A 112,461-nucleotide genomic window follows, 5' to 3' on the forward strand; every position below is an offset into this window, starting at 1 on the left:
GGGTGCGGCCGAGCTGGAAAGCCTGTGCCAGCAGGCGGCGCAGCGTCTGAGCCTGCTCTATGCACCGGCCGCGCCGGAGTTCTTCGACCGCACCCTGTTCCGTGGCTTCATCCAGAAGCTGCGCGAGCTGCGCCTGGTGTGGCCGGACGAGAACAGCAAGCTGCTGTTCGACGAGCGCCTGGATGCCTGGGCCAAGGACGCCAAGTTCATCCTCGGCCGCGAGCTGCGCCACACCATCGAACGGGTCAGCCCGGAAGCGGCACGCCCGGACGAGCCGGCGCCGCAGGATTGAAGGTAGCGCCGGGCATGGCCATGCCCGGCGAACGGCATGCCAACCAAGGTTGGCATCTACCAGGGGCGAAGCAGTAGATCCACGCCATGCGTGGATGGGCCACCGCTCAGGCCGGCTCGTCGGGAATCTGCAGGCTTTCCAGTCTGGCGATGCAGTCCTTCAACTGCAGCTTGCGCCGCTTCAGGCGCTTGGCTTCCAGTTCGTCCTCGCCATTGGCGGCCATGCGGGTGATCTGTTCATCCAGCAGGCGGTGCTCGGCGCGCAGGGCGGCGAGGTGCTCGACGATCTCGGCGGGGCTGTAAGTGTCCACAGCCTCCGAGCATACACAGCGATGATGACTGCCGGGAGAGGGGAATCCCGCCCCCCGGCCGTGGCCGCTCCGAGCCGTTAGAATGGAACCCATGAGTGCCGTGATTTCCCTTCCCGATCCCCTGCCGCGTTCCCAGCCGCGCGCCGCCCGCGATCCGCGCGTGGCCGAGCGCGAGCAGCACAAGCTGGCCAAGCGCCTGCGCCGCCAGGTCGGTGAGGCGATTGCCGACTTCGGCATGATCGAAGCCGGTGACAAGGTCATGGTCTGCCTGTCCGGCGGCAAGGACAGCTACACCCTGCTGGACGTGCTGCTGCAGCTGCAGAAGAAGGCGCCGGTGCCGTTCGAGCTGGTGGCGGTGAACCTGGACCAGAAGCAGCCGGACTTCCCCGAGCACGTGCTGCCGGAGTACCTGGCAGGGCTGGGCGTGCCGTACCACATCATCGAACAGGACACCTATTCGGTGGTCAGCCGGGTCATTCCGGAAGGCAAGACGATGTGCTCGCTGTGCTCGCGGCTGCGTCGTGGTGCGCTGTACAACTACGCCGAAAGCCATGGCTTCACCAAAATCGCGCTGGGCCACCACCGCGACGATATGGTGGCCACGTTCTTCATGAACCTGTTCCACCACGCCAAGCTGTCGGGCATGCCGCCGAAGCTGCGCAGCGACGACGGCAAGCATGTGGTGATCCGGCCGCTGGCCTACGTGCGCGAGAGTGACATCGTCGAGTACGCGCAGGCGCGCCAGTTCCCGATCATTCCCTGCAACCTGTGTGGCAGCCAGGAGAACCTGCAGCGCCGCCAGGTCGGCCTGATGCTGAAGCAGTGGGAGAAGGACCACCCGGGCCGCATCGAGCAGATCGCGCGCGCCATGAGTGAAGTCCGGCCCTCGCAGCTGGCTGACACCACCCTGTTCGATTTCATGGCGCTGGGCCGTCGCGACGACGCGCCGCTGCCCGACGCCCATGCCTGGCTGGCCGGTTCCCCGGCCGACGCCGACGCAGATCCCGAGACGCCCGCCGTTTAAGGTCGGCCGCCCTTCCTCTTTGCCATCCGGAATTCCATGTTCTTTCGCAACCTGACGTTCTTCCGTTTCCCGACCACCACCGATTTTTCCGAAGTCGACACCCTGCTGCCGCACGCCCTGCTGAAGCCGGTCGGCGCGCTGGAAATGAACTCGCGCGGTTTCATCTCACCGTTCGGCCGCGAGGAGAAGGAGCTGCTCTCCCACCGCATCGCCGAGCACCTGTGGCTGACCGTGGGCGGGGAGGACAAGATCCTGCCGGCGGCGGTGGTCAACGACCTGCTCGAGCGCAAGCTGGAGGAGATCGAGGAGAAGGAAGGCCGCCGCCCGGGTGGCCGCGAGCGCAAGCGCATGAAGGACGACCTGCTGCATGAACTGCTGCCGCGCGCCTTCGTGAAGTCCTCGCGCAACGACGCCTTCATCGACCTGCAGCACGGCTACGTGGCAGTGGATACCTCCAGCCGCAAGACCGGCGAATACTTCATGTCCGACATCCGCGGCCTGCTCGGCAGCTTCCCGGCGATGCCGCTGAACGCCGAAGTCGCGCCGCGCTCGATCCTGACCGGCTGGATCGCCGGCGAGCCGCTGCCGACCGGGCTGAGCCTGGGCGAAGAGTGCGAGATGAAGGACCCGGTGGAAGGTGGCGCGGTGGTCAAGTGCCAGCACCAGGAGCTGCGCTGCGACGAGATCGACAAGCACCTGGACGCCGGCAAGCAGGTGACCAAGCTGGCGCTGATCTTCGAGGACAACCTGTCCTTCGTGATCGGCGACGACCTGATCGTGCGCAAGCTGAAGTTCCTCGACGGTGCCCTGGACCAGCTGGAGCATGCCGACGAAGATGGCCGCCGCGCCGAGTTCGACGCCCGCTTCGCCCTGCAGAGCGCCGAGATCCGCCGCCTGTTCCTGTTGCTGGAAGAAGCCTTCAAGCTCAGCAAGGCTGACTGAACAGGCAGCCCGACGGCCGCCGGTCATCCGGCGGCCCGAAGCAGCGCTATGCTGGGTGCATGAGCCGTCTGTTGCGCCGCCTGATCAGCCCGACCCCGCCCGCCACCGTACAGCGCGACACCGTTCGCCTGCGCCTGGAGGATGCCGAGATCGAGGTACTGCGCGTGCGTGATCCGCGTGCACGGCGCATCAAGCTGAGCGTGGACGAGCGCGGCGCGCGCTTGACCCTGCCGCCGCGGGCAAGCCTGGCGATGGGCGAACGCTTCCTGGAACAGCACCGCGACTGGCTTGCACTGCAGCTGCGCCAGTACCAGGGCCAGGGCCTGCCGGCGCCGCTGCAGCCCGGCGAAGACGGCGTGCTGCCCCTGCGCGGCGAACTGCTGCCACTGCGCTGGCAGGAAGGCCGCTATGCGCGCCTGGAGATCGACGCGCACGGCGCCTGCGTGCAGTGGCCCACCCGTGGTGGTGACGCCACCCTGCGCCGTCTGCTGCGCGAGTTCTACGAAGCCCAGACCCGCGCCGACGTCGGGCGCTGGCTGCCGAAGTACCTGCCCACCCTGCCGCGCGCACCCAGCCGCCTGCGGCTGAAGGTGATGTCCTCGCAATGGGGCTCACTGGCCCCCGACGGCAGCATGGCACTGGACCTGGCCTTGGTGCTGGGCCGCTCGGAAGCGTTCGAATACGTGCTGGTGCATGAACTCTGCCACCTGATCCAGCCCAACCACTCGCCCGCGTTCTGGCACGAAGTGGAACAACGCTTCCCCGCCTGGCGCGAGCAGCGCGACTACTTCCAGCTGGAAGGGCGGCGACTGAAGGCGATGCTTCGCCAGCTTCTGTAACTGTAGAGCCGAGCCCACGCTCGGCTGCCGTTGAATGCAGCCGAGCGTGGGCTCGGCTCTACAGAAGCGCGCGACCCGCTCCTGCTCTTCTTTCTTTCTTCCGTGGTGGGCACACCGGAAACTGTCGAAGGACGGGATGGGTGGGATTGCGGGGGTGTCCGCGGCATGGATGCCGCGGCCAAGCCCCCAGGGACGGGTTTACGGCGTCCCCCGCAATTCCACCCATCCCGGCCAACCTCATGATCGTGCAGACCCACCGACCACGAAGGGCTCAGCCGTTGGCCGAAACCCTCACCCCGCCCGCAGCGCCGCCGCCGCCGCCCACCGCGCCGCCACCCGCGGCGCCGTAATGCACACCGCCTGATCGGTCACCGTCGTCACCGCGCGCTCCAGCAGCTGGATATCCGCCTCATGCTGGCGCGCCACGTGCGGATCCTCGAAGAAAATCGCACGCTGGCAGCGCCCCTCCAGCACCCGGTCGGCAATCTGCGCATCACCGCCCATCGGGCCGCTCTGGTAGCGCGTCACCCACGGCGTATCACGTGGCCAGCCCCGGCTCCAGGCCAGTTCGTTCAAACGCTGGCCGGTGGTGCCCGTCGCCACCCGCTCACCGAACCGGGCCAGCACATCGAAGTGCTCATCGGCGAAGGCCAGCATCGCCGGCTTCATCGCATCGTGCGCGATCAGCGCCAGCGTCTGGCCTTCGAACGCATGCAGGTCGTCGGCGCCGCCGTCTGCCGCCAGCCCGGCGTGGACGCGCTCCACTTCGACCCAGTCGCGTGCGGTGGCCACGGTCGAAATGAACGGCTTGCCGTGAATCACGCACTGGCGCTTCAGCGCCGTGGCTTCCGGAAATACCGAGGACGGATCGACCGGGTCGATCAGGTAGATCGCGCCATCCAGTGTCCGATCCGGACCCATGCCAACGACTTCGGCGACCAGCTTCATCAGGCCACCCTCGCGACCGTAGGGATAACGGTGCAGGCCCGCGTACCCGGCCAGGAAGCCCTGTCGTTCGATCGCGTCATGGGTGCGACCGACCGCATGCAGCGACACGCCCAGCTCGCGCAGGCCGGCCTCGCTGCTGCGCAGCCAACGGAACAGCGCGGCGCGCGCGTCGTGGTGATGAAGACGGTTGGCAGCCAGGCCGATGCGCATCGAACGCTCCGCAGTTACGGGTGAAGGCGGCAGTGTATGTCGGCATTCCCCTATCTGGATGCTTTTACAACTTTCTTCATTGCCGTCGGTCCGCACGTCGATAGCGTGGCAGGCAGCGGTACCGCAGCGCGGCCGTTCCTTCCGCCCGCGAGATGAGGATGCCTACCGTGAATGTCGCCGGCTTCCCGGCAGCCATTGCTGTCATGGCCAGCCTGCTGCTGCCTGCCACGGCCTCCGCCACGGGCTGCAGGACACCGCTGCGCATCGCCTGGCCTTCCGACCGCGCACCCTTGTCGTCCAGCGAACAGGGTGAGGCACGGGGGCTCGGCGCGGTGTACCTGGAGCTGTTGGGCCGGCAACGGCCACTGCAGCTGCTGCCCGTGCCGGCCGCCAGCGTGGACCGGGATGAGCTGCCGGCCGGCACCCAGGCGCTGCTGGGGTGGCCACGCTCGCAGCTGCCCGCCGGGTGGGTGGCCAGCACGCCCTACCTGCAGCTGCCACAGGTGATCGTCCGCCGGGAGGGTACGCCGCCGGTGCTGGGCCTGGAAGATCTGCGTGGACGAACCGTGGCCAGCCCCAGCCGGATGCCGCTGCAGGGGCTGCTGGCCGAGCAGGCAGCGGGTGCACAGCTGCTGCCACCGGCAGCGCTGGACGATGCGCTCCCGCTGCTGGGCACCGGATTGATCGATGCGGTCGTCGCCAACCTCGGCGACGTCGAGGCCGCGTTGCGCCGCTACCAGGGCGATGCACTGCTGATCGCTGCGCCGGCCGGTTTCGATGATGCCCTGGTGCTGGCGACCACGCCCGCCTGCGCCGATGTCATCGTCGGCTTCGAGCACGCGCTGTCGCAGCTGACCGATACCGAGCGCGAACAGATCCGCGCGGACTGGCTGCCGGACCGGCCGCGTAATTCCCCGTCATCGTCGCCCCTGCGCTGGCTGGTGCCGGCCTCGTTGATCCTGCTCGCCCTGGCGCTGGTACATGCCTACGGTTACTGGCGGGTGCATCGCGAAAGCGTGCGCCGCCGAGTAGTGGAGCAGCGCCTGCAGGAGGTGACTGCGAACCTGCCAGCGGTGGTCTACCAGGCGCGTCGGTCGGCGGGCGGCCATTACAGCTTTCCGCAGATCGCTGGTGACGTGCAGGCCCTGTTCGGAATCAGCGTGGAGACCGCGCGGATCGATCACCAGCGGTTGTTGGCCGCGGTCCATCCGGATGACCGCAGCCAGGTGATGGCCTGTGTCGAGACGGCTGCATTGGCGCGTGGCCCGATCGACGTCACTTTCCGCACCCGTTCGCCACAAGGGTGGCGATGGGTGCGTTCGCATGGGCGGCCGTTGCCCTGCGACGACAGCGACGTCGAGTGGAGCGGCTATTGGATCGACGTCAGCGAGGTGCAGTCACGTACCCGCGCGCTGGCCGACGCGCGCCGCCAGGCCGAACAGGCAGCACAGGCCAAGGCGCACTTCCTGGCAACGATGAGCCACGAGATCCGCACCCCGATGAGCACCTTGCTGGGCATGCTCGAACGGCTGGCGGGCAGCAGGCTGGAGGCGCGCCAGCAGCAGGTGCTGGCCACGGTCGATGATGCCGCGCGGATGTTGCGGCAGATCCTCGACGATGTCCTGCACAGCCAGCGCCTGCAGGGCGCACCACTGCAGCTGCGGCCCATCGATCTGGCGGCACTGGTGCGCGCGGTGCAGCAACTGCTGATGCCGGTGGCCGCCAGCCGCGGCCTGCACCTGCAGGTGGTGCTGGATCCGGAGATGCAGCCGGGATCGCTGGCCGACGGCCTGCGCCTGCGCCAGATCCTGTTCAACCTGGCCGGCAACGCATTGAAGTTCACCCGGCAGGGCCACGTGGAACTGCAGGTGCAGGTACTGCAGCAGCGTGACGGCGGCCAGCGGCTGCGCCTGCAGGTGAGCGACAGCGGCGTGGGCATCAGCGAGGAACGCCAGCAGGCGGTGTTCGCCGCCTATACCCAGGCGGAGCGCTCGACCACACGGCGCTTTGGCGGCAGTGGGCTGGGCCTGGCGATCTGCCGCGAGCTGGCGACCTCGATGGGCGCGGAGCTGCAGCTGCGCAGCTCACCCGGGAAAGGCACCACGGTCTGGCTGGATCTGGACCTGGATGCCTGCGAGGCACCCGTGGCTGCACCTTCGGCGGCGGTTGCGGACGAGCGTCCATTGCCGGCGTCGCGCGTGCTGGTGGCTGAAGACCATCCCACCAACCTGCATCTGCTGGAGCAACGCCTGTGTGCGCTCGGGCTGCAGGTCCACGCCTGTACCGACGGACGGTCGGCGCTTGCAGCATGGCAGGCGCAGCCGTTCGAGCTGGTGATTACCGACTGCCACATGCCGGGCATGGACGGCTTTGCACTGGCGCGGGCGATCCGCGCCGATGCCTGCCCGGCGCGCGCGCAGGTGCCGATCATCGCGCTCACGGCCAGCGTGATGGAAAGCACCCGCGAAGCCTGTCGTGTGGCCGGCATCGACCACTTCCTGGCCAAGCCGGTGGAGCCGCACGTATTGCGGGCGCTGCTGGCGGTACTGCTGGTGCCGGACTCAGTGGGCCAGTAGCCGCACGATGCTGGCGGCGGCGTCGCGGCCCTCGGCCACGGCGGTCACTACCAGATCGGCACCGCGCACTGCGTCACCACCGGCGAACAGGCGCGGATGCGCGGTCTGGAACGGCAGGCGGTCCTTGCCGCCGGCCACGATGCGGCCGTTGGACTGGCCTTCCACGCCATGCTCGGACAGCCATGCCGGCAAGGTCGGTGAGAAGCCGAAGGCGATGATCACCACGTCCGCTTCCAGCAGCGATTCGCTGCCCTCGATCGGCACCGCGTTCTGGCGGCCATTGGCATCCGGTTCGCCCAGCCGGGTCTCGACCACGGTCACGCCGATCACTTCGTCATCAGCACCGGCCTCGATCGACAGCGGCTGGCGGTTGAACAGGAAGCGCACGCCTTCCTCGCGTGCATTGGCCACTTCGCGCGCGCTGCCGGGCATGTTCGCTTCGTCACGGCGGTAGGCGCAGGTGACCTTGGCTGCGCCCAGCCGCACGGCGCTGCGCACGCAGTCCATGCCGGTATCGCCGCCACCGAGCACCACCACGCGCTTGCCGTTGAGATCGGGCAGGGCGATCTGGTCTTCCCAGCCGGCGATCGGCCGGCCCTGCGGATCATCGCCGCCGACGATGCGGCTGTTCTGCACCAGGAACGGCAGCGCCGGCAGCACGCCCTTCAGGTCCTGGCCGTCGAGGCCACCATCGGTGTAGCGATACGCGCCGGTACCGACGAACACGGCGTCGTGGCTGTCCAGCAACTGCTGCACGCTGACATCGCGGCCGATCTCCACACCGAGGCGGAACTGCACGCCCATGCCCTCGAGCACTTCGCGGCGGCGATGGATCACGTCCTTGTCCAGCTTGAAGCTGGGAATGCCGAACTGCAGCAGGCCGCCGATCTGTTCGTAGCGGTCGTAGACCACGGCGGTGATGCCAGCGCGTGCCAGGCGGTCGGCACAGGCCAGCCCGGCCGGGCCGGCGCCGATCACCGCCACGCTGTGGCCGGTGGGCTGTACCGCGCCCAGGTCCGGGCGCCAGCCGCTGGCCAGCGCGGTATCGACGATGTACTTCTCCACCGCGCCAATGGTCACCGCACCGAACTCTTCCAGCGTGCAGCTGCCTTCGCACAGCCGGTCCTGCGGGCACACCCGGCCGCACACTTCCGGCAGCGGATTGGTGCTGTGGCACAGCGTGGCCGCCTCGTGAATGCGGTTTTCCTGCACCAGCTGCAGCCACTGCGGAATGGCGTTGTGCACCGGGCACTTCCAGCTGCAGTAAGGATTGCCGCAGTCCAGGCAGCGGCCGGCCTGGTACTGGGCGTCTTCCTTGCCGAACTTGCCGTACAGCTCGCCCCAGTCGCCGGACGTGCGCAGTTCCACCGGAATGCGCTGCGGCATGGTGCGGGGCAGGTCGAGGAACTGGAAGGCGTGCTTGCGGCTCATGGCGGGCTCTGGAATGCGAGGGGGAACGTTGCCGGCCAGCGGCCGGCACTACCGGAAAACATCACGCAGCGCGTCGCAGGGTTTCGGTCAGCGACTCGATGCTGGCGGCCTTCGGTTTGACCAGCCAGAACTTGCCGATGTAATCGCGGAACTCGTCCAGGATCTGCTGCGCCCAGATGCTGCCGGTCAGCTCGCGATGGCGGCCGATCAGGCGGTGCAGGTGCTGGCGGTAGTTCTCGAAGCCCTCGGCGGAGACGCGATGGATGTCGATCAGCTCGTGGTTGTAGCGATCGACGAAATCGCGGTCCACGTCCAGCACGTAGGCCAGGCCGCCGGTGAAGCCGGCGCCGAAGTTCAGGCCGACCTTGCCCAGCACCAGCACCACGCCATCAGTCATGTACTCGCAGCAGTGGTCACCGGCGCCTTCCACCACCGCCAGTGCACCGGAATTGCGCACCGCGAAGCGTTCGCCCGCGCGGCCGGCGGCGAACAGCTCGCCCCCGGTGGCGCCATACAGGCAGGTGTTGCCGATGATCGCGGTGCTGCGTGCCTCGAAGCGGGCGCCACGTGGCGGGCGCACCACCAGGCGGCCACCGGCCATGCCCTTGCCGACGTAGTCGTTGGCTTCGCCTTCCACTTCCAGGTGCAGGCCACCGACGTTGAACGCGCCAAAGCTCTGCCCGGCGCTGCCGCGGAAGCGCAGTTCCAGCGGCGCCTCGGCCATGCCCTGGTTGCCGTGCGCGCGCGCCACTGCACCGGCCAGGCGCGTGCCGATGCTGCGGTCGGTGTTGTGGATCAGGAAGCGGTGTTCGCCGCCGCGCTTGTGCTCGATGGCCGGGGCCAGCAGGCCATCCATCTGCGTGGCCAGGCTGTCCGGCGATTCGTACAGCCGCTGCGCGGCGCAATGGCTGCCCTCGTAGCGGCTGTCGGCCAGCAGGCGTGACAGGTCCACGCGCACTCCATCACGGGGCGCTGCCTCGATCTGCCGCAGCAGGTCGGTGCGGCCGACGACCTCTTCCAGCGAACGCGCGCCCAGGTACGACAGCCAGCCGCGCACTTCTTCGGCCAGCAGGCGGAAGAAGTTCTCCACGCGCTCGGGCTGGCCGGTGAAGTGGTTCTCGCGCAGGCGTTCGTCCTGGGTGGCCACGCCGGTGGCGCAGTTGTTGAGGTGGCAGATGCGCAGGTACTTGCAGCCCAGCACGATCATCGGCGCAGTGCCGAAGCCGAAGCTGTCGGCACCCAGCAGTGCGGCCTTGACCACGTCCAGGCCTGTCTTCAGGCCGCCGTCGGTCTGCAGCAGGGTGCGCCCACGCAGGTCGTTGGCCAGCAGCGCCTGGTGCGCTTCGGCCACGCCCAGTTCCCACGGCACGCCGGCATAGCGGATGGAGCTGACCGGCGAGGCACCGGTGCCGCCGTCATGGCCGGAAATGGTGATCAGGTCCGCGCCGGCCTTGACCACGCCCGCGGCAATCGTGCCGACGCCGGCATGGCTGACCAGCTTCACCGAGACCAGCGCGGTTGGGTTGACCTGCTTGAGGTCGTAGATCAGCTGGGCCAGGTCTTCGATGGAATAGATGTCGTGGTGCGGCGGCGGCGAGATCAGGCCGATGCCCGGGCGCGCGTAGCGCAGGCGGGCGATCAGCTCGTTGACCTTGTGGCCGGGCAGCTGGCCGCCTTCGCCGGGCTTGGCGCCCTGCGCGACCTTGATCTGCAGCACCTCGGCGTTGACCAGGTACTCAGCGGTGACACCGAAGCGGCCCGAGGCCACCTGCTTGATCTTGCTGCGCTTTGCGGTGCCATAGCGGGCGGGATCCTCACCGCCTTCGCCGGAATTGCTGCGGCCACCGAGGCGGTTCATGGCAATGGCCAGCGCCTCGTGCGCTTCCGGCGACAGTGCGCCCAGGCTGATCGCAGCAGTATCGAAGCGCGGGAACAGGGTACTGGCCGGGGCGACCTCGTCCAGCGGCACGGGCGTGGCCGCTGGAACCAGTTCCAGCAGGTCGCGCAGCGCCGACGGCGGCCGTGCATGCACGGCATCGCAGTACTGCTGCCACGCACGCGGGTCGCCGCTGCGCGCCGCGCGCTGCAGGGTGGTCACCACGTCCGGGTTGTACATGTGGTACTCGCCGCCGTGCACGTACTTCAGCAGGCCGCCAACATCCACGTCCTGCTGTGCGTCCCAGGCCTGCGCGCACAGCTCACGCGCGTCGGCGTCCAGGCGGGCGAAGCCGGCGCCGCCAATGCGCGAGGCGGTATCCGGGAAGCACAGGTCCACCACGTCCGGTTCCAGGCCGATGATCTCGAACAGCTGCGCGCCGCGGTAGCTGGCCACGGTGCAGATGCCCATCTTCGAGATGATCTTCGACAGGCCCTTGTAGACGCCCTTGCGGTAACGGCGGCCGATCTGCGACTGCTCACCGCCCTTGCTCAGCTTGAGGATGCCGCGGCGGCCCAGATCGAACAGGGTCTGGTAGGCCAGGTACGGATACACCGCGGTGGCGCCGAAGCCGAGCAGGCAGGCCATGTGGTGCGGGTCGCGCGCGGTGCCGGTCTCGACGATCAGGTTGACGTCGCAGCGCAGGCCCAGGCGCGAGAGGTGGTGGTGGATGGCGCTGGTGGCGAGCAGGGCATGCACCATCGGCCGCCCGGCCACCGGGTAGCGGTCGGACAGCAGCAGCATCACCATGCCGTCGCGTGCGGCCTGCTCGGCTTCGGCGCAGATGCGCTCGATGCCGGCACGCAGGCCCTCGTCTTCGCTGTAGGACAGGTCGAGCAGGCGATTGGCCTGCACGTACTGGTCCATCTTCAGCAGCTGGCGCAGCTTGCGCTGGCTCAGCACCGGCGAATTGAGGATGACGTGGTTCACCGTCTCGGGGCCGGCGTGGAAGATGTTGGTCTCCCTGCCGAGCTGGGTGGACAGGGACATCGCGCAGTCCTCGCGCAGCGGGTCGATCGGCGGGTTGGTGACCTGCGCGAAGGCCTGGCGGAAATAGTCGTACAGCGGTCGGCTGCGCTGGCTCAGCACCGCCATTGGCGTGTCGTCGCCCATCGAGCCGGTGGCTTCCTGCTCGGTCTCGGCCAGCGGCCGCAGCACCTGTTCCACTTCCTCGCTGCTGAGCTGGTACAGCTTGTGGTAGCTGCGCAGGGTGCCTTCGTCGAAGGGTTCTTCCACAAGCGAAGGGTCGATCAGTTCGGTCTGCAGGTAGGTCACGCCCTGCTGCAACCACTGCTTGTACGGCGCGCGACCACGGTTGATGCGGTCCACCGCGTCGGAGTCGAGCAGGTCACCACGCTTGAGGTCGATGGCCACCATTTCGCCTGGGCCGAGCTTGCCCTTGCGCACCACACGCTCGGTCGGCACTTCCCACACGCCCGCTTCGGAGGCGACCAGGAAGTGGCGGTCGGCGGTCAGCATCCAGCGCGCCGGACGCAGGCCGTTGCGGTCGAGGGTACACACGGCGTAGCGGCTGTCGCAGGCGACGATGCCAGCCGGGCCGTCCCACGGCTCGCTGTTGAGGCCGTGGAATTCGTAGAACGCGGCCAGGTCCGGGTCCTTGAATTCCAGCGACTGCGTGGCCGGCGGCACCAGGATGCGCAGCGCCTGGATCAGCTCCATGCCACCGGCGACCATCAGCTCCAGCATGTTGTCCAGGCTCTGCGAATCCGAACCGTGCATGGAGATGACCGGATCGAATTCGGCGATGTCGAAGCGCGGGGTCTTCCACACCTTGCTGCGCGCCTGCGCCCAGCGCCGGTTGCCTTCGATGGTGTTGATCTCGCCGTTGTGGGCGAGCATGCGGAACGGGTGGGCCAGCGGCCAGCGCGGCAGCGTGTTGGTGGAGAAGCGCTGGTGGAACACGATGGCGCTGGAGGCCAGTTCGCGGCGCTGCAGGTCGGGGAAGAAGCGGCTCAGCTTGTCCGGCAGCACCATGCCCTTGTAGCTGATCGCATCCGGGGTGAGGGTGGTGACGTAGAAGTCGGTGTGTTCGCGCAGCAGCTGCTCGCTGCGGCGACGGGCCAGGAACAGCGCCAGCGCGAAGCCGGCATCATCCTGGCCGACGCCGGCGTCGACGAACACCTGTTCGATGCGCGGCAGCGTGTCGCGCGCCAGCTGGCCGCAGACGCTGTCGTCGGTCGGTACCTCGCGCCAGCCGGCAACCTTGCAGCCCACCGCTTCCACCTGCGCCTGCAGCTGCGCGCGGCAGGCCTGCGCCGCGTCGGCGTCGTGCGGCAGGAAGACCAGGCCGGCGGCGAAGCGCGCGGAGACCGCGATACCGGCTTCGCTGGCCAGCAGTTTCAGGAAGGCATCGGGGCGGCGCAGCAGCAGGCCACAGCCATCACCGGTCAGGCCATCGGCGGCGACACCGCCACGGTGGGTCATGCGCGAAAGCGCGGCGATGGCGGTGTCAACCAACAGGCGCGATGGTTGATCGTCGAGTTGGGCGACCATGCCAAATCCACAGGCATCGCGCTCGGAGCGCGGGTCGTAAAGCCCTTGGCGGTTGCGGGGGGCCATCTCTACCTCGATGCGTATAGGGTTGGCGGCGACACTCGTCCCCGCTCATTCCCTGGAGCGCATCGTGAGGCCACCGGATGCCTCGACTAGATCACAGGTTGCTGCAACGCCGCAATACACGGTTGCAGGTGCAACAGAACGCGCCGGCAACCCAGTGCCGGCGCGGGGCCGGAGTCAGCCGCAGCGCGCGCCGCTGACGGCGCCCTTGGCGTCCACTTCGATGTTCAGGCGGTCGCCGAGGAACTCCATCGTGGCCACGTCGTTGGGCTTCAGTACGCGCACCTGGCTGGCACCTGCATCTTCCTGTGCCTGCTTGCCCAGTGCATCGGTGTAGGCCTGGCCGACCAGGCTCTGCACCTGGCTGGCATCGCAGGTACCGACCGGCGGTGCCTCGGTGGCCTTGCCGGCTTCGTCGGCCGGCGCCTTGGCGGCTTCGGCGGCCTGCTGGGCATGGGCCGTGGCCGAATCCTGTTCATCCAGCGCCGGTGCCTGGCAGGCGGTCAGGGCCAGCACGGCCGGCAGCAACAGGGCGGAGAGCGAACGGGCGCGAATCGGGAACGACATCATGACTCCGGAAGGGGTTGTGAAGACCCGAGCATAGCGGCGAACCGGCCCTCACGTGTTTGTCTTGTGTTATCGACAGGATCGCGGCATGGCGACAGCGACACTACAGGCATGCCAACTCCCTCCACCCCCGAACGACAGGCCGCGCGCGCGGCCGGCCTGCGCTATGTCGACGACACTCAGCCGGGCATCAGCCGGCGCCGCGCCGGCAAGGGTTTCAGCTACCGCGATGCTGACGGCCACGCGATACGCGACGCCACCACCCTGCAGCGCATCCGTGCGCTGGCGATTCCGCCGGCGTATACCGCCGTGTGGATCTGCGCGCACGCCAACGGCCACCTGCAGGCCACCGGCCGCGATGCGCGCGGGCGCAAGCAGTACCGCTACCACGCCGACTGGGCCAAAGAGCGGGATGCCGGCAAGTTCCACCGCATCATTGCGTTTGGCGAGGCCTTGCCCGCGCTGCGGCGGCGGTTGTCGCGGGATCTGAAACGGCCGGGGTTCCCGAAGGAAAAAGTGCTGGCCATGGTGGTCGCGCTGTTGGCCGACACGCTGGTGCGGGTCGGCAATGAAACCTATGCGCAGCAGAACCGTTCGTTCGGTCTGACCACACTGCGCAACCGCCATCTGGAGCTGCTGCAGGGGGGCCGGGTGCGCATGCGCTTCCGCGGCAAGTCCGGGCAGCTGCAGGAGGTGACCGTGGGCGACCGCAGGCTGGGGCTGCTGGTGCGGCGCCTGCAGCAGTTGCCGGGGCAGGCGCTGTTCCAGTACCGCGATGACGACGGTGCGCTGCAGCCGGTGGATTCCGGCGCGGTGAACGACTACCTGCGCGAGGTGATGGGCGAGGACTTCACTGCCAAGGACTTCCGCACCTGGGGCGGCACGGTGGCGGCGGTGCAGGCGTTTGCCGCCACCGAGCTGCCGGAACCGGCCAGCCAGCGCGCGCTGGCGCAGGCGCAGCGCGCGGTGGTGTGCGAGGTGGCAGCGCTGCTGGGCAACACGCCTGCGGTGTGCCGCAAGGCCTACATCGACCCGTGCGTGTTTGCCGGCTGGGAGCGCGGTGAACTGGCGAAACTGGCCGGCCTGCGCGGGCCGCGCCAGTGGGAACAGGCCACCCTGCGCGTGCTGCGCAGGGCGCGCCGGCTCAGCCGCAGTAGATTGCGGTGATGTTGTTGGTGCGGCCCTTTTCGATGGTCAGGCGGTCGCCGCCTTCGTGCGCCGGTGGCACCCGCGGGCCGTCGTGGCGCAGCACCCGCACGTGCAGGCTGTCGCTGTCCACGCGTGCGCGGGCCACGGTGGCGTCCGAAGCGGCCAGGCCGAGTGCGCCGCGCACCATGTCGCTGTGGCACTGCCCGGAAATGACGCCGTCGATCGGCTGCACCTGCGCCATGGGCGTGCTGCTGCAGGCGGCAAGGGCAAAGCAGGCGGCGGCGGTGGCGATGGCATGTTTCATGGAGGCATTCCTTGTTTGATTGCGTGCAGGGTGCGACGTCAGACGTGGTGGCGGAATGAATGCCGTGCACATCGTGGACACGGCGCGCTCACCGCCGCCAACAGCGTGGGTGGAGACACTGCAGGAGCGGCAAGGGCCGCCCCCGGTAGTGCCGGCCGCTGGCCGGCAGCCCCTTTCCCTCCCGAGGAGACCTGCATGGCCACCACCAAGAAAGCCCCCGTCCGCCGCAAAGCCTCGCCCAAGGTGCGCAAAGGCAGCACCGCAAGCAAGACTGTCGCCGCCCCCGATCGCCCGCGCGTGGTGAAGACTGCCACCCGCAAGGCGGCCGCCAGCGATCCACGCGCAGCGCGCGTCGCGGCCCGGCAGCGGCGCCTGCAGGATCAAGAAAAGGCCAAGGACGTGCGCGCGGCAAAAAAAGCAACGAAGAAGACCGCGACCCAGGCCGGTGCGCGCCGGCAACCGGAGGCGATGCCGGCGCAGCAGCTGGCCAAGCCTGGGCATGAACACGAACTGGAGCTGGCGCCGCGTTTCCTTGCACCGGACTACGCCGGCAGCGGCAAGCTGCAGGGGATGCGCGCGATCATCACCGGTGGCGATTCTGGTATCGGCCGTGCGGTGGCAGTACTGTTCGCCCGCGAAGGCGCCGATGTGGCGGTACTGCACCTAGACGAGGCCGAGGACGCGGACATCACCCGCCAGCACGTGGAGCGCGAAGGCGGCCGCTGCGTGGTGATCGCCGGTGATGTGCGTGATCCGCGCTTCTGCAACAAGGCGGTCAAGCAGGTGGCCAAGGCGTTCGGCGGCATCGACATCCTGGTCAACAACGCCGCGTTCCAGCTGCATTGCGAGCGGCTGGAAGACCTGGAAGACGCGCATCTGCAGGAAACCCTGCAGACCAACATCGGCGGTTACATCCAGATGGCGCGCGCGGTGCTGCCGCACCTGGGCGAGGGTGCCAGCATCATCAACACAGGATCGGAAACGGGAATCTTCGGCAGCAAGGCGCTGATCGACTACTCGGCCACCAAGGGCGCGATCCATGCGTTCACCAAGGCGCTGGCCAGCCAGCTGCTGCCACGTGGCATCCGGGTCAACTGCGTGGCGCCGGGGCCGGTGTGGACGCCGTTGAACCCCGCCGACAAGCAGGCCGAGGATGTTGCGGAGTTCGGCAAGGACAGTGACATGGGGCGGCCCGCACAACCCGAAGAACTGTCGCCCGCCTATGTGTTCCTGGCTTCGCCGGTCTGTGCCAGTTACATCAGCGGGGTGATCCTGCCGGTGATGGGCGGGCCGCGGGGATGAGGCCCGCAGCCGTCGCGGCAGGCGTGTAGAAATCGGCGATGCGTGGAATGAAGCGCTGCGGATTGGCACCGACCAGGTTGGTCAGCACCACCACCGCCACGCCTCGCGCGGGGTAGACCACGAAGGCCGAGCGCGCGCCGCCGATGCCGGCCACCTGCAGGTCGGGCGCTGCCTGCAGCACCGGCCAGCCGCCGGCCCACGGACCGGCGCGGCCATCGGCCAGAGGCTCGACCGACCACATCCGCCGCCGTGAGTGGTCCTGCAGCAGGCGGCCTTCGGTCAGCGCGACCAGCCAGCGTGCGGTGTCGTCGGCGGTGGTGAGGATGCCGCCGCCGGCCCATAGGCTCGGCGGGATGTCGTAGAACCAGTGCGACAGGCGCGGCGGAGCGTCGGCGGCATCGGTCGCGCGCGGCGCCAGGCTGTACATCGTCGCCACATCCGGAATCAGGTCGTAGCTGTCGCCGAAGGTCGTGCGCGCCATGCGTGCGCCGCTGAACTGGCCCGTGGTGAGGAAGCGCTCGTAGGACATGCCCGATTGCTGCGCGATGATCCGCGCCAGCAGCACGTAGTTGGTCTGGTTGTAGGCAAAGCGCTGCCCGGGTGGCGCTTCGACAGGGCGCACGGTGACCGCCGCCCATGCCTGCGCTTCGGACCCACCGCCCAGCAGGCCATTCGCATCGAGGATTTCCGGCAGGCCCGAGGTATGGTCGAGCAGCTGGCGCACGCGTACATCCTTCCATGCCGCTGGAAGATCGTGCAGGTAGCGCGAGGCGGGTGCATCCAGTTCCAGTCGCCCCTGCTCCGCCAGCTGTGCGATGGCGACTCCGGTGAAAGCCTTGGTGGCTGAATTGAGCGGGAAGCGGGTGTCACGCGAGGCGAGCACGCCGTTCTCCACGTTGGCCAAGCCATAGGTTTCGGAGAGCACGATCTGGCCGTCCTTGACCACGGCCAGCTGCAGCCCGGGGATGCGCTCGTCCAGCATGATCTGGCGGATCAGCCGGCGGGTCTGGTCGTTGGCCTGGTCCTGGTTGGCAGACACCGCGGCGAAGGGCAGGGCACTGATGAGCATGAGCACGACTCGAAGCGTTGGGCGGAACATGCGGGATTCCGGAAAGGCGTCGAGGGTCGGATGCACCGGCGGCGGAAAAGGTTTAACCGCCCCGGATGGGCCTACCGTTCGTCGGCCCATGACTTCCGGGGGGTTGACTACAGTTGTCGTCAAGCTGACAGTGACGACACGTGTAGTCAAGGGAGTGGTGTCATGCGTGGCAAGACCATCGGGGACCAGGAACTGGCCCTGCTGCAGTACATCGATGAACATGCGCCGGCCAGCGTGGGCGAGGTCGCCAGCGGCTACGGCGAGGCCCGTGGCCTGGCCCGCTCTACCGTGCTGACGATGATGGAGCGGCTGCGGGCGAAGGGGTATCTTCAGCGCCGGCAGCAGGACGGCGTCTACCGCTACCAGGCCACCCGGGGCCCGCAGAGCGTGCTGCAGGGTGCCGTGGCCCAGTTCGTCGACAACACCCTGCAGGGGTCGGTGTCGCCGTTCGTGGCCTACCTGTCGCAGCGCCAGCAGGTCAGCGACAACGAGCTGGCCGAGCTGGAAGCGCTGGTTGCCCAACTCCAATCGCGTCGCCACGAGGGCTGAGCCATGGACACCACGATGCTGATCCCGATGCTGGAACGGCTGGGCTGGACCAGCCTGCAGACCGTGCTGCTGGTGGCCCTGGTGTATGGCCTGTGCCGCGCGCTGCCGTCGCTGTCGGCGGCCACCCGCTGCCGCCTGTGGTGGCTGGTCTCGCTGCAGGCCGTGCTCGGCCTGCTCTGGAGCCAGCCGCTGCAGCTGGCCTGGCTGCCGGCACCGCAGGCGGTGGCGATGACCGCCACCGACGTTGCCGCTGATCTGGTGTACCCACTGGCGCCGGAAGCCTCGGCGCAGCTGCTGGCCGCGATGCCGATGCCTGCGGCGGACGTGCCGGCGGTTGCGTGGTGGGCGGTCGCACTGGCTGCGCTGTGGCTGTCCGGCGTGCTGCTGATGGCGTTGCGCACCTTCGGTGAGTGGCGCCGCTGCCGCGCACTGCTGGCTGCGGCCCATCCCTGCGAGGACGAGGCGCTGGTGCAGGCCCTGCAGCTGGCCTCCGACGCGCACGGCGTGCGCCCTGCGCCGCGGCTGTGGATGAGCGCGCAGGTGGACTCGCCGCAGCTGATCGGGCCGTTCCGCCCAGTGCTGCTGCTGCCGGCCGGCGACAACGCCCTGCAGGGCGACGCGCTGGACCTGGCACTGACCCACGAACTGCAGCACCTGCAGCGGCGTGACCTGCAGTGGGGCCTGCTGCCCGCGTTGGCGCAGCACCTGTTCTTCTTCCACCCGCTGCTGCGGCTGTCGGTGCGCGAATACGCCCAGGCCCGCGAGGAAGCGGTGGATGCGGCGGTGGTCGGCCAGCACGGTGCCAGCCGCCAGGCCTATGGCCGCCTGCTGCTGCAGCTGGGCGTGGCCCCGCAGCCGCACCTGGGCGTGGCCAGCGCCGCACCAAGCACCACCAGCCTCAAGCGTCGCCTGCTCTCGCTGCAGTCGCACCGGTCCTGTCCGCGTCTGCTGGCGATCGCGTTGACTGCCGCGGTGGTGGTGGTGGGCGTGGCGCCGATGCGGCTGGTCGCAGCGCCGGTGCCGCCGGCACCGCCCGCGCCGCCGGCTGCACCGAAGGCCGTGGTGCCCCCGCCGCCGGCGCCGAAGGTTCCGCCTGCTCCGCCGATGTCGGCGCGCGCGCCGGCGGTGCCGGTGGCCCCTGCGCCGCCCGCCGAGCCCGCCGACGTCGAGGAGCTGTCCGGCCCGGACGATGCGGATGTGGCGGTTGACGTGGATGTCGACGTCGACCCCGGCATCGACGCCGGCCGCAGCACCTCGCGCAGTTCCTCCATCACCACCTACGGGCGGCTGGATCTGAGCACGTCGCCGCCGCAGGCGTTCGTGCTGGTCGATGGTGATTCAACCTTCGCCAACGGCGGCATCGACGACGTGACGCTGGCGCGCAAGCAGCTCGGCAAGGGACCGGCGCTGTGGTTCCGCCAGGGCAGTGAGCGCTACATCGTGCGTGACCCGATGCTGGTCCAGTCGTTGCAGCGTGCTTACGCCGGTGCGTCCGACCTGGGGCAGCAGCAGAGCGCACTGGGTCGCCAGCAGAGTGCGCTTGGTCGCCAGCAGAGCGCACTCGGCAAGCAGATGGGCGAGATGGGCCGGCTGCAGGGCGAGGAGGCGCGCCGTATCGCGTTGGTGGCGGTCGAGGCTGCGCGCAGTGCGATGAGCGCGCACGACATCAATCGCGAAGCCGCCGCCGAAGCCGCGAAGGCGGCACGCGGGGTGACCAGCGACGCCGCAGTTGCGCGTGAAGCCGCCCGTGAGGCGGCCGCCGAGGCACGTCGCGCGATGCAGGAAGCCCGCAGCCAGGCCGCACAGTCCAGCCGCACCCGCGACATGAACCGCTTGGCCAGCCAGCAGGCCGAACTGGCCAGCCGCCAGGCGGCGCTGGGCAGCCAGCAGGCCGCGCTGGGCGAACGCCAGGCGCAGGTGCACGCGCGGGCGGCACAGCAGGCGCAGCTGGTGATCGCCCGCGCATTGGCCAGCGGCAAGGCCGAGCGCCTCTGAAAACGGCGGCAGCGCCGGGCCATGCCCGGCGAGCGCAGCGGCACACCTGAAGAGGGAAGGCGCCGGGCATGGCCCGGCGCTGCCCGGCGGAACATCAACCGCAGCTGGCGCGCTCGATCCTGTTCTGCGCGTCCACCTGCACGGTCACGCGGTCCTGGCGGAAGTCCATGGTCACCGCCATGCCGGGTTTGACTACCCGCGCACCGCGCGCGCCGCTGTCAGCCACCAGCTTCTTGATCGTGGCTTCGTCGGCGGTCTTGCCGGTGAAGGCGTCCAGCGCCTCCGGCCTGCATTCGTGCGCGGCATCGGCCACGGGCGCCGGCGCGGGATCGTGGGAGGTGCTGCTGCCAGCGTGACTGCAGGCGGCCAAGGGCAGGATGGCGAGCAGGACCAAGGGACTGAGGCGCATCGTCGGGCTCCAGGCGTGGATGGTGGCGGCAGTGTCACCGCTGTCACCGTCAGGGCATGTCAACGCGGCCCTGCGCCGTTACTGCCCGACCAGTGCCAGCGTCTCGCGCTCGCGTTGCTCCTCGCGTACCAACCGTTGCAGCAGCAGGGCCAGGGTCACTACGTCCTGGTGATTGTGGTCGGCCACCCGGCGCAGGTTCACCGCGTCGCCGCCACGCAGGAAACGCAGCCATGCGCCCGGGGCTTCCGAGCCCGGCAGGTCGTCCTCGCGCACCACGCGCAGCAGCTGGCGTTCGATGGTGGACAGCTTGCAGTTCTCCCACGTGCCGCGATAGCGGCGGCGCGTGGGATAGAGCAGGTCGACGTGATCCAGTGCGGTGATCGGGCAACGTTGCCGGGCCAGCCGGTAACGCGCTTTCAGCAGCGGTGCGTCATAGCTGCGGCCGTTGTAGCTGCAGAACACGGTGGACGGTTGCAGCCAGCCGGCGAAAGTGGCCAGCATCGCGTCCTCGGCGGCCATCGTGGCCATCAGCAGCTGGCGGATGCGCAGGCCTTCGCCACGCTGTGGGCACACATGCCAGTCCGCAGCGCCGATCATGAAGGCGCGGGTGCCGGTGCCGCCGGCCAGGCCGGTGGTCTCGGTATCGAAGAACAGCAGGTCGCGCGCGGCCACGTGCTCGCCGTCGCGACGGGCGAAATCCAGCGACAGCGGCTGTGCCGGGATCGCCTGCGGCTGCAGCGATTCGATCAGGAACAGGCCCGGTGCGATCTCCTCACCTGGCAGCTGGCGATCCTGCGCGCTGGCGCGTGCCGGTGCGGCTCCACCCCGCGAACGCAAGCCGAGCAGGCGATGCAGGCTGCCCACTTCGGGCCGACGCAGCGCGGGCGGTGCCGTGGCAGGTGCCGCAGCGCCGGTCGGCTTGTGGCGGATTTCCTGTTCGACCCAGGCGAACACCGAACGTTCGGCCGGTGGTTGCCGCGCATCGTTGGCGGCCACGGATGCCGGTGGCGCAGGGGGCACGTCCGGCGCGGCCGGTGTGCTCGCCTTCGGGTCGCCGGCCTGCTTCCGCAGCAGGCGCAGCTTGTCCAGGCTCAGGCTCACGGTGCCAGCAACTCCATCGGCTCGCGCGTGGTGATCACCACGTCGGGCACATCCTGGCAGGCGTCGGCATCGAACAGGTCGAGCACGCGCAGTGCCAGCGCGCGCGGCGAAGTCTCATCCTCTTCCTGCGCGGCCAGGACGGGGCCGACACAGGCCGGGCAGCCGGCCTTGCAGTCGCAGCGCTGCACCAGTTCGCGCGCGCGCTGCACCAGCTCGGCCTGGCGCTGCCACAGCGGCTCGCTGAGGCCGACGCCACCGGGGAAGTTGTCGTACAGGTACACGGTGGGCACGAACTCCTGCAATAGCTCGACAACGCCAGGATCACCCTCGCTGCCACGCAGCTGGCCACGGCCGCTCTGGTCGGCGATCGCGAACCAGGAACCATCGCCGTTGCCGACCGACTTCTGCAGGTCGCGCGCATCGGCCATCACCGCCACGGTGGCGACGATGTGCAGCGCATACGCTGCGCCGAGGAAGCCATCCAGCGCATCCTGCTTGCTGGCGAAGGCGCGCAGCAGCAGCGCCTGTGGCAGCTGCCACCACACCGCCGTGGTGTGCAGTTCCTGGTCGGGCAGGTTCACCGGCCCGTAGCCGATGTTTTCGTGGGTGTAATAGCGGATCTTCTTGTAGCCGGCCACGCGGCGTACCACGTGCACTTCGCCGTGGTGCGAATCGCCACGACCGGCCACGCCGCCATCGAAGCGGTCGAGCACCTTGAGCTTGGTGAAGTCGATGCTGTCGGTGTAGTAGTCCACGTGGGTGCGGGTGACGTAGGCCTTGCGCCCGTCCCAGTCCAGCGTCTCCACCTGGTACGGAGTGGACTGCACCATGTGGATGGCGCCTTCGTACAGGGTGAGTGCGGCGGCGGAATAGTCGACTTCGGCGATGATCTGCTGGCGGCCATCGCTGCGGTCGACCACCACGAAGTTGCCATCGGCCACCGCACGCAGGCTGACCGCGTTGGCGGGATAACTGTCGGCGATCCATTCCCAGCGCTCGCCTTCGCGGTGGATGACTTCGGTCTCGGCCAGCGCTTCCAGGAACACTTCCGGATCGATCGGGCCGAAGCCATCGCCGACCCGGAACGGCAGCTCGAAGGCTGCGCAGCGGATGTGGTCGAACAGGATCAGCGGCTGGTCCGGCGCGATGCGCGCGTGCTCGGGCGAGGCTTCGGCGAAGAAGTCCGGATGGCGCACCACGTACTGGTCCAGCGGCTGCGAACTGGCCACCATCACCCCCAGCGCGGGCTGCTGGCGGCGACCGGCGCGGCCGAAGCGCTGCCAGGTGGCGGCCACGCTGCCGGGGTAGCCGTTGAGGATGACCACGTCCAGGCTGCCGATATCCACGCCCAGTTCCAGCGCCGAGGTGCTGACGATGCCGTCGATGTTGCCGGCACGCATCGCGCGCTCGGTCTCACGCCGCTCGGTGGGCAGGTAGCCACCGCGGTAGGCGCGGATGCGCGGCGGCTTGCGCGGGTCGTGGTCGAAAATATCCTTCAGGTACTTGGTCAGCACTTCCACCATCAGGCGTGTCTGCGCGAACACCAGGGTCTTCAGCCCGGACTTGATCGCGATGCGCGCGATGCGGTTACTCTGCGATCGCGCCGAGGCGCGCAGGCCCAGGTCCGGATTGATCACCGGCGGGTTCCACAGCAGCACCTGCTTCGGCCCGCTGGGCGCACCGGATTCGGTGATGGCGGTGACCGGCGCTTCGATCAGCGCCTCGGCATGTGCCTGCGGGTTGCCGATGGTGGCCGAGCACAGGATGAACTGCGGTTGCACGCCATAGAACGCGCAGATGCGCTTGAGCCGCCGCAGTACATTGCTGACATGGCTGCCGAACACCCCGCGGTAGGTGTGCACTTCGTCGATGACGATGTAGCGCAGGTTCTCGAAGAACTGCGCCCACTTGGTGTGATGCGGCAGGATCGCCTGGTGCAGCATGTCCGGGTTGGAGACCACGATGTCGCCGTGCAGGCGGATGGCCTGGCGTGCATCGCCGGGGGTGTCGCCGTCGAAGGTGAAGGCCTTCACCCCCAGATCGCCGGCGCGGTTGAGTTCCAGCAGCTCGGCCACCTGGTCCTGGGCCAGCGCTTTGGTCGGGAACAGGTACAGCGCCTTGGCCTTGTCCTGCATCGCCGCGCTGACTACCGGCAGGGTGTAGCACAGCGACTTGCCGCTGGCGGTGGGGGTGACGATGGCGACGTGTTCGCCGCGCTGGCTGGCCTCCCACGCCTCGGCCTGGTGGCTGTAGAGCTGTTCGATGCCACGCGCCTTCAGCGCGGCGGCCAGCGCCGGCGGCACCGACGCGGGAATCGGCGCGTAGCGCCCTTCGCGGCCAGGAATGGCAAAGCTGCCGGTGATGCGGTCCTGGTAGCGGCGCTGCAGGCGCGCGCTGAGCAGGGCGCCGTCGCGGGCGGGCAGGCCGTCGCGGGTAGCGAGCTTCTGCTCGGCGTCGGCGGTGCGCTTGGCGAGTTCGTAGGCCATGGAAAGTGGAGCCGGGACGGATTGCGAGGGGTCACATGGCACCACATCCACGTCTCAGGATGTGAGACATCGCGCGCGAAGGGCGTGAACCGTTCAGTGCCACGGGTCCGGACGCTGCGCGATGTCCGCGTCAAGCGCCTCGCTGCGGCGGAGGAACTGCACCATGCAGACCACAAACCGCACCGCGTGCCAGCCCAACGCCAGCAATGCCACCGCCTGCCAGCCAGACGCAAGCGGCCAGCCCGGCTCCAGGCGCTGCGACCACGGCATCCAGGCGGCGCCGAAGACCAGCACGCACAACAGCAGGCCCAGCCACGCCAGTTGCCAGAACGCTCCCGTGGGCGGATAGCGCCGTCGGTCGCTGGCCAGGCACCACGCCGTGCCAGCGCCCAGCACTGCGCCGTCACAGGCGCGCACATCCAGCAGCATCGAGCGCCCGCGGGAGAATGCCGCAGCGTGCTCCCAATTCTCTGGAAGCTGCACACGCCGGTCATTGCCCAGCAACCACACCCGTGATGTCTGGGCAGTACGCTGGTACGCGCGCAGGCGCCCGCGTACCCGCAGCACGCGCTGCGCTGTCGCAGGGCCGTTGCGGCGAGGGAAGCCCTGCCAGGCCGCAAGACCGGCGATGGCGAGCAACGGCATGGCGAGCAGGCCCGGGACGCCGGTGGCGGCCCACAGCGCCAGTGCGGCAATCAGCAGCGGGGACGGGCGCAGGCCGGGACCCCGTCGCATCGAGATTTCTTCGGGTGTCTCCAGGCGCTCGCCACAGACGCGGCTGGTGGCTGCATCCGGCCGTGCAGCAGCGATGCTGAAGCCATTGAGACGCACCACCATGGCCACGTGATCACCCAGTACCACGTCAGCTTCATTGTCTTCCGAGAGGTAGGGCCATGCCTGTCTTGGCACCAGCACGGGAATGCCACCCAGGAAGCCGTCACCGACCGGGAAGCTGTTCCGCCACGCCCCACCGGTGAAGGCGCCATGCAGCCGCTTTACCTGGTCGTCGTGGTCGCAGCCGGTCAACGCGCGCACCGGTGCCAGTGCCATGTGTTCGTCCGCGCCCAGCGTCCGCAGCGTGCTGCTGCGGCGCAGCGAGGCGATGCCGGCGCGGACACGCGATGTCCATTCGGCGGCGGTCGCGGTGACCACCAGGCACACGACCGCCAGACCCACCAGTACTGCCGCGCGCGACATCAGCAGGCGACTGGCCGACGCGGCGGGCGTGTGGAGGGAGCTGTCATCAGGGATGGGGCTTACCGGGAAAACCGCAGGATGCCGTCCCCGCCTCCCGAGGGGAATGAAGTTCGTTGCAAACTTCGGCGCCCAGGCCGCGCAGCGATGATGCGTGACACACCCTGAATGCCCCCGCCGATGCCAACGAAATCTGAAGCCCGCATCCGTATCCTTGTTCACTGGACGCAACCAACAGGGTGGATGGCTGTGGCACAACGTGGAACGCAGGGAGTACTGCTGGCCAGCCTGTTGCTGGCGGGCGTCGCGCAGGCGCAGCAGGCAGCGCCGGTAGCGGTGTCCGATCCTGTGCCCGCTCCCCCTGCTGATGCCCCGGCAGCACCTGCCGCGCCGATCTCCACCACCCTGCCGCAGGACAATGTCACCACCCTCGGCGAAGTGCGTGCGCTCAAGCCGGAAGACGAGCCGCTGGACCTGTACCGCTTCAAGAATCCGGTGAAGTTCGGCGACAACCGCTTCAGCCGCGACTGGAGCGAACCGCCCTCGCCGGAGCAGGTCAGCATGGGCGGCGGCTACATCATGATGGGCGTGGTCAAGGGGGTGATGGCGGCGGCCAAGGGGATCAACAAACTCACCGGCGGACCTGCGCAGATCCAGGCCGCCGTGGCGCGGCCACCGCCCGAGCTCAGTGCCGAGCAGCAGCAGCGTGCGCTGCGGTTCTCCCAGGAGCAGGATGCCGGTGATGCACCGCCGGTGAAGTAGGCCGTATATCCTGCTGGCTCCCCCACCGGTAGGGCTGCCATGTTCCTGCGTTCGATCTGCCTGTTGGCCGCCTTGCTGCCGGTCTCCGCCTTCGCGGATGGCATTGCCGATGATGGCGCCTGCCGCAATGGCGCGTTTCCCTCCGAACAGAGCCGGTTCGCCCTGGCGCGGGTGGTCGATGCACCACGTCTGTACCTGCTTGGCGACATGGATGGCTGCCCGGCCAAGGGCGAGCCGGCCTGCCGCCAGCGCAGCTATGTGGTCAATGGCGATACCGTGGTGACCGGGCGCGACCTGGGCCGCTATCGCTGCGCGTTCTTCCCGAACAAGGTGGGTGGCAGCGCCGGTTGGGTCGACCGCAGCAAGCTGCAGGCGTTGCCGGTGGTCGTGCCAGCGCTGCAGGATTGGGCGGGCGAGTGGAAGGATGGCGACAACGGCCTGAAGATCCGCGTGCAGGGCGGGCAACTTCATGTGGAGGGTGACGCCTACTGGCCCTCAGCCAACCCCACGCCGCAACAGCGTCCCTACGGGCCGAACATGGGCCAGGTGGAAGCGCGGGCGACGCCGCGTGGTGCTGATGTGGAATTCGTCGAGGACACCTGCAGGGTGCGAGTGCATTCGCTGGGTGATGTGCTGATCGTGGCCGATAACAGCGAATGCGGTGGCATGAACGTGCGTTTCAACGGTGTGTACCGGCGCGCCGGAAAACGTTGAAGGGCGCATGAGGGATGGGGCCGGTAGATCCACGCCACGCGTGGATGCTGTGCGCGATCCAACGGCGGGGTCGGAGCCCTTTCGCGAACGAAAGGGATCCGACCCCAGGCTCAGCGCCGCCGCTCCAGCCACCACAGCAATGATGCGCACAACACGAACGCCAGCCACCACGGCCAGCGCCAGCCCGGCACGGGGTGCATCACCGACGCGTCTGCAGGCGTGCTGGCAGCCAACGCCTGCGTGGTCGCATCGATCATCGCCTGCCGATGCAGCGTCGGTGCATCCTTCGGGTCGAACACATAGCGCCAGACAACGCTGTCGCCACGCTGCAGGCGCTGCCAGCCTGCCTCACGGGGCCACCAGCCGGCGCAGCGCAGCGCCGATGTCGCGCCATCGACAATCAGGGGTACAGCGTCACCACGTTTGTTGAAGACCTGCAGCGGCGCTTGCACGCCACACAGCGCCTGCCGTTCGCCTGCCCAGCTGATCGGCTGCGGTGACCACAGCGCATCATCGCTGCTCTGTGCGCGCGCCAGCGTGGCCACCACGCTGCTCCAGAGTTCGCCATGGCGGTCATCGCGCCCGGCCAGCACCCAGCGCCAGCTGTCGGTCAGCGGCAGCAGGCCGATGCGGCCCCTGCCAACCGCGCGCCAGCCACCGATGGCATTGCCGGCACGATCGTGCAGCAGCGCGTTGCTGCCCGGCGGCTGCAACGCCAGTGCTTCCAGCGAAGGCAGCGCGGCACTGTGCGAGCTGCGATCGGCCTCTTCGCCGTAGCCGGTCGGCAACGTGCCGGCGGCAAGCGGGCCACGTCGTGCGGCGAGGATCGCGCTCTCGCCATCGCCGGTAAGTTCAAGGGTGCGGCTGCTGCCATCGCCCTGCACGGGCAGGCCCAGATCGCGGAGACGCTGGCGCGCACTGGCCGAAGGTGCGCCCGCGCTGCGGACCAGCACGCCCAATCCATCGCGCAGGGCCTGGCGCACGGCGGCCAGCTGGCCCGCACTCAATGCCGCCAGGCTGCGTTCGTCCAGCAGCAGCAGATCGCTGCGCGTCAGCGATGCTGCATCGATCAACACCGGGCCATCGCCAACGCTGAGTCCGGCCCCGGTATCCGCCTGCACCTGCACACGGATGCCGGCATCGGCCGCCCAGCGGCGCAGGTACTTCAGCTCTGGGCCCGGCGCACTGGCGCGCACCAGCAGGCGCAGCGGTGCGGCCGGCAGGGTCTGCTGCGGCACCGGTACGCTGTCCACCACATGGCCGTCGGCATCGAGCAGGCGCAGCTTGAACACGCTGCGGCCTTCGGCTCGGGCGATGCCGCTCAGCTGCACGCGGCCGTCGTCGGCAACGTCCGTGCGATCGACCACGCTGTCGGCCGGGTCGAGCAGTTCTGCTTTCGCCTTTGCCGCGCCACGCGCCTGGGCCACTACTTCGAAGCGTGCACCGGGAGCCACATCGGCCGGTGGTTGGAGCGCGATCCAGCCGCGCGGCTCCGGTGCAGCCTGCCAACGTACATCCGGTGGCAGCAGCGCGTCGCGGTCCCGTGCGGCCAGGCCCGCACCGACCAGCGTCAGCGTGGAGGCCGGATGCTGGCGCAGCGCGGTGGCCAGGTCGGGTACGCGCTGTGCGCCGGGCACATCGGCAGCTTCGGGTAACAGCAGCAGTGGGCCTTCGCTGGCCGGGAGTGCGCCAGCCCGGTCGGCATCGATTCCCAGCACGACCAACCCGCCTGCGGGCTGCTGGCGATTGGGGGGTACGAGGCAGAAATACAGCAGCATGGCAGCGGCGATCTGCAGCGCAATGCCGATCCAGCGGCGGCCTGGGTGCGTTGTGCTTCCACGCAACAGGCGCACGCTGGCGATGACCACGACCACAGCAAGTGCCAGCGCAATCCACAGGTTCGGGCTGGAGGGGGTCATGGCTGCGCCTCCAGCGCGTCGAGGTAGCGCTGGCCCATCGCATCGGCCGCACTGCGCCGCATCGCCTGCGGCAGTGGACGTTGCAGTGCCCGCCACAGCTGTGCGCGCAGGCGCAGGCGGCAGTCGTGGCAACCGGGCTCGATGCGCAGCTGCTCGATGGCGGCGGCCAGATCCAGTGCATCGGGCAGGTAGGCGGCGTTGCGCTGCTGCCAGGTCGCGAGCGCATCGAGATCCGGTGCGCCGTTGTCATCGCCGAGGCGTTGCCAGGCTTCAACAATGGCCGGGTCCGGCGGCGTGCGCGCGGCCAACGGCAGTTCACGACTGGCCAGTCCGGCGCGATCACCGCCGAGTCGACGGCCTTCATCAATCGGTGGCAGCTCCGGCCCGACCCGGGCCAGATAAATGCGTTCGGCCTGCTGCACCTGCTTGATGAAGCCCAGCGCCTTGTACGCGAAGGGCAATGCCTGTTCCGGACGGCCCTGGCGCAGCTCGCCTTCGGCCGACCACATCTGGTCCAGCGCGGCCTTCAACGTGGCGCGGGTCTGCGGATCGAGCAGAGTCGCCGCCTCGGCGTGGTCATGGGTGTGGCCATACTCGGAGAGCACGTCGGTGGCGCTGCCGAACACCGGTGGCGCATCGGCATTGGCCGGCTTGCCGCCGTGGTCGTGGCCATGCGCGTCGTGCGCGCCTGCATCGGCGCCATGGTCGTGATCGTGCTCGTCGTCATGGTCGTGGTCGTGGTCGTCTGCGGCCGGCGTATCGCTGGTGGGCAGGTCACTGGTCGGCGGTGGCTTCGGCGCACCTTCGCTTTCCTCGCCCAGGAACTGGCCGTAGCGCAGGCGCAGGATGCGCTGGTCGATACCGATCGCATCGCTGCGCTTCACGAAGTCCTCGGCGGCCAGGCTGCGTCGCTGCCGGATCAGGGCTTCGGCATCGATGATGATCTGCCGCTGGCTGCGGAAGTACGCAGGCAGGGTCTTCTTGATGCGGCCTTCGAGCTCCGCACCGAGCGCGACTTCGGCGCTGGGCAGGCGCAGGATCACGCTGCTGCTGCGCCCGGTCTGCGGCGTGGGTGCATGGTTGTCGCGCACTTCCAGCTGGGCGATCACATCGTTGCCGGGCTGCGCGCCCAGCGCAGCCAGATCCAGGGTATGGGCGAAACGCCGCGCGGTGGCTTCGCCGCTGCCGGCAAGCGTGATGCTGCGCTTCGCGAAGGTGATGTTCTCCCCGCTGCCCTGGGTGGTGGTGATCGACAGCGTTGCCTGCGCCGCGACACCGTAATCGTCGTTGGCTTCGAAGCGCAGTGCCCACTGTCGTTGCCCCGGCGTGCCCAGCACCAGGCTGGCCGTGGGTTCCAGTACGCGCACGCTGGGTGCACGGTCGGCCACCACATCCAGCCGATGCAGGCGAGTCTCTGCCAGTGCCGGTTCGCTCACCACGCGGTACAGCACCGGCGCGCGTGCCACATCCTGCGCCTGCCACTGTCCTTCGTGCTCGCTCAGCGGCAACCTGCGACCATCGTGGAACTGCAGCCATGCCTTGTCCGGTGCACGGTCGAAGCGTAGCGACCAGGACAGCCGGCTGTCGGCGGCGACCTTGGCGTCCAGCGCATTCTGGGTAAGCGTGGCCTGGCCGGTATAGACCGGTGCGTCGATGCGCAGGCGGGTGGACTGCAGGCGTAGCGGGCCTGCGGCGGCCGTGCTGCCTGGCGCCGACGTGCGGACTGGCACGGAACCGGGGTTCGAACGTGGCCAGCCGGCTGCCAGCACAACAATGGCCAGGCCCGCGATCCAGCACAGCGCCAATGCCCCAGGCGGCCAGTGTGGACGCAGCTCCGGCATCGCGCGTTCCAGCGTGGCCAGCACATGCGCATGCTGGCGCTGCTGCAGCGGATTGAGCGTGGCGGCATCGGCGAACAGCAGGTCGGCACTGTCCTCGCTGGCACCGCTGCCATCAAGGTGGCGTTGCAGCCACTGCCGGTCCAGTTGGCGGGCATGCGCAGTGGCGAAGCCCGCACACGCGAGCAGGCTGATCGTACCGACGACGCAGGCGATATCGAAACCTGCCAGACGCAGGGCCAGCACCGCCGCAGCCAGCGCCCATGGCAGGCCCAGCAGCAGGGTGATGAGCGCACGGCGCCGGCGCGCACGTTGCCAGGCGTGCTGCCAGGTATTCATGCGGCCACCCTGCGGCGGGCGCTGCTGGCCATCCAGCGTTCCAGCGCGAACAGCAGCACGATGGCCAGCAACAGCCAAGGCGTCGGCTCACGCAGCGCTGGTGTTGCAGCAGGCAATGCGGCCCGCTGCGGTGCCTGGTCACGTGCATCGCCCAGGCGCGGAGCCGTGGGTGGCCGCAGCGCCAGCAGCAGGGCACGCGGCAACTTCGGATCGCGCAGCGCGGCGTTGCTCGTGGTATTCCAGTCGCCCGGCAGCGCCAGCAGATAGCCGTGGCCGACGCGTTGTTGCCACAGCAGCGGTGCGCCCTCCGCGTCGCGCAGCAGGATGCGGGCGTCGGCAGCGGGCTTGCCGGCGGTGATGACACGACCGCCGTCGCGCAGCCACGCCTGCCAGTTCGCCGGCAGTGCATCGCTGCGGCTCCACACGCCGATCTCGCCGCGTTCGGGCAGGGCATCCACCGACAGCGGAGCGAGCGGTGCCTGCACGCCCCACGCGCGCTGCAGTGCGTTCAACCAGTGCTGGGCAGTGGCGGATGCCTCGCCGTGCGCGCGCAGCTGCGGCAATGCCGCTGCAGTCTGCGGCGGTGTGACCGGCATCGGCTGCGTGTGCCATTGCACGTCGCGCGACAGCTGCAGGCGGGCGCCATCCAGGCCGGGCAGGGGATCGGGAACGTGCACGGTCAACGCGGTGCCCGCGGGCAGCTGTGCGTCCAGTTCGCGCAACAGGCTGGGCAGGGATGCGCTGGATGCCGGTGGTGCCTGATCGATGGCGGGGAAGCCAGGTGCCAGCCAGTGCCAGTTGCCCTCTTCGGCGGTGCCGCGCAGTGCGGCGGCGTCCATCCCAGGTGCCACTACCGTCCAGGCAGCGGGGACAGGGGCAGGGCCGGTCAACGCAGGTCGTGCCAGCAGAAAGGCCAATGCAGCCAGCAACATCAGCCGCACCAGAAGCAACGGCCAGTCATCGAAGCGGATGCGCTGGCGCGGCCGGATCTGTGCACGCAGCCAGCGCAGTGCAGCGAAATCCAGTGGCGTGTACGGATGGCGCCGGGCCAGGTGGATCAGCAGCGGCAGCAGCCCTGCGGCGAGCGCGGCCAGGCCGAGCGGGAACAGCAGGGTCATGCAGCGCCCCCACGGCCGAACAGCGCCTGCAGCGGCTGGTCCAACGGTTGGTCGAGCCAGCCGGTGGCACTGGCGATGCCGCTGGCCTGCAGGCGCGCACGTAATGCGCTGCGTGCGTCAGCGAAGCGCTGCAGGTAATCGGCGCGGATCGCCGCGCCGTCGCCCAACAGTTCCTCGCCGGTTTCCGGGTCGCGGAAGCGGTGGCCGGCGTCGAACGGGAAGTCGCGCTCGTCGGCGGTCAGGATCTGCAGCAGTGCCACTTCGCGGCGTGCGCTGGCCAGCTGTTCCAGCAACACGATGCCGGCGTCGTCGAAGCCATCACCGATTGCCAGCAGCAGGTCGCCCGGGCGCACGCGTTCCCACAGCGGGCGCAGGCGTTCGGCCGCAGGCCACCCACCGCGGGCCTGTAGGGCGTTCAGTTGCAGATGCACACGGTCGCGCTGGCGCGCGCCGTTCGCTGCGGGTACCAGCTGCAGGCCATCGCCACTGATTGCCAGCAGGCCAAAGCGGTCGCCCTGTTGCAGGGCCAGTTCGACCAGGCATGCGGCCACGCCGCACATGTGGTCCAGGCGCGTGCGTTGCGGCGCCGCGCGATCGGCCTGGCCGGCCGAGGCGGTGGCATCGAGCAGCAGCCAGACCGTGATCGGGCTTTCGCGTTCGGATTCGCGCACGAAAAAGCGGTCCGAGCGCGCGTACAGCTTCCAGTCGATCTGGCGCAGTTCGTCCCCGGGCTCGTAGGCTCGGTACTGAGCGAATTCGAGACCGGCACCGCGGCTGCGGCTGGCGTGCTGGCCGATGCCGCTCGCCCCGCTGGCCAGGCGCGGCCGCAACCGCAGCAGGCGCAGGCGCGCACGCAGTTCCGGTGGCAGGGTCAACGGCGTACCTGCGTTCACGCGTGGCTCAACCCGGGAACGGCACAGCCTGCAGCAGCGCAGCGACCACGTCGTCGGCACGCTTCTGCTCGGCCTCGGCGGCGAACGACAGCAGCAGGCGATGGCGCATCACCGGTGCGGCCAGCGCCTGCACATCCTCACGGGTGGCGGCAAACCGGCCCTGCAGCAGCGCACGGGCCTTGGCGGCCAGCACCAGCGACTGCCCGGCACGCGGGCCGGCGCCCCATTTCACCCATTGGTTGATGGCGGCCGGCGCGCCGTCGCCCGGACGGCTGGCACGCACCAACCGGGTGATCCAGGCCAGCACATCGGGGCTGACATGCACCTGGCGTACGGCGGCCTGCAGGGCGATCACCGCTTCGGCATCCATCACCTTCGGCACCGCATCGGTGGCACCGCCGGTGGTCTGTTCCAGGATCTGCCGCTCCTCGTCCTCGCTGGGGTAATCCACCAGCACATGCAGCAGGAAGCGGTCCAGCTGTGCTTCCGGCAGCGGGTAAGTACCCGCCTGCTCGATCGGATTCTGCGTGGCCAGCACAAAGAACGGCGCCGGCAGCGCGTAGGTGGTACCGGCGTAGCTGACCGTGCGTTCCTGCATCGCCTCCAGCAGCGCGGCCTGGGTCTTGGGCGGGGTGCGGTTGAGTTCGTCGGCCAGCAGCAGGTGGGTGAAGATCGGGCCCTGCTGGAAGCGGAAATGGCGATGACCCGTGCCGTGGTCTTCCTCCAGCAGCTCGGTGCCGAGGATGTCGCTGGGCATCAGGTCGGGGGTGAACTGCACGCGCCGGAACTGCAGTTCCAGCGCCTGGCCGAGCGAGCGCACCAGCAGCGTCTTGCCCAACCCGGGCGCACCTTCCAGCAGGCAGTGGCCGCCGGCCAGCAGGCCGATCAGCAGCTGCTCGACCACGGTGTTCTGGCCAACCACGGCGCGTGCGAGCGCAGCGCGCAGATCGTGCAGGCGCGGCAGCAGGGAATCGAGGTCGGGGGAGGTCATGGGCGTGCAGGTCCTATCAATTGTTCAACGCGTACATCACGATGTTGACGCCGAAGCGGGTGTTGTCCTCGGCCAGGAAGCGCTTGTTGCGCCAGTCGTAGTCCCACTCGCAGCCGTAGTCCTTGTTGCTGTAGAGCAGCCCCAGGCGGCCATCGACCTCGATGCCCTTCAGGTAGTCGTGCACCAGGTCGTCGCCCCAGCCGTTGAGTTCGAAGCTGGTGGCGGGCGGGCCATCGGGGAAGCGGAAGAAGCTACGGTACAGCGCGTGGCTGTTGGGCAGCTTCTGCAGTGCCTTCGGACCAAACAGGCGACCCATCTGCGCCTCGAATGAGGTGGCGAACAGGCCGTCGATGTCATGGTTGCAGTCGTCGACGAAGACGAAGCCGCCATTGCGAACATAGCGCACGAAGTTCTGCCGTTCGGCGGCGTTGAACTCCACCAGCGTGTGCCCCGCCAGGTAGCAGAACGGCGCCTCCAGCATGCGCGGGTCGGCCAGCGCCACCACGTGTTCCTGCGGGTCCACGCGCAGCGAGGTGTAGTCGATCAGTGAGGTGATCAGGTTGGACGGCATGCGCGCGTCCACGTCCCAGTCACCGGAGTCGTACTGCAGGCGGGTGAACCAGAAGTCGTAGCGCGAACTGCGCGGGCCCGCCTGCGCGAAGGCCGGCAGCGCCGCCGCCGAAGCGGCAGCGGCCAACCAGCGCAGGCAGGCCCGGCGATCCATCAGACCGCGTCGGACAGCGAGGTGAAGGTGAAATCGCGCAGCTTCATCGGCGGGATCATCATCACGTAGCTGGATTCATCACCGGCCACGCGCACCGGCTTGCCCAGCTCTTCGATGTTGTTGAGCATGATCACCGGCGATTCGTTGAAGCGGAAGTTCTTCACCGGGTGCTTGATCTGGCCGTTCTCGATGTAGAAGGTGCCGTCGCGGGTGAGGCCGGTCAGCAGCACGGTCTGCGGATCGACCATGCGGATGTACCAGGTACGGGTGACCAGGATGCCCTTCTGGGTGCCGCGCACCAGTTCGGCGGTGCTCTTGTCACCACCGCTCATCAGCAGGTTGCCCGGCGTGGCCTTGGCGGTCTTGCCCTGCTTCTGTGCCCAGAAGCGCGAGTAGTCCAGGTTGGCGATCTTGCCGTTCTCGATGATGGCCATGCGCTCGCGCGGCATGCCCTCGCCGTCCCACGGCAGCACCGGTGCGTCCGGATGCCACGGGTCGGCAATCATGGTCACGCGCGGGTCGTAGACCTGCTCGCCCAGCTTGTTGCCACCGCCCTTCTTCGACAGGAAGCTGCGACCTTCATCGGCCGAGCGTGCGCTGAAGAAGTTCATCATGAAGCTGATCAGGCCCGCGGCCGCGGCGGGCTCCAGGATCACCGTGTACTTGCCCGGTTCCAGCGCCTTGGCTTCGGCCGATTCGGTGGCCTTGCGCATGGCGATGCGGATGTCCTGGTCGGCCTTGAAGTCGGCGGCATCCTTCAGGTTGCGGCCAACCCAGCCCGAACCACGGCCATCTTCGGTACGCACGGTGCAGGTGTAGTCGAAGTTGGTCGTGCGCTGGTAGGCGAAGTTGCCGTTGCTGTTGGCGGTGGCCTGGAAGCCCTGGCCGTCTTCAAGGAACCCGGCGGCGATCAGGCCGTGGCCACGGCAAGGAGCGATCGAATCGGCGGCGACCTTGGCGCGGAAGGCCGGATCGATGGCAGCGGTGGATTCGCTGAAGGTCGGGCTGGCGCGGTAGCTCTGCTTGCCGATGGCCGGCATGAACTCCGGATTCTCCGGCGCCAGCCGGGCCAGATCCTCGGCACGACGCACCACGCGTTCCAGCGCGGCATCGTCGAACTCGTTGATCGAGGCCGTGCCGACGCGCTTGCCGAAGGCGACGGTGACTGCCAGCTCGGTGTTGTCGACGATGCCGCTGGTGGAGACATTGTTCAGCGCGAAACGGATGTTGCCGCTGATCGCGCCGGCCAGCACGGCGGTGCACTCGTCGGCCTTGGACAGGGCGATGACCTTGTCGAGGATGGCCTTGGCCTGGGCTTCGGTGAAGATACTCATGGTGTAAGGGCTCCTGACCGATCAGCCGAGGCTGCGTGCGGTGTTGATGACGTTGATGCCGTTGAAGCGCGCGGTGGACGAACCGTGCGAGACCGCCGAGACCTGGCCCGGCTGGCCCTTGCCGTCGAAGAACGAACCGCCCAGGCGGTAGTCACGCTCGTCGGCCACGGCGGTGCAGGCATTCCAGAACTCCGGCGTGCGGATCTGGTAGGCCACGTCTTCCAGCATGCGGGTGATCTGGCCGTTCCTGATCTCGTAGAACAGCTGGCCGCCGAACTGCGCGTTGTAGCGCTGCTGGTCGATCGAGAACGAACCGTCACCGATGATGTAGATGCCGTTCTCCACGTCCTTGATCAGGTCCGGCACGCTCAGCGGCTTCTTGCCCGGTGCCATCGACACGTTGGCCATGCGCTGGAACTGCACGCTGGACCACGAGTCGGCGTAGCAGCAGCCGTCGGATTCGGTCTTGCCGAGGATGTGGGCCTGGTCGCGGATGGTCTGGTAATCCACCAGCTTGCCGTCGCTGATCAGGTCCCAGCGCTTGCACTTCACGCCTTCGTCGTCATACGCGACCGCGCCCAGGCTGCCCGGCTGGGTCTTGTCGGCGAAGATGTTGACCAGCTCGCTGCCGTACTGGAAACGCTGCTCGCGCTTGTCCAGGGTGGCGAAGCTGGTGCCGGCGTAGTTGGCCTCGTAGCCGAGCACGCGGTCCAGCTCCAGCGGATGGCCGATCGACTCATGGATGGTCAGCCAGGTATGCGACGGATCGAGTACCAGGTCGTACTTGCCGGGCTTGACCGACGGCGCCTTCAGCTTCTCCTGCGCCTGCTTGGCAGCCGCGATGGCGTCCTCCTTCATGTCGTAGGACGAACCGTAGTTCACCACGCCGTTGGGCGTGAGCACCTTGCCGCTGGCGGCGCCGTCCAGGTACTCGTAGCCCAGGCCCATCGGCGAGGACAGGCCTTCGCGGGTACGGAACTTGCCGCTGGACTTGTCGATGGCGGTGATTGTCATCGGTGCCCAGATGCGATGCACATCCTGGTCGATGTAGGAACCATCAGTGGAGGCGAAGTACTTCTGCTCGTTGACCAGGAACAGCATCGAGTTGACGAAGCTGGCACCGGCGCCCATCGCCGCAGCGTTGACGTCCAGCAGCAGGCCGACCTTGTCCTTGATCGGCACCTCCATCGCATTCTTGCGGATCGGCGTGCGCCAGCTCACCTCACCGACGCCCGGCGCCTTGGCCAGCTGCACCGGTGCGGTCTGCACGCCGGCATTGGCCTTGGCGATCGCCGCGGCCTGCTGCGCGGCCCTGGCCACGTCGGCCGTACCCAGCGCATTGGTAGCCGCGAAGCCCCAGGCACCGTTGACGATCACGCGGATGCCCACGCCGGTGGACTCGGTGTTCACCACGTTCTGCACCTTGTCCTCGCGGGTGATCACGAACTGCCGCAGGTAGCGGCCGATGCGCACGTCGCAGTAGGTGGCGCCAGCGCTGCGTGCGGCCTGCAGGGCGGCGTCGGCCAGGCGCTTCTTCAGCCCCAGGTCCAGCGTGCTCTGCAGCTGTTCGGCGGCAATCGCCTTGCCGAAGAAGGAGGGCACGATCAGCCCACCCGCGGTAAGCCCGGTCAGGGCCAGGAAGTCACGTCTTTGCAAGGCTGCTCTCCATGTCGAAGGATGGGTGGCTCAAGCGCCGAGACTGCGCGCGGTGTTGATGATGTTGATGCCGTTGAAGCGGGTGGTGGACGAACCGTGCGAGACCGCCGAGACCTGGCCGGGCTGGCCCTTGCCATCGAAGAACGAACCGCCCAGGCGGAAATCGCGTTCATCGCAGATGGCGGTGCAGGCGTTCCAGAATTCCGGCGTGCGGATCTGGTAGGCCGCGTCCTCGACCATGCCGGCGATCTTCCCGTCCTTGATCTGGTAGTACAGCTGGCCGCCGAACTGCGCGTTGTAGCGCTGCTGGTCGATCGAATACGACCCGCGGCCATGGATGTAGATGCCGTTCTCCACGTCCTTGATCATGTCCTCGACGCTGAGTGGCTGTTTGCCCGGCGCCAGCGAGACATTGGCCATGCGCTGGAACTGCACGCTGGACCAGGAATCGGCATAGCTGCAGCCGTGCGACGCATCGCGGCCGAGGATATGGGCTTCATCGCGGGTGGCCTGGTAGTCGACCAGGATGCCGTCGCGCACCAGGTCCCAGCGCTGGGTCTTCACCCCTTCATCGTCGTAGCCGACCGCACCGAGGCTGCCCGGTTGGGTCTTGTCGGCGAAGAAGGTGACAATGTCGCTGCCCCAGCGGAAGCCGGCATCGCGCTTGTCCAGCGTGGCGAAGCTGGTGCCGGCGTAGTTGGCTTCGTAGCCGAGCACGCGGTCCAGCTCCAACGGGTGGCCGACGTTCTCGTGGATGGTCAGGAACAGGTTGGACGGGTCCAGCACCAGGTCGTACTTGCCGGGCTTCACCGACGGCGCCTTCAGTTTCTCGCGCGCGTGGCGGGCGGCGGCGATGGCGTCTTCGACCGGGTCGTAGGAATCGCGGTAGGCGGTGATGCCGCCGGGCAGCTGGACCTTGCCACTCGCATCGCCATCCAGGAACTCGTAGCCCATGCCCATCGGCGAGGAGAGGCCGGCGCGGGTACGGAACCTGCCGCTGGCCTTGTCGATGGCAGTGGCGGTGAATGGCAGCCAGATGCGATGGATGTCCTGGTCGATGAAAGAACCGTCGCTGGAGGCGAAGTACTTCTGTTCGTTGACCAGGAACAGGGTGGAATTGATGTAGTCAGCGCCCGCATTCAGCGCGGCGGCGTTGAGCGCCAGCAGCAGCTCGACCTTGTCCTGGATCGGCACCGCCATCGCGTTCCTGCGGACCGGCGTCTGCCAGCGGACCTCACCCACCGACGGCGTCGGCGCCAGCTGCACCGGCCGGGTCTGGATGCCGGCGTTGGCGCGGGCGATCGCCGCCGCCTGCTCGACCGCAGCGCGCACGGCGGCCTCGGTCTGCTGATGGGTTGCAGCGAAGCCCCAGGCGCCGTTGACGATCACCCGCACGCCCACGCCGGACGATTCGCGGTTGGTCACGTTGCCGACCTGGTGTTCGCGGGTGATGACCGACTGGTTGAGATAGCGGCCGATGCGGACATCGCAGTAGCTGGCCTTGGCGGTGCGCGCGGCGGCGAGCGCCACGTCCGCCAGGCGCCGGCGCTGGGCGGTATCGACCGGTGCGAGCAGCTGCTCGGCGGCGATGGCACGGGAATGCGGCAGCAGCAGGCCCGCCAGGCCCAGACCGGAAAAAGCCAGGAACTCACGTCGTTGCACAGCGTTTCTCTCTCTCGCTTGCGTGCGGTTGGCAACGGGCCGGACCGATCACGTCAACTCCTCGACTTTCGCCAGCGCGGCGCGTCCGGGCAAGTGACTGCAGTCATGGTTGGTGGGGGTTTCGGCAGGGCTTGCAGCCCTGCACCTGCTCAATGCAACGGCCAGAGCCAGAGCCAGAGCGGCATTCCGTGGGATGGCGGGGCGGTGTGGGTGGGCAGGACACGCCGTAAACCCGTCCCTGGGGGCTCGATGGCGCCATCCATGGCGCCAACGGTCCTGCCCACCCACACCGCCCCGCGTCTGACAGCTGGCCGGTGGCTGTTGGTGGGTGCCGACCGTTGGTCGGCACATCTGTCAGATATCGAATGAACTCATCCGTGCCGACCAACGGTCGGCACCCACCAAGGCCGTACGCCGTTCCGGCAGATCGCGGAAGTCTGTCGAAGGCGGGGTGGGTCCGGTTGAGGGGGCGTGAGCCGCATGGATGCGGCGACCGAGCTTACATGGACGTACTTGCAGCGACCCCCGCAACCGGGCCCCCCCCGCCAACCCACGGAATGCCAGCTTTTGACGTTGCTCTGGCTCCGGCTCCTGCGGGTGCAGGGCTGCAAGCCCTGCAGACACTCCCTCGTGCACAATGGGGCCGACCCCGCCTGGACACCGTCCCTGATGTCGAGCAAGCCGTATTCAGAAGCCTGCGAGCGCAACCGCGAACCGATCGCCACGGCACTCGACCCGTGGATGGGCGACCGCCATCGGGTGCTGGAAATCGGCAGCGGTACGGGACAGCACGCGGCCTTCTTTGCCGAGCGCTGGCCGTGGCTGCGCTGGCAGCCCAGCGATCATCCGGACCATCTGCCCGGTATCGAGGCCTGGCGTGCGGAGGCCGCGCTGCTGAACCTGCTGCCGCCGGTGGCATTGCAGGTGGAACTGCCGCCTGCGCCGGGCCTGACGCTGCCCGAAGGCAGCACGTTCGATGCGGCGTTCAGCGCCAACACGCTGCACATCATGGGCTGGGACCACGTGCAGGCGTTGTTCGCCGCGCTGCCACCGGTGCTGCGTCATGGTGCGCTGCTGGCAGTGTATGGCCCGTTCAACTACGGCGGTCGCTACACCAGTGACAGCAATGCGCAGTTCGATGCCTGGCTGAAGGCACGTGATCCGCGCAGCGGCATCCGCGATAGCGAAGCGGTGCAGGCGCTGGCGGCCGACAATGGCTTCACCCGCCTGGGGGATGTGGCGATGCCGGCCAACAACCGCCTGCTGCTGTGGCGGTTGGGGTAAACCGCCGGTAGTGCCGGCCGTTGGCCGGCAACCGACTGCCGGGATGAATGCCGGCCAGCGGCCGGCACTACCATCAGGCCACCTGCACGATGTGCAGTGCCTTCGGATTGCGCCACTGCGCCAGCAGGGCGGCTTCGCGTGCCTTGGCCTGCGCGAAATGCGCTTCCTTGACGTGGCCGTAGCCGCGGATGTGCTCGGGTACGCTGGCGATCTCGACCGCCAGCGCGAGGCGGTCATCATCCAGGCCATCCAGCAGCAGCTGCACGGTGGCCTCGTAGTCACCGATCAGCTTGCGTTCCATGCGGCGTTCCTCGGTGCGGCCGAACACATCAAGGCGCCCGCCGCGCAGGAACTTCAGCTTCGCCAGCAGGCCGAAGGCCTTGAACATCCACGGGCCGTATTCCTTCTTCAGCAACCGGCCCTGCGCGTCCTTCTTGGCGAACAGCGGCGGTGCCAGGTGGAAGCGCAGCTGGTAGTCGCCCTCGAACTGCTGCTGCAGGCGGCGCTGGAAGTCGCCGCTGGTGTACAGGCGGGCCACTTCGTACTCGTCCTTATAGGCCATCAGCTTGAACAGGTAGCGGGCCACGGTTTCGGTCAGCGCGGTGGAACCACCGATGCGGTCGGCTTCGGCGGCGCGCACGCGCTCGACCAGGCTGCGGTAGCGGTTGGCGTAGGCGGCGTCCTGGTACTCGACCAGGAACGCGGCGCGGCGCTCGATCATTTCATCCAGCGAGCGCGACAGGCGCGCATCGTCCAGCGGCAGGAACGCCACGTCGCCACCATGCGAGGGCAGGCCACGCAGTTCGCGTTCGTCGCCGGTGTTGCGCGGTGCGGCGGTGGCACCCCATTCGTTGCCTTCCCACTCGCCCGGCGGCAGCGGGTGCAGCGGGCCCGGGGTGGATTCGGTATCGGTGTGGCGGTTGCGCACCAGGCCGGCCGCCTGCTGCACGGCCTGCGGGTCGACCACGGCCAGGCGACCCCAGGCGAAGGCCTGCTGGTTCATCGCCACGGCGGCGCCGTTGAGTTCGATGGCGCGCATCAGCGACTCGAACGACAGCGGTACCAGGCCCTGCTGCCACGCGTAGCCGAGGATGAACAGATTGGCGGCGATGGCGTCGCCCAGCAGCGCGGTGGCCAATTGGGTGGCATCGAGCAGCAGCGGTTCCTCGCCCCCCAGCGCCACGCGCACACCGGCCACGATGTCGGCGGCGGGGAACTGCATGTCCGGGCGGGTGGTGAAGGTGCCGGGCATCGCTTCGTAGGTGTTCAGCACCACCTGCGAACGGCCGGCACGCACCTTCGACAGCGCCCAGTAGTCGTTGACCACCACCATGTCGCAGCCCAACACCAGGTCGGCTTCACCGGCGGCGATGCGCACGGCGTGGATGTCGTCCGGTCGGCGGGCGATGCGGATGTGCGTGGTCACCGCGCCACCCTTCTGCGCCAGGCCGGTCTGGTCCAGCACGGTCGCGCCCTTGCCTTCCAGGTGGCCGGCCATGCCCAGCAGCGCGCCGATGGTCACCACGCCGGTACCGCCGACGCCCGTGATCAGGATGTTCCAGGGCTGTTCCAGGGTGCCGCGGATGGTCGGTGCAGGCAGGTTGTCCAGCAGCGTGGAGGCATCGCGCTTGCTGCCCTTGCGCGGCTGGCCACCGTGCACGGTGACGAAGCTCGGGCAGAAACCATTCACGCAGGAATAGTCCTTGTTGCAGTTGGACTGGTCGATCTCGCGCTTGCGGCCGAACTCGGTTTCCTTCGGCAGCACCGACACACAGAAGCTCTTCTTGCCGCAGTCGCCGCAGCCTTCGCAGACCAGCGAATTGATCATCACCCGCTTCTGTGGGTCTTCCAGCTTGCCGCGCTTGCGGCGGCGGCGCTTCTCGGTGGCGCAGGTCTGTTCGTAGATCAGGATCGAAACACCCTTCACTTCGCGCAGGCGCTTCTGCACGGCGTCCAGTTCGCTGCGGTCGTGGAACTCGACGTCGCTGGGGAAATGTTCGCGCTGGCCGGTCCACTTGCCGATGTTGTCCGACAGCACCACGATGGTGTGGATGCCTTCGGCGCGCATTTGCTTGGCGATGTCGGGCACGCTCAGCGGGCCGTCCACCGGCTGGCCGCCGGTCATCGCCACCGCGTCGTTGTAGAGGATCTTGTAGGTGATGTTGACGCCGGCCGCGACCGCCTGGCGGATCGCCAGCGAACCGCTGTGGAAATAGGTGCCGTCGCCCAGATTCTGGAACACGTGAGGGGTGTCGGTAAACGGCGCCTGCCCGGCCCAGGTCACGCCTTCGCCGCCCATGTGGGTGAAGGTATCGGTGCTGCGGTCCATCCAGGTCACCATGTAATGGCAACCGATGCCGGCCAGCGCACGCGAGCCTTCCGGCACCTGGGTGGAGGTGTTGTGCGGGCAGCCCGAGCAGTAATGCGGTACGCGCGGGAAGCTGGCGCGCGGCAGCGCAAGCTCGGCTTCCTTCTCCTGCATCCACTGCAGGCGCTGCTCGATCGATTCGTTGTTGAAGAACTTCTGGATGCGGCGGCCGATCACGCCGGCGATGGTGGCCGGCGTCAGTTCACCGGTGGACGGCAGGATCCATTCACCGCTCTCGTCGTACTTGCCAACGATGGACGGGCGCTGGCTCCAGCTGGCCGGCCAGTTGAAGAACTGTTCCTTCATCTGGCGCTCGATGAAGGCACGCTTCTCCTCCACCACGATGATGTCTTCCAGGCCCTGCGCGAAGCGGGCGATGCCTTCCGGCTCCAGCGGCCAGGTCATGCCGACCTTGTACACGCGGATGCCGATGTCAGCGCATGCGGCTTCATCCAGGCCCAGGTATTCCAGCGCCTGCAGCACGTCCAGGTAGCTCTTGCCGGTGGTGACGATGCCCAGCCGCGCGCGCGGCGCGTCCATCACCACCTTGTCGACGGCGTTGGCGCGGGCGAAGGCCTGCGCGGCCTTCACCGCGTAGCGGTGCAGGCGCATTTCCTGGTCCAGCGGCGGGTCCGGCCAGCGGATGTTGAGGCCGCCCGAGGGCATCTCGAAGTCTTCCGGCAGCACGATGCGGCGTGCCAGCGGATCGACCTCCACCGAGGCCGACGATTCCACCGTCTCGGCGATCGTCTTGAAGCCGACCCAACGGCCGGTGTAACGGCTCATCGCCCAGCCCAGCAGGCCCATGTCCAGGATGTCCTGCACGCCGGCCGGGTTCAGCACCGGCATCATCGCGCTGACGAATTCGTCTTCGCTGCCGTGCGGCAGGGTCGAACTGCGGCAGGCATGGTCATCGGCGGCCAGCGCCAGCACGCCGCCGTAGCGCGAGGTACCCGCAGCATTGGCATGCTTGAACACGTCGCCGCAGCGGTCCACGCCCGGGCCCTTGCCGTACCACATGCCGAACACGCCCTGCACGTTGGCGCCGGGGAACAGGTTGGTCTGCTGCGTGCCCCACACCATGGTGGCGCCCAGGTCCTCGTTCAGGCCGGGGGTGAACATCACCTTGGCGGCCTCAAGATGCTTGCGCGCGCGCCACAGCTCCAGATCGAAGCCACCCAGCGGGCTGCCGCGGTAGCCGCTGACGAAGCCGGCACTGTCGATGCCTTCGGCGGCGTCGCGCAGGCGCTGCATCAAGGGCAGCCGTACCAGCGCCTGCACGCCACTCAGGTAGATCCGCCCCTCGTTGCGGGTGTACTTGTGGTCGAGCGTGTAGTCACGGTCGATCAGGTCGGCGGAAGAGGGCGAAGTGAGTTGCGCGGTACTGGTCATGGCTGGCCCGGTAGGATCGGCTGGCACCGGCCGCGTGCAGGCACGCGGCGGGAAAGGCGCGAATTGTAGCAGTGGGGCCGCGCAGGCCCCGGCACTCGCGCCCGTGGCGGTGCTGGGGTTAGGATCGGGAAGAGAGAGGGAGGCTGCAGTTGCGGCCTGGGGAGAAGGGATGTCAGTTCCAGGAAAGATCCTGGCCAGCGTGCTGCTGGCCTCGGGAGTGGTCACTGCGTGGGCCGCGCCGGTCGTGCCGGCACCACAGGAGTTCTACTTCGACAACGACCCGGCGGCCACGCCGATGGTGGCGGTGCACGGCGAGGGCGATGACCTGGTGGCCCAGCTGGTCAAGCTGCGTGAACGCGGCCGCCGCGCGGTTGAGGCGACGGTACAGCTGGCATCGGTGGCCGGGGCGCAGGGTCGCGGTGAACTGGCCGAGCAGCTGTACGGCGAAGCTCTGAAAGAGGCCCCGGCGCAGAGCAGCAGTGGCCGCAGCGTGCGCTGGAACTACGGCTGGGACCTGCTGCGCCAGGGCAAGCCGGAGGCAGCGCTGGAACAGTGGCTGGCTTCGGCCGGCAATGCGCGCAGCAAGCCCAGCTGGGTACCGCCGACCTATGCGCTGGCGCTGTGGCGCATGGGGCAGAAGCAGGAGGCGGTGCAGTGGTATGCGGCTGCGGTACGCACCGAGCCGACGCAGTGGAGTACCACGGCCAACTATGGGCAGCTGCTGCCGCAGTGGCGGGAGGACGAGCGTGCGTCGCTGGCCGAGGTGCAGCAGGCGTGGGTTGCCGCGCCGCCTGCCTGGCCCTGAGGGAGGGGTTCGGCCGGGTTGCACCCGGCACCCGCAGAGGCAACAGCCAAAGCCAAAGCAACAGCAACAGCGGGCAATCCGTGGGATGGCGGGGCGGTGTGGGTTGGCAGGACGCGCCGTAAACCCGTGCATGGGGGCTCGATGGCGCCATCCATGGCGCCAACGGACCTGCCAACCCACACCGCCCCGCCTCCGACAGTTCCCTGCTGCTGGTAGGTGTCGACCTTGGTCGACACGGTAGATCCACGTCATGCGTGGATGAATCTGCATCGGAATCGACTATTCGATATCTGATCGAAGAGCAGCCGAGCGTGGGCTCGGCTCTACAGAAGGCGGCCAACCAACCGGCTTTTGCTTTTGCTTCTGCTTTTCTTTTTTCTTTTCCGTGGCGGACGCACTCGGAAATTGTCAGAGGCCGGGCGGGGTGGGTTCGCGGGGGTGTCCGCGGCATGGATGCCGCGGCCAAGCCCCCATGGACGGGTTGACGGCGTCCCCCGCGAATCCATCCCGCCCGGCCAAGCGCGGCTTTTGATGTTCACGGTCAACCAGCCGCCACGAGGGGCTGCGCCGTTCGCTGGAAACTCAATCGTCCGCGGAAACCGTGCGCCCCGACGCCCACGCCCGTAGTGCCTCCACCTGCTCGGCCATCAGCACCGACAGTGGCCGCGTGGCGCGGATCTCGGTCATCAGCAGCTCGGTGTCCAGCGGCCGGCCCTCGGCATGCGCCGCATACAGGCCGGCGACGATCGCCTGCTCGATCTCGGCGCCGGAGAACCCATTGGCGGCCGCCGCCAGCGCGGGTAGTGCGAAGTCGTCGGCGTTGAGCTGGCGCCGGCCCAGGTGCAGCCGCAGCAGTTCCACGCGCACGTCAGGCGAGGGCAGGTCGACGAAGAAGATCTCGTCGAAGCGGCCCTTGCGCAGCAGCTCGGCAGGCAGCTCGTGCACCTGGTTGGCAGTGGCGACGATGAACACCGGCGCCTTGCGCTCGGCCATCCAGGTCAGCAGGTAACCGAGCACGCGGCGTGACACGCCGCCGTCCTCGCCACCGCTGGCCAGGCCCTTCTCGATCTCGTCCATCCACAGCACGCAGGGCGCCAGCTGCTCGGCCGAGGCCAGCGCCTGGCGCAGGTTCGCCTCGGTCTCGCCGTGGTACTTGTTGTACAGCGCGCCCACGTCCAGGCGCAGCAGTGGTACGCCGAAGCCGGCGGCGGTGGCCTTGGCCAGCATCGACTTGCCGCAGCCCTGTACGCCCAGCAGCAGCATGCCGCGCGGCGGGTCCAGCCCGGCCGGGGCCGAACCGGCAATGAAGGCCACGCGGCGCTGGTTGATCCAGCGCTTGAGCCGGTTGGCGCCGGCCACGTCGCCGAAACGCGCGCTGTCGTGCTCGAAGAACAGGTGGCCGCTACGGTTGAGCAGCTCGAACTTCAGCCGTGCCAGCTGTGGCAGGTCGTCGTCGCGCAGCGCGCCATCGGCGTAGATCAGCTGGCGGGCGATGCGCCGGGCATCGACCAGGCTCAGGCCCTGCAGGTTCTTCAGGATCTTCTTCACCGCCTCGCTGTCGACTTCAACCCGGCGGCCGCCATGCTCACGCGCATAGGCGTCGGCCTCTTCGCGCAGCATCTTCAACAGGGCGTTGGCATCGGGCAGGCGCGGGTTGAAGCGCACCGCCAGTGCTTCCAGCTCGGCCGGCAGCTCCACCTTGGCACCAATCAGCACCAGCACATGCGGCTCGCTGTGGCGGCGCTGGATCAGGTCGCGCAGGGCGCGCTGGTGACTGGCATAGCCCAGGTAGGGATGGAAATCGAGCAGCAGGTAGACCCCGCGCTGCTCCGCCTGGCGGATCATCTGCAGGGCCGCGCTGGCGTCGGGCGGCCCGACCGGCGGGTCTTCGCTGTCCAGGTCGATCCGGCGCAGGCCCTCGGTGATCGACCAGCGGTGCAGCGCCCGCCATACGTGCATCAGCGTCTGCCGGAACAGCTCGACGATGCGACCCTCGTCCTGGGTCTCGATGACGATCAGTGGGGTGTTGGCGCGGATCAACGCGCTCAGATCCTGCAGTTCGCTCATGCCGGTTCGATCCTTCGGGGGCGCCACGATAGCAAAGGCGATGGCCGCTGGTTCAGCACGACGCTACCTCCCGTCACCATCGCCGGTGTACGCTCGGGGCACGTACCCGGAAGCGAGGCTGGCATGAAGACGATCCTGGTGGCCGGTTCCAAGGGCGGGGTGGGCAAGACCACCGTCGCCACCCACCTGGCCGCGTACGCGGCATTGCAGGGCAAGGCCACGGTGATTGCCGATGCCGACCCGCAGGGCTCCAGCACCCGCTGGGCACAACGCCGTGCCGGGCTGGAAAGCGCGGTGCTGCCGATCGATGTGTATCGGAAGAAGCAGTGGGCGCAGAAGCTGCCCGATGGCACCGACACCGTCATCATCGACGCGCCGGCCGGTGCCCTGGCTGACGATATTCCCCATTTCCTCGACGCTGCCGACGCGGTGGTGGTACCGGTGCTGCCCTCGGCGCTGGACATCGAAGCGATCGTCGGCTTCCTCAACAGCCTGGCCCAGAACCCGCGCGTGCACAGCCGCAAGCTGCCGGTGGGGCTGGTGCTCAACCGTACCAAGCCATGGACCCAGACCTCGCAGCAGGCGCTGCAGATGCTGGGTGAATGGCCGTACCCGGTGGTCGCGCAGCTGCGCGACAGCCAGAGCTACGTGGTCATGACCGGCCTTGGCCGCAGCCTGTTCGACTACCGCTCGGCCCAGGTGCGCGAGCACCAGGCCGACTGGGAGCCGCTGCTGTCCTGGCTCAAGCTTTGATGCCTGCATCACTCTTTCTGCTGCATCCTCTTCTCCATGGAAACCCGCGATGCGTGAATTGATCCTGCTGCGCCATGCCCATGCCGAACCGGCGACCCCCGGCCAGGCCGACCTCGACCGGCCGTTGTCGCCGGTGGGGCTCGCCGAAGCCGAAGCCGCCGGCAAGTGGCTGAAGGAGAAAAACCTGCTGCCGGACTGCGTGCTGTGCTCACCGGCGCGGCGCACCCGGGAAACCCTGGAAGCCGTGCTCGGCACCATCGGCTACGTCGAGAAGCGCCTGGAAGACCGTATCTACGAGGCCACCCCCGGCACCCTCGCGGCGCTGGTGGACGACCGCCGTGACCTCGACCGGGTGCTGATCGTCGGCCATAACCCCGGCCTGGAGCGCCTGGTGGCGTTGATGACGGAAGGCACCAGCAGCGACTACCGCGGCATGCCGCCGGCTGGCATTGCCGTGCTCGGGTTCCCGCGCGAGGCCTCGATCGAGCCGGGCGTGGCCAGCCTGAACGCGTTCTGGTGGCCGTGATCCAATGAGCCTGGCGCGGCGCAGCCGCTTTCTGCTGCCCGTGCTGCTGGTTTCCGGCGCGGCCTGGGCTGCCGCGCCACCGCCAACGCCCCTGCCGCCGGTGGTCGCCGAGGCGCACCGGGTCCTGCGCCTGGATACTCAACGCTCGCAGATCGGTTTCGAGGTGCGCACCCGCTTCGGGCAGCGCATCGAAGGCCTGTTCCCGCACTTCGAAGGTCGCATCGAGGTCCTCTCCGATGGCCGCCACCAGGTGCACCTGAAGATGTTCACGCGCTCGGTCGAAATCCCCGGCAAGGCGCGCTACACCGGCTGGATGCGCGGCGAGGAGTTCTTCGACGCGGGCCGCCACCCGGTGGTCGAGTTCGACTCGCTGCCGTACTGGCCGGAGACCGTGGAAGACGGGGGCGACATCAACGGGCGGCTGACCCTGCGCGGGATCAGCCACCCCGAGACACTGAAGGTCGAGAAGGCGGAGTGCGCCCGACCCGGCTATGATTGCGACGTCGTCAGCCGCGGTACCGTGCAGCGAGGCCGGTATGGAATGGACAGCTGGCAGCTTGCCTTGAGTGACCGAGTGACCTTCGTATTGCGAGCGCGCCTGAGCGAGGCGCCGAAACCGTGAACCTCCTGCTGCGTGTACTGGCGCTGGCAACCGTGTTGCTGGGCAGCGGTTGTGCATCGCTGTCCACTGCCGAGCGCGACCGTGCCGAAGCGATCGCCGTGCAGGCGCGATCGACCCAGGTCGACTGCCAGCGCGCCGACCGCTGCGCGCAGGACTCGCCGCTGCGTGCGCTGGCCGGCCGGGCGTTCACCGAATCCACCCCGGAGCAGCCGCGCCACTACGCCACCCTGCTGGACGAGGGGGAGGGCGCCCTGGTGGCGCGCCTGAACCTGCTGCGCAGTGCCACCCGCAGCATCGACCTGCAGACCTACATCTTCGACAAGGACGACAGCGCGCGGCTGGTCATCGACGAACTGCTGGCCGCGTCGCGGCGCGGGGTGAAGGTGCGGGTGCTGATCGACCAGCTCTCGGCGATTTCCGACCTGCAGATCCTCGGCGCGTTGTCCGGTGCCCACCAGAACTTCCAGCTGCGGGTCTACAACCCGACCTTCGGCAAGGCCCGGCTGAACTACTTCGACTACGCCGGCAGCGTGCTGTGCTGCTTCCGCCGGTTCAACCAGCGCATGCACAACAAGCTGCTGGTGATCGACGATGCGATCGGCGTGGTCGGCGGCCGCAACTACCAGGACGACTATTACGACTGGGACCGCGAGTACAACTTCCGCGACCGTGACGTCATGATCGCCGGCCCGGAAGCGCGCGCGATGGCGGCCAACTTCGATGCGTTCTGGCGCGCCCACCGCAGCGTGCCGGCCGAGCGCCTGAATGACGTGGGCCGCACCCTGCTGCGCGAGGGCGTGCCGGTGCTGCCACCGGCCACCTTCCGCCGCCCCGAGCGGGTGCAGCGGGTCAGCGCCGAAGCCAATGACATGGACTTCGTCACCCGTTCCTTCGTGGATACCGCGCTGCCGGTGGCTTCGGTGCGCTACGTCGCCGACCTGCCGCGCAAGCACCGCCGCGAGAAAGCCGATGCCCCGCTGGCCGGCCAGCACGTGACCGAGCCACAGCTGGATGCACTCATTGCCGGTGCGCAGAAGGAAGTGATCCTGCAGACCCCGTACCTGGTGCTGTCCAAGCCGGCGCAGAAGCTGTTCCGTGAGCTGCGCAAGCGCCCGCAGCCGCCGCGCGTGGTGGTGTCGAGCAACAGCCTGGCGGCCACCGACAACCCGATCGTGTATGCGCTGTCGTACAAGTACAAGCGGCGCAACATGCGCGAACTGGGCTTCAACATCTTCGAATACAAGCCGTTCCCGCTGGATGCACCGGTCGACTACCGCAACCTGCTGCCTGATCCGATCGCCGCGCCCGCGGGCGACGACGACGGCGGGCGCAATCCGCTGATTGGCGGCAGCGCCGCTGGCAGCAATGCCGGCGGTGGCAGCGATGGGGATCTGGCCGCGACCCGCAGGCAGGTACCGGTGAACCATCCGCGTACCGGCAGCGCCTACCAGAACGCCCGCGAACGCCGTCGTGCCGCTGGCAGCGAAGTGGAAACGCGCCTGCTGCGTACCGAGACGCGTCCGTCGTTCCTGGGCAGCAAGGCGGTCAACAAGCCGTTGCCGGTCACCCGCAAGGGTGCCCGCATGGGCCTGCACGCCAAGTCGCTGGTGGTCGACCGCCGCATCGGCGTGGTCGGCACCCACAACTTCGATCCGCGCAGCGAGAACTACAACACCGAAGGCGCGGTGATCATCGACGATCCGGTCTTCGCCGAGCAGCTGGCCGAGAGCATCCTGCGCGATACCCATCCGCAGAACTCGTGGACGGTGGCGCCGCGGGCCAAGCCGCCGGTGCTGTCGGGCCTGAACTACAGCGTCGGCAAGGCCTCCGAAGCGCTGCCGATTCTCGACTTCTGGCCGTGGCGCTATGCCACCGACTACGAGTTCAAGCCCGGCCCGGACTGCCCGCAGCCGCTGCCACGGCAGGACCCGGATTTCCATCGCTGCTACGTTGCCGTCGGCGACTTCCCCGAAGTCAACGTCGGCCCGAAGTGGCTGCTGGTGCGCATGCTGACCGCATTCGGTGCCGGCCTCGTTCCCATTCTCTGAAGGTGCCCGCATGACCCAGGTGTTCCGCGAAGCTGTTTCCATCGAGCAGCTCAATGCGCTCAGCCGCAATACGGCGATCGAGTCGCTGGGCATCGTCTTCAGCGCCGCGGGCGAAGACTGGCTGCAGGCCACCATGCCGGTGGACGAGCGCACCCGGCAGCCCTACGGCATCCTGCACGGCGGTGCCTCGGTGGTGCTGGCCGAGACCCTGGGCAGCAGCGCCGGCAACCTGTGCGTGGATACCGCAAAGCAGATCTGCGTGGGCCTGGAAATCAACGCCAACCATGTGCGTGCGGTGCGCTCGGGGACTGTCACCGGCACCGCGCGCGCGCTGCACGTGGGCCGCAGTACCCAGTTGTGGGAAATCCGCATCGAGGACGAGCAGGGCCGGCTGGTGTGCATCTCGCGGCTGACCCTGGCGGTGGTGGCCGCCGGCCACGGTTGAGCCCCCGTCGGGCGTGTTGACGGCGGCAGAACCCAGCGTTCCCCGCCGATTGCCCCGGTCAATGGCGGTTATGGCCTAAATCGGCTGGCAGCTGCCGCGGCGCTCCGGTATCGTGCGCGGATGACTTCCCCCACTCCGGCCCCCCGTGGCGGCGTGGCGCGTGTGTGCCGTTACCTGTACCGCGTACCGCTGCTGTTGGTCCACATCACCGTGTTCCTGCCGCTGATCCTGATCGGCATGCTTCCGCCGTGGGGCGAGCTGCGCGTGGGCGAGGATACCTTCGGCGCGAAGGTGGTGAACTGGTGGCAGGGCGGGCTGATGTGGATCTTCGGCTTCCGCCTGTCACGGGTGGGCCAGCCCTTGCCCGGTGCCGTTCTGTTCGTCGCCAACCACGTCAGCTGGGTCGACATCTCCATCCTGCACAGCCAGCGCATGATGGGCTTCGTTGCCAAGCGCGAGATCGCCAGCTGGCCGTTGGTGGGTTGGCTCGCCGCGCGCGGCCAGACCATCTTCCATCAGCGTGGCAACACCGAATCGCTCGGTGGGGTGATGCAGGTGATGGCCGATCGCCTGCGTGCCGGCAAGGCGGTCGGTGTGTTCCCGGAAGGGCGCACCCGCGGTGGCCACGAAGTGGGGCCGTTCCATGCCCGCATCTTCCAGGCCGCGGTTGAAACCGGCGTGCCGGTGCAGCCGGTGGCGCTGGTGTATGGGATGAAGGGCGACGCACAGACCATCGTCGCGTTCGGCCCGGGCGAGAGTTTCGCCGCCAATTTCCTGCGCCTGCTGGGTGAGCCGGCGCGGCATACCGAAGTGCATTTCCTGGAGCCGATCGGTACCCAGGACCTGGAAGGCCGTCGACGCATCGCGGAAACCTCGCGCGCGCGCATCGTGGCGGCCATGAGCACGCAGTGAGGGTGCGGTGGCCCTGATACCGCCACCTGTCCTGGACGCCGGTACGCCGACGCTGCATGCGGCTGACTATCAGCCGCCGCGCTGGCTGCGCAATCCGCACCTGCAGTCGATGCTCAGTTCCAGCCGCATGCGCCTGCAGCGCGGCCTGCTGCTGCTGGCGGCCACCGGTGCAGTCAGCGAAGAGCTGATCCTCGATGGCGGTGATGGCGTGCGCCTGCAGGGCTGGCACAGTCATGTCGAAGGCCGCGAGCCGAAGGGTGTCGCGCTGCTGCTGCATGGCTGGGAAGGCAGTGCCGAATCCAGTTACATGCGCATGGCCGCCGCGCGCATGATCGAGCAGGGCTTCGACGTGGTGCGGCTGAACTTCCGCGACCACGGCAACACCCATCATCTCAATCCCGGCATCTTCCACTCCAATCTCATCGATGAAGTGGTGCACGCCGCAGGCGACATCGCCCAGCGCTGGCCGCAGCTGCCGCTGGTGGCCGCCGGCTATTCGCTGGGTGGCAACTTCGTGCTGCGCCTGGCTCTGCGTGCACCGGCCGCCGGCGTGCCGCTGCTGCGCGTGGCCTCGGTGTGCCCGGTGCTGGATCCGGCGTTGACCATGGAGAACATCGAGAACGGCCCGGCGATGTACGACTGGTACTTCCGCCGCAAGTGGGCCGGCTCGCTGCGCCGCAAGCGCGATCTGTTCCCCGAGCTGAGCGACTGCGACGACCGCGTGCTGAAACTGGACATCCGTGCACTGACCGCCTGGCTGGTCGAACGGCACACCACCTTCGGCTCGCTGCAGGCCTATTTCGATGGCTACTCGATTGCCGGTGACCGCCTGTCCACCCTGCAGGTGCCGGCCGACATCCTGATGGCGCAGGACGACCCGGTGATCCCGTACGCGACCTTCAGCGATTGGCAGCTGCCGCGCCAGGCGCACCTGGAAACCGCCTGCTGGGGAGGCCACTGCGGCTTCCTGGAAAACTGGCGGGGTGACGGCTTCTCCGAGCGCTGGGTGGCGCAGCGCCTGCAGCGGGTGCTGGCGGGCTGAACCGGCACCGGTGCGCGGACCGCTACAATGCGGGTTTGCACTTGAACCGGACCGCCATGCAAGACCAGATCATCCAAGCGTTGCGCCAGAACCAGGCCGACCAGGCCGTGCAGCTGGCCCAGGCATGGACCCGTGATGAACCCGGCCAGGCCGGCGCCCACCGCTGGCTGGCGCTTGCGCTGCAGCAGCAGGGCAAGGCCGAAGATGCCATGGAAGCCCTGCAGCAGGCGTTGCAGCTGGCACCGGACGACGCCCAGCTGCACCTGCAGCATGCTGGCCTGCTGCTGGCCCTGCGCCAGTACGAAGGCGCCGACGAAGCGCTGGCGCGCACTACCGGGCTCGACCCGAACTCCTTCTCCGCCTACCTGATGCAGGCGCACCTGGCGATCGGCCGCAACGACTTCGATGAAGCCCAGCGCCTGTCCACGCTGGCCTCGCGCGTTGAGCCGGATCACCCGGAACTGCTGACCATCGACGGCATGATCGCGCTGCGCCGTGACGATCCGGATCGTGCGCTGACGCTGCTGTCGGCGGCCAACCAGGCGCAGCCCAACGACACCCGCGTGCTGTACGCGCTGGGCTTCGCCTACCTGGGCAAGGACATGCTGGCCTTCGCCGAGCAGGCGTTCCGCCGCGTGCTGGAACTGAACCCGGCCATCAGCTCGCTGCATGGCCTGGTGGTGCAGCTGGCGCTGCGCCAGGGCAACCTGGAGGCGGCTGCCGAAGCGATGCAGATCGCCCTGCAGCAGGAAGGCATGGATACGCCGTCGATGCGCCGCCTGGCCGGTGAACTGTCGCTGCGCGGTGGCCAGCCGCTGCGGGCGCTGGACCACCTGCTGCCGTTGCTGGAATCGATCCCCGACGACCGCCAGGTGCTGCAGCTGCTGCTGATGTCCTGGCAGCGCCTGGGCCGCGAAGACGAGGCGCGTGCGCGCCTGGACGCCGCCCTGGAGCAGCACCCGCAGCTGCACGACCTGTGGCTGGCGCGCCTGGCCGTGGAAGAAGTGGGCAGCCCGACCGCCGCCGCGACCGTGGAACGCTGGATGGACGCGATGCCAGGTCATCTGCCGGCCCTGGAAGCGCGCCTGCGCCTGCATGACATGGTGGGCGAACACGAACAGGCTGAAGCCATCGCCGAGCGTATCGTCAGTCTCGAACCGGGCCGCGTCAGCGGCGAAACCCGCCTGGTCGAAGGCCTGTTGCAGCGTGATCCGGTCGCCGCGATCGCCCGCGTGCAGGCGCTGATCGACAGGGCGCCGGACGGCCATCGCGCCGACCTGCGTACCTGGCTGGGTGAAATCCAGGATCGCGCTGGCCAGCCGGAACAGGCGTTGCAGACGTGGATGGCGCTGCAGGCCGACCAGGCGCCGCAGCGCCTGCCGCTGCCGCCGCAGGCCAAGGCGCCGCCGAGCTGGCCGGACAAGGGCGAGATCGACGCTGATGCCAGCTCCGCGCCGATCTTCCTGTGGGGCGCGCCGGGTTCGGGCGTGGAGCGGGTTGCGACCGGCCTGGCCGCCGCCAGCCCGGTGCTGCGCAGCGACCGTTACACCAGCAATCCGCCGGATGATGCATTCCAGAACTACCACACGCTGCAGGACCTCGCCTCCGGCGTGCTGACCCCGGAGCGCCTGGTGCAGCGCTGGCGCGAGCAGCTGCCCGTGCGCGGCGTGCAGGGTGATGCCGTCATCGACTGGCTGCTGTGGTGGGACAACGCACTGCTGTGGGCGCTGCGCCCGCAGCTGCCACAGGGGCGCTTGGTGCTGGTGCTGCGTGATCCGCGCGACATGCTGCTGGACTGGGTGGCCTACGGCGCCGCCGCACCGCTGGCGATGACCTCGCTGGCTGAAGCCAGCGAATGGCTGGCACGCGCGCTGGCGCAGGTTGCCACCCTGCACGAGGAAGATCTGTACCCGCACGTGCTGCTGCGCATCGACCAGATCGGCAACGATCCGCATGCGATGGCCGAGCTGCTGGGACGCCTGTTCGAGCGGCAGATGCCGCCGGCCGCACAGCTGGGCGCACCGCGCTTCCCGCCGGGCCACTGGCGCAACTATCGCGACGTGATGAGCGCCGCCTTTGCCAAGCTCACCCCGATTGCGGTGCGCCTGGGTTACCCGGAAGAGTAAGGAGAAGCCGATGCAACTGAGCAGCCACAGCCTGACCAACGGCGCGCCGATCGACCGCGAGTTCGCCGCTGGCGATGCCGCAGGCTTCGCGCCGGACCGCAACCCTCACCTGGCCTGGAACGGCGCGCCGGAAGGCACGCGTTCGTTCCTGCTGGTGTGCGTGGACCCGGATGTGCCGACCGTTCCGGAAATGGTCGGCCGCAGCGACATGACCGTGCCGCGCGACCAGCCGCGCTGCGACTTCGTGCATTGGGTGATGGCCGACATTCCGGCCTCGGTGCAGGAGATCGCCGCCGGCAGCTGCAGCGATGGCTTCGTGGTGAAGGGCAAGACCGCACCGGCGGGCCCGGCCGGCAGCCGCCAGGGCCTGAACGACTTCACCGGCTGGTTTGCCGGCAATCCGGACATGGCCGGTGACTATCTGGGCTACGACGGCCCGTATCCGCCGTTCAACGACGAACGCGTGCACCGCTACTTCTTCCGCGTGTTTGCGCTGGACGTGGCCTCGTTGGAGCTTCCGGCACGCTTCACCGCCGCAGACGCGTATCGCGCCATGCACGGCCACGTGCTGGCCGAAGCGGCGCTGCACGGCACCTACACATTGAATCCTGCGCTGGGTTGAGCGCGTCTGCAGGGCCGGGCCAAACCCGACTTTGCTTTCTGTAGCCATGCTCGCCTGCTTTTCGCCCAGTCGAGCATGGCTGGCCTCTATAAAGCCCCGATCGAGCCGGCTCGACCTTACCGGCTGCACTTCTCATCTGTTTTTCAGTGGCACCGGCGCGAACACCAGCGTGTCGCCACGTGCGGTATGCAGGGTCAACGGCCCCGCGCGACCCATGATCAGTGTGGAGGTCCCCAGAATCCTGCGCTTGGCTTCGGTTTCCTGTTCGCCTTTGGCACCGAAGCATCCCTTCAGGTTCTGTTCCATGCTGCCCAACGTGAGCTGGCTGTCTTTCAACGTGTATGGGCCGCCCATGCCGTTGCACAGGTTCAGCACGTTGGCACTGGTGCCGCGGAACAACAGACCGACGGGCGGATCACTGGCGATGAACAGTGCATCCAGGCGCTTGCCTTTGCTGTCGACTGCGTGGGTGAGATGCCACTCGTATGCCTGTAGGCGTTGCAGATCGCTGGCATCACTGGCTGCCGCGAGGCCGGCAGGCGTTGTGGCCAGCAGGAGCGCGAAAATGCGGGAAAGAATCATGCCTGTCTCCTTGGCGGTTGGGTATGTAGAGTCGAGCCATGCTGGACTGCCTTCTGCCCAGCCGAGCATGGCTCGACTTCAAGGTGTCCCATGGAAGAAGGGCGACCTCGCGGCCGCCCTTCTGTTTTCTTACTTCTTCTCGATGGCCGACTCGACCACCATGTCCAGCACGTACGCCTGCGACGGCGCATCAGCCGGCGGGTTCTTCACTTCGTAGCGCTTCACGCGCACCACGTTGCGCACGCCGTCTTCGTGGGTGTAGCCCTCGATGTTGCCGTAGAAGTTCTCGAACTTGCCCGGCTCACCCTGCTTCAGGCCCTTGTCGTCGAACTTGACCTCACGCACCTGCAGGCACTGGTAGTCCGGGATCAGCGGGTGCGAGCACTTCTCGGTCTTGGCGGCCACTTCCAGGAACACGGTTTCGCCGGCGCCGCCATAGCGGGTTTCAGCGGTCGGTTCCGGGTTGAACACCAGCACGTCGCCCTTGGCGGTGGTCAGGGTCAGCTTGCCATCGGCATCCTGCTCGGCCTTCAGCTCGCCCTGCAGGCGGCTCGACACGGCCTCGTCCAGCGCCATCAGCGCCTTGTCGGTGCAGGCCATCATGGTCGAGGCCATCGCACTGACCGTCAGCTTGCCGTCGGCCAGTGTGTAGCCGCCACCCATGTGGTTGCAGGCGTTGCTGACCGACAGGCGGCCCTCAGCGAAGTCCAGGGTGACCGGCTTGTCTTCGCGGGCGAACAGCGCGTCGATGCGCTTGCCGTCGGCGCCGGTGGCCTGCTGCAGCCGCCAGTGCTGGCTCTGCAGGCGCTGCGCGTCCAGGTGCGCCAGCGTCTGCTGGTCTGCTGCCTTGGCCGCGGCCGGGGCCACGTCGTCGCCGCCGGTGCCGGCCGGGGCCGGGGTCTGGCTGCAGGCGGCCATCAGGGCCAGCGGGAGGAGCAGGGTGAGCTTGCGGTTCATGGTGATTCTCCTTGGGGAACCGTGGGGGAAACGGGGCGGGGCCGGCATCGGGGTTACCGTGCCCCGGCGCTGTTCAGCTGCCGGACGGCAACCACAGCAGCAGTGCCGCGCCCAGCGCGATGCGGTAAATGGCGAAGGCGGTGAACCTGTGCGACTTGATGTAGCCCATCAGCCACTTCACTACGACGAAGCCGGTGACGGCCGCGGCAAGGAAGGCCACGCCCACGTCGGCCCAGTTCTCGCTGCCCAGCTGCCCGGCCTTGGCCATCTCCAGGAAGGTGTAGGCGCTGGCGGCGAACATGGTGGGAATGCCGACCAGGAACACGAACTCGGCGGCGGCGGCGCGGCGGCTCAGGCCCAGCAGCATGGCCAGGAAGATCGCCGAGGCCGAGCGCGAGGTGCCGGGGAACACGCCGGCCACCACCTGCGCCAGGCCCACACCGATCGCCACTGTCCAGGTCACCTGGTCGCGGTCGGGCAGGCGCGCGGTATAGGCCTCCACCAGCAGCATCCAGACGCCACCGATGATCAGTGCCCAGGCCACCGGGCTGACCGTCTCCGGCAGCGACCAGCCGGCCTTGCGCACCACCAGGCCGACCACGGCGGTGACCAGGAAGGCCGCGCCCAGCTTGAACACGTACTCGCGGTTCTCGCGCTGGTTCAAGCCGGTGGCCAGCTGCAGCAGGCGCTGGCGGAACACCAGCACCACGGCCACGATCGCGCCGGCCTGGATGACGATGTTGAAGAAGTCCGAGCGGGCACCCAGCCAGTGCTGGGCGATGAGCAGGTGGCCGGTGCTGGAGATCGGCAGGAATTCGGTCAAGCCTTCGAGGATGCCCAGCAGCAGGGCGGAGAGCAGGTCGGACATGGACAGTGCGGGCACGCGCGGCAGGTAGGAAGAAGGTCGAGAGGATAGACGATCCCTGCTGCACCAAACGGGTGCGTCTGGTGCTGGGTGCACCCAATTGGTGCGCACCGATTTGCACCGGTCCAGGGCACCCTTTTTGAAATCAATGACTTGCAGCCTGCGAAAAGTTGGCACGGTCGTTGCTGTACCTCAGCAGGCATTCATCCCCATCCGAGGTCGTACCGATGTCCGTGGAAAACGTTGAGAAGCTGATCAAGGACAACCAGATCGAGTTCGTCGATCTGCGCTTTGTCGACATGCGTGGTGTCGAGCAGCACGTGACCTTCCCGGTCAGCATCATCGAGCCGTCGCTGTTCGAAGAAGGCAAGATGTTCGACGGCAGCTCGATCGCCGGCTGGAAGGGCATCAACGAGTCGGACATGGTGCTGCTGCCGGATACTGCCAGCGCCTACGTCGACCCGTTCTACGCCGATCCGACCATCGTGATCAGCTGCGACATCCTGGACCCGGCCACCATGCAGCCGTATGGTCGTTGCCCGCGCGGCATCGCCAAGCGCGCCGAGGCTTACCTGAAGTCCTCCGGCATCGCCGAAACCGCGTTCTTCGGCCCGGAGCCGGAATTCTTCATCTTCGACTCGGTCCGTTTCGCCAATGAAATGGGCAATACCTTCTTCAAGGTCGATTCCGAAGAAGCCGCCTGGAACAGCGGTGCCAAGTACGACGGCGCCAACAGCGGCTACCGTCCGGGCGTGAAGGGTGGCTACTTCCCCGTGCCGCCGACCGACACCCTGCACGACCTGCGCGCCGAGATGTGCAAGACCCTGGAACAGGTCGGCATCGAAGTGGAAGTGCAGCACCACGAAGTGGCCACCGCAGGCCAGTGCGAGATCGGCACCAAGTTCAGCACCCTGGTGCAGAAGGCCGACGAACTGCTGCGCATGAAGTACGTCATCAAGAACGTCGCGCACCGCAATGGCAAGACCGTCACCTTCATGCCCAAGCCGATCGTCGGCGACAACGGCAGCGGCATGCACGTGCACCAGTCGCTGTCCAAGGGCGGCACCAACCTGTTCTCCGGTGACGGCTACGGTGGCCTGAGCCAGCTGGCGCTGTGGTACATCGGCGGCATCTTCAAGCACGCCAAGGCCATCAATGCCTTCGCCAACTCGGGCACCAACAGCTACAAGCGCCTGGTGCCGGGCTTCGAAGCGCCGGTGATGCTGGCCTACTCGGCCCGCAACCGTTCGGCCTCGTGCCGCATTCCGTGGGTCTCCAACCCGAAGGCGCGCCGCATCGAAATGCGCTTCCCGGATCCGATCCAGTCCGGCTACCTGACCTTCACCGCGCTGATGATGGCCGGCCTGGACGGCATCAAGAACCAGATCGACCCGGGCGCACCGAGCGACAAGGACCTGTACGACCTGCCGCCGGAAGAAGAGAAGCTGATCCCGCAGGTCTGCTCCTCGCTGGACCAAGCGCTGGAAGCGCTGGACAAGGACCGCGAGTTCCTGAAGGCCGGTGGCGTGATGAGCGATGACTTCATCGACGGCTACATCGCGCTGAAAATGCAGGAAGTGACCAAGTTCCGCGCGGCCACCCACCCGCTGGAATACCAGCTGTACTACGCCAGCTGACCGGATGCGATGGCGGTGGGCTTCCCCTCCCACCCGCCGCCATCGCTTCCGTTCTCGCGGCTGGGGAGCCGCAAGGCGGGCGCAGGCCCGCCGTTGTAGAGCGGACTGTCAGTCCGCTGCATTGGAACGCGGGCCTTTGGCCCGCTTATCCAGGGGCAAGAGAAAGACCGGATACGCGACCAGGGCCGCCCTCCCTCCCGCGTCGGTCGTGCAAGGAGAGAGGCACGACCGTCCCGGCCCTGTATGTGTCCGGTGCAACAGCCACGGCCATCATCTGATGGCCGCGGGTTGCCTGATGCCAACGCGCGTCTGCGCGCTGGCCCCATCCACCATCGGGACATGCGCATGAAACTGATCTCCGCCATCATCCGGCCGTTCAAGCTCGACGAGGTCCGCGAGGCCCTGTCCGACGCAGGCGTGTCGGGCATCACCGTGACCGAAGTGAAAGGCTTCGGTCGCCAGAAGGGCCACACCGAGCTGTATCGCGGCGCCGAGTACGTCGTCGATTTCCTGCCCAAGATCAAGATCGAAACCGTGGTCACCGACGAGCGTGCCGACGCGGTGATCGAAGCGATCCAGTCGTCGGCAGGCACCGGCAAGATCGGTGACGGCAAGATCTTCGTCACCGCCGTCGAACAGGTCATCCGCATCCGCACCGGCGAAATCGGTGCCGACGCGCTGTAACCCCCCTTCCGGAGACTCCCCCATGAAGATGCGCCTTCTCACCGGGTGGCAAGCCCGGTTCCATGTCGTGTGGCTGTTGATGCTGCTCAGCGCGTTCGCCGCCGGTGCGTGGCCGGGCAGCGCCCATGCCCAGGCACAGGTGTCGCCGCTGCCGAGCGAAACCGTAGCGGTTGAACCGTTGCAGGCCCCGGTGGCCGCAGCACCTGCCGCTGCCGAAGCAACGGCCCCGGCATTCGACCACGGTGACGTGGCCTGGATGCTCACTTCCACCCTGCTGGTGCTGCTGATGGTGGTGCCGGGCCTTGCCCTGTTCTACGGCGGCCTGGTGCGTTCGAAGAACGTGCTGTCGGTACTCAGCCAGATCCTGGTGGTGTTCTCGCTGGTGCTGCTGCTGTGGGTGGCGTACGGCTACAGCGCGGTATTCAGCGCCGGCAACCCATTCTTCGGCTCGTTCACCGAATTCGCCTTCCTCAAGGGCTTCACTCCGGAGTCGGTCGGCAACACGCCGATCAAGGGCCTGCCGGATTACCTGTTCGTCGCCTTCCAGTCGACCTTCGCGGGCATCACCACTGCGCTGATCGTCGGTGCCTTCGCCGAACGCATCAAGTTCCGTGCGGTGCTGCTGTTCTCGGCGCTGTGGTTCACTCTCAGCTACATCCCGATGGCGCACATCGTCTGGGGGGGCGGCTACCTGGGTGAGATGGGCGCGATCGATTTCGCCGGTGGCACCGTGGTCCACATCAACGCAGGCGTTGCCGGCCTAGTGGCCGCATGGTTCGTCGGCAAGCGCCTGGGCTATGGCCAGACCGCGCTGAAGCCGCACAACGTGCCGTTCACCTATATCGGCGCGATGCTGCTGTGGGTGGGTTGGTTCGGCTTCAACGCCGGCTCCGCCGCTGCGGCCGATACCGTAGCTTCACTGGCCTTCCTCAACACCGTGCTGGCCACGGCTGCGGCTGTACTCGGCTGGACGCTGGTGGAAGCGATCAGCAAGGGCAAGCCGTCGGCACTGGGCGCCGCCTCGGGCGCGGTGGCCGGCCTGGTCGGCATCACCCCGGCCTGCGGCACCGTCGGCCCGCTCGGCGCGATCGTCATCGGCTTCGTCGCCGGCGTGGTCTGCGTGTGGGGCGTGACCGGCCTCAAGCGCCTGCTGAAGGTGGACGACACCGCCGACGTGTTCGGTGTGCATGGCGTCGGCGGCATCGTCGGCGCGATCCTTACCGGCGTGTTCAGTGCGCAGTCGCTGGGTGGCACCAAGGCCGATCTGGATATCGGCCACCAGGTGTGGGTGCAGGTGGTCAGTGTCGGTCTCACCGTGGTGTGGTCGGCCGTGGTGACCGCGGTCATCCTGCTGGTGGTCAAGGTCGTGGTCGGCCTGCGCGTGACCGAAGAGGCAGAGCGCACCGGCCTGGATGTGACCTCGCACGGCGAATCGGCCTACGAGGCCTGATGCATGACGGGCGGCCCTGCGGGGCCGCCTTTGCGTTTGGTGGCTGCCAGGCAAGCCTGGCACTGCTCCTGCTCTGGTGGGTGCCAGGCTTGCTTGGCACAGGGTCTGGGACTGCTCTGGTGGGTGCCGACCGTTGGTCGGCACGGCGGCATGCATCATCGCGGCTGATCGCGCACAATCAGGCCATGCACCCGATCCGCACGTCCCTGATGCTCTCGGCCTGCCTGCTGCTGGCCGCCTGCGCCTCCACGCCGCAGGAAACCCGCAACCCGCTCGCCACCTGGGTGCCATCGCCCAACCAGAACGCGCGCACGCCGGTCATCATCGTCATCCACCACACCGAGCAGAAATCGGTGCAGCAGAGCCTGCACACGCTGCGCACGGCCAACAGTGGTGGACCGGTCAGCGCGCACTACCTGATCGGCGCCGATGGCCATCGCTACCAGCTGGTGGCCGATGTGCGCCGCGCCTGGCATGCGGGGGCCGGCCGCTGGGGCACCATCACCGATCTCAATTCGGCCTCGATCGGCATCGAACTCGACAACGATGGCCGCAGCCCGTTCAGTGCGGCGCAGATCGAATCGCTGATCGTGCTGCTGCGTGACCTCACCACGCGCCTGAACATCCCGCCGCGCCAGGTCATCGCCCACGCCGACCTGGCACCGACGCGCAAGCAGGATCCGAGCCGCTTCTTCCCGTGGCAGCAGCTGGCCGAAGCCGGCTTCGGGGTGTGGCCGCGCGCCGCCGATGGTGCTGCGCCGGAGGGCTTCGACGCGTGGAATGCGCTGGCCCGCTTCGGCTATCCGCTGGACAACCGCGAGGCCACCGTCGCCGCCTTCCACCGCCGTTTCCGTGGCCGCGACGACTTGCCGAAGACGCTGGATGCCGAGGACGCCCGCATCCTGCATTCGCTGCTGCTGCAGATGCCGTGACCCCGCGCATGAACGCTTGACCCCGCGCTGGGTTGCCGCCCAGCGGCCGGCACTCCACCATGGCGGCATGATCGATTCCGCCACCTTCTTCAAGCGCAAGCACTGCATCCTGCTGGCAGCGGCCGTGCTCGCCGGCTGCTCCACTACCGCCCCCCGCACCGGATCCGAAGTGCCGACGGCCGTCACACCGCCGGCGGCCACCTACGCCAAGGTCGCATGGAGCGCACTGCCGCCGGTCTCCGACAGCGATCTGCAGGCCGGCTTCGTTGCCTGGCGCAGCAGCTGCACCCGCCTGAAGAACGATGCTGTCTGGGCCAGACCCTGCGCCACCGCCGCGACGGTGGCGGACAAGCACCCGGCCGCGATCCGCCAGTTCCTGCAGCGCGATTTGGATGTCTATGCACTGCGTGCCGGCGGCCACCAGGCCGACGGGCTCATTACCGGCTACTACGAACCGATCTATCCCGGCAGCCTCACCCGCACGGCCACTGCCACGGTGCCGGTGTACGGCACGCCGGATGATCTGGTGGTGGTGCAGCTGGAGAGCCTCTACCCGGAACTGAAGGGCAAGCGTTTGCGCGGGCGCGTCGAAGGCAAGGTGCTCAAGCCCTATGACGACGCCGGTACCATCGCGGCCAAGGGCGCCAAGGCGCCGGTGCTGGCCTGGCTGACTGATCCGATGGACCTGCAGCTGCTGCAGATCCAGGGATCCGGCCGGGTGCGACTGGGCGATGGCACGCAGGTGCGGCTGGCCTATGCAGAACAGAATGGCCACCCGTACCGCGCCATCGGTCGCTGGCTGGTGGACCAGGGCCAGCTGAAGAAGGAAGACGTCACCATGGACGCCATCCGCACCTGGGCCCGAGCCAATCCCGCACGCGTGCCGGAACTGCTGCGCAGCAATCCCAGCTACGTGTTTTTCGTGCGCAACCCGGACAGCCCGGAAGGTCCACGCGGTTCACTGAACGTGCCGCTCACCGCCGGTTACAGCGTGGCAGTGGACCGCACCGTGGTGCCGCTGGGCAGCCTGCTGTGGCTGTCCACCACGCGCCCGGACGGCAGCCCGGTGGTGCGCCCGGTGGCCGCGCAGGACACCGGCGGTGCCATCGCCGGTGAAGTGCGCGCCGACCTGTACTGGGGCAGCGGCGATGCCGCCGGCAAGCTGGCCGGTGACATGAAGCAGAAGGGCAACATCTGGATGCTGTGGCCGAAGGGCGTGGCGTTGCCGGCGCCGGCCCAATGAAGCGCTCACCTGCGTGCTGCAAGGTCGGGCGATAATGGCGCCATTCCGAACTTTCCGGCCGCGTCTGCGGCCAGGACCTCCGCAATGACCTACGCAAAGCACAACGCAAGATCCGGCGCGAAATCCGCTGCAAAGAAGTACTACAAGCACTGGGCCGAATCGGGCCTGGGCAAGGGCAACGTGCTGATGGAAGCACGCGGCGAGAAGATCGTGCGCCAGGTGGAAATCTACGGCACCAAGATGGTCTGGGCCGACGAGCATGCCCACAGCGACGACCGCTTCCTGCTGGCCGACCAGCCGGTGTCGTTCCTGGATTTCGACGAGGACGACGAAATCTCCGCGCGCGAATTCGAAAGCGCCTGGAAGAAGGCCAGGGAAGCCACCGGCTACCCGGCGTAAACACCGCTCCACCCCCGCCTTTGCAGCGTCGAGCCATGCTCGACTGCTGTTTGCCAGGAGCCGTCGAGCACGGCTCGACTCTACATGGCAGGCGCATGAAATGTTATAGAATTACATTTCATCCGCACCCTTCCACCCCCATGAAGACCTCCACGCTGGTGGCCGCGCTCGCGGCCGCCCCGTTCGCCCCTGAAGCATTCGCCCAGTCCGCCGACGCCGCGCTCACCCTCGGCAAGGTCGATGTGCACCAGCACAGCGAGGGGCAACTGAGCGCGCACCAGGTGCTGACCTCGGTGGATGTGCTGGGCGCGGACCAGATCGAAGACCGCAACGTCTCGCACAGCTGGGAACTGCTGGGGCAGATGCCCGGCATCCAGCTCACCGAAACCCGGCAGGGGGCCGAATCGGGCAAGGTCAGCTTCCGCGCCTTCAACGGCGAGGGCTACCTCAACGCCATCAAGACCCTCATCGACGGCATCCCCAGCAACGTCAACAGCGGCAACCAGCGCTTCATCGACATGCTGTTCCCGCTGGAGATCAGCTACATCGAAGTGGTGCGCGGAACCAACGATCCGCGCTACGGCCTGCACAACATCGGCGGCAACGTGAACTTCGGTACGCGCCAGGGCGGCAACTACACCGATGCGCGGCTGGCCTACGGCAGCTACAACACCCGCGATGCGCAGCTGGCGATCGGCCGCGAAAGCAATGGCTTCGCGCAGAACTACTTCGTCGGCACCCAGGCCAGCGATGGGTACCGCGACCACGACACCTCGAAGAAGTATTCGCTGGGTGGCAAATGGTTCTACGGGTCGCTGGACAACGGCCTGCGCGTGGGCCTGAGCGCGCGCGCCTACCACCACGAAGCGGACGAACCCGGCTTCATGACGGCCGACGAACTGCGCACGCATCGTCGTGGCAGCGACCTGCGCAACGGCGACGATGGCGATGACCGCGACATGCGGCAGATCGCCGCGCACGTGGACTTGAAGCTGTCCGACGCGCTCACCTTCGGCACGCGGCTGTACTACAACCGCTACGAAGACGACCGCCGCGTGACCTTCAGCGACCTGCCCACCGGCAACCTGCCGCGCCAGCGCCGCGTGTGGGATGAGCGCCAGACCGGCCTGCTCAGCACGCTCACCTGGCAGGCCAGCCCCGCGCTTACCGTCGAAGGCGGCCTGAACTACGAGCAGCAGGACAACGGCTACGTCCGCGAGCGCTACGCCTACGCCGAACCCACCGATTTCAGCCAGGCACCGGCGCGCGTGCAGAACAACGACCGCCACAGCTTCGACAACTGGGGTGCCTACGTGCAGGCCATCTACCAGCCCGGCGAGGCGTGGAAGATCGTGCCGGCCTACCGTATCGACCGCTTCAGTGGTAGCACGCACCTGATGAGCGGGATCAGCGCCCGCCTGCAGGACTACGGCACGATCGGCCAGCCCAAGCTGAGCGTCATCCACAGCCTGGGCCAGACCACCCACGTCTACGCGAACTGGGGCCGCACCTTCCAGGTACTGACCGGCTCCACCGCACCGGCCTACCTCACCCCGGGGCAGGCGCCGATGCAGCCGTCCACCAACACCGGCACGGAGCTGGGCCTGAAATTCCAGCCGTTTGCCGGCAGCCAGGCACGCCTGGCGGTGTGGCAGCAGGATGCGGAGAACGAGGTATCCAACATGCCGGCTACCGGTACGACGGTCACCTTGGGCAAGACCCGCCGACGCGGCGTGGATGCGCAGCTGAGCCTGCAGATGGGCGACGACTGGACGGTCTGGGCCTCGCACGCCTACCAGGAAGCGAAGATCACCCGCGACGACCGCGATGCCAGCGTTTCCCTGCAGGGCCGCGAAGTGGCCGCCACCCCGCGCCACATCAGCAATCTGGGCGTGGACTACCGCGCCACTGATGCGCTGCGGCTGGGCCTGCAGGCGCGTGCACAGGGCGATTACTACCTGGAAGAGCGCAACGCGGCCGGCAAGTTCGGAGGCTTCGCCGTGCTCGACCTCAGCGCCGCGTACCAGATCAACCCGCGCTGGAGCGTGGACCTGCAGCTGAAGAACGTCACCGGCCGCGAGTACGCCTACGCCTGGTACGACAGCTTCTTCTGGAACAGCGCCCGCCCGATGTTCTCGCCTGCCCCGGGCCGCAGCGTGTTCGTCGGCCTGAACATGAAGCTGTAATCGGCCACGCACCCGGTAGTGGTCGAGCCTGCTCGACCTGCGGCAGGGGTCAGAGCCCTTTCCGCGAGGAAAGGGCTCTGACCCCGAACCCACGTTTTGCACTACATTGGTGCAATGTCCGACCCCGCACCCCCGCCGTCCCTTGATGCCCTCGGCACGCCGCTGGCCTGGGCCGGGGCCGATGGCTGCATTGCCGGCTGCAATCCGGCGTTCGCCCGCTGGCTGGGCGTCAGCGTCCGGCGCCTGTTGGGTCGGCCGCTGGCCGCACTGGAAGTGCAGGGCGAGGCACTGGCCCATTTCCTGGCCCGCGATGAACGCGACAGCCTGCGCCTGAACCGGCTGGCGCTGGCGGTGCCCGGCGAGGCCCCGCGCTTCGCCGAGGGCTGGATGAGCCGCCGCGACGATGGCGGCTGGCTGCTGGAGGCGCATCCGGTCGATGAATTCCCCGGGCTGGACCCGACCCAGGCCCTGCCCAGCGCGCTCAGTGCAGCGCTGAAGGGGCTGGCCCACGAGCTGCGCAACCCGCTGGCCGGGCTGAAGGGCGCGGCCCAGCTGCTGGCCCGCCGCGCGGCCCAGCGCGATGCCAGCGAACGCGAGCTGATCGAACTGATCGGCTCGGAGATCGAGCGCCTCAACGGCCTGCTCGACCAGCTGCTGTCGCCGGCCCCGGCCGCGCCGCATGCCGAACTGAACATCCATGCCGCGCTTGAGCGCGTGCTGCGACTGGCCGAGAACGAGGCCGGCTGGGCGGTACGCCTGCAGCGCGACTACGACCCCAGCATTCCCGAATTCCATGGCGACGCCGACCGCCTCACCCAGGCGGTGTGGAACCTGGTGCGCAACGCGATCCAGGCCGGTGCCGGCAACATCACCCTGCGTACCCGCGTGGAGCATGGCGTGCGCATCGCCGAGCAGCTGCACACGCTGGCGTTGCGCCTGGAAATTGCCGACGACGGCCGTGGTGTACCCGAGGAACTGGCCGAGCACCTGTTCCTGCCGCTGGTCAGTGGCCGCGCCGAAGGCACTGGCCTGGGCCTGGCGCTGGCCCAGCAGGTGGCGCGCGAGCACCGCGGCACGCTGACCTACCGCTCGCGCCCGGGCCATACCGTGTTCACCCTGCTGCTGCCGATCGTCAGTGGCACCGCCCCGGCCGAGGAGGCCCCGCGCGATGTCTGAGTCTTCTTCGTCCCCGCAGCGCATCTGGGTGGTCGATGACGATCGTGCCGTGCGCTTCGTGCTGTGCACCGCGCTGCGCGAGGCGGGCTACCAGGTCGTCGATTTCGACAGCGCTGCGCCCGCGTTGCAGGCGTTGAACGAGGGCCCACCGCCGGCGCTGCTGTTCACCGACGTGCGCATGCCCGGCGACGACGGTCTGGTGCTGCTGGACAAGCTGAAAGCCGCATTGCCGCAGCTGCCGGTGGTGGTGATGTCGGCCTATACCGATGTGGCCAGCACGGCCGGTGCGTTCCGTGGTGGCGCGCATGAATTCCTGTCCAAACCGTTCGACCTGGACGACGCGGTGGCGCTGGCACAGCGTGTGCTGCCGGCAATTGCGCCGGCACTGGCGGCGCCCACACCTGCGGCGGAAGCGCATAGCGACCAACCGCCGCAACTGGTGGGCGATACCCCGCCGATGCGCGCGCTGTTCCGTGCCATCGGCCGACTGGCGCAGGCGCCGCTGGCGGTGCTGATCACCGGCGAGACCGGCACCGGCAAGGAGCTGGTGGCCAATGCGCTGCATCGCGAATCGCCGCGCGCGCAGGGGCCGTTCGTCGCGCTCAATACCGCTGCAATCCCGTCCGAGCTGCTGGAAAGCGAGTTGTTCGGCCACGAGGCTGGTGCCTTCACCGGCGCGCAGCGCCGCCATATCGGCCGCTTCGAACAGGCCGACGGCGGCACGCTGTTCCTGGATGAGATCGGCGACATGCCGCTGCCGCTGCAGACGCGCCTGCTGCGCGTGCTGGCGCAGGGCGAGTTCTTCCGCGTGGGTGGCCGCGAGCTGATCCGCGTCGATGTGCGCGTGGTCGCCGCCACCCACCAGGATCTGGAAGGCCTGGTTGCACAGGGAAAGTTCCGCGCCGACCTGCTGCACCGCCTGGACGTGGTGCGCCTGCAGCTGCCGCCGCTGCGTGAGCGCCGCGAGGACATCGCGCAACTGGCCAGCACCTTCCTGGCCGCCGCCGCGCGCAAGCTGGATACGCCGCCGAAGCGCCTGACCGCTGCCGCACTGCAGGCGCTGCGCGAACACGACTGGCCGGGCAACGTGCGCGAACTGGAAAACGTGTGCTGGCGGATGGCGGCGTTGGCCGCCGCCGACACCATCGGCGCGGCCGACGTCGATACCGCGCTGAACCGCACGCGCGGCCGTCGCGGCAGCACCAGCGGTGCCGATCCCGGCCAGTGGGAAGCGCTGCTGGCCGAATGGGCACGCCGTCAGCTGGCCGAAGGCGTGGAAGGGTTGCACGCGCAGGTGCGTGAGCGGGTCGACCATGCCCTGCTGGAGGCCGCGCTCCAGATCACCCATGGCCGTCGTGCCGAAGCCGCTGCCCGCCTGGGCCTGGGCCGCAATACCCTTACCCGCAAGCTGGGCGCTGGCCGCCGCCGCGGGGGCCATTGAACGGTCCCTGCACGCGATCCTCGCGCCCGCTTGCCGAACCGTTGATCGTTCATGGACGATGCCGTCCGTAGTGTCACCTGCAAGGAGTCTTCGATGCGTCTGTCCTTTGCCATCCTGCCGTTGTCCGCCGCCGTGCTGCTGTCTGCCTGTGGCAGCGCGCCGAAGAAGGCCGAGCCCACCCCGCCACCACCGACCGTGGTCAGCGCCGCGAAACAGGCCGAGGCCAATCTCTCGCCGGCCTCGGCCAGTATCGTCAGTGGTCGCATCGCGCTGATGGTGGAGCCCGGTGGCCTCCACATCACCGGCCTGATCGGTGGCCTGCAGCCGATGCAGCAGGCCGGCTTCCACATCCATGAGCGTGGCGACTGCAGCGCGGTGGATGCCAGCAGTGCCGGCAATCACTTCAATCCCGGTGGCGCTGCGCATGGCCGCGCCGGCACCGGCAAGCACCACCTGGGCGACATGGACAATCTGCGTGCCGACGCCCAGGGCCGCGCCAACGTCGATATCCACCTCAAGGGCGTTACCCTTGGCGGAGGCGCCGCCACCGATATCGCCGGACGTGCACTGGTCGTGCATGCCAACGCCGACGACTATCGCAGCCAGCCCGCCGGCAATGCCGGCGTCCGCATCGCCTGTGGCGTGATCCGGGTTGTCCGCTGATCACTGCAGGCATCATCCAGGGAGAGATTCCATGCGTTTGATCCACACGTCGCTGTTCGCAGCCATTGCTGCACTGGGCCTGGCGGCCTGCAACCAGCAGCCGGCCGCGCCGCAGGCTGAAACCCCGCCGGCCGCACCGGCCGACGGCGCCACCACCGAACCGGCCGCAACGCCGGCGCCGGCCGCTGCAGCGGCCACCGATGCCACCGCCACCGCCGAACTGGCACCGACCCAGGGTAACGAGACCAAGGGCAGCGTCACCTTCAAGGTGGTTGACGGCAAGGTCCACGTGACCGGCCAGATCAGCGGCCTGAAGCCGGGCAGCGAGCACGGCTTCCACATCCACGAGAAGGGCGACTGCAGCGCCCCGGACGGCATGAGCGCCGGTGGCCACTTCAACCCGGGCAAGCAGGATCACGGCAGCGTGTCCGCTGATCCGCACCACGGTGGCGACATGCCCAACATCAAGGCCGACGACAAGGGCGTGGCCACCATCGACGGCCCGGTGTCGAGCACCGTCAACATCGGCAAGGGTGATGACTTCGACATCATCGGCCGTGGCCTGATCGTCCACGCCGACGCGGACGACTACAAGACCCAGCCGACCGGCAACGCCGGCGCGCGCCTGGCATGTGCGGTGATCCAGAAGGCCCCGTAAGGGCGCTTTTGCTGGAAACGGAAAACGCCGGTGCAAGCCGGCGTTTTTCTTTGCATCGCTTTCTGTAGAGCCGAGCCCATGCTCGGCTGTGCTTTCGGCGGCCTGAGCCGAGCATGGGCTCGGCTCTACAGCAATACGCACGGCGGTCGCGCCCCGGCGAAACGCAATTGCACGGTAGCGCCGGGCCATGCCCGGCGGCGCGCATCCGCAGATCAGCGCGCCAGCAGCTCGCGCGCGTCCTGCCCGGGCTCGCAGTGCACGAACAACACCGGCACGCCGTGCGCTTCCAGCACGGCGGCCATCTGCCGCTGGCGCATCAGGAACTGCTCGTAGATGCCCTTCAGGCGGTCGCAGTCGTTCTTGCCATGATCGTAGTGCGCGCACCAGCCGGCCGGGTCGAACAGCGCCATGCGTGCCTCGCCATGGGTATAGCGCAGCAGCGGCTCGGGCGCGGCATTGAGCCACTCGTCCTCGCCCGGGGCCATGATCGCCGTCTCGATCAGCGGCCACAGCGCGGCCAGGCCCTGGTTGTCGTACTGCATCGACATCATCGCGGCCAGATCATTCACGGTGAAATAGCGTGCGTGCTCGATGCGGGCACCAAAGGTGTTCTGCGCCATCAACGCGGTGTCGGCATGGGCCATGCCGTTGGCCAGCAGCGTATCTTCCAGCGCCTCGGCCACCGCATTGGTGGTGGCCACGTCACTGCCGGCCAGCAGGAACGGCACCACACGCAGGCCACCACCCACCAGGCTGGCATCGGCCTGGAACGGCAGCGGCACGTCACCCTGGGCGTCGGTACCGAACGCCAGCAGGCGCGGGCCCTGGTTGCGGCCTGGCGCACGCATCTGCAGTTCTTCCAGCCGGCGATGGATCGGCCAGCCCGGGCGCAGCACTTCGGCCGGGTCGAAATGGGCGGCGGCGAACACCAGGTCCAGCTCGGCCACCTGCGGCACCAGCTTGGACAGGTCGCGGCCGACGCGATCGGCCAGTTCACCGGCCTGTTCGGCGCTGAGTACCGCCTGGCGGGGGATTTCGCCGCCGGCCAGTTCCAGGGCCAGCACGCCAAGGGCATTCATCGCGGGGTCGGGTTTGCTCATGGTTCCACGGTTGGCCCATCACAGGGCGGCAGCTACACTTGGCTCCATTATGCCTGCTCCGCCGTGCAGGCCATGTTGCAGACACCCTCATCCATGCCAGGTATCTCCATGCCCAACGCTCGTCCCGTCGCCATCCTCGGTGGCGTCCGCATTCCGTTCTGCCGCCAGAACACCGCGTATTCGGATGTCGGCAACCTCGGCATGTCGGTCCGTACGCTGGGCGCGCTGGTCGAACGTTTCGGCCTGCACGGCCAGCAGCTGGGTGAAGTGGCGATGGGGGCGGTGATCAAGCACTCCAGCGACTGGAACCTGGGCCGCGAAGCCACGCTGTCCTCCGGCCTGTCGCCGCTGACCCCGGGCATCACCCTGCAGCGCGCCTGCGGTACTTCGCTGGACAGCATCATCACCGTCGCCAACAAGATCGCGCTGGGCCAGATCGAATCCGGCATCGGCGGTGGTTCGGACACCACCTCCGACGTGCCGATCGTCTACGGCAAGAAGCTGCGCGCGCGCCTGCTGGCCGCCAACCGTGCCAAGAGCACCGGCGACAAGATCCGTGCGCTCACCGCCGGCTTCAAGTTCTCCGAACTGAAGCCCGAGTTCCCGGGCGTGGCCGAGCCGCGCACCGGCAAGAGCATGGGTGACCATTGCGAGGACATGGCCAAGGAATGGAACATCTCGCGCGACTCGCAGGACGAGTGGGCGGTGTCGTCGCACAAGAAGCTGGCTGCCGCCTATGAGCGTGGCTTCTTCAACGACCTGATCGCACCGTTCCGTGGCGTCGAGCGCGACAACATCCTGCGCCCGGATACCTCGCTGGAAAAGCTCGCCACGCTGAAGCCGGCCTTCGACAAGGTCTCCGGCCGCGGCACCCTGACCGCAGCCAATTCCACCCCGCTCACCGATGGCGCTGCCGCGGTGCTGCTGGCCAGCGAGGAATGGGCCCGCGCACACGGCCACGAACCGCAGGCGTACCTGCGTGATGCCCACGTCTCGGCCGTTGATTTCGTGCATGGTGAAGGCCTGCTGATGGCACCGACCGTGGCTGTGCCGGAGATGCTCAAGCGCAATGGCCTGACCCTGCAGGACTTCGACATCTACGAGATCCACGAAGCCTTCGCCGCGCAGGTGCTGTGCACCCTGCGTGCGTGGGAGAGCGAGGATTACTGCCGCAACCGCCTGGGCCTGGATGCACCGATGGGCCGCATCGACCCGGACAAGATCAACCTGCTGGGTTCGTCGCTGGCCACCGGCCACCCGTTCGCTGCCACCGGCGCCCGCGTGATTGCTACGGCCGCCAAGCAGCTGGCCGAACGCGGCGGCGGTCGCGCGCTGGTGTCGATCTGCACCGCCGGCGGCATGGGCGTGGTGGCGATCGTCGAACGCTGATTGTTGCGACCGCACGCCAACCAAGGTTGGCGACTACCGGGTTCCACACATGAAAACGCCGCCCGATGGGCGGCGTTTTTTCTTGCTCTGGTGAGTGCCGACCGTTGGTCGGCACGCTTCATGGCAGCCGCGGATTACCGAATTCGTCGCGCTCTTCGTTGGCGTCATACACCGGCGGCTGCACCGTGATGGGCTGCTCTTCCACCGTGGCGCGTGCAGGTGCTTCAATGCCGCGCACCAGCTCCACGCTGTCCTCGCCGCGCTGCAGTCGCAGCGCATTGGCCAGGCATTGCGCGGCCAGCGCGTGCTCGCCACGCTGCGCGAACAGCTCACCCAGTGCTTCCCACGCAGGAGCACCAGCGCCGGTGGCGATGGCCTCATGCAGGAACGCATCGGCGGCATCCCACTGCTGCTGGGCCAGGGCCACGCGGCCCTGTGCCAGGCGCAGCGCGGCCGACTCGTCATGCACGTTGCGCCAGCGCGCCAGGTTGCTCTGGCGGGTGGCCAGGCGCTCGGCCGGCAGGCGCCCATACAGCGCCACCAGTTCGTCGTCCCAGCGATGGTCCAGGGCCTGTTCCAGCGCCAGCAGCGCCGGCTCGTCCCAGTTCAGGGCCACCGCGCGGCTGGCATACGCGCCGACCACGTCCGGGGTGGGGCGCAGCGCCTTCGGCGTGGCTTCCCACTGCGCGGCCAGCGCGTTGACGTCGGCCGCTTCCAGCAGCGCCTGTGCGGCCAGGCGTGCTTCCAGTTCGCTGTTGGCGTCGGCCGGCAGCACCTTGCTCTGGCGCAGTGCACCCAGCTGGCCATACGCCTCGTGGGCGCGGCCGGCCTGTGCCAGTGCTTCGGTGCGCAGCCACAGGCCGCGCGGCGGCAGCGGCTGGATCGCCGCCACGTCCAATGCGTTGATTGCATCCACCGGCAGATCGCGCGCCAGCAGCTGTTCGGCGCGCAGCAGCGCCTGCAGGGTGGCATCGCTTTCGCCCAGGCGCTGCAGCAGCGCTTCACCGGCGGGGCCGTCGGCACGCGCCTGCGCACTGCGCACGGCGTTGGCCAGCGCCACCGCGCTCACTTCCGGATCCTTGGCGGCGCCGTCCAGCAGCTTCTCGGCACGCTGCCACTGGCCGTGCTCATAGGCCTGCAGGCCGTCGATCAGGCGCACCCGGCCCTGCTTGCGGCGGTAGCGGCCCCAGGCGCGGAACGGTGCAGCGATCAGGCTCCACAGCAGCCACAGTACCAGCACCGCGATCACCGACAGCAGCGCCACCTTGGGCAGGTTGCTGTGGTAGTCGTAGCCGCCGTAGCGCAGGGTCACTTCGCCGAAGCGGTTGAGGTCATCGGCGCCGAGCCATTGCGCGGCAACCACGCCGATGGCCACGGCCAGCAACAGCACGACCAGGGATTGCAGGGGTTTCATGTGGGATTACCTCCGGTCGGTCTGGGTACGCAGCTGCTGCAGGGTGCTGCCAAGAACAGCGTTGCTGGCCTGCAGCGGAAGCTCGCGCAAGGCCTTCAGTTCAGCACGTTGCGCGCGCAGGGCCGGTGAATCCGGCCAGCGCCGTTGCGCCCAATGCTCCACGCGTGCCAGCGCAGTATCGCGGCCGGTGCGGTCGCCACGTTCGATCGCGGCGCGCGCCAAGGTCAGTTCCAGTTGCAGTGCATCGTCTGCATTGCGGCGCTCGGCGGCGGTCAGCGGACCGTTCTGGCGGCTGGGGCTGATGTCCACGAACGGGGCCAGCGTGGCCTGCCACCAGGTCTTGCCGGCGCCGGGCGCGCTGTCGCCTGTTACCTGCGAGGGCAGGCCCTGCAGGGCTTTGGCCAGGCTATCCAGGCGCTGCAGCGATTGCGCGCGCGGGCCGGCACCAAGGGAATCCAGTGCATCGCGCTCCTGCACCAGGGCCTGGCGCAGATTCAGGCCGTCGCTGTCGGGCAGATCGGCCAACGCGGTGGCGGCCTGTGCATACAGGCGGCGTGCGCCTTCCACGTCGTCGGCGTAGTTCAGTCGCTGTGCCGCCTGGGTCAACAGCAGCTCGGCCTCATCGCGCTGTACCGCCTGGCGGCCCTGGTTGGCGCTGTCGGCCAGCTTGGCCAGGTTCTCTTCCAGCAATGCACTGCGCTGCGAAAGGCCCAGCATCTCGTCGCGCAGCACGCGGTTGGTGGTCGCCGCATCCTGCAGGCGCTGGCTGGTCGCGCGCTGGTCGCGGCGCAATGCATCCAGTGTAGCCTGCAGGCCCTGCAGCTGCACGGCCGTGGTCTGTGCCTGCGCTTCCTGTTCGTGCTGTTGCTGTTGCCAGACGTACCAGCCGGCATAGCCGCCCACGCCAAGCACGACCACCCCGGCCAGCGGCAACAGCCAGCGCACAGGTTGACGGGGCGGGGAAACGGGCGGAGTCTCGTTCATGGGGCTTCCTTGTCGGCAACGTCGCCGGTCAGGTTCCGGCAGGCCGCGTTGTGCACAGCATCACTGTTGCCGACCACAGCGGCAAGCGTGACCCACGTCCCTGTTCAGGTCGCTGCCGGGACGGTGAGCGTGGCGTGTGCAGCGGCCACCAGTTGTGCCGTGGTGGGCCCGGCCGCGCGCACCACGCGTTGCAGCCCCAATGCGTGCGCCTGTTCGCCGAGCCGTTCGCTGGCCACGACCACGGTGGCCAGCGCCTGAAAGCGTTGCTGCAATGCCGGCGGAAGCTGCTGCCAGAAATGCAGCAACGCCTCACCACTGCTCACCGCCAGCACCCACGGCTGCGCTGAATGCGCCAATCGAGCCAATGTGCGGGGCGGCAGGCGCAGCAATCGGCGCTGGTAGACGTCGGCGCGTTCGATCGTGGCGCCCGCCGCCTGCAGTTGCGCGGCAATCAGGCCGCGCCCGCCAGGGGCGGTGACCAGGCCGATGCACAGGCCCTGTACATTGGCCAGCACCGGCATCGCGAGCAGCCCCTCGCTGTCCATCCGCTGCGGTGCATGCACCTCGGCGACGCCCTGCGCCCGCAGCGCGCGCGCGGTGCCTTCGCCCACGGTCAGCCACGGGCTGCGTTGTGCTTCGGCCAGTGGCAGCAGGGTGGCGGCCGCAGTAACGGCGGCCGGGCTGGTGAACACCACCCGATCGCAGTTCAGCGTGCGTTGCAGCTGACGCACCACTGGCGTGCCGTTCAGGCGCTGCAGACGCCAGGGCGGCAGGGCCACCACATGCCCGCCCAGCCCAGCAACGGCGCGGCGCAGCGCGGAATTCTGGCCCTGCGGTCGCAGCGAAATGAAGGTCCAGCCCGGCTCGGAACCGGCGGCGCCAGTGGGTATCGTATGGTCGGCCATTGCCTGCATTATGCGGGCCCTTCGTTGTCGTGGTCTCTGCTCCGATGTCCGTTGATGCTCTGACTTCCTCGCTGGCCGCCCTGCAGGACGTGCTGGACTGCATGCCGGCGGTCCGCGCCATGCAGATCCAGCTCGACGGCTATGCCGATGGCGTGCTGCGCATCACCGCGCCGCTGGCCGCCAACGTCAACGACAAGGGCAACGCCTTCGGTGGCAGCCTGGCCTCGGTGCTGACCCTGTCTGGCTGGGCGCTGGTCAGCCTGCGCCTGCGCCTGGCCGGCCACGATGCCGAGGTCTACGTGGCCGACAGCAACCTGCGCTACCTGGCGCCGGTCTACGAAGACCTGCACGCCCATGCCGAAGCGGCCGAGGTTACCGGCTGGGATGCTTTCCTGAACACCTTCCGGCAGCGCCGCAAGGCCCGCATCAGCATCATCGCCACCCAGCCCGGTGCCGATGGCAAGCCTGCCGCCGAGTTCAGCGGTCGCTTCGTTGCCTTCGCCAAAGGGTAGGATGGCAGGCTGACGTTCTGGGGAAACCACCGATGCGCCGCCTCATCCAGTTCCTGATGTGTTCCCTGCTGCTGGTCAGCGCCGTGGCGTCGGCCGACGACCTCAGCCGCAAGCAGCGCAAGCTGCTGGAAGAGACCCAGATCGCCTACGGCGCCACCATCCGCTGGGGCAGCATGGACGATGCGATCGGCTATCTGGACCCCAAGCTGCGCAAGGAAAAGCCGCCCACCGAGTTCGAGCTCAACCGCTACGCGCAGCTGCGCGTGTCGTCCTACCGCGAGCGCAGCAGCGCCTCGCTGGACGGTGGCCTGGTCGAGCGCCGGGTCGAAATCGGGGTGATCAACCAGAACACCCAGGCCGAACGCACCGTGGTGGTGGTCGAGCGCTGGCGCTGGGATGCCGAGGCCAAGCGCTGGTGGCAGACGGCCGGCCTGCCGGACCTGTGGAAGGGGCAGTGACGGGCCGCGTCCGGCTTGTGCGACAATCGGCGCCCGCTTAATCGACCCGTGACCTGAGTGAATTACGAAGAGTTGCTGGCCTTTGCAGGCCGAAACCCGATGCTGTCCGCGGCCCTGGTCGGCCTGACCGTGGCCATCATCGTCACCGAGATCCGCCGCCTGTTCCGGGGCTTCAAGGGCATCAAGCCCGCCGAACTGACCCAGCTGATGAACGCGGGCGGCACGGTGGTGGTCGACCTGTCGGCCAGCGGTGACTTCGAGAAGGGCCACATTGCCGGCAGCCGCAACGCCCAGGCCAGTGCCTTCGGCCCGGACAACAAGCTGGTGGCCAACGCCAAGCAGTCGCCGGTGGTGCTGGTGTGCCGCAGCGGCAACGCTTCGGAAACCGCCGCCAAGGCGCTGAAGAAGGCCGGTTTCGAGAAGGTCTACGTGCTCGACGGCGGCATTCCCGCCTGGCAGCAGGCCGAGCTGCCGCTGGTCAAGGGCCGCAACTGATTGCCGCAGGTGGCGGATCCGGCCTTGTATGGGCCTGATGCCGCCCCCATCGCAGTAATTCGACCATCGTTTTCATTGCATTCATTGGAGTTACTGGAAATGTCCGAAGAGATCACCAACGGCGCCGCTGCGCCGGTCGATGCCGCCACCGGCCCCGCTTTCACCGTCGAGAAGATCTACGTCAAGGACGTCTCCTTCGAGTCGCCGAACGCTCCGACCATCTTCAATGACCAGGTGCAGCCGGAGCTGCAGCTGAACCTGAACCAGCAGGTGCAGCGCCTGGGTGAGAACGCCTTCGAAGTCGTGCTGGCCGTGACCCTGACCTGCCAGGCCGGTGAGCGCACCGCCTACGTGGCCGAAGTGAAGCAGGCCGGCGTGTTCGGCCTGGTCGGCCTGGACCCGCAGTCGATCGACGTGCTGCTCGGCACCCAGTGCCCGAACATCCTGTTCCCGTACGTGCGCCAGCTGGTCAGCGACCTGATCCAGGCCGGCGGCTTCCCGCCGTTCTTCCTGCAGCCGATCAACTTCGAAGGCCTGTACGCAGAAACCCTGCGCCAGCGCCAGGAGCAGGGCGACGCACCGTCGCTGGCTGACTCCGAGCCGGCTGGCAACGCCTGATTCCTGCCGCGACGTCACGGATGAGCACTCCCGCTGACAAGATCGCCGTGCTTGGCGCCGGTTCCTGGGGAACCGCGCTGGCCAGCCTGCTCGCACGGCACGGTCACCCGACCGTGCTGTGGGGGCGCGACGCTGCCGTGGTCGAAGCCATCGACCAGCGCCACGAGAACCCGCGTTACCTGCCGGGCATCCCGTTGCCGGACAGCCTGCGTGCCACCACCGACCTGGCGTCGGCGGTGGAGGGCGCGGCCTGGATCCTGGTGGTGACCCCGTCGCACGCCTTCGGTGAAACCGTGCGTGCGCTGGCGCCGCTGCGCCCGGCCGGTGCCGGTGTGGCCTGGGCCACCAAGGGCTTCGAGCCCGGTTCGGGCCGCTTCCTGCATGAAGTAGCGCGCGAAGTGCTGGGTGAGGACGTGCCGCTGGCCGTGGTCACCGGCCCGTCGTTCGCCAAGGAAGTGACCCAGGGCCTGCCGACCGCGATCACCGTGCACGGCGACGTGCCCGAGTTCGCGCAGACGGTGGCCGAAGCGATGCATGGCCCAGCGTTCCGCGCCTACACCGGCGACGACATGGTCGGTGCCGAGCTGGGCGGTGCGATGAAGAACGTGCTGGCCGTTGCCACCGGCGTGGCCGATGGCATGCAGTTGGGCCTGAACGCTCGTGCCGGCCTGATCACGCGTGGCCTCAACGAGATGCTGCGCCTGGCCGCTGCCATCGGCGCCAAGCCGGAAACGCTGATGGGCCTGGCTGGCCTGGGCGATCTGGTGCTGACCTGCACCGGCGACCTGTCGCGCAACCGCCGCCTGGGCCTGGCCCTGGGCCGTGGCCAGACGCTGCAGGATGCCGTGCGCGAAATCGGCCAGGTTGTCGAGTCGGTGCAGACCGCCGACGAAGTGATGCGACAGGCACGCCGCCATGGCATCGACCTGCCGATTTCCGACCGCGTGCGCGCCGTGCTGCACGGCGAGCAGACGCCGGAAGAAGGCCTGCGCGCACTGCTGGCGCGGGAACAGAAACCGGAATACCCGGACACGCTGTTCAAGTGAATCGAAAACCCCGGCCACGCGCCGGGGTTTTCTGTGCGCGCCCCATCCACGCATAGCGTGGATCTAGGACGGAACCCGCTTCTGGTAGCTGCCAACCTTGGTTGGCGCCCGGTAGCGCCGGGCCATGCCCGGCGGCATTCATCACCGCGCGCGCGGCCGCGCGTTGCTGTTGTCCATGTCCGAGAAGATCACCCACGGCCCATCCCCCTCACGCTTCAGCGTCAGCGTGAACTTGCCGGTATCTCCCACGTTGTTGCCGTAGCTGTACGCACCGATGATGTAGCCCGTATTCCCCTCCACCGCATACGCCAACGCACGCAGCCGCAACGGACTGCTGCCCTGGCCGGCATACGCGGCCTCGATCGCGCTGCGGCCGCGCACCGGCGGCTGGTTGCTCTGCAGCACAAAGCCATCTTCGGCGAACAGCGCAGCCAGTACCTTGGCATCACCGGTGCGCCACGCCTGCTCGTAGTCGCGCAGTACGCGATCCAGTGGTGCGGGCAGGGGGGTATCGGGCAGGCGCGCAGACGTCGTGCCTTCTGCATCGTGGGAAATTGCCGGCGTTGCCAGCAGTAGGGCACTGCAGAAGATCATGGCGAGTGGTCTACGGCGCATGCGTCCGGCTCCAGGCGATGACGGGAAGCTGCGAACGCATCCTAGCGCGGTGCTGGTTAGAATCACGCGGCCGCAGATTCGGCGGATGCAGCGCAGATCAGACAAGGACACGGAATGAAGATGCGAATCACAGGGATGGCGATGATGGCCGCGCTGTTGGCAGCCTGCGGACAGGCACCGGAGAAGACTGGCGGGACTGCACCTGCTGCGGCGCCAGCGCCGACCACCGAAGCACCGGCCGCCACGGCCACCGTGGTCGAGAAGGAACCGTCCATCGAAGAAGGCGTGGACCCTGCGGTGTGGGACAACGAAGGCGAGCCGGAAGACCCGGCCGCCGGCGGCGAGCTCACCTGCGCGGACAATCCGCTGGCGACCCACTTCTTTACTCTGGTGGGCGGCAACACCGTGGATGACTGCGGCCGCAAGGACCCGAAGGTGCTGGCCGCGTTCGATGCGCTGATGAAGGGCACGCAGGACGCCGAATCCAGCGACAAGGACATTCCGTCGCTGCGCAAGCGCCTGTTGAGCGGACCCAGTGGCCCTGGCGAGCTGCTGGTGCTGCAGGGCGAGCCGTGGTGGTTCTACACCGCCTGCCAGGCCCACGATTGCCCCGGCACCGCGTTGGCGATGTTGTACTCGCCCGATCAGTCGAAGCTGGTCGGCCGTCTTACCGCGCGCTGCCGTGTGTGGTGGCTGGGCGAGCCGACGGCGGAACAGCGTGCGCAGATCGAACAGCGCCAGCCACTGCAGGATGCCGCGTTGAAGGAAGACAGCGTGCTCTGCGAGTGACGTGGCGCGCTCTGCAGCGCCGGGCCGTGCCCGGCGCTGCAGTGAGCGTTGTTCCCCGTATCACCCTTCCGGCCGCATGCGTGCGCTGACCTGTGCGGCCAGCGACAGACTGGCCATCATCAGGCCCTCCATCACGCGGTCGCCCACGTATTCCTCCTCGGGCCCGTTCTGGCGTACGCGCTCGGCAGCCAGCAGCATTTCCAGCGCCACGCGCAGCCCGGCCAACGCACAGTCCGCGTCGGCCAGCGCCATGCGGCGCCCTGGCATCTGATGACGTTCGGGCCAGGGCTGGCCGTCGGCGGCCGCGCCCTTGCCGATGCGGTCGAGCGTGGCGATGAAACCGTGCGGATCGTGCGGGTGCAGTGCTTCCGAGGGCGCGTCCGCGTTGGCGGGCACGTACTGCGCGCGCAGGCGGGAGGATTCGGGTGTGCTCATGGCAAGGGCTCCGTGCAGGACAGACGGTAACCGCCACATAGAGGTGGCGGGCGGAGACGTGGCTCGAAAACCGGGAGATCACGAACAAGACCGGCAGGCGCAAGGCCTCCACGCTCCGCCCGCCATAGCCGGCAGACGGAATGCCAGCCGGCGCCACGCGGGGTGACGCCGGCTGGCAAGCGCAAACAACGTTCGTGATCTAACGGGTTTTCGAGGCCCGGCCACCCATTTTCCGGCGGCCCACCATCTGTACCGCCGTCGCTGCGCAACGCCAATCAGAAGAGTTGCATTCAACGCTGGATCAAAGACGCTTTTGGCATTTTTGCATGCTGTTAAGCCGTCGCAGACGCAGGCGCCGCAACGTCCGTAGCGGCATGGGGAATATGCGACATGGGTCGAAGTTGATGACGTGGCGTACGGGCACTCCACCAGGCCGATGACGACAGTACGGGGCGAAGAACGTAAATCGACTTCGGCGCACTCCGGTGTGTCAGTGCTCTTCGCGTCTCTCGTACCAGGCTTGAGTACGGTTCACGAACCGCACCACAGACAACATGACCGGCACCTCGATCAGTACACCAACCACCGTCGCCAGCGCAGCCCCCGAATGCACGCCGAACAGTCCCACCGCGGTGGCTACCGCCAGTTCGAAGAAATTGCTGGCACCAATCAGTGCTGAAGGGCCGGCCACGCAATGCGCCACGCCCAGGCGACGATTGAGCAGGTAAGCCAGGCCGGAAGTGAAATAGACCTGGATCAGGATCGGCACCGCAATCAGTGCGATCACCAGCGGCTGCCTCACGATCTGCTGGCCCTGGAAGCCGAACAGCAGGACCAGTGTGAGCAGCAGCGCACACAGCGAGACGGGCCCAAGCTTGCGAAGCACCCGCTGCAACGCCGCCTCGCCACGATGCATCAGGATCCAGCGCCGCAGCAACGCAGCCACCAGCACCGGCGCCACGATGTAGAGGCCCACCGACAGCAGCAGCGTATCCCACGGCACGGTGATCGCCGACAGGCCGAGCAGCAGTGCAACCACCGGTGCGTAGGCAACCACCATGATCGCGTCGTTCAACGCCACCTGGCTCAGGGTGAAGTTGGCATCGCCACGGCACAGGTTGCTCCACACGAACACCATGGCGGTGCAGGGCGCGGCCGCCAGCAGGATCAGCCCGGCGATGTAGCTGTCGATCTGTGCTGCGGGCAACCAGTCGGCGAAGGCATGGCGCAGGAACAGCCAGCCCAGCAGCGCCATTGAGAACGGCTTCACCGCCCAGTTGATGAACAGCGTTACGCCGATGCCCTTCCAGTGCTGCTGCAACTGGCGCATCGCAGTGAAGTCGAACTTCAGCAGCATCGGGATGATCATCAGCCAGATCAGTACCGCAACCGGCAGGTTGACCTTGGCGATCTCTGCGGATGCCAGCGCGGCAAAAGCGCCGGGCAGGACGTGGCCCAGCAGGGTGCCAGCCGCAATGCACAGCACAACCCACAGCGTCAGGTGTCGCTCGAACAGGCTCATGGCAGTGGCACCGTCACTGCGCGCCGTCGGTCGGCAGCAGCCGGCCGATCCGGTCCAGCGCCTGCTGCAGCGCCGAGCGGTCGGACCACAACGATTCGGGCAGCGCGAGCAATGCACGCAGTCGCAGCTTCACGATGGCATGGGCCTGCGCGAATGCTGCGGCCTTGTCGGCATCGCTACCCGCGACGGCCGCCGGATCGGGCAGGCCCCAGTGGCTGCGGATGAAGTCACCGAACACCACCGGGCAGGCCTCCGCTGCGGCTGAATCGCATACGGTGATCACCAGGTCCATCGGGGCCGCGTCCACGAACTCATCCCACGATTTGCTGTGCAGCCCTTCAATGGGCATTCCTTCGGCCTGCAACTGGGCCAGCGCGAAGGGATTGATCTGGCCAGTGGGCTGGCTGCCCGCACTGAATGCGCTGAAGCGATCGCCGCCCCAGGCGCGCAGGGTGGCTTCAGCAAGCACGCTGCGGGCGCTGTTGCCGGTACAGAGGAAGAGGACCTTGCGGGTCATGTGGCTTCCATGGTCAGTGAGTGGCTTGGACATGCAAAGCGCGCTGGCCGGGCAAAGACGAGTGAACTCGGCAGAGCTGCGGATCGCCTCCGCTATCTGCGCGCGATCACATCCGGCATAGCCGTGCCGCGCGAACCACGTGCCTGCCGATGTTGTCAGCAGCACCAGTTCCCTGACCTGCATACGGCAGGCCACCTCTTCGGCCGCTGCCAGCAATGCGCGCCCAAGGCCGGTATTGCGTCGGTCATCAGACACCACCAGGGAGCGGAGCAGCGCCGAGGCGCCGAAAACCTGCAATCCAACGGCGCCCACGGGGACGCCGTCGAGGTCTGCGACGAAAAACACGACCTTGCTGCTTTCCAGATCGGCCACGGGTAACTGCGCCTGCTGCAGAAGGTCCCGGATGGAGGACAGGTCGTCGCGTGTGCCGGCACGAATCACGGGGTCTGGCTTCATCTCAGCACCTGCATGCCGGTTCGCTCACCGCGCACCGCTCGTCCGGCGAGCCCGCGCAGCAGTTGTGCGTCAGGTACTCGATCAAGCCGTTCATGGCATCGAAGTTGGCCCGATAGCAGACATGGCGGCCCTGGCTTTCACTCTCCACCAGCCCGGCCTGCACCAGCTCCTTCAGGTGGAAGCTGAGCGTGGCTGGGGGCACCTGCAGGGCCGTGGCGATGTCGCCCGCCATGCGCCCTGCCGGGCCAGCCTCCACCAGCAGGCGGAAGGCAGCCAGGCGGGTGGCATGACCGAGCGCAGTGAGGGCGGTGATTGCATTTAACGTTTCCATATTTCTAGAATAATCGAATGAATAAGCCAATCACAAGCCCTGACCTGCCCAATCTGGTGGAATCGTCATTGCCCCAGCCCAATCATCACCAGCTCGCCGCGGCAGATCTGGGGCCGCCACGCATCCTCCTGCTCTACGGCTCGCTGCGGCCGCAGTCGTTCAGCCGCAAGCTGGCGCTGGAAGCCGAGCGATTGCTGCGCCATCTGGGGTGCGAAACCCGCATGTTCGATCCGCATGCACTGCCCATGCTCGACAGCGTGGACACGAGCCACCCTGAAGTGCAGCGGTTGCGTGCGTGGTCGCAGTGGTCGGAAGGCCAGGTCTGGGTCAGCCCCGAGCGGCATGGCACGGTCACCGGCGTGTTCAAGAACCAGATCGACTGGTTGCCGCTGGAAGATGGCAGCGTGCGGCCCACGCAGGGCAGGACGCTGGCGGTGATGCAGGTGAGCGGTGGCTCGCAGTCGTTCAACACCGTCAATACGCTACGCGTGCTCGGCCGGTGGATGCGCATGCTGACCATCCCCAATCAGTCATCGGTGGCCAAGGCCTGGCAGGAATTCGATGACGATGGGCGCATGAAGCCCTCGCCGTACTACGACCGCGTGGTGGATGTGATGGAGGAGCTTGTGAAGTTCACGCTGCTGACGCGAGGGCGGTCGGACTACCTGGTGGACCGCTACAGCGAGCGGAAGGGCGACGCGCATGCCGCGGTATTGGCGCGGGCCGCAGGGGCTGCGGCTTCCTGAATTCCAATCTGCCGACGAGCGTATTACTTGCTTGCGCGCCGCGCGCCCTTCTCGTCTTCGTCCTTCGCATCCCCGCGGCTCTGCGCGAACTCCGGGAAGGTCTTCGCGATCGAATCCTTGTCCGGCAGGATGTAGAACACGCCGCCCTTCTCGAACATGGGCTGCACGATCTGCCCGTAGAACGCGGGCGAGACATTGATGCAACCGTGGGTGACCCGGTTGTCGTCCGGCGTGGGCGATGCCAGTCGTTCGGCACGCTTTTCCTTCGGGCTGCCCGGCGGCAGCGGGTGCATTGAAACCGCGGAATCGTAATCCACCCACAGCACGCGCCCGGCATCGTCGGAGGGGCCGTAGCCACCGATGAAGCGGCCGGCCGGCGTGGTGCGGTCGTGGCCGGGAATCGCGCTCAGTGCGAGCTTGGCGACGCCGGGTGCGGAATGATCGCCGATAGCCGAACCGAACAGCGCCGGTGCCGCGCCACGCAGCTTGCCGTCACCGCTGAAGATCAGAACCTGCGCCGCCGCCTTGTCCATGACTGCAAACGGATAGCCCTGGTTGTCCTTGCTGGCGACGACCCAGCCGGCCAGTTCGATCACCGTTTCGGACACGCTCTGGTCAGCCGGAAGTTCATCAACGGCGGCTACCGGTGATGCAGGTGCGTCCTTGTCCCTGGCGTTGGCTACGCCGCTGCACGCAACGACCAGTGCCATGGCCAGTGCGGCATGGAGGGCGCGGCGTGCAGGGGAGGAGTAGGTACGAATGAGACGGCTCCTTGCAATGCAGTCTTGGGTGGAAGGACGCCAGTGGCCGGCGAAGGCCACTGGTTCCCGATACAGAGATGGATCAATTCAAGCAGTGAGGGAGCGATTACCCGCGCGGCTTGCGGCCGGCCGGTGCCCTTTCAAGCTGCTGCACGCGGCCTTCGATCTGGTCCAGACGCTGGTTGGCCTGCTGTGCGGACTGGTTGGCGGATTCCGCACTCTGCGCAGCACCCTGCACCTTGACGTCGAGCTGATCGAGACGCGAGTTGATGGTTGCAAACTCGTTCTTGTAAGAGGCGCAGGCGCCAAGGCTGACGGTGGCGATGAGCGCTACAGCAAGTGCGCGGGCCGTCTTCATGTGTTGCGGGTTCAGGTTCATTGCACTCCCTCCTTCGTCTGGGGAAGCTGGAATATAGCGGCGTTTGTTCCCGTGGCCACCAAGCGCTTTCAGCTGGAATTTGAGTACGTGGATGGGCTGTGAAGGCCTGTAAATCAACAAACCTTAACAAGCGGGATCAGGCGAGCTGATCTGCGCCGGCCAAGCGCCTTGTGCCTGTTCAATATCACCCATTCACCAGCATGAAGCCGGCATCACGGTATCTGCGCCTGCGCGCTTTCGCCTGCTCCGCACGCAGGTTGCCATCCACTTGCTTCCAGCAGCGCTGCAGCGTTTCCAGGTTGGACATTCAGCAGTTCGGCGATGGCGTTGCGCGTGTCGGGCGCGCGCGCAACGTAGGCATGGGCAATGCGGTAGCCGATCCAGTAGCCGAGATCTCCACGGCGCGCATCGTCGCCGGGGCCGTTGTACAGCCACCTCGAAAGATCGGTACCCATGCTGTCCTGCAGGAACGCGCGCTCCAGCGCACACTCACGACCGTGCGTCCAACGCTGCAGATGCACGTTGGCCGGTTGCCCGGAGATCCGTTCGGCCACGTATTCGGCGCCGCCTTCCAGCAGCGTCTGATAGAGCAGGGTGGGCTGCTCGACCTCCACGTGTGCACCAGGCTGTTGCACGTGCACATACTCATGGGCGATCAGATGCACGAAGCGGTCACTCACATCGGCCTGCATCCAGTCGGCGTTGCACAGCGCTTCCAGGCCGATGACCACGCCTGCTTCGGTGGTCACGCCACCACTGTTGCCGCGGCCCACCAGTACGGTGACCGGGGGAAAGCGCGCAGACGGCAACAAGGCGCCCAGCTGATCGACGGCAGCGGCGACGCGCGTGCGGATCGATGGCAATGCTGTCGCGCAGGTTCCCGCTTTCGCAAACAATGCCGGCTTGTCCTGGATGGCCCTGGCCAGCCGCTCCATCGAGCCGATACGGCTGTCGGTGAAGCTGCGCAGGGCATCCGTACCCGCATCCAGATAGCCGTGTTGCAGTTCATCGGCGCTTGGGCGCCCTTGGTTGGCGTCCATCACCTTGAAGAAGCGCGTGACATCGTCTGTCTGCACGACGATGTGCCCGGCAGAAACGATGCGCTCAGCCGCCTGTGCCTGCAGCAGCGCGACCGGCGAGGCGATCAGGATCAGTGCCCACATCAAGCATCGAGCGTGGTGCGTATAAGAAGCCGGCAGCGGTGCCATGCAGAGTTCCCTGAACGCCAGCCTTATTTATACACCAGTCAGTTCAATATTCAGGGTTGATTAGACCCCCTAACGGATAATTCACACCTGTCGACCGCCTCCTTTCTCTCCCCCTCCCGGGAGGCGGTCGACGAAACCAAAATAATTAAAGGTGTGTCCCGATGAACAAGAATTCGCTGCTTGCCCTGGGTCTTCTGGCTGCCCTGCCGTTCGCTGCATCGGCAACCGATGGCCTGTCGTACAACTACGTTGAAGGCGGCTACGTGAACACCGATGCCAAGGGCGGCGACGCCGATGGCTGGAAGGTGAAGGGTTCCGTTGCGGTGCACCCGAACTTCCACGTCTTTGGCGACTACAGCGCCCAGGAAACCGACAAGTTCAAGAATGACGTCGACCAGTGGCGCCTGGGTGTCGGCTACAACTACGGCATCGCACCGAACACCGATCTGGTGGCCCGTGTTGCGTACCAGAAGTACGACGAGAAGCGCGGCCTGGACTTCAACGGCTACTCCACTGAAGTGGGCGTGCGCACCGCGTTCAACCCGTACGTGGAAGGCTACGTGATGGCCGGCTACGAAGATTTCAGCAAGAAGCACGGTTACAACCCGGACGGCGAGTTCTACGGCCGTGTCGGCGCCACCGCCAAGTTCAACCAGAACTGGGGCCTGAGCGGCGAAGTGAAGCTGGCCAAGGCTGGCGACCGCGAGTGGTTCGTGGGCCCGCGCTTCACCTGGTAACAAACGCCTGTCGTTAGTGCGTGTTGTGCTGGCGTGTGACTCTCTCTCTCTCCCACACGCCAACCGAAGCCCGGCCTCGCGCCGGGCTTCACTTTTATGGGCCCTGTAGCGCGACAATGCGGCATGGGCGACTCTTCCCCCCTCGCAGGTACTGGCACGGCCTACCAGGAGCATCCGGCGCCTGCGCCGCTGCGCGGCCACTTTGGTCAGCTGTGGCAGAGCCAGCTTCCTGACGATGCCGATGGGCACATCACCGTACTGCCCGATGGCTGCGTGGATATCCTCTGGCGCGACGGTGCGTTGTTCGTGGTCGGCCCGGACCGCGTGGCCGCGCACCCGGCGCTGGCACCCGGTGCGCAGGTGCTGGGGGCACGCTTCCGTCCCGGCCAGGCATTGGCCGCGCTGGGCCTGCCCCTGGCCGAGATCATCGGCCAGGCCGTGCCACTGGCCGATCTGAAGGGCGCGTGGGCGAGCAAGGCGGCGGCCTCCATTGGTGACACCGCGCCTGCACAGCGCCTGCAGCGGATGGCGCACTGCCTGCAACAGCATATGGGTGCGTCCGCGCTCGATACCCCGGCGCAGCGTGCACATGCCCTGTTTCAGGCGCTCGCCATTGGTGACGCCACGCTGGATACGCTGGCGGCACGCCTGAGCCTGAGTCCGCGCAGCCTGCGGCGCTTCAGCCAGTCGCAGTTCGGCTATGGGGCGAAGACGCTGGAGCGGATCCTGCGCCTGCAACGTTTTCTTCGCCACAGCCGCGCGCTGCCACAGCACTCGCTGGCGATGCTGGCCGCCGAGGCCGGCTATGCCGACCAGGCCCATCTCAGTCGCGAGGCACGTGAGCTGGGTGGCATGACCGCACGCGAACTGCGTCTGGAGTGGGGCCAATGATGGCCGTTTCGTTCAAGACCGCGATGCCACGTTGATTGAAGCTGGGGCTCCCACCACGGAGCCACGCCATGAGCCACGTCGCACCCCACGATGCCGAATGCCGCATCGACAACATTGAATTCAACGTCGCCGACATCGCCCGCAGCAAGCGCTTCTATGGCGAGGTGTTCGGTTGGCAGTTCACCGACTACGGCGCGGCCTATACCGAGTTCGACGATGGCCGCCTGAAAGGCGGCTTCGTGGCCGACGCGCCGGTGCGTGCCCACGGCGGGCCGCTGGTGATCCTCTACTGCGCGGACCTGGCCGATGCACAGCAGCGTGTGACTGCCGCTGGGGGCGAGGTGGTGCAGGCGGTGTTCGCGTTCCCCGGTGGCCGCCGCTTCCAGTTCCGCGATCTGGATGGCTACGAGTTGGCGGTCTGGAGTGATGTGGATTGAGGTCTTCGTACCTTCGCTGGTGGACGGAACGAGAACCGCTCCGTCCCCGGTCAGTCGGTTCCGCTATGATCGCCCGCACATCGCCACACGCGATGCGCCCGCCTCAAGCCAGCAGGAACCGCCGTGAACTCCCAGCCCGCACCGATCACCGCCCTCAACCACACGCTCGACAACGAGCCGCAGCAGATCACTGCGCCACTGACCCATTCGGCGGCGTTCCTGGTGCTGAAGGTGAAGGACGACGAGGCGTCGATCGCGAAGGCACGCGAGGTCCTGGCCAGCACCGATGACCTGATCAAGAACACCGCCATCCGCGAGATCGAGCGCACCTTCACCTGCAACGTGGCCATTGGTCACCGCGTGTGGAAGCCGCTGGTGGGCACCACGCCGCCGCGTGAGCTGCAGCCGTTCCGCGAGATCAAGGGCGCGACCCACACCGCCGTGTCCACGCCCGGCGACCTGCTGTATCACATCCGCGCACGCACCATGGACCTGATCGTGGCGTTCGAGCGCAACCTGCTGATGGCCTTCGGCGATGCGGTGGAGACGGTCGATGACGTGGCCGGCTTCCGTTATTTCGATGGCCGCGATCTGCTCGATTTCGTCGATGGCACCGCCAATCCGGAAGGGCTGTCGCTGCCGGAAGCCACCATCGTGGGCGAAGAAGATCCCGAACATGCCGGTGGCAGCTATGTGGTGGTGCAGAAGTACCTGCACAACCTTGATGCCTGGCGCGCACAGAAGACCGAGGCGCAGGAAGCGATCATCGGCCGCACCAAGCACGACAACATCGAGCTGGATGATGCGCCGGCGGATGCGCAGAAGTCGCACAAGACCCTGTGCACCATTGAAGACGCCGACGGCGAGCACGAGATCCTGCGCGACAACATGCCGTTCGCCAACCCGGGCCGTGGCGAGTACGGCACCTATTTCATTGGTTACACCCGCCGCCTGTGGGTGATCGAGAAGATGCTCGAGCGCATGTTCATCGGCAATCCCGCGCCGCTGCACGACCGCATCCTCGATTTCTCCACCGCCACCACCGGCGTGACCTTCTTCGCGCCCTCGCGCAAAGTGCTGGCCGATCTGGGCGATTGATCGCGCCGGGCAGCGGCGACTGCCATCTGCCTGTCATCTACCGCCCCGACCATCTGCTGTTGGATGCGAGTGCAGGAGCAGGTGATGGCCATGACAGGGAACAGAACCGGCATGCGCCGCTGGTGGCGGCCGCTGGCCGCGTTGTTCGGTGCGCTGGCACTGGGGAGCGCTGCGGTGTCCGCGCAGGAAGCTCCTGCACACTGGATGGCCTATGCCGCCGCCGTGGGGGGCCAACTGCAGCAGCGCCTGCAGCAGGAGCAGGACCCGCAGGCGCAGCGCGTGCTGGAATGGCTGCAGGCGCATCCGGACGCACCGACGCCGCTGCCGGTGAGCGTGTGGATCGCGGCGGATGGCCGCATCTCGAAGCTGGAATTCGACAGCCTGGGCGATGCCCAGGTTGATGCAGACCTGCGCGCGACCCTGCAGGCAGCGCCGTTGCAGGCGGCGCCACCGGCCGACATGCGCCAGCCGCTGCGGCTGGGCCTGGTGCTTACCCAGTAGATCCACACCATGCGTGGATATGCCTGGTAGATGCCGACCTTGGTCGGCAGGCACGCCAACCAAGGTTGGCGACTACCGGTGGCCCCCAGCCACGCATGGCGTGGCTCTACTGCGTTGCCACCTGCGGTTCACGCGCGGCCGCGCTCCATGCGCGCAGGCCGAACACGGCCAGGCCGAGGAAGAACACGTACAGCGCGGCGGTCACGTGCAGCGACTTGAACAGGTACGCACCCACATAGACCACGTCCACCGCGATCCACACCCACCAGCAGGCCACGTGGCGGCGTGCCTGCCACCACTGGCCGACCAGGCTCAGCGCGGTCAGCATCGCGTCCAGCCAGGGCAGTGCGGCATCGGTGAAGGTATGCATGGCCGCACCCAGCGCCACGCCACCACACAGGCCGATGGCCAGGTCGCGCAGCAGCTTGCCGCGCGCCAGCGGCACGATGCGGATGCTGCCCTCATCGGCGGCATGCTGCCGCCAGTTGAGCCAGCCGTAGACCAGGAAGCCACCGAAGGCGACCTGCAGCAGGGTGTCCGAGTACAGCTTGGCCTCGGCGAATACCAGCCCGTACAGCGTCACCGACAGCAGGCCCACCGGCCACGCCACCAGCCGGCGCCGGGCCATCAGCCAGACGCCAAGGATGCTGCACAGTGCGGCGGTCCACTCGAGCATCACGCCGCTCACAGCGCGAACGTCACCGACAGGCGGGCCTGTCGCGGTGCGCCGGGGAACAGGTAGTAGTCACCGCCGCTGCTGCCGGTATCGCGCCAGTAGAAGCGGTTGAACACGTTGTCCACCGACAGGTTCCAGGTCACCGCACGCTCGTGCAGGCGATGCTGGAAGCGCAGACCAGCGTCGAACACCGAGTAGTCCGGTGCGCGCACGCCGCCGTCGGCACGTGCGACGTTGGCACCGGCATAACGCCAGCCGCCAGTGACATCCAGGCCCTGCACGAACGGCAGCGCATAGGCCACATGCACGCTGGCCCGCACCTTCGGCACATTCACCAGCTGATGGCCTTCATAAGCCGGCGTGCCTGTGTCGCGCGCACGCGCCTGCAGCACGCTGGCACTGGCCACGATCTGCAATGCATCGGTCAGCTGGCCGTTGGCGGTCAGCTCCAGGCCGGTGTGGGCCTGGGTGCCTTCCTCGACGAAGGTGTAGCCCACGTCGCTGTTGTCCGGCTTGGCGTACTGGTACGGCTGCGAAATGCGGAACACGGCCGCACCCAGGGTCAACGCCTCGACCGGTACGTACTTCACGCCCACTTCCAGCTGGCGCGACTGCACCGACGGCAGGAAGGTGTCGGCATTGCTGGTCCAGAACGGCGCTTCCTGGCCCAGCGAAATGCCACGCACGTAACTGGCATAGGCGTTGAGCTGGTCGGTGGCCTTCCACACCAGCGCGGTCTGCGGCAGGAAGCGCGACAGGCGGCTGTGGCGCTGCGGGGTGCCGCGCTTGTCGTAGGCGCGCTCGTCGAGGCGCACGAAGCGGCCACCGGCCAGCCACTGCCAGTCGTCACCGAAGCTGATCCGGTCCAGCGCGAAGAAGGCGGTCTGGCGGCTGTCCAGGCGACGTGCGGACGGGCCGGGCATCTTCGGCGACGGCTCGAACACCGGCACCGGTGCCTCGTGGATGTTGGTGGTGCCGACGTACTCGTTGACGCTGGGGCGCTTGTCCACGGTGCGGCGGAAGTAGTCGGCACCGAGGGTCAGCTCATGGCCGACGCTGCCGGTCTCGAAACGGCCGCGCAGCTCGGCACGGGCCTGCTGGTTGCGGCGGGTGTCGTCCGGGCTGCGGTAGTCGTAGACGTCGTAGTCGCCATTGGGCGCGAAGTAGTTGCCCGGCACGCTGCCATCGGCGCATTGCGTGGCGTAGTAGCAGCCGTAGGCGAAGGCGACGTTGTCGTCGATCACCGACCGGCTGTGGCCGACCGACACGCGCGACTGCCAGGCGTCATTGAAGTCGTAGGTGTGCAGTGCGCTGATGTTGGTGCTGGCGATATCCACCGGGCGCTGCCACGGCTGGTAGCCGAGCAGGTGCTCGCGGTCGACGCCGCGCGGCAGGTCACGCGCGCCCAGCAGCTGGTAGCCGGACACCGAACGCTGCGAGCTGGTCTGGTAATTGGCGTCCACCTCCAGCTTGCCGCGTTCGCCGATCAGCCAGTCGGCCGCGAGCGAGTAGAAATTGCGGCGGCCATCGGCGTGCTCGACATAGGAATTGCTGGAATCCCACGCGGCATTCAGGCGCAGGCCGAAGCGCGGGGTGATCCAGTGGCCGACATCGACGGCGACGTAGCGCGAGCCTTCCGAATCGGTACCGAGCGTGGCGGTGCGCACTTCGGCCGGGCGCTTGCCGATGTAGTTGATGATGCCGCCGGGCGCCATCACGCCTGCGGCCAGGCCGGCTTCACCCTTGAGGATCTCCACCGACTGCACGTTCTCCAGCGCCAGGCGCTGTTCGCCGGCGATGGACAGGCCGTTGAAGCGGTAGCCGGTGGCGGCGTCCAGCGCGAAGCCACGGATGGCGATGTTCTGGTAGTAGCCCACCGGCGCATACGCATCACCCAGCGAGGCATCGTTGCTGGCCAGCTCGGACAGCGAACGCACCTGGCGGCGATCGAGGTAATCGCGCTCGAGCACGTTCACCGAGGCCGGCGTGTCCTTCCAGCTGCCGCCACCGAAGGCGTTCACGCGCGAGGTATCGGCCTTCGGTTTGCCGGCCTGCACGCGCACCGCTGCCAGTTCGGTCGGCGAGCGTTCGGCGCCATTGGCAGCCGCATCAGGGGACGCCTCGGCCTCGCTGGCGTGCAGCGGCAGCGCGGCGCAGAGGGCGAGGGAGAGCAGGGTGGGGCGAAGGCAGCGGTTCATTCGATTCGTCTTCGGACAACAAGGGAGACGAAGCGACGGCGCGCAGGTGCACCGGCCCATGACGGGGGTGTGGCTGCGGCTCAAAGCTCCCTACGCCGGTGCAAACCGGATCAGGTTCCAAGGGACTCTCTCAGCCTGGCAGATCCAGGCACCCCCGCTTCAGGTGACCATTTCACTACAAATGGTACGGATTTGCGAGCCGGCGCCCTTCAGGCTGCCGCGTGCAGGGCCTGCAGCAGTGCCTGTCCCGGCGCGCTGTGGAACCACGCCGGGTGCCCCAGCATGAAGGGCTGCCACGCCACGTCGGCATTCGCGGTCGAGCCGGTGACACCTTCGAAGTACTCCACTTCGGACAGTGCGAAGTCGAAATGGACCACCGGCAGCAGGTCGGCCAGCAGGTGCACGCGTGCCGCCGACAGCGGCAGTACCTGGCGGTAGCCGTCGAGCAGGGCCAGCGCGATATCGATGCGCACCGCCTCCATGCCGCGCTCCAGCTCCAGCCACGCCACCGCGTTGCGCTCGATCGCGGTGGCGAGGTCGAACAGTGCGCTGGTGGGCGAGGCCAGGCCGAAATCCAGCACGGTACTGATCTGCCCATCGCGCCACAGCAGGTTGGAAACATGCCAGTCGTTGTGGGCCCACAGCCGCGGCTCGTCGCGCAGGCGCTTGGCCAGGCCGGCATGCCACGGCAACACGTCACGCTGCAGCTGCGCTTCCCACGGAATGCGCGCGAGATAGCGGGCCAGCCCGGGGCGCTCGTGCAGCCCTGCCTTGATGGCCGCGACCGGATCGTCGGCGCGGATCAGATCGTCGCGCGCGACCAGCACATGGGTGCTGCGCTGCGCCGAGTGATAGCTGGCCGCAGCGCGGTGCAGCTGTGCGAGTGCGCGCCCGGCTTCGCGGGCCTGTGCGACATCGGTCAGCAGCGACCACGACACGGCGTCGCGGTACAGGTCCTCACCGACGCCAACCGCATGCAGCTCGAAGGTCCATTCGCCATGCTCGACGGCGCTGTGGCCATCGGCCGCTGGCAGCACCTGCACCACCGGCACGCCCGCTGCGGCGAGATGGGCGATGAAGCGGTGTTCTTCTTCCAGGCAGGCCGCACTGCGCACGTTGTGGTGGTGGCGCTTGATGAACACCGCGCCGTCCACACCGTCGACGATCGCGGCGGCCGACAGCGGTCGGGGGCTGTGCCAGCGCGGTTGGCTGTGCTCGCCCAGCTGCGGGTAACGCCGGCGCAGCCACGCGATGTCCGCCGCGCTGATCGGTGGCCAGTCGGCAGCGACCTCGTCGTTGTTGAGGCCCTGCACGCGGTGGGAAGAAGAAGTCATGCCGCAGCCCCGGTGGGGAAAGTCACATCCAAGGCTGCGCATTCAACGCCATGCACGCGGCCAACGCAAACGGGCGGGTCATCGACCCGCCCGTCCGTGCATCGGCATGGGAGATGCCGCGCTGCTTACCAGCCGCGATGGCGACCGCGGTCGTGGTAGTAGCGGTTGTCGTAGTAGCGCTCGCGCTGCCAGCGACGGTCGTCACCGCGGTCGTAGTAGCCGCTGCGGTAGTAGCCACGGTCGTAACGGCGATCGTAGCGGTCGTCGTAACGACGATTATCGTAGTAACGGCGGTCGCGGCGGTCGGAGGTGGTCAGGTTGCCGATCGCCCCGCCGGCCACGGCGCCGCCCACGGTGGCCGCAGGATCGCCGTTGGAGAGCAGGTTGCCGGCCACGCCACCGACCACGGCGCCGACCAGGGTGCGCTTGTCCTTCCTCGACATCGCGCTGGCATCGCTGACCACGGCCACACCGGCCACCAGTGCCAGAGCCATCGCCAGACCACGGAAGCTGAGTGCGGAAGTACTGAGCATGTTCGTTCTCCTGTGAGGTGCATGCCACGCTGGGCAGGGAGGGCGTGGGGCGCCCCGGCTGCCGTGGTGTCCACGCTGGCGTTCCAACATTGCCGGAACATTGCCTGGTCCACCGTGCGGCTTGCGCATTCATCTAGCGGCAGGCGGCATGAAGCAAGGCTGAAAGCGGCCTCGGCCGCTCAGCTGGCAGAAAGGGAAAAGGCCACGCGGACGTGGCCCTCCCTTCTCTCCCAAGGCGCTGCGGGCTTAGACGCCCATCGCCTTCTGTGCCTGCCGGGCCTGCTCCTGCTGGGCATCCTGCTGCTGGTGCAGCACGTTGGGCGCACCCTGCACGGCACCACTGCTGAGCGCCAGGCTCTGCTCGCTGGCGGCACGGGTATCCACCGCCACGCGGCTGGCGGCGGGGTCACCGATCGTGCCCTGCACGGCAAACAGGCGCTCACCGTTCGGGCTCGGCACCACCGTGTCGATGCGCTGCAGGCCGGCGGCATGCGCCTCCTTGGTCAGGGCCGCAGCGGCGCTTTCCAGCGCGTGGCGATCCTTGAAGGTGCCTGCCGGCATCAGTTCCAGACCCTTGCTGGCCTGGATGAACAATGGATTGCGCGGGTGCCGCTCGTCGTTCAGCAACGGCCGTTCGCGGGCGTCCTTGATCGCCTCCAGGGTCTTCGCCCCGACAATGCCGTCGGCCACCAGGCCGTTGTCTTTCTGCAGCTGGCGCACCGCCGCGTCGGTGTTGCGGCCGAAGCGGCCATCCTCGACCAGCGGCTTGCCGTCGGCACCGACGTAGCCGAGGTGGCCCAGCTGCTCCTGCACCCTGCGCACGCCCTCGCTGTGCGCACCCTGCTTGTACAGTTCGGCGTGCGGGGTGGCAGCGGCCTTGTGCTCGGCCGCAGGCTTGCCCTGTGTCTGCTCGTGCGACTGGGTGCGGTTTTCCAGCAGGTCGCGCGCCTTGGACAGCGGATCGGAGGCGTACAGCTTCCAGTTCGGGTGCTCCTTCACCTGCTTGAGGTAGTCCTCGACCGGCATGGTGTGCACGCCCTTGCTGCCGGTGGACTGGCTGATCAGCAGCTTGTCGGTGTTGGGGTCGCGCACCACCATTACGATGTGGTCGATGCCGTTCCAGTGCTCATGGCGGGTCTTGGCCGTATCCAGGCCGATGATCATGCCTTCCTTCAGCGCATCGGGCTTCAGGATCGCGTCGCGGTCCAGCAGCACGCCGGACTGGTCGAACGCCTTGCGCACGATGCCGCCGGAACCCAGGTTGCCCAGGTCGATGCGATCAGCCTTGCTGAACACCGCATGCCCGGCCTTCTGGTTGATCTCGTCCATGGTCCGGTTCTGCAGCGTGCCGACCCAACCGGAACAGTCGATGTAACCCTGCTCCACGTTCTTGCCGGTCTTGCCCGGCACGTACAGCGCGTGACCCGGGATGTTGATGGCGTACTTGACGTGGTCGTACTTCACTCCGGCCTCGTAGGCGGCCTGCAGTTCGATGCCCGGCTTCGGCGCGGCAGCGGCTGTTGCGGTTGCCGCCAACGTGGCAGCACCGGCCGCTACGGCTGCGCTGACCTGTGCGGGCGCTGCCGCGGTCTGGCCCTGGCCCTGCGCCACCGCCTGCGGTTCGATGTTCTTTTCCGGAATGCTGATCGCTGCGTACTTGTGGATGTAGTAGCTGGAGAACGTCCGCGCCAGGTCGCCATCGTTCATGCCGCGCATCTCGGCCAGGGTGTGGCCGGTCAGCGCCTTCGCGTCGGAACCGATCTGGTTCAGCACGTTGCGGCGCATGTTGATCTCTTCGCCGTGGCTGTTGCGCACCACGCCGAAGGTGCCGGTGGCAATGGCGGTCTGCACCGAGCCATAGCCGGCGCTGCCCTGCTGGTGGGCCAGGTACAGGTCCAGGCCGGTGGGCGTGTTGCCCCCGGACAGGTACGGGTTGCCGGTGCGCTCGTTGCGGCGCGCCATCGAGTCCAGGTTGTCCTGGTACATCTGCGCGGCCGCCTCGGTGTTGCGGGTAGGGTCGAACTCGTGGCCGGTCAGGTGGTACTGGCGCGCGGAGCCGGGCACGAACTGGAACAGGCCCTTGGCGCCGGATGAGGTGTTGTGGGCGCGCTCGTTGAAGGTGCCGCCCGTCTCGATGTGCGCGAAGCGCATGAAGTCATCGACCGGAATGCCTTTCTGCCGGGCGACCTGCTCGACGATGTCCAGGACTTCCTTTCTGCTGTAGTCATGCTGTGCCATGACGTTTTCCTCGGGGTTGATGGAGCGGCGCATGCCGCGAATCGCCAACCGGACTCATCCGTGAGTCAAGAACATGTCGGTCAACAGGGAACCCGCGCGTGGCGGGTGCTATCAAGGCGCGACGTACTGCTGGGTCGCGCTGTCGAAGGTGTAGTGCACGGTGTCGCTGGCACCCAGGGCGCGGGTCTTGCCGGGGCCTTCGATGGTGGTGCCCTTGAAGGTCACGGTCAGGCGCGGCAGGCCGTTGCCCTCGGCAGCGAAGGCCAGTTCGCCATCGCTGCCGGTGCAGGGCATCACGTTGCCTTCGTCGCAGGCCGCGCTGTTGTCCTCACCGGTGCGCACCGAGCCGACATAGCGCCAGACCTTGCTGTCCACGTCGTCTTCGCTGCGCTTGGGGTTGAACAGCAGCAGCGCATAGCCGGTGCTGCTGATGCCGCGGTCGAAGCTGCGGGTCGGCACCGCCAGCAGCAGGCGGCCGTCGGCGGTGCGATGTTCAAGTGGCTTGCGCCGGGTATCGACATCGTCGGCCTTGTCGTACGCGCCCAGTGCGCCGATGGTCCATTCCTGGCCACGGAACTTCCATGGCTTCCTGGCGTCGGTGCCGGCCAGCACGAAGGTGGCCTCGGCGAGGTTGGCGCGGTCATCCGGACCGGCCGGCGTCTGCTCGCCCGGCTTGCCGTAGTGCTCGCGGGTATCCCAGGAGAAACCCGTGTAGAACGTGGTGCCATCGAGGGTGAAGGTGTGGCCGAACCAGAAGGTCGCCACGCTGCCGTTCTGGACCTCATAGGAGGTCGCGCCATCGCCGTCCACCTGGTAGGTGAAATACATGACGGTCGGCGCGTCGGGCGGGGTGACGGCGGCATCGGGGGTGGGGGTCTGCATCGGGGCAACATCCTGTCGGGGCGCATTGGCAGCCTGCGCAGGAGCGCCGGGCTGGGAGGACGAGGGGGCCGGATCGGCGGCGCTGCAGGCGGCAGCGGAAAGAGAGACGAGCAGGCACGCCGCGAATGCGCGCAGGGGTCGCACCGGCAGGGTCCAACGTAGCTTGGGGGAATGATGCATGCGCCTCTCCATGGTCAGCGTTGCCGGGCCAGACGGCCGGCAGGAAACCGCACCCCATCCACGAGGGACGGGAGCGAGGACATGAGCCGGTCGATTCCTTCGACCTCGCATTGAGAACTCACGCCGGGCCATCTTGGCACAGATCGGCGGCGGGTCAAAGAGGGCGGTGGCAGATGCCCTTCTTTGTGATCTGGCTCTCAGATATTGCCGTCGCGCAGGTAATCGAACAGCTCGGCGTCGCCCTTCAGGCCCAGTTTGAGCATGGCGTCACCCTTCTGCCGGCTGATGGTGCTGACGCTCTTGTGCAGCTGCAGCGAGATTTCCTTCACGGTCATGCCGGTGCCCAGCAGCCGCAGCACCTCCACTTCGCGTGGCGACAGCGGCTTGCCGTCGCCCTCGCGCATGCGCCAGCTGCCGGCGGCCTCGACCCGCTCGCGCAGGCTTCGGCTGATGTAGGGCTGGCCCCGGTAGACCGACTGGATGGCCTGCGGCAGTTCGTCCATCGACGAACTCTTGTCGACCAGGCCGAGCACGCCGCTGTCGAGCACCATGCGCAGGATCGCCAGATTGTTGGAGACACTGAGCATCAGTACAGGCAGGTCGGGATGGCGCCGGCGGATCATGCCGATCATGGCGAAGCCGTCGGCCTGTGGGCTGCCGGGCATGGAGTAGTCGGTCACCAGCAGGTCGCAGGGCTGGCTGCCAAGCAGGGCCATCAGCGCCTGTGCACTGTCGGCTTCGCCGACCACGCGGCCAACCCCGCTCGATTCGATGACGGCGCGGGTACCGATACGGACCACCGGGTGGTCGTCTGCGATGATGATGCGCAAGCTCATGCTCTAGTATGACCACCGGGCAGGCCGGGCCGCGACCATCGCGGCTCCTGGCAGATTCTAGGAGATCGACGCCGATGCGTAGCTGGGCTGTTCGCGGGCTGGTCCTGCTGCTGGCCGTGCTGGCGTTGCCTGCAGCGCTGGCACAGGCGGTGCCTGGACCGTTGCCGCTCACCCCGCTGCAGCGCGAGTACGTTGCCGCGCATCCGAGCATCGTCGTGGGCCAGTATGACAGTGGCTGGCCGCCGTTCGAGTCCCTCCGTGATGGCCAGCAGGTCGGCCTCGGACCCGATTATCTGTCGCTTCTCGCCCGTCAGCTAGGCATGAAGGTCGAGGCGAGGCGCTATTCCGACTGGACATCCGTGCTGGACGCGGCATGTCGTGGTGAGATCGACGTGGTGATGAATGTCGGTCTCAGTGCCGATCTCACCCGCTGCATGGTCTATACCGCCGCCTATGGCGAGGCGCCGCTGGCCCTGGTGGGACGCCCGGATGACCTGCGTGCCTCCGACATCCCCGACCTGGATGGACTGCGGGTGGTGATCGAGCAGGACTTCCTGACCGGCCCGCAGGTGCGGGCGCGCTTCCCCCGGGCACGACAGCTTGTCGCAAACAGCTCGCTGGCGGCGCTGGAGATGGTCAGAGACGACAAGGCTGACGTTTACATCGGCAATGCGTACGTAGCCACCGAACTGATCGCCCGCGAGGACCTGCAGGGGGTCGTGCTGCTGCGCCCCAGCGATCTGCCGCCCGAACGGCTGCACTTCGGCATTCCCAACAGCAAGCAGCCGCTGGCCGAAGCGTTGGACCTGGCGCTGGCCGCGACCAGCCAGGCCCAGCGCGATGCGCTGGTGCAGCGCTGGCTGCCACCTCCGCGGTGGTCGGCATCGGCACAGCTGGCGCTGAGCCAGGCCGAGAAGCGGGTACTGGAGCAGCCGTTGAAGATCGGCTTCGCGCCGAACGCGGCGCCACTGTCGTTCGCCGACCAGGATGGCAACCCCAGCGGCCTGGCCAGCGAATACCTGCGCCGCCTGCTGCAGGCCGGCGCCAACCTGCAGGTGGAAAACAGCCATGACTGGTACGAAGTGCGCGAGAAGGCGCGCCGTGGCGAGCTGCAGGCGGTAATGGGCATTCCTGCCGATTCGCGCTACCTGGGCCCGGACTGGGTGTTCAGCCAGCCCTTCATCAGCGTGCCGAACGTGATCGTCAGCCAGCGTGACAGCCCGGCGCTGCTGGGCCTGTCCGACCTGCAGGGCAGGCGGGTGCTGCTGTCCGATCCGGAGCGCGTGCGTGGCTATGTGCTGCAGCAGGCACCGCAGGCCCGGATCATCGCGGCGCGCAGCGCGGAACAGGCCCTGCAGCGCCTGATCAATGGCGACGCCGATGCCTATGTAGGCAATCTGGCCGTGGTTGACCATCTGCTGCGCAGCCGCTTCCCGGGGCGCCTGCAGGTGGCCGCACCGGCTGGCTTCAACGATCAGCTAGTGCTGGCTGTCGAGCGCCGCCATGCCGCCCTGGCCACTACTTTCGACCGCCTGCTGCTGCAGATGACCCCACGCCAGCGCGAGGCCCTGCGCGGCGACTGGCTGGCCGTCGAATATCGCAACGGGCTCGACTGGACCCGCGTGGCGCGCTGGGGCGTGCCGCTGCTGCTGGTGCTGCTCACCGCGCTGCTGGTGCACGCCATCGGGCATTGGCGGCTGCGCCGCGAGGTGGCCGGGCGACGTCATCTGGAACAGCGCCTGGCCGAAGTCACCGACAACCTGCCCGCCGTGGTCTATCAGGCGCGCCGTGCGGCAGACGGAACCCTCAGCTTCCCGTTCATTGCCGGTGACCTGCAGGCGTTGTTCGGAATCAGCCGGCAGCAGGCCGAACAGGATGCAACGTGCCTGCTGGAGCGCATCGAGGAAGACGACCGCGAGCACATCCTGCATGCGGTCGAGCAGGCGGCGCGCCAGTTCGCACCGCTCATTCTGGAATTCCGGCTGCGACCTGAAGGTGCCGGCGCGCGCTGGGTGCGCAGCCAGGCCCATCCCTATGCGGCCGAAGCAGGTGCGGTGACCTGGAGTGGTTACTGGGTGGATGTCAGCGAGGCGCGTGCGCAGGCCGAGGCCCTGACTGCGGCCAAGGCCGACGCCGAACAGGCCGCGGAAGCGAAGTCGCGTTTCCTGGCAACCATGAGCCATGAGATCCGCACGCCGATGAGTGGCGTGCTGGGCATGCTGGAGGTGCTGGCGCATTCGCCGCTGGATGCCGAGCAGCAGCGCATCCTGGGGGTGATCGAGGATTCGGCGCAGATGCTACGGCAGATCCTCGACGACATCCTCGATTACTCGCGGCTGGAGGCCGGCGCGCTGCGCCTGGAACCGGTGCCGCAGCCGCTGCGGCCATTGCTGGAAAGCGTGTGCCGGTTGTTGTCGGCGCAGGCCAGTGCGCGTGAGCTGGACCTGCACGTGCAGATCGACCCGCAGCTGGCGGCCGCGCACGAAGTGGATGGTGTGCGCCTGCGTCAGATCGTGTTCAACCTGCTCAGCAACGCCATCAAGTTCACCGTGCGCGGCGAAGTGCGGCTGCAGCTGGAAGTGCTGGGGCCGACCGCCGAGGACGGCAGCCAGCCGCTGTGCCTGAGCGTCACCGACACCGGCATCGGCATCGCACCGGAAAAGCTGCAGCACCTGTTTGCGCCGTTCACCCAGGCCGGTGCGTATATCCAGCGCGACCATGGTGGTACCGGCCTGGGCCTGAGCATCTGCCAGCGCCTGGTGCAGATGATGGATGGCGAGCTGGAGCTGCACAGCACGCTGGGTGAGGGCACCCGCGCCGAGGTGCGGCTGTCGCTGGTGGAAGCCAGCAGTGGTGATGTTGAAGCGTTGGTCGCTGAGCAGGAACAAGCGGCGCTGCTGCCGCCGGCGCTGCGCGAGGCACGCGTGCTGGTGATCGAAGATCATCCGACCAACCAGGCGATGATGGCCTGGCGCCTGCAGCAACTGGGCGTGCCGCATGTGCTGGTCGGCGATGGCCAGCAGGGGCTGGATCGGTTGGCGTCGGAGTCGTTCGATCTGGTCATCACCGATTGCCGGATGCCGGTGCTGGATGGCTTCGCATTCACCCGCCTGCTGCGCGAACGCGAGGGCCGCAACGGCCAGCCGCGGCTGACCGTATTGGCGCTGACCGCCAGTGTGCTGGACGACGATGCGCGTCGTTGCCGTGAGGCCGGCATGGACGAAGTGCTGGCCAAGCCGTTGTCACTGGCCACGCTGCGTACCGCGCTGCTGCGCTGGTTGCCGCAGGCGCAGGGACAGTCGTTTGAGGAGCTGGCCGAGTCCGTTGCCGACGATGGTGGGACGCTGCCCGATCTGGACAGCCTGCAGCGGCGCTTCGGCTCGCGCGCGGTGGCCGAGCAGCTGCGCGACAGCCTGTTGCAGGCCAGCGAAGGTGATCTGGCGGGCGTACGGCGCGCCGTGCAGGCCGGTGACCGCATGTCTGCCGCACTGCACCTGCATCGCCAGGCCGGTGGATTGGGTGCGGTGGGGGCGACGGTGCTGGCCGGGCAGGCCAATGCCCTGGTCGAGCGCCTGCAGGACGCAGCCGAGACCGATCCGGAGCCGTTGTTCGAGGCGGTGGCGGGGTTCGTCGCGCGGCTGCAGCAGCAACTGCAGCGCCTGGCTCACTGAGCCGGCTGCTGCTGCAGGTAGGCGATCACCAGCGCGCGGCGTTCGGCGCTGGGGAAAGCGTTGTACATGCGTGTGCCGGGCACCACGTGGGTGGGCGACTGCAGGAACGCATCCAAGGTCTGCGCGGTCCAAGTGATGTCGGCGCGGCGCATGCCCTCGGAGTAGCCGTAGTCGGGCAGGCTGCCGGCGCGACGACCGATCACCCCGTGCAGGTTCGGCCCGAAGCGGTGGATGCCGCCGGGCTGTACGGTGTGGCAGCCGGCACACAGTTCAAACGCGCGCTGCATGGCCTGCTGGTGCGCCTGTTCCGGCGTGGCCGGAGCCGCAGGCGGGCGCTGGCAGGCCGTGGCCGCCAGGGCCACGACAACGGTGATGGGCAGGCAGAAAGCGCGCATGGGCGGGCAGGATAGCGACGCTGCGGGGCAGGCGGGCTGCGACACGCCGTCGCAGCCCGGAGCACTCACATGCCCGAATAGTTCGGGCCGCCGCCGCCCTGCGGGGTCACCCAGACGATGTTCTGGGTGGGGTCCTTGATGTCGCAGGTCTTGCAGTGCACGCAGTTCTGCGCGTTGATCTGCAGCCGCGCGCTGTCGGCTTCGCCGACGAACTCGTACACGCCGGCCGGGCAGTAGCGCGCTTCCGGACCGGCGTACTCGGCCAGGTTCACCTTCACCGGAATGCTCGGATCCTTCAGCGTCAGGTGGCTGGGCTGGTTCTCGTCGTGGTTGGTGCTGCTCAGGAACACCGAGCTGAGACGATCGAAGGTCAGCACGCCATCGGGCTTGGGGTAGGCGATGCGGGTGTGCTTGGACGCCGGTTCCAGGCAGACATGATCCGGCTGGGTGCGGTGCAGCGTCCACGGCGGATTGCGCACGCCCAGCTTGGGCAGCAGCCACTGCTCCACGCCGGTCATCAGCGTGGCCACGGTCTGGCCCTTCTTGAACCACTGCTTGAAGTTCTTGGCCTGCTGCAGTTCGGTGAACAGCCAGCTGGCTTCGAATGCCTTCGGGTAGGCGCTCAGTTCATCGTGCTGGCGGTCGGCGGCCAGCGCGTCGAACGCGGCGTCGGCGCACAGCATGCCGGTCTTGATCGCCGCGTGGCTGCCCTTGATGCGGCTGGCGTTGAGGTAGCCGGCCTCGCAGCCGACCAGTGCGCCACCCGGGAACACCGTCTTCGGCAGCGACAGCAGGCCACCGGCGGTGATCGCACGCGCGCCGTAACCGATGCGGGTGCCACCCTCCAGGTGCTTGCGGATGGACGGATGTGTCTTGAAGCGCTGGAATTCCTCGAACGGGCTCAGCCACGGATTCTTGTAGTCCAGGCCGACCACGTAGCCGATGGCGACCTTGCCGCCGTCGGCGTGGTACAGGAACGCACCGCCGTAGGTATCGCTGTCCAGCGGCCAGCCGGCGGCATGCACCACCAGGCCCGGCTCATGCTTGGCCGGGTCGATTTGCCACAGCTCCTTGATGCCGATGCCGTAGGCCTGCGGGTCCTTGCCTTCGTCCAGCGTGTAGCGGGCGATCAGCTGGCGGCCGAGGTGGCCGCGCGCGCCTTCGGCGAAGATCGTGTACTTGGCCTGCAGGGCCATGCCGCGCTCGAACGCCGGGCCGATGCTGCCGTCCTTCTCGATGCCCATGTCGCCGGTCGCCACGCCGATCACTTCACCGTTGTCGCCGAACAGCACTTCGGCGGCGGCGAAGCCGGGGAAGATGGCCACTTCCAGCGCCTCGGCCTGCTGCGCCAGCCAACGGGTCACTTCGCCCAGGCTGATGATGTAGTTGCCTTCGTTGTGGAAGCACTCCGGCAGCAGCGCGTTGGGCGTGCTGCGTGCGCCGGTTTCGCTGAGGAACAGGAATTCGTCGCGGGTGACCTTCTGCTTCAGCGGTGCGCCGCGCTCGGCCCAGTCCGGGAACAGTTCGGTCAGCGCGCGCGGGTCCATCACCGCACCGGACAGCACGTGGGCGCCTGGTTCGGAGCCCTTTTCCAGCACGCAGACCGACAGCTCGCGGCCGGCTTCGATCGCGCGCTGGCGCAGGCGGATCGCGGTGGCCAGGCCGGCGGGGCCGGCGCCGACGATCACCACGTCGAACTCCATTACTTCACGCGGGGGCAGGGCGTTGGCTTCAGCGCTCATCGATTGCATGACTCGTGGGTAGGGCCGGCATCGGGGCCACCGGCGGTGCCTGGGAATCGCGCGTGCGGCCACGGGCGAAACGGTTGTTTGAATGTGTCAGGGTACCGGGACGCGCGTGATCGAGCTAGATAGACGCCGTTCACCGCACGATTGCTGCAGCGCAGCGTAGTGCCTCAGCCCTGGTGGGGCTAACCCTGGTCGGCACGCGCTGCCCGGATGACCGACAATGGCCGGGTCCTGACTGCGTGTGAGTGCCATGGCTTTGCATCCGTACGATCTGTTCGATGTCCGTTCCCTGCTCAACGAGGAAGAGCGTGCGGTGCAGGAGAGTGTCGCCCGCTTCACCAACGAGCGCGTGCTGCCGATCATCGGCGATGCCTTCGACCAGGCCCGTTTTCCGTCTGAACTGGTGCCGGAGATCGCGTCACTGGGCCTGCTGGGTGCAACGCTGCCGGCCGAGTACGGCGGCGGTGGCCTCGGCGCGGTCAGCTACGGCCTGATCTGCCAGGAGCTGGAGCGCGGCGATTCGGGCCTGCGCAGCTTCGTCTCGGTGCAAAGCTCGTTGTGCATGTACCCGATCTACGCCTATGGCAGCGAGGAACAGCGCCAGCAGTGGCTGCCGGCGATGGCGCGCGGCGAGCTGATCGGCTGCTTCGGCCTGACCGAGGCGCATGGGGGTTCCGACCCGGCCAGCATGAAGACCCGCGCTGTGCGCGACGGTAGTGACTGGCGCATCAGCGGCAGCAAGATGTGGATCACCAGCGGCCCGGTGGCCGATCTGGCCATCGTCTGGGCGCAGACCGAGGACGGTATCCAGGGCTTCGTGCTGGAGAAGGGCATGGCCGGCTTCACCACGCAGGAAATCAAGCACAAGATGAGCCTGCGCGCCTCGCTGACCGGTGCGCTGTTCTTCGATGACGTGCGAGTGCCCGACAGCCACCGCCTGCCGAACGTGAAGGGCCTGAAGGGGCCGCTGGGCTGCCTGACCCAGGCCCGCTATGGCATCAGCTGGGGCCCGATCGGCGCGGCGATTGCCTGCCTGGATGAAGCGCTGGGCTACGCCAAGGAGCGCGTGTTGTTCGGTCGCCCGCTGGCGGCGACGCAGAGCGCGCAGATCAAGCTGGCCGAGATGGCCCGCCGCATCACCACCGCCCAGCTGCTGGCCCTGCAACTGGGCCGGCTGAAGGAAGCCGGCCAGCTGCAGCCGCAGCAGGTCAGCCTGGCCAAGTGGAACAACTGCCGCATGGCCATCGACATTGCCCGCGAGTGTCGCGATCTGCTGGGCGGAGCGGGCATCACCACCGAGCATGTGGCGATCCGGCATGCGTTGAACCTGGAATCGGTGATCACCTATGAAGGCACCGAGACCGTGCACCAGCTGGTGATCGGCCGCGAGCTGACCGGCATCAACGCGTTCTGAAACCTGGTTCCGGTGGGTGCCAACCTTGGTTGGCACACCTCTCCGGAAGTTTCTGCAGGCCCCTGGACCTGCTTTTGGTAGGTGCCAACCTTGGTTGGCACATTCCTTCAGCGCGCGACCGGGCATCGGTGCGGACCAAGGTCCGCACCCACCAGAAGCAGCCCACAGCCACCGGAAGTTCTCAGCAGTCCCCTGGACCTGCCTTTGGTGGGTGCCAACCTTGGTTGGCACATTCCTTCAGCGCGCGGCCAAACATCTGTGCGGACCAAGGTCCGCACCCACCACAAGCGGTCTGCGGCGTTACGCGCCGCCGGCAAACCCGTGCTGGCGCCAGGCCTCGTACATCACCACGGCAACGGTGTTGGAAAGATTGAGGCTGCGGTTGTCCGGCCGCATCGGCAGGCGCAGGCGGCGGCCATCGGGCAGGGCATCGAGCACGTCCTGCGGCAGGCCGCGGCTTTCGGGGCCGAACAGGAATGCATCACCGTCTTCAAAGGCCACGCTGTCATAGCGGACGCTGGCACGCGTACTCAGGGCGAACAACCGTTTCGGTGCGATCCGCGCCAGCGCGGTATCCAGGTCGGGGTGCACCTGCAGGCGTGAATACTCGTGGTAGTCCAGCCCGGCGCGCTTGAGCTGCTTGTCTTCCAGTGCGAAGCCGAGCGGCTCGACCAGGTGCAGCTGCGCGCCGGTGTTGGCACAGAGCCGGATCACATTGCCCGTGTTGGGCGGGATTTCCGGTTGGAACAGGATCACGTGGAACTGGGGCGCGGCATTCATCGGCGCAGTGTACCTGCGACGGCGGCCGCCTTTACGGCGCACGCCCTGCGCTGGGCAGGGCGGCACCGCTTACGGGCGCAGCAGGACCTGGGCGGTTTCGGTGGCCAGGGCCTGCAGGTCGGCGGCGCTCGGACGCACCTGCAGGGCCGGCAGGTTGACGATGACCGAGTGGGCAACGTTGGTGGCGGCGGCGGCCAGGGTGGCGGCGTAGCGCTGGGCTTCCAGTTCGGCGGCCAGGGCGACGCGCTGTTCCAGGCTCGGGCGCACTTCCACCGAGGCCAGGGTGGTGATCGGCATCGCGGCCGCAACCGGGGCGGCGACGTAGCCGCTGCGCTCGGCCAGCTGGTCGGCGCTCGGGCGCACTTCCACGGTGGCCAGGGTCGGGATGCCGCTGGCCTGTTCCCAGGCCTGCTGGGCCAGCTGGTCGGCGGCCGGGCGGACCTGCACGGTGGACAGCGTCTTGATGGATTCGGAGGCCTGCACCGACGAAACAACCGCGGTGCCGGCGATCAGGGCGATGGCGATGGCAATGGTCTTGGCGTTCATGACGGGGCCTGTTTAGTGTTGGTGATCAGTGGTGTGGTAGTAAGGTAGTACACCGATTCTGGGCATGCAAGGAAAATTTTCGATTTCCTGCATTTGTTCAGTCTTCAGTCAGCTTTCGTCTGAAGCCCTTCCTGGCGCAGGAAGTACCAAGCAATCCCCGTGCCAACTTTTAGTTGTTGATTTACAAGTGTTTTTTTGCGCCGGAAAGTGTCCGGTGGGCGGACACCTGTCCATTCGATGCGCCGCGGACACTGTCCGGACGTTCCTGGCGGGCGCATGTGACGGGTCAGGCAGGGCAGATCGGCACCGCGGATGGGGCACAGGGGCAAACACCCCCAGTGACTGCTGGCCGATTCCTGCCGCTGCGTGCGCAGGCTAGGATCGGGGTTCACCTATGTGACCAAGGATCCGGATATGTCTCTCGCCCTTCGCCCGCGCGCTGCACTGCTGGCCGTCGCCCTCAGCACCGCCCTGGGCACGCTTGTGCCTTCCCATGCGCTGGCGGCCAAGCCGGCCGCACCGGCGAAGGTCGATATCCCGTATGAGCAGTTCACCCTGCCCAACGGCCTGCGCGTGATCGTGCATACCGATCGCAAGGCGCCGATCGTCGCGGTCAATGTCTGGTACCACGTGGGCAGCAAGGACGAGCCGGCTGGCCGTACCGGCTTCGCGCACCTGTTTGAACACCTGATGTTCCAGGGCAGCGAAAACCACGACGGCGAATTCTTCGAACCGTTCAAGCAGGTCGGTGCCACCAACCAGAACGGCACCACCAATACCGACCGCACCAACTACTTCGAGAACGTGCCCACCACCGCGCTGGACATGGCGCTGTGGATGGAATCGGACCGCATGGGCCATCTGGTCGGTGCGATCGACCAGGCGGCGCTGGACGAGCAGCGTGGCGTGGTGCAGAACGAGAAGCGCCAGGGCGAGAACCAGCCCTACGGCCAGGCCTGGGACCAGCTCAACAAGGCGCTGTACCCGGTTGGCCACCCGTACCACCACGGCGTGATCGGTTCGATGAACGATCTGAACGCGGCGTCGCTGGATGACGTGAAGACTTGGTTCCGCACCTGGTACGGCCCGAACAACGCGGTGCTGGTGCTGGCCGGCGACATCGACCTGGCCACCGCCAAGGAAAAGGTCGGCAAGTACTTCGGCGCCATCCCGGCCGGCCCGACCATGGCGCAGCCGGCAGTGAACGTGGCCAAGCGCAGCGCCGACACGCGCGAGACGATGACGGACAAGGTGCCGCAGGCGCGCATCTACCGCGCCTGGAACGTGCCGCAGGTCGGCACCACCGATGTCGATCAGCTGCAACTGTTCGCGCAGGTCCTGGGCGGTGCCAAGTCCTCGCGCCTGAGCCAGCGCCTGCAGCACCAGGACAAGCTGGTGGACAGCATCGCGTCGGGCCTGTCGACGTCGCAGCTGGGTTCGAACTTCGTGATCATGGCGACGGTCAAGCAGGGCCAGGACCCGGCCAAGGTCGAGAAGATCATCGACGAGGAACTGGACCGCCTGATCAAGCAGGGTCCGACCGCGGCCGAGCTGGAGCGCGCCAAGACCAGTGCCCGCGCCGGTTTCATCCGCGGCATCGAGCGCATTGGTGGCTTCGGCGGCAAGGCCGATGCACTGGCCGAGTGCGCGGTGTTCACCGGCGACCCGGGCTGCTTCCGCACCTCGCTGGCCAACATCGAGAAGGCCAGTGCTGCTGATCTGAGCCGGCTGGGCGCGCAGTGGCTGGACACGGGCAGCCACACCCTGGTGATCGCACCGGGTGAGCGCGTGGCGCTGAAGGAAGACCCGAGCCAGGCGCCGAAGCCGTTCAACGTGCCGGCGGTGGACCCCAAGTACAGCACCCTGCCCGAGCAGGTCGACCGCAAGGCCGGCGTGCCGCAGACCCGCGAGTTCCCGCAGCTGAAGTTCCCGGCGCTGCAGCGCGCCACGCTGAAGAACGGCACCCAGGTGATCCTGGCCGAGCGCCACGAGATTCCGGTGGTGCAGTTCAGCTACCAGTTCCCGGGCGGCTTCAGCGCCGACCAGGGCCGCAAGCCGGGCACCGCCAACTTCACCATGAGCCTGATGACCGAAGGCGCCGGCAAGCTCGGCTCACTGGCCTTCGCCGATGTCGCCGACGCACTGGGTGCCAGCCTGGATGCCTCGGCCGGCCTGGATTCGATGAGCGTGGACCTGTCGGCGCTGAAGGAAAATCTGGCACCGTCGCTGGCGCTGTACCGCGACCTGCTGCGTGAGCCGCGCTTCGAGCAGGGCGAGATCGACCGGGTCAAGGCGAGCTGGATCGCCGGCATCCAGCAGGAGAAGGTCAACCCGGGTGCGGTGGCGATGCGCGTGCTGCCGCCGCTGCTGTACGGCAAGGGCCACCCGTATGCCATTCCGTTCACCGGCAGCGGTGACGAAGCGGCGATCAATGGCCTGACCCGCGAAGACCTGGTCGACTTCCACCACGACTGGCTGCGCCCGCAGAACGGCACCCTGATCGTGGTCGGTGACACCACCCTGGCCGAGATCGTGCCGCTGCTGGACAAGCAGTTGGGCGACTGGAAGGCCAGTGGCGACGCCCCGCAGGTGAAGGCGGCCACCGACGTAGCGCTGCCGAAGGGCCCGCGCGTGTTCCTGATCGACCAGCCGGGTGCGGTGCAGGCCAACCTGTTCGCCGGCCAGGTGGTGGCGCCTTCGAGCGCTGCCAGCTCGACCCGCTTCGACATCGCCAACGGCGTCATCGGCGGTGACTTCACCTCGCGCCTGAACATGAACCTGCGTGAAGACAAGCACTGGTCGTACGGTGCACGCAGCAGCGCGGTCAACTCGGTGGGCCAGCGTCCGTGGATGGCCAGCGCGCCGGTGCAGATCGACAAGACCGGTCCGGCGATGGCGGAAATGCGCAAGGAAATCGCCGCGTTCGCCGATGGCAGCAAGCCGGCCACCGCCGACGAGGTGAACCGCATCCGCAACATCCAGACGCTGAGCCTGCCCGGTGCCTACGAGACCGCCAGCGCGGTGGCGTCGACCATCGGTTCGATCGTGCAGTTCAAGCGCCCGGACGACTACGTGCTGCGCCGCAAGGCCGAGATCGAGGCGATGACCCCGGCGCAGGTGCAGCAGGCCGCTGCCGAGATCAAGCCGCAGGCCCTGACCTGGGTGGTGGTGGGTGACCTCAAGCAGACCGAAGCGGCCGTGCGTGCGCTGAACCTGGGCGAGGTGACGGTGATCGATGCCGAAGGCAACCCGGTCAAGAAGTAAGGGATGTGCCTGCCCGCCACGGCGGGCAGGTCTCCCGTGGTAGCGCCGGGCCATGCCCGGCGGTTTTTCGGCGGCCAGCCATGCCGCGCTGCGCGCTCGCCGGGCATGGCCCGGCGCTACCGGGGGATCCGACCCCACCCCCGGCTACCCCCGATTCAGGCTGTTCAGGCAGAATCCCCCCATACCCTTCCAGGATCTGCCCATGCGCGTTCTGCTGCTTTCCTCCCTGCTGCTCACCGTCACCGCCTGTACCTGGGTGCCGATCGAACCGGCCGGCAAGGCGACCCGCGTGCTGCCGGCAGGCCCGGTTCCCGCCGGCTGCATCGCCAAGGGCGAGGTGGTGGTCA

At 67.8% G+C, this 112,461-nt stretch carries 98 protein-coding genes, 1 pseudogene and 1 riboswitch (2 of these 100 running past the window's edge); of the genes and pseudogenes, 50 read left to right on the forward strand and 49 right to left on the reverse strand.

The features are described 5' to 3' along the window. Positions 1-292: the end of a glycerol-3-phosphate 1-O-acyltransferase PlsB gene (gene plsB, locus M1L61_RS00505; protein ID WP_109814665.1), read on the forward strand. The gene continues 2,345 nt to the left of window position 1, outside the view; the window shows 292 of its 2,637 coding nt (coding positions 2,346-2,637); its start codon lies beyond the left edge, outside the window; its stop codon occupies positions 290-292. A gap of 106 nt (positions 293-398) precedes the next feature. Here the strand turns inward: plsB and M1L61_RS00510 are convergent, their stop codons facing one another. Continuing rightward, complete coding sequence (locus tag M1L61_RS00510; RefSeq protein WP_005421068.1) at positions 399-602, reverse strand: YdcH family protein; 204 nt, start codon at positions 600-602, stop codon at positions 399-401. 91 nt (positions 603-693) lie between these two features. Between M1L61_RS00510 and ttcA the strand changes: the two genes are divergently transcribed. Genes ttcA through M1L61_RS00525 form a run of 3 tightly spaced genes read left to right on the forward strand, consistent with a single transcriptional unit; the run spans position 694 to position 3,407 of the window. Further along, entirely contained in the window at positions 694-1,626 is a 933-nt protein-coding gene (gene ttcA, locus M1L61_RS00515) for a tRNA 2-thiocytidine(32) synthetase TtcA (protein ID WP_029550675.1), read from the forward strand. A gap of 36 nt (positions 1,627-1,662) precedes the next feature. After that, a complete protein-coding gene (locus M1L61_RS00520) occupies positions 1,663-2,568 on the forward strand; it encodes a recombination-associated protein RdgC (RefSeq protein WP_005411825.1) in 906 nt (301 codons plus the stop codon). Positions 2,569-2,627: 59 nt separating this feature from the next. Beyond that, positions 2,628-3,407 carry a SprT family zinc-dependent metalloprotease gene (locus tag M1L61_RS00525; protein ID WP_010487316.1) on the forward strand — a complete coding sequence of 260 codons (780 nt, stop codon included), beginning with the start codon at positions 2,628-2,630 and terminating at the stop codon, positions 3,405-3,407. A gap of 291 nt (positions 3,408-3,698) precedes the next feature. Here the strand turns inward: M1L61_RS00525 and M1L61_RS00530 are convergent, their stop codons facing one another. Then, positions 3,699-4,565: a methylglyoxal synthase gene (locus tag M1L61_RS00530; RefSeq protein WP_010487313.1), complete on the reverse strand. Its 867-nt coding sequence runs from the start codon at positions 4,563-4,565 to the stop codon at positions 3,699-3,701. A 167-nt stretch (positions 4,566-4,732) separates the two neighbouring features. Here M1L61_RS00530 and M1L61_RS00535 point away from each other — a divergent pair, with 167 nt between their 5' ends. Further along, positions 4,733-7,141, forward strand: a complete 2,409-nt coding sequence (locus tag M1L61_RS00535; RefSeq protein WP_043397826.1) for an ATP-binding protein — start codon at positions 4,733-4,735, stop codon at positions 7,139-7,141. Here the strand turns inward: M1L61_RS00535 and M1L61_RS00540 are convergent. The 3 genes from M1L61_RS00540 to M1L61_RS00550 all read right to left on the reverse strand — a co-directional run bounded on the left by M1L61_RS00540 (position 7,127) and on the right by M1L61_RS00550 (position 13,652). Continuing rightward, on the reverse strand, positions 7,127-8,572 hold the full coding sequence (locus tag M1L61_RS00540; protein WP_248854176.1) for an FAD-dependent oxidoreductase: 1,446 nt from the start codon (positions 8,570-8,572) through the stop codon (positions 7,127-7,129). The two genes, M1L61_RS00535 and M1L61_RS00540, sit on opposite strands and share 15 nt — an antisense overlap. A 61-nt stretch (positions 8,573-8,633) precedes the next feature. Continuing rightward, complete coding sequence (gene gltB, locus M1L61_RS00545; RefSeq protein WP_049480401.1) at positions 8,634-13,088, reverse strand: glutamate synthase large subunit; 4,455 nt, start codon at positions 13,086-13,088, stop codon at positions 8,634-8,636. Positions 13,089-13,262: 174 nt separating this feature from the next. After that, complete coding sequence (locus M1L61_RS00550; RefSeq protein ID WP_029380146.1) at positions 13,263-13,652, reverse strand: I78 family peptidase inhibitor; 390 nt, start codon at positions 13,650-13,652, stop codon at positions 13,263-13,265. 111 nt (positions 13,653-13,763) lie between these two features. Here M1L61_RS00550 and M1L61_RS00555 point away from each other — a divergent pair, with 111 nt between their 5' ends. Beyond that, positions 13,764-14,819 (forward strand): DNA topoisomerase IB, encoded by a 1,056-nt coding sequence (locus tag M1L61_RS00555; RefSeq protein WP_248854177.1) that lies wholly within the window; start codon positions 13,764-13,766, stop codon positions 14,817-14,819. Here M1L61_RS00555 and M1L61_RS00560 read toward each other — a convergent pair. Further along, positions 14,797-15,105: a hypothetical protein gene (locus M1L61_RS00560; RefSeq protein ID WP_049408932.1), complete on the reverse strand. Its 309-nt coding sequence runs from the start codon at positions 15,103-15,105 to the stop codon at positions 14,797-14,799. The genes M1L61_RS00555 and M1L61_RS00560 overlap by 23 nt on opposite strands. Before the next feature lie 195 nt (positions 15,106-15,300). On the opposite strand from M1L61_RS00560, the gene M1L61_RS00565 reads away from it, so the two are divergent. Beyond that, complete coding sequence (locus M1L61_RS00565; RefSeq protein ID WP_043397836.1) at positions 15,301-16,407, forward strand: SDR family oxidoreductase; 1,107 nt, start codon at positions 15,301-15,303, stop codon at positions 16,405-16,407. On the opposite strand, the gene M1L61_RS00570 is transcribed toward M1L61_RS00565, so the two are convergent. Continuing rightward, on the reverse strand, positions 16,364-17,476 hold the full coding sequence (locus M1L61_RS00570) for a serine hydrolase domain-containing protein (RefSeq protein ID WP_241885780.1): 1,113 nt from the start codon (positions 17,474-17,476) through the stop codon (positions 16,364-16,366). The genes M1L61_RS00565 and M1L61_RS00570 overlap by 44 nt on opposite strands. A gap of 192 nt (positions 17,477-17,668) precedes the next feature. On the opposite strand from M1L61_RS00570, the gene M1L61_RS00575 reads away from it, so the two are divergent. Both M1L61_RS00575 and M1L61_RS00580 read left to right on the forward strand, forming a co-directional pair. Beyond that, complete coding sequence (locus tag M1L61_RS00575) at positions 17,669-18,055, forward strand: BlaI/MecI/CopY family transcriptional regulator (RefSeq protein WP_019661969.1); 387 nt, start codon at positions 17,669-17,671, stop codon at positions 18,053-18,055. A gap of 3 nt (positions 18,056-18,058) precedes the next feature. Next, positions 18,059-20,050, forward strand: a complete 1,992-nt coding sequence (locus tag M1L61_RS00580) for a M56 family metallopeptidase (RefSeq protein ID WP_191863632.1) — start codon at positions 18,059-18,061, stop codon at positions 20,048-20,050. A gap of 94 nt (positions 20,051-20,144) precedes the next feature. On the opposite strand, the gene M1L61_RS00585 is transcribed toward M1L61_RS00580, so the two are convergent. From M1L61_RS00585 to M1L61_RS00600, 4 genes are all read right to left on the reverse strand, one after another. Beyond that, positions 20,145-20,459, reverse strand: coding sequence for an I78 family peptidase inhibitor (locus tag M1L61_RS00585; protein ID WP_164193200.1), 315 nt, complete (start codon positions 20,457-20,459; stop codon positions 20,145-20,147). A gap of 78 nt (positions 20,460-20,537) precedes the next feature. After that, entirely contained in the window at positions 20,538-21,560 is a 1,023-nt protein-coding gene (locus M1L61_RS00590) for a ribonuclease H-like domain-containing protein (protein ID WP_248854178.1), read from the reverse strand. Then, on the reverse strand, positions 21,557-24,046 hold the full coding sequence (locus M1L61_RS00595; RefSeq protein ID WP_191863630.1) for a DEAD/DEAH box helicase: 2,490 nt from the start codon (positions 24,044-24,046) through the stop codon (positions 21,557-21,559). Before M1L61_RS00595 ends, M1L61_RS00590 begins: the two co-directional genes overlap by 4 nt. Positions 24,047-24,139: 93 nt before the next feature. Next, a complete protein-coding gene (locus M1L61_RS00600; protein WP_248854179.1) occupies positions 24,140-25,243 on the reverse strand; it encodes a hypothetical protein in 1,104 nt (367 codons plus the stop codon). 240 nt (positions 25,244-25,483) lie between these two features. On the opposite strand from M1L61_RS00600, the gene M1L61_RS00605 reads away from it, so the two are divergent. Next, on the forward strand, positions 25,484-26,002 hold the full coding sequence (locus M1L61_RS00605; protein WP_057503407.1) for a hypothetical protein: 519 nt from the start codon (positions 25,484-25,486) through the stop codon (positions 26,000-26,002). A 39-nt stretch (positions 26,003-26,041) separates the two neighbouring features. Then, positions 26,042-26,716 carry a hypothetical protein gene (locus M1L61_RS00610; RefSeq protein WP_248854180.1) on the forward strand — a complete coding sequence of 225 codons (675 nt, stop codon included), beginning with the start codon at positions 26,042-26,044 and terminating at the stop codon, positions 26,714-26,716. Positions 26,717-26,826: 110 nt separating this feature from the next. On the opposite strand, the gene M1L61_RS00615 is transcribed toward M1L61_RS00610, so the two are convergent. Genes M1L61_RS00615 through M1L61_RS00655 form a run of 9 tightly spaced genes read right to left on the reverse strand, consistent with a single transcriptional unit; the run spans position 26,827 to position 39,190 of the window. Next, positions 26,827-28,635 (reverse strand): hypothetical protein, encoded by a 1,809-nt coding sequence (locus M1L61_RS00615; RefSeq protein ID WP_248854181.1) that lies wholly within the window; start codon positions 28,633-28,635, stop codon positions 26,827-26,829. Beyond that, positions 28,632-30,812: a DUF4175 domain-containing protein gene (locus M1L61_RS00620; RefSeq protein WP_248854182.1), complete on the reverse strand. Its 2,181-nt coding sequence runs from the start codon at positions 30,810-30,812 to the stop codon at positions 28,632-28,634. Before M1L61_RS00620 ends, M1L61_RS00615 begins: the two co-directional genes overlap by 4 nt. After that, a complete protein-coding gene (locus M1L61_RS00625) occupies positions 30,809-31,930 on the reverse strand; it encodes a BatA domain-containing protein (protein ID WP_248854183.1) in 1,122 nt (373 codons plus the stop codon). Before M1L61_RS00625 ends, M1L61_RS00620 begins: the two co-directional genes overlap by 4 nt. Next, positions 31,927-32,823, reverse strand: a complete 897-nt coding sequence (locus M1L61_RS00630; RefSeq protein WP_049408922.1) for a DUF58 domain-containing protein — start codon at positions 32,821-32,823, stop codon at positions 31,927-31,929. Before M1L61_RS00630 ends, M1L61_RS00625 begins: the two co-directional genes overlap by 4 nt. A 7-nt stretch (positions 32,824-32,830) precedes the next feature. After that, the gene (locus tag M1L61_RS00635; RefSeq protein WP_049448317.1) at positions 32,831-33,814 is read right to left on the reverse strand and encodes a MoxR family ATPase; all 984 of its coding nucleotides are present in this window, start codon (positions 33,812-33,814) and stop codon (positions 32,831-32,833) included. A gap of 16 nt (positions 33,815-33,830) precedes the next feature. Continuing rightward, positions 33,831-34,538 (reverse strand): DUF4159 domain-containing protein, encoded by a 708-nt coding sequence (locus tag M1L61_RS00640; RefSeq protein WP_012509667.1) that lies wholly within the window; start codon positions 34,536-34,538, stop codon positions 33,831-33,833. Beyond that, complete coding sequence (locus M1L61_RS00645; RefSeq protein ID WP_019336350.1) at positions 34,538-35,872, reverse strand: TldD/PmbA family protein; 1,335 nt, start codon at positions 35,870-35,872, stop codon at positions 34,538-34,540. Before M1L61_RS00645 ends, M1L61_RS00640 begins: the two co-directional genes overlap by 1 nt. 21 nt (positions 35,873-35,893) lie before the next feature. Beyond that, entirely contained in the window at positions 35,894-37,528 is a 1,635-nt protein-coding gene (locus M1L61_RS00650) for a TldD/PmbA family protein (protein ID WP_248854184.1), read from the reverse strand. Between the two features lie 30 nt (positions 37,529-37,558). Next, positions 37,559-39,190: a TldD/PmbA family protein gene (locus M1L61_RS00655; protein WP_010487264.1), complete on the reverse strand. Its 1,632-nt coding sequence runs from the start codon at positions 39,188-39,190 to the stop codon at positions 37,559-37,561. 669 nt (positions 39,191-39,859) lie between these two features. Here M1L61_RS00655 and M1L61_RS00660 point away from each other — a divergent pair. Further along, positions 39,860-40,474 (forward strand): DUF938 domain-containing protein, encoded by a 615-nt coding sequence (locus M1L61_RS00660; protein ID WP_019337590.1) that lies wholly within the window; start codon positions 39,860-39,862, stop codon positions 40,472-40,474. 73 nt (positions 40,475-40,547) lie between these two features. On the opposite strand, the gene M1L61_RS00665 is transcribed toward M1L61_RS00660, so the two are convergent. Further along, entirely contained in the window at positions 40,548-44,234 is a 3,687-nt protein-coding gene (locus tag M1L61_RS00665) for an indolepyruvate ferredoxin oxidoreductase family protein (protein ID WP_248854185.1), read from the reverse strand. A 169-nt stretch (positions 44,235-44,403) separates the two neighbouring features. Between M1L61_RS00665 and M1L61_RS00670 the strand changes: the two genes are divergently transcribed. Next, positions 44,404-45,039, forward strand: coding sequence for a tetratricopeptide repeat protein (locus tag M1L61_RS00670; protein ID WP_191863944.1), 636 nt, complete (start codon positions 44,404-44,406; stop codon positions 45,037-45,039). A 582-nt stretch (positions 45,040-45,621) separates the two neighbouring features. Here M1L61_RS00670 and M1L61_RS00675 read toward each other — a convergent pair. Then, positions 45,622-47,106, reverse strand: coding sequence for an AAA family ATPase (locus M1L61_RS00675; protein WP_019337592.1), 1,485 nt, complete (start codon positions 47,104-47,106; stop codon positions 45,622-45,624). Between the two features lie 123 nt (positions 47,107-47,229). Here M1L61_RS00675 and M1L61_RS00680 point away from each other — a divergent pair, with 123 nt between their 5' ends. The 9 genes from M1L61_RS00680 to M1L61_RS00720 all read left to right on the forward strand — a co-directional run bounded on the left by M1L61_RS00680 (position 47,230) and on the right by M1L61_RS00720 (position 56,202). Further along, a complete protein-coding gene (locus tag M1L61_RS00680) occupies positions 47,230-47,859 on the forward strand; it encodes a ParA family protein (RefSeq protein WP_010487235.1) in 630 nt (209 codons plus the stop codon). A 49-nt stretch (positions 47,860-47,908) separates the two neighbouring features. After that, positions 47,909-48,385, forward strand: coding sequence for a histidine phosphatase family protein (locus M1L61_RS00685; RefSeq protein ID WP_019337594.1), 477 nt, complete (start codon positions 47,909-47,911; stop codon positions 48,383-48,385). 4 nt (positions 48,386-48,389) lie between these two features. After that, positions 48,390-49,007 (forward strand): YceI family protein, encoded by a 618-nt coding sequence (locus tag M1L61_RS00690; RefSeq protein ID WP_043400783.1) that lies wholly within the window; start codon positions 48,390-48,392, stop codon positions 49,005-49,007. Beyond that, a complete protein-coding gene (locus M1L61_RS00695; RefSeq protein ID WP_010487229.1) occupies positions 49,004-51,055 on the forward strand; it encodes a phospholipase D family protein in 2,052 nt (683 codons plus the stop codon). The genes M1L61_RS00690 and M1L61_RS00695 overlap by 4 nt, the downstream gene beginning before the upstream one ends. 10 nt (positions 51,056-51,065) lie before the next feature. After that, positions 51,066-51,500: a hotdog fold thioesterase gene (locus M1L61_RS00700; RefSeq protein WP_010487227.1), complete on the forward strand. Its 435-nt coding sequence runs from the start codon at positions 51,066-51,068 to the stop codon at positions 51,498-51,500. Between the two features lie 120 nt (positions 51,501-51,620). After that, entirely contained in the window at positions 51,621-52,412 is a 792-nt protein-coding gene (locus M1L61_RS00705; protein WP_019337597.1) for a lysophospholipid acyltransferase family protein, read from the forward strand. A 52-nt stretch (positions 52,413-52,464) separates the two neighbouring features. Further along, a complete protein-coding gene (locus tag M1L61_RS00710; RefSeq protein WP_029380138.1) occupies positions 52,465-53,454 on the forward strand; it encodes an alpha/beta fold hydrolase in 990 nt (329 codons plus the stop codon). Positions 53,455-53,510: 56 nt separating this feature from the next. Then, positions 53,511-55,580 carry a tetratricopeptide repeat protein gene (locus M1L61_RS00715; protein ID WP_049480443.1) on the forward strand — a complete coding sequence of 690 codons (2,070 nt, stop codon included), beginning with the start codon at positions 53,511-53,513 and terminating at the stop codon, positions 55,578-55,580. Positions 55,581-55,590: 10 nt separating this feature from the next. Continuing rightward, positions 55,591-56,202, forward strand: a complete 612-nt coding sequence (locus tag M1L61_RS00720; RefSeq protein WP_109814513.1) for a YbhB/YbcL family Raf kinase inhibitor-like protein — start codon at positions 55,591-55,593, stop codon at positions 56,200-56,202. Positions 56,203-56,334: 132 nt separating this feature from the next. On the opposite strand, the gene M1L61_RS00725 is transcribed toward M1L61_RS00720, so the two are convergent. The 3 genes from M1L61_RS00725 to M1L61_RS00735 form a co-directional block, all read right to left on the reverse strand. After that, positions 56,335-56,784: an META domain-containing protein gene (locus M1L61_RS00725; protein WP_248854186.1), complete on the reverse strand. Its 450-nt coding sequence runs from the start codon at positions 56,782-56,784 to the stop codon at positions 56,335-56,337. 129 nt (positions 56,785-56,913) lie between these two features. After that, positions 56,914-57,741 (reverse strand): META and DUF4377 domain-containing protein, encoded by an 828-nt coding sequence (locus tag M1L61_RS00730; RefSeq protein ID WP_248854187.1) that lies wholly within the window; start codon positions 57,739-57,741, stop codon positions 56,914-56,916. A gap of 73 nt (positions 57,742-57,814) precedes the next feature. Beyond that, positions 57,815-58,609 (reverse strand): undecaprenyl-diphosphate phosphatase, encoded by a 795-nt coding sequence (locus M1L61_RS00735; RefSeq protein ID WP_010487209.1) that lies wholly within the window; start codon positions 58,607-58,609, stop codon positions 57,815-57,817. 224 nt (positions 58,610-58,833) lie between these two features. Between M1L61_RS00735 and glnA the strand changes: the two genes are divergently transcribed. From glnA to M1L61_RS00790, 11 genes are all read left to right on the forward strand, one after another. Next, the gene (gene glnA, locus M1L61_RS00740; protein WP_010487206.1) at positions 58,834-60,243 is read left to right on the forward strand and encodes a type I glutamate--ammonia ligase; all 1,410 of its coding nucleotides are present in this window, start codon (positions 58,834-58,836) and stop codon (positions 60,241-60,243) included. Positions 60,244-60,588: 345 nt separating this feature from the next. Continuing rightward, complete coding sequence (locus M1L61_RS00745; RefSeq protein WP_004134334.1) at positions 60,589-60,927, forward strand: P-II family nitrogen regulator; 339 nt, start codon at positions 60,589-60,591, stop codon at positions 60,925-60,927. Positions 60,928-60,949: 22 nt separating this feature from the next. Next, the gene (amt, locus tag M1L61_RS00750) at positions 60,950-62,377 is read left to right on the forward strand and encodes an ammonium transporter (protein WP_019336488.1); all 1,428 of its coding nucleotides are present in this window, start codon (positions 60,950-60,952) and stop codon (positions 62,375-62,377) included. A gap of 185 nt (positions 62,378-62,562) precedes the next feature. Continuing rightward, positions 62,563-63,309 (forward strand): N-acetylmuramoyl-L-alanine amidase, encoded by a 747-nt coding sequence (locus tag M1L61_RS00755; protein ID WP_099559727.1) that lies wholly within the window; start codon positions 62,563-62,565, stop codon positions 63,307-63,309. Positions 63,310-63,376: 67 nt separating this feature from the next. Next, entirely contained in the window at positions 63,377-64,552 is a 1,176-nt protein-coding gene (locus M1L61_RS00760; protein WP_248854188.1) for an MltA domain-containing protein, read from the forward strand. A gap of 84 nt (positions 64,553-64,636) precedes the next feature. Continuing rightward, positions 64,637-64,951 (forward strand): hypothetical protein, encoded by a 315-nt coding sequence (locus M1L61_RS00765; RefSeq protein ID WP_248854189.1) that lies wholly within the window; start codon positions 64,637-64,639, stop codon positions 64,949-64,951. A gap of 140 nt (positions 64,952-65,091) precedes the next feature. Then, positions 65,092-67,137 (forward strand): TonB-dependent receptor, encoded by a 2,046-nt coding sequence (locus M1L61_RS00770; protein ID WP_248854190.1) that lies wholly within the window; start codon positions 65,092-65,094, stop codon positions 67,135-67,137. 114 nt (positions 67,138-67,251) lie between these two features. Further along, a complete protein-coding gene (locus M1L61_RS00775; protein ID WP_029380135.1) occupies positions 67,252-68,313 on the forward strand; it encodes an ATP-binding protein in 1,062 nt (353 codons plus the stop codon). After that, on the forward strand, positions 68,306-69,754 hold the full coding sequence (gene ntrC, locus M1L61_RS00780) for a nitrogen regulation protein NR(I) (RefSeq protein WP_248854191.1): 1,449 nt from the start codon (positions 68,306-68,308) through the stop codon (positions 69,752-69,754). Before M1L61_RS00775 ends, ntrC begins: the two co-directional genes overlap by 8 nt. A gap of 93 nt (positions 69,755-69,847) precedes the next feature. After that, positions 69,848-70,417, forward strand: a complete 570-nt coding sequence (locus tag M1L61_RS00785) for a superoxide dismutase family protein (RefSeq protein WP_010487189.1) — start codon at positions 69,848-69,850, stop codon at positions 70,415-70,417. Positions 70,418-70,448: 31 nt separating this feature from the next. Continuing rightward, entirely contained in the window at positions 70,449-71,075 is a 627-nt protein-coding gene (locus M1L61_RS00790) for a superoxide dismutase family protein (RefSeq protein ID WP_241874952.1), read from the forward strand. A 212-nt stretch (positions 71,076-71,287) separates the two neighbouring features. Here M1L61_RS00790 and M1L61_RS00795 read toward each other — a convergent pair whose 3' ends face one another. Continuing rightward, entirely contained in the window at positions 71,288-72,175 is an 888-nt protein-coding gene (locus M1L61_RS00795; protein WP_248854192.1) for a hypothetical protein, read from the reverse strand. A 93-nt stretch (positions 72,176-72,268) separates the two neighbouring features. Here M1L61_RS00795 and M1L61_RS00800 point away from each other — a divergent pair, with 93 nt between their 5' ends. Next, positions 72,269-73,564, forward strand: coding sequence for an acetyl-CoA C-acetyltransferase (locus M1L61_RS00800; RefSeq protein ID WP_029550824.1), 1,296 nt, complete (start codon positions 72,269-72,271; stop codon positions 73,562-73,564). Between the two features lie 118 nt (positions 73,565-73,682). Here the strand turns inward: M1L61_RS00800 and M1L61_RS00805 are convergent, their stop codons facing one another. From M1L61_RS00805 to M1L61_RS00815, 3 genes are all read right to left on the reverse strand, one after another. Further along, positions 73,683-74,978: a heme biosynthesis HemY N-terminal domain-containing protein gene (locus tag M1L61_RS00805; protein ID WP_049480461.1), complete on the reverse strand. Its 1,296-nt coding sequence runs from the start codon at positions 74,976-74,978 to the stop codon at positions 73,683-73,685. A gap of 6 nt (positions 74,979-74,984) precedes the next feature. Next, positions 74,985-75,962 carry a uroporphyrinogen-III C-methyltransferase gene (locus tag M1L61_RS00810; protein WP_197601950.1) on the reverse strand — a complete coding sequence of 326 codons (978 nt, stop codon included), beginning with the start codon at positions 75,960-75,962 and terminating at the stop codon, positions 74,985-74,987. A gap of 104 nt (positions 75,963-76,066) precedes the next feature. Further along, entirely contained in the window at positions 76,067-76,876 is an 810-nt protein-coding gene (locus M1L61_RS00815; protein ID WP_197656727.1) for a uroporphyrinogen-III synthase, read from the reverse strand. A 35-nt stretch (positions 76,877-76,911) separates the two neighbouring features. Between M1L61_RS00815 and M1L61_RS00820 the strand changes: the two genes are divergently transcribed. The 5 genes from M1L61_RS00820 (at position 76,912) to M1L61_RS00840 (ending at position 79,996) form a co-directional block, all read left to right on the forward strand. Further along, positions 76,912-77,379 (forward strand): YiiD C-terminal domain-containing protein, encoded by a 468-nt coding sequence (locus M1L61_RS00820; RefSeq protein ID WP_043400743.1) that lies wholly within the window; start codon positions 76,912-76,914, stop codon positions 77,377-77,379. Positions 77,380-77,411: 32 nt separating this feature from the next. Then, positions 77,412-77,837, forward strand: a complete 426-nt coding sequence (locus M1L61_RS00825; protein ID WP_019338209.1) for a hypothetical protein — start codon at positions 77,412-77,414, stop codon at positions 77,835-77,837. A gap of 57 nt (positions 77,838-77,894) precedes the next feature. Beyond that, complete coding sequence (locus M1L61_RS00830) at positions 77,895-78,332, forward strand: rhodanese-like domain-containing protein (RefSeq protein ID WP_004153552.1); 438 nt, start codon at positions 77,895-77,897, stop codon at positions 78,330-78,332. A 99-nt stretch (positions 78,333-78,431) separates the two neighbouring features. Next, positions 78,432-78,950 carry a protein-export chaperone SecB gene (gene secB / locus M1L61_RS00835; RefSeq protein WP_004153553.1) on the forward strand — a complete coding sequence of 173 codons (519 nt, stop codon included), beginning with the start codon at positions 78,432-78,434 and terminating at the stop codon, positions 78,948-78,950. Between the two features lie 20 nt (positions 78,951-78,970). After that, positions 78,971-79,996: an NAD(P)H-dependent glycerol-3-phosphate dehydrogenase gene (locus tag M1L61_RS00840; protein ID WP_010487166.1), complete on the forward strand. Its 1,026-nt coding sequence runs from the start codon at positions 78,971-78,973 to the stop codon at positions 79,994-79,996. Between the two features lie 141 nt (positions 79,997-80,137). Here the strand turns inward: M1L61_RS00840 and M1L61_RS00845 are convergent, their stop codons facing one another. Continuing rightward, a complete protein-coding gene (locus M1L61_RS00845) occupies positions 80,138-80,590 on the reverse strand; it encodes a nuclear transport factor 2 family protein (protein WP_100443440.1) in 453 nt (150 codons plus the stop codon). Positions 80,591-80,725: 135 nt separating this feature from the next. Here M1L61_RS00845 and M1L61_RS00850 point away from each other — a divergent pair, with 135 nt between their 5' ends. After that, positions 80,726-81,400: an Ivy family c-type lysozyme inhibitor gene (locus M1L61_RS00850; protein WP_019338210.1), complete on the forward strand. Its 675-nt coding sequence runs from the start codon at positions 80,726-80,728 to the stop codon at positions 81,398-81,400. A 60-nt stretch (positions 81,401-81,460) separates the two neighbouring features. Here the strand turns inward: M1L61_RS00850 and M1L61_RS00855 are convergent, their stop codons facing one another. The 5 genes and pseudogenes from M1L61_RS00855 to M1L61_RS00875 all read right to left on the reverse strand — a co-directional run bounded on the left by M1L61_RS00855 (position 81,461) and on the right by M1L61_RS00875 (position 84,661). After that, entirely contained in the window at positions 81,461-81,835 is a 375-nt protein-coding gene (locus M1L61_RS00855; protein WP_010487161.1) for a hypothetical protein, read from the reverse strand. Positions 81,836-82,325: 490 nt separating this feature from the next. Further along, positions 82,326-83,357: an ACR3 family arsenite efflux transporter gene (gene arsB, locus M1L61_RS00860; protein WP_248854193.1), complete on the reverse strand. Its 1,032-nt coding sequence runs from the start codon at positions 83,355-83,357 to the stop codon at positions 82,326-82,328. Between the two features lie 13 nt (positions 83,358-83,370). Then, positions 83,371-83,874 carry an arsenate reductase ArsC gene (locus M1L61_RS00865; RefSeq protein ID WP_248854804.1) on the reverse strand — a complete coding sequence of 168 codons (504 nt, stop codon included), beginning with the start codon at positions 83,872-83,874 and terminating at the stop codon, positions 83,371-83,373. 36 nt (positions 83,875-83,910) lie between these two features. Then, positions 83,911-84,330: pseudogene (gene arsN2 / locus M1L61_RS00870) on the reverse strand (arsenic resistance N-acetyltransferase ArsN2); the annotation flags it as partial. A gap of 1 nt (position 84,331) precedes the next feature. Beyond that, entirely contained in the window at positions 84,332-84,661 is a 330-nt protein-coding gene (locus M1L61_RS00875; RefSeq protein WP_010487154.1) for a metalloregulator ArsR/SmtB family transcription factor, read from the reverse strand. Between the two features lie 17 nt (positions 84,662-84,678). On the opposite strand from M1L61_RS00875, the gene arsH reads away from it, so the two are divergent. Further along, positions 84,679-85,407, forward strand: a complete 729-nt coding sequence (gene arsH, locus M1L61_RS00880) for an arsenical resistance protein ArsH (protein ID WP_029380128.1) — start codon at positions 84,679-84,681, stop codon at positions 85,405-85,407. Between the two features lie 23 nt (positions 85,408-85,430). Here arsH and M1L61_RS00885 read toward each other — a convergent pair whose 3' ends face one another. The 3 genes from M1L61_RS00885 to M1L61_RS00895 form a co-directional block, all read right to left on the reverse strand. Beyond that, positions 85,431-86,117: a hypothetical protein gene (locus M1L61_RS00885; protein WP_043034949.1), complete on the reverse strand. Its 687-nt coding sequence runs from the start codon at positions 86,115-86,117 to the stop codon at positions 85,431-85,433. Positions 86,118-86,274: 157 nt separating this feature from the next. Next, entirely contained in the window at positions 86,275-86,547 is a 273-nt protein-coding gene (locus M1L61_RS00890) for a hypothetical protein (protein ID WP_010487149.1), read from the reverse strand. 212 nt (positions 86,548-86,759) lie between these two features. Then, positions 86,760-87,710: a DUF2268 domain-containing putative Zn-dependent protease gene (locus M1L61_RS00895; protein WP_248854194.1), complete on the reverse strand. Its 951-nt coding sequence runs from the start codon at positions 87,708-87,710 to the stop codon at positions 86,760-86,762. 206 nt (positions 87,711-87,916) lie between these two features. On the opposite strand from M1L61_RS00895, the gene M1L61_RS00900 reads away from it, so the two are divergent. The 5 genes from M1L61_RS00900 (at position 87,917) to M1L61_RS00920 (ending at position 91,419) form a co-directional block, all read left to right on the forward strand. Next, positions 87,917-88,492: an Ax21 family protein gene (locus tag M1L61_RS00900; protein WP_004134798.1), complete on the forward strand. Its 576-nt coding sequence runs from the start codon at positions 87,917-87,919 to the stop codon at positions 88,490-88,492. 123 nt (positions 88,493-88,615) lie between these two features. Continuing rightward, complete coding sequence (locus M1L61_RS00905) at positions 88,616-89,383, forward strand: DUF6597 domain-containing transcriptional factor (RefSeq protein ID WP_143993692.1); 768 nt, start codon at positions 88,616-88,618, stop codon at positions 89,381-89,383. A gap of 68 nt (positions 89,384-89,451) precedes the next feature. After that, positions 89,452-89,820: a VOC family protein gene (locus M1L61_RS00910; RefSeq protein ID WP_043400702.1), complete on the forward strand. Its 369-nt coding sequence runs from the start codon at positions 89,452-89,454 to the stop codon at positions 89,818-89,820. Between the two features lie 123 nt (positions 89,821-89,943). Further along, positions 89,944-90,918, forward strand: a complete 975-nt coding sequence (locus M1L61_RS00915) for a Dyp-type peroxidase (protein WP_010487139.1) — start codon at positions 89,944-89,946, stop codon at positions 90,916-90,918. 84 nt (positions 90,919-91,002) lie between these two features. Continuing rightward, positions 91,003-91,419, forward strand: coding sequence for a hypothetical protein (locus M1L61_RS00920; RefSeq protein ID WP_043400701.1), 417 nt, complete (start codon positions 91,003-91,005; stop codon positions 91,417-91,419). A gap of 106 nt (positions 91,420-91,525) precedes the next feature. Here M1L61_RS00920 and pnuC read toward each other — a convergent pair whose 3' ends face one another. From pnuC to M1L61_RS00955, 7 genes are all read right to left on the reverse strand, one after another. Then, positions 91,526-92,095 (reverse strand): nicotinamide riboside transporter PnuC, encoded by a 570-nt coding sequence (pnuC, locus tag M1L61_RS00925; RefSeq protein ID WP_019338380.1) that lies wholly within the window; start codon positions 92,093-92,095, stop codon positions 91,526-91,528. 8 nt (positions 92,096-92,103) lie between these two features. Continuing rightward, the gene (locus M1L61_RS00930; protein ID WP_043400692.1) at positions 92,104-94,293 is read right to left on the reverse strand and encodes a TonB-dependent siderophore receptor; all 2,190 of its coding nucleotides are present in this window, start codon (positions 94,291-94,293) and stop codon (positions 92,104-92,106) included. A gap of 70 nt (positions 94,294-94,363) precedes the next feature. After that, a riboswitch (TPP riboswitch) is annotated at positions 94,364-94,459 on the reverse strand. Between the two features lie 43 nt (positions 94,460-94,502). Next, positions 94,503-95,627, reverse strand: coding sequence for a phosphotransferase (locus M1L61_RS00935; RefSeq protein WP_043400689.1), 1,125 nt, complete (start codon positions 95,625-95,627; stop codon positions 94,503-94,505). A 125-nt stretch (positions 95,628-95,752) separates the two neighbouring features. Continuing rightward, positions 95,753-96,160, reverse strand: coding sequence for a glycine zipper 2TM domain-containing protein (locus M1L61_RS00940; RefSeq protein WP_005411889.1), 408 nt, complete (start codon positions 96,158-96,160; stop codon positions 95,753-95,755). 246 nt (positions 96,161-96,406) lie between these two features. After that, positions 96,407-98,398, reverse strand: a complete 1,992-nt coding sequence (locus M1L61_RS00945) for a peptidoglycan-binding protein (RefSeq protein ID WP_043400719.1) — start codon at positions 98,396-98,398, stop codon at positions 96,407-96,409. A 111-nt stretch (positions 98,399-98,509) separates the two neighbouring features. Further along, positions 98,510-99,280, reverse strand: coding sequence for a hypothetical protein (locus tag M1L61_RS00950; RefSeq protein WP_197597483.1), 771 nt, complete (start codon positions 99,278-99,280; stop codon positions 98,510-98,512). Between the two features lie 377 nt (positions 99,281-99,657). Further along, positions 99,658-100,296, reverse strand: coding sequence for a response regulator transcription factor (locus M1L61_RS00955; protein WP_010487129.1), 639 nt, complete (start codon positions 100,294-100,296; stop codon positions 99,658-99,660). A gap of 74 nt (positions 100,297-100,370) precedes the next feature. Here M1L61_RS00955 and M1L61_RS00960 point away from each other — a divergent pair, with 74 nt between their 5' ends. Beyond that, the gene (locus M1L61_RS00960; protein WP_248854195.1) at positions 100,371-103,967 is read left to right on the forward strand and encodes a transporter substrate-binding domain-containing protein; all 3,597 of its coding nucleotides are present in this window, start codon (positions 100,371-100,373) and stop codon (positions 103,965-103,967) included. On the opposite strand, the gene M1L61_RS00965 is transcribed toward M1L61_RS00960, so the two are convergent. Beyond that, positions 103,961-104,362, reverse strand: a complete 402-nt coding sequence (locus M1L61_RS00965) for a c-type cytochrome (RefSeq protein WP_019338385.1) — start codon at positions 104,360-104,362, stop codon at positions 103,961-103,963. The genes M1L61_RS00960 and M1L61_RS00965 overlap by 7 nt on opposite strands. A 65-nt stretch (positions 104,363-104,427) precedes the next feature. After that, positions 104,428-106,104 (reverse strand): electron transfer flavoprotein-ubiquinone oxidoreductase, encoded by a 1,677-nt coding sequence (locus M1L61_RS00970; protein ID WP_053442360.1) that lies wholly within the window; start codon positions 106,102-106,104, stop codon positions 104,428-104,430. A gap of 256 nt (positions 106,105-106,360) precedes the next feature. On the opposite strand from M1L61_RS00970, the gene M1L61_RS00975 reads away from it, so the two are divergent. Then, a complete protein-coding gene (locus M1L61_RS00975; protein ID WP_043400717.1) occupies positions 106,361-107,524 on the forward strand; it encodes an acyl-CoA dehydrogenase family protein in 1,164 nt (387 codons plus the stop codon). 300 nt (positions 107,525-107,824) lie between these two features. Here M1L61_RS00975 and M1L61_RS00980 read toward each other — a convergent pair whose 3' ends face one another. Both M1L61_RS00980 and M1L61_RS00985 read right to left on the reverse strand, forming a co-directional pair. Beyond that, the gene (locus M1L61_RS00980) at positions 107,825-108,304 is read right to left on the reverse strand and encodes a tRNA (cytidine(34)-2'-O)-methyltransferase (protein WP_005407625.1); all 480 of its coding nucleotides are present in this window, start codon (positions 108,302-108,304) and stop codon (positions 107,825-107,827) included. A 69-nt stretch (positions 108,305-108,373) separates the two neighbouring features. After that, positions 108,374-108,850, reverse strand: a complete 477-nt coding sequence (locus M1L61_RS00985) for a hypothetical protein (protein ID WP_010487121.1) — start codon at positions 108,848-108,850, stop codon at positions 108,374-108,376. Between the two features lie 414 nt (positions 108,851-109,264). Between M1L61_RS00985 and M1L61_RS00990 the strand changes: the two genes are divergently transcribed. After that, positions 109,265-112,114, forward strand: a complete 2,850-nt coding sequence (locus M1L61_RS00990; protein ID WP_248854196.1) for a pitrilysin family protein — start codon at positions 109,265-109,267, stop codon at positions 112,112-112,114. Positions 112,115-112,316: 202 nt separating this feature from the next. Then, positions 112,317-112,461, forward strand: the 5' end (the start) of a protein-coding gene (locus M1L61_RS00995) for a DUF4156 domain-containing protein (protein WP_005407628.1). 173 nt of this gene lie beyond the right edge of the window; only the first 145 of its 318 coding nucleotides appear in the window; its start codon is at positions 112,317-112,319; its stop codon lies off the right edge, out of view.

The sequence above is a fragment of the Stenotrophomonas sp. NY11291 genome, from assembly GCF_023277365.1.
GTDB classification, from domain to species: Bacteria; Pseudomonadota; Gammaproteobacteria; order Xanthomonadales; family Xanthomonadaceae; genus Stenotrophomonas; species Stenotrophomonas geniculata.

What these genes read in the sequence shown, in the direction of transcription:
- ttcA (WP_029550675.1), top strand. Translation starts at nt 694, where the DNA reads ATGAGTGCCGTGATTTCCCTTCCCGATCCCCTGCCGCGTTCCCAGCCG.
- M1L61_RS00520 (WP_005411825.1), top strand. Translation starts at nt 1,663, where the DNA reads ATGTTCTTTCGCAACCTGACGTTCTTCCGTTTCCCGACCACCACCGAT.
- M1L61_RS00525 (WP_010487316.1), top strand. Translation starts at nt 2,628, where the DNA reads ATGAGCCGTCTGTTGCGCCGCCTGATCAGCCCGACCCCGCCCGCCACC.
- M1L61_RS00530 (WP_010487313.1), bottom strand. Translation starts at nt 4,565, where the DNA reads ATGCGCATCGGCCTGGCTGCCAACCGTCTTCATCACCACGACGCGCGC.
- M1L61_RS00540 (WP_248854176.1), bottom strand. Translation starts at nt 8,572, where the DNA reads ATGAGCCGCAAGCACGCCTTCCAGTTCCTCGACCTGCCCCGCACCATG.
- gltB (WP_049480401.1), bottom strand. Translation starts at nt 13,088, where the DNA reads ATGGCCCCCCGCAACCGCCAAGGGCTTTACGACCCGCGCTCCGAGCGC.
- M1L61_RS00550 (WP_029380146.1), bottom strand. Translation starts at nt 13,652, where the DNA reads ATGTCGTTCCCGATTCGCGCCCGTTCGCTCTCCGCCCTGTTGCTGCCG.
- M1L61_RS00555 (WP_248854177.1), top strand. Translation starts at nt 13,764, where the DNA reads ATGCCAACTCCCTCCACCCCCGAACGACAGGCCGCGCGCGCGGCCGGC.
- M1L61_RS00560 (WP_049408932.1), bottom strand. Translation starts at nt 15,105, where the DNA reads ATGAAACATGCCATCGCCACCGCCGCCGCCTGCTTTGCCCTTGCCGCC.
- M1L61_RS00565 (WP_043397836.1), top strand. Translation starts at nt 15,301, where the DNA reads ATGGCCACCACCAAGAAAGCCCCCGTCCGCCGCAAAGCCTCGCCCAAG.
- M1L61_RS00570 (WP_241885780.1), bottom strand. Translation starts at nt 17,476, where the DNA reads ATGCTCATCAGTGCCCTGCCCTTCGCCGCGGTGTCTGCCAACCAGGAC.
- M1L61_RS00575 (WP_019661969.1), top strand. Translation starts at nt 17,669, where the DNA reads ATGCGTGGCAAGACCATCGGGGACCAGGAACTGGCCCTGCTGCAGTAC.
- M1L61_RS00580 (WP_191863632.1), top strand. Translation starts at nt 18,059, where the DNA reads ATGGACACCACGATGCTGATCCCGATGCTGGAACGGCTGGGCTGGACC.
- M1L61_RS00585 (WP_164193200.1), bottom strand. Translation starts at nt 20,459, where the DNA reads ATGCGCCTCAGTCCCTTGGTCCTGCTCGCCATCCTGCCCTTGGCCGCC.
- M1L61_RS00595 (WP_191863630.1), bottom strand. Translation starts at nt 24,046, where the DNA reads ATGGCCTACGAACTCGCCAAGCGCACCGCCGACGCCGAGCAGAAGCTC.
- M1L61_RS00600 (WP_248854179.1), bottom strand. Translation starts at nt 25,243, where the DNA reads ATGTCGCGCGCGGCAGTACTGGTGGGTCTGGCGGTCGTGTGCCTGGTG.
- M1L61_RS00605 (WP_057503407.1), top strand. Translation starts at nt 25,484, where the DNA reads ATGGCTGTGGCACAACGTGGAACGCAGGGAGTACTGCTGGCCAGCCTG.
- M1L61_RS00610 (WP_248854180.1), top strand. Translation starts at nt 26,042, where the DNA reads ATGTTCCTGCGTTCGATCTGCCTGTTGGCCGCCTTGCTGCCGGTCTCC.
- M1L61_RS00615 (WP_248854181.1), bottom strand. Translation starts at nt 28,635, where the DNA reads ATGACCCCCTCCAGCCCGAACCTGTGGATTGCGCTGGCACTTGCTGTG.
- M1L61_RS00620 (WP_248854182.1), bottom strand. Translation starts at nt 30,812, where the DNA reads ATGAATACCTGGCAGCACGCCTGGCAACGTGCGCGCCGGCGCCGTGCG.
- M1L61_RS00625 (WP_248854183.1), bottom strand. Translation starts at nt 31,930, where the DNA reads ATGACCCTGCTGTTCCCGCTCGGCCTGGCCGCGCTCGCCGCAGGGCTG.
- M1L61_RS00635 (WP_049448317.1), bottom strand. Translation starts at nt 33,814, where the DNA reads ATGACCTCCCCCGACCTCGATTCCCTGCTGCCGCGCCTGCACGATCTG.
- M1L61_RS00640 (WP_012509667.1), bottom strand. Translation starts at nt 34,538, where the DNA reads ATGGATCGCCGGGCCTGCCTGCGCTGGTTGGCCGCTGCCGCTTCGGCG.
- M1L61_RS00645 (WP_019336350.1), bottom strand. Translation starts at nt 35,872, where the DNA reads ATGAGTATCTTCACCGAAGCCCAGGCCAAGGCCATCCTCGACAAGGTC.
- M1L61_RS00660 (WP_019337590.1), top strand. Translation starts at nt 39,860, where the DNA reads ATGTCGAGCAAGCCGTATTCAGAAGCCTGCGAGCGCAACCGCGAACCG.
- M1L61_RS00665 (WP_248854185.1), bottom strand. Translation starts at nt 44,234, where the DNA reads ATGACCAGTACCGCGCAACTCACTTCGCCCTCTTCCGCCGACCTGATC.
- M1L61_RS00670 (WP_191863944.1), top strand. Translation starts at nt 44,404, where the DNA reads ATGTCAGTTCCAGGAAAGATCCTGGCCAGCGTGCTGCTGGCCTCGGGA.
- M1L61_RS00675 (WP_019337592.1), bottom strand. Translation starts at nt 47,106, where the DNA reads ATGAGCGAACTGCAGGATCTGAGCGCGTTGATCCGCGCCAACACCCCA.
- M1L61_RS00680 (WP_010487235.1), top strand. Translation starts at nt 47,230, where the DNA reads ATGAAGACGATCCTGGTGGCCGGTTCCAAGGGCGGGGTGGGCAAGACC.
- M1L61_RS00685 (WP_019337594.1), top strand. Translation starts at nt 47,909, where the DNA reads ATGCGTGAATTGATCCTGCTGCGCCATGCCCATGCCGAACCGGCGACC.
- M1L61_RS00690 (WP_043400783.1), top strand. Translation starts at nt 48,390, where the DNA reads ATGAGCCTGGCGCGGCGCAGCCGCTTTCTGCTGCCCGTGCTGCTGGTT.
- M1L61_RS00700 (WP_010487227.1), top strand. Translation starts at nt 51,066, where the DNA reads ATGACCCAGGTGTTCCGCGAAGCTGTTTCCATCGAGCAGCTCAATGCG.
- M1L61_RS00705 (WP_019337597.1), top strand. Translation starts at nt 51,621, where the DNA reads ATGACTTCCCCCACTCCGGCCCCCCGTGGCGGCGTGGCGCGTGTGTGC.
- M1L61_RS00715 (WP_049480443.1), top strand. Translation starts at nt 53,511, where the DNA reads ATGCAAGACCAGATCATCCAAGCGTTGCGCCAGAACCAGGCCGACCAG.
- M1L61_RS00720 (WP_109814513.1), top strand. Translation starts at nt 55,591, where the DNA reads ATGCAACTGAGCAGCCACAGCCTGACCAACGGCGCGCCGATCGACCGC.
- M1L61_RS00725 (WP_248854186.1), bottom strand. Translation starts at nt 56,784, where the DNA reads ATGATTCTTTCCCGCATTTTCGCGCTCCTGCTGGCCACAACGCCTGCC.
- M1L61_RS00730 (WP_248854187.1), bottom strand. Translation starts at nt 57,741, where the DNA reads ATGAACCGCAAGCTCACCCTGCTCCTCCCGCTGGCCCTGATGGCCGCC.
- M1L61_RS00735 (WP_010487209.1), bottom strand. Translation starts at nt 58,609, where the DNA reads ATGTCCGACCTGCTCTCCGCCCTGCTGCTGGGCATCCTCGAAGGCTTG.
- glnA (WP_010487206.1), top strand. Translation starts at nt 58,834, where the DNA reads ATGTCCGTGGAAAACGTTGAGAAGCTGATCAAGGACAACCAGATCGAG.
- M1L61_RS00745 (WP_004134334.1), top strand. Translation starts at nt 60,589, where the DNA reads ATGAAACTGATCTCCGCCATCATCCGGCCGTTCAAGCTCGACGAGGTC.
- amt (WP_019336488.1), top strand. Translation starts at nt 60,950, where the DNA reads ATGAAGATGCGCCTTCTCACCGGGTGGCAAGCCCGGTTCCATGTCGTG.
- M1L61_RS00755 (WP_099559727.1), top strand. Translation starts at nt 62,563, where the DNA reads ATGCACCCGATCCGCACGTCCCTGATGCTCTCGGCCTGCCTGCTGCTG.
- M1L61_RS00760 (WP_248854188.1), top strand. Translation starts at nt 63,377, where the DNA reads ATGATCGATTCCGCCACCTTCTTCAAGCGCAAGCACTGCATCCTGCTG.
- M1L61_RS00765 (WP_248854189.1), top strand. Translation starts at nt 64,637, where the DNA reads ATGACCTACGCAAAGCACAACGCAAGATCCGGCGCGAAATCCGCTGCA.
- M1L61_RS00770 (WP_248854190.1), top strand. Translation starts at nt 65,092, where the DNA reads ATGAAGACCTCCACGCTGGTGGCCGCGCTCGCGGCCGCCCCGTTCGCC.
- M1L61_RS00775 (WP_029380135.1), top strand. Translation starts at nt 67,252, where the DNA reads ATGTCCGACCCCGCACCCCCGCCGTCCCTTGATGCCCTCGGCACGCCG.
- ntrC (WP_248854191.1), top strand. Translation starts at nt 68,306, where the DNA reads ATGTCTGAGTCTTCTTCGTCCCCGCAGCGCATCTGGGTGGTCGATGAC.
- M1L61_RS00785 (WP_010487189.1), top strand. Translation starts at nt 69,848, where the DNA reads ATGCGTCTGTCCTTTGCCATCCTGCCGTTGTCCGCCGCCGTGCTGCTG.
- M1L61_RS00790 (WP_241874952.1), top strand. Translation starts at nt 70,449, where the DNA reads ATGCGTTTGATCCACACGTCGCTGTTCGCAGCCATTGCTGCACTGGGC.
- M1L61_RS00795 (WP_248854192.1), bottom strand. Translation starts at nt 72,175, where the DNA reads ATGAGCAAACCCGACCCCGCGATGAATGCCCTTGGCGTGCTGGCCCTG.
- M1L61_RS00800 (WP_029550824.1), top strand. Translation starts at nt 72,269, where the DNA reads ATGCCAGGTATCTCCATGCCCAACGCTCGTCCCGTCGCCATCCTCGGT.
- M1L61_RS00805 (WP_049480461.1), bottom strand. Translation starts at nt 74,978, where the DNA reads ATGAAACCCCTGCAATCCCTGGTCGTGCTGTTGCTGGCCGTGGCCATC.
- M1L61_RS00810 (WP_197601950.1), bottom strand. Translation starts at nt 75,962, where the DNA reads ATGAACGAGACTCCGCCCGTTTCCCCGCCCCGTCAACCTGTGCGCTGG.
- M1L61_RS00815 (WP_197656727.1), bottom strand. Translation starts at nt 76,876, where the DNA reads ATGCAGGCAATGGCCGACCATACGATACCCACTGGCGCCGCCGGTTCC.
- M1L61_RS00820 (WP_043400743.1), top strand. Translation starts at nt 76,912, where the DNA reads ATGTCCGTTGATGCTCTGACTTCCTCGCTGGCCGCCCTGCAGGACGTG.
- M1L61_RS00825 (WP_019338209.1), top strand. Translation starts at nt 77,412, where the DNA reads ATGCGCCGCCTCATCCAGTTCCTGATGTGTTCCCTGCTGCTGGTCAGC.
- secB (WP_004153553.1), top strand. Translation starts at nt 78,432, where the DNA reads ATGTCCGAAGAGATCACCAACGGCGCCGCTGCGCCGGTCGATGCCGCC.
- M1L61_RS00840 (WP_010487166.1), top strand. Translation starts at nt 78,971, where the DNA reads ATGAGCACTCCCGCTGACAAGATCGCCGTGCTTGGCGCCGGTTCCTGG.
- M1L61_RS00845 (WP_100443440.1), bottom strand. Translation starts at nt 80,590, where the DNA reads ATGATCTTCTGCAGTGCCCTACTGCTGGCAACGCCGGCAATTTCCCAC.
- M1L61_RS00850 (WP_019338210.1), top strand. Translation starts at nt 80,726, where the DNA reads ATGAAGATGCGAATCACAGGGATGGCGATGATGGCCGCGCTGTTGGCA.
- M1L61_RS00855 (WP_010487161.1), bottom strand. Translation starts at nt 81,835, where the DNA reads ATGAGCACACCCGAATCCTCCCGCCTGCGCGCGCAGTACGTGCCCGCC.
- arsB (WP_248854193.1), bottom strand. Translation starts at nt 83,357, where the DNA reads ATGAGCCTGTTCGAGCGACACCTGACGCTGTGGGTTGTGCTGTGCATT.
- M1L61_RS00865 (WP_248854804.1), bottom strand. Translation starts at nt 83,874, where the DNA reads ATGACCCGCAAGGTCCTCTTCCTCTGTACCGGCAACAGCGCCCGCAGC.
- M1L61_RS00875 (WP_010487154.1), bottom strand. Translation starts at nt 84,661, where the DNA reads ATGGAAACGTTAAATGCAATCACCGCCCTCACTGCGCTCGGTCATGCC.
- arsH (WP_029380128.1), top strand. Translation starts at nt 84,679, where the DNA reads ATGAATAAGCCAATCACAAGCCCTGACCTGCCCAATCTGGTGGAATCG.
- M1L61_RS00885 (WP_043034949.1), bottom strand. Translation starts at nt 86,117, where the DNA reads ATGGCACTGGTCGTTGCGTGCAGCGGCGTAGCCAACGCCAGGGACAAG.
- M1L61_RS00890 (WP_010487149.1), bottom strand. Translation starts at nt 86,547, where the DNA reads ATGAACCTGAACCCGCAACACATGAAGACGGCCCGCGCACTTGCTGTA.
- M1L61_RS00895 (WP_248854194.1), bottom strand. Translation starts at nt 87,710, where the DNA reads ATGTGGGCACTGATCCTGATCGCCTCGCCGGTCGCGCTGCTGCAGGCA.
- M1L61_RS00900 (WP_004134798.1), top strand. Translation starts at nt 87,917, where the DNA reads ATGAACAAGAATTCGCTGCTTGCCCTGGGTCTTCTGGCTGCCCTGCCG.
- M1L61_RS00905 (WP_143993692.1), top strand. Translation starts at nt 88,616, where the DNA reads ATGGGCGACTCTTCCCCCCTCGCAGGTACTGGCACGGCCTACCAGGAG.
- M1L61_RS00910 (WP_043400702.1), top strand. Translation starts at nt 89,452, where the DNA reads ATGAGCCACGTCGCACCCCACGATGCCGAATGCCGCATCGACAACATT.
- M1L61_RS00920 (WP_043400701.1), top strand. Translation starts at nt 91,003, where the DNA reads ATGGCCATGACAGGGAACAGAACCGGCATGCGCCGCTGGTGGCGGCCG.
- pnuC (WP_019338380.1), bottom strand. Translation starts at nt 92,095, where the DNA reads ATGCTCGAGTGGACCGCCGCACTGTGCAGCATCCTTGGCGTCTGGCTG.
- M1L61_RS00930 (WP_043400692.1), bottom strand. Translation starts at nt 94,293, where the DNA reads ATGAACCGCTGCCTTCGCCCCACCCTGCTCTCCCTCGCCCTCTGCGCC.
- M1L61_RS00935 (WP_043400689.1), bottom strand. Translation starts at nt 95,627, where the DNA reads ATGACTTCTTCTTCCCACCGCGTGCAGGGCCTCAACAACGACGAGGTC.
- M1L61_RS00940 (WP_005411889.1), bottom strand. Translation starts at nt 96,160, where the DNA reads ATGCTCAGTACTTCCGCACTCAGCTTCCGTGGTCTGGCGATGGCTCTG.
- M1L61_RS00945 (WP_043400719.1), bottom strand. Translation starts at nt 98,398, where the DNA reads ATGGCACAGCATGACTACAGCAGAAAGGAAGTCCTGGACATCGTCGAG.
- M1L61_RS00950 (WP_197597483.1), bottom strand. Translation starts at nt 99,280, where the DNA reads ATGCAGACCCCCACCCCCGATGCCGCCGTCACCCCGCCCGACGCGCCG.
- M1L61_RS00955 (WP_010487129.1), bottom strand. Translation starts at nt 100,296, where the DNA reads ATGAGCTTGCGCATCATCATCGCAGACGACCACCCGGTGGTCCGTATC.
- M1L61_RS00960 (WP_248854195.1), top strand. Translation starts at nt 100,371, where the DNA reads ATGCGTAGCTGGGCTGTTCGCGGGCTGGTCCTGCTGCTGGCCGTGCTG.
- M1L61_RS00965 (WP_019338385.1), bottom strand. Translation starts at nt 104,362, where the DNA reads ATGCGCGCTTTCTGCCTGCCCATCACCGTTGTCGTGGCCCTGGCGGCC.
- M1L61_RS00970 (WP_053442360.1), bottom strand. Translation starts at nt 106,104, where the DNA reads ATGAGCGCTGAAGCCAACGCCCTGCCCCCGCGTGAAGTAATGGAGTTC.
- M1L61_RS00975 (WP_043400717.1), top strand. Translation starts at nt 106,361, where the DNA reads ATGGCTTTGCATCCGTACGATCTGTTCGATGTCCGTTCCCTGCTCAAC.
- M1L61_RS00980 (WP_005407625.1), bottom strand. Translation starts at nt 108,304, where the DNA reads ATGAATGCCGCGCCCCAGTTCCACGTGATCCTGTTCCAACCGGAAATC.
- M1L61_RS00985 (WP_010487121.1), bottom strand. Translation starts at nt 108,850, where the DNA reads ATGAACGCCAAGACCATTGCCATCGCCATCGCCCTGATCGCCGGCACC.
- M1L61_RS00990 (WP_248854196.1), top strand. Translation starts at nt 109,265, where the DNA reads ATGTCTCTCGCCCTTCGCCCGCGCGCTGCACTGCTGGCCGTCGCCCTC.